The organism is Streptodolium elevatio, from assembly GCF_040649515.1.
Lineage (GTDB): Bacteria > Actinomycetota > Actinomycetes > Streptomycetales > Streptomycetaceae > Yinghuangia > Yinghuangia elevatio.
Genome location: NZ_JBEZFP010000006.1, coordinates 1 through 113,857 on the forward strand (window position 1 = coordinate 1; position 113,857 = coordinate 113,857).

Annotated in this window: 105 protein-coding genes (1 of these 105 cut by a window edge); 47 read left to right on the forward strand and 58 right to left on the reverse strand. The window is 71.7% G+C overall.

What is annotated here, in order from left to right; all coding sequences use genetic code 11:
• Positions 1-764: 764 nt before the first annotated feature.
• The gene (serB, locus tag AB0C36_RS03510) at positions 765-1,955 is read left to right on the forward strand and encodes a phosphoserine phosphatase SerB (RefSeq protein WP_358348562.1); all 1,191 of its coding nucleotides are present in this window, start codon (positions 765-767) and stop codon (positions 1,953-1,955) included.
• A gap of 39 nt (positions 1,956-1,994) precedes the next feature.
• On the opposite strand, the gene AB0C36_RS03515 is transcribed toward serB, so the two are convergent.
• The 5 genes from AB0C36_RS03515 to fabG all read right to left on the reverse strand — a co-directional run bounded on the left by AB0C36_RS03515 (position 1,995) and on the right by fabG (position 7,266).
• Positions 1,995-2,510: a SixA phosphatase family protein gene (locus AB0C36_RS03515; protein WP_358348565.1), complete on the reverse strand. Its 516-nt coding sequence runs from the start codon at positions 2,508-2,510 to the stop codon at positions 1,995-1,997.
• A 115-nt stretch (positions 2,511-2,625) separates the two neighbouring features.
• Complete coding sequence (locus AB0C36_RS03520; protein WP_358348568.1) at positions 2,626-4,947, reverse strand: MMPL family transporter; 2,322 nt, start codon at positions 4,945-4,947, stop codon at positions 2,626-2,628.
• A gap of 346 nt (positions 4,948-5,293) precedes the next feature.
• The gene (locus AB0C36_RS03525) at positions 5,294-5,596 is read right to left on the reverse strand and encodes a hypothetical protein (protein WP_358348571.1); all 303 of its coding nucleotides are present in this window, start codon (positions 5,594-5,596) and stop codon (positions 5,294-5,296) included.
• Positions 5,597-5,784: 188 nt separating this feature from the next.
• Positions 5,785-6,558, reverse strand: coding sequence for an enoyl-ACP reductase FabI (fabI, locus tag AB0C36_RS03530; protein ID WP_358348574.1), 774 nt, complete (start codon positions 6,556-6,558; stop codon positions 5,785-5,787).
• A 3-nt stretch (positions 6,559-6,561) separates the two neighbouring features.
• Positions 6,562-7,266 (reverse strand): 3-oxoacyl-[acyl-carrier-protein] reductase, encoded by a 705-nt coding sequence (gene fabG / locus AB0C36_RS03535; RefSeq protein ID WP_358348577.1) that lies wholly within the window; start codon positions 7,264-7,266, stop codon positions 6,562-6,564.
• A 230-nt stretch (positions 7,267-7,496) separates the two neighbouring features.
• On the opposite strand from fabG, the gene AB0C36_RS03540 reads away from it, so the two are divergent.
• From AB0C36_RS03540 to AB0C36_RS03560, 5 genes are all read left to right on the forward strand, one after another.
• Positions 7,497-9,020, forward strand: a complete 1,524-nt coding sequence (locus AB0C36_RS03540) for a TldD/PmbA family protein (RefSeq protein ID WP_358348580.1) — start codon at positions 7,497-7,499, stop codon at positions 9,018-9,020.
• Entirely contained in the window at positions 9,017-10,420 is a 1,404-nt protein-coding gene (locus tag AB0C36_RS03545) for a metallopeptidase TldD-related protein (RefSeq protein ID WP_358348582.1), read from the forward strand. The genes AB0C36_RS03540 and AB0C36_RS03545 overlap by 4 nt, the downstream gene beginning before the upstream one ends.
• Before the next feature lie 94 nt (positions 10,421-10,514).
• Positions 10,515-11,051 carry an RNA 2'-phosphotransferase gene (locus AB0C36_RS03550; protein ID WP_358348847.1) on the forward strand — a complete coding sequence of 179 codons (537 nt, stop codon included), beginning with the start codon at positions 10,515-10,517 and terminating at the stop codon, positions 11,049-11,051.
• Positions 11,052-11,316: 265 nt separating this feature from the next.
• Complete coding sequence (locus AB0C36_RS03555) at positions 11,317-11,859, forward strand: DUF3099 domain-containing protein (RefSeq protein ID WP_358348585.1); 543 nt, start codon at positions 11,317-11,319, stop codon at positions 11,857-11,859.
• Between the two features lie 335 nt (positions 11,860-12,194).
• Positions 12,195-12,440, forward strand: coding sequence for a hypothetical protein (locus tag AB0C36_RS03560; RefSeq protein ID WP_358348588.1), 246 nt, complete (start codon positions 12,195-12,197; stop codon positions 12,438-12,440).
• 217 nt (positions 12,441-12,657) lie between these two features.
• Here the strand turns inward: AB0C36_RS03560 and moaA are convergent, their stop codons facing one another.
• Positions 12,658-13,686 carry a GTP 3',8-cyclase MoaA gene (gene moaA / locus AB0C36_RS03565; RefSeq protein ID WP_358348591.1) on the reverse strand — a complete coding sequence of 343 codons (1,029 nt, stop codon included), beginning with the start codon at positions 13,684-13,686 and terminating at the stop codon, positions 12,658-12,660.
• A gap of 246 nt (positions 13,687-13,932) precedes the next feature.
• On the opposite strand from moaA, the gene AB0C36_RS03570 reads away from it, so the two are divergent.
• Positions 13,933-15,432 carry a D-alanyl-D-alanine carboxypeptidase family protein gene (locus tag AB0C36_RS03570; RefSeq protein WP_358348594.1) on the forward strand — a complete coding sequence of 500 codons (1,500 nt, stop codon included), beginning with the start codon at positions 13,933-13,935 and terminating at the stop codon, positions 15,430-15,432.
• Positions 15,433-15,545: 113 nt separating this feature from the next.
• Here the strand turns inward: AB0C36_RS03570 and AB0C36_RS03575 are convergent, their stop codons facing one another.
• Entirely contained in the window at positions 15,546-16,901 is a 1,356-nt protein-coding gene (locus AB0C36_RS03575) for an ABC transporter substrate-binding protein (RefSeq protein WP_358348597.1), read from the reverse strand.
• Positions 16,902-17,087: 186 nt separating this feature from the next.
• Positions 17,088-17,669 carry an MTB12 C-terminal domain-containing protein gene (locus AB0C36_RS03580; RefSeq protein ID WP_358348600.1) on the reverse strand — a complete coding sequence of 194 codons (582 nt, stop codon included), beginning with the start codon at positions 17,667-17,669 and terminating at the stop codon, positions 17,088-17,090.
• Between the two features lie 344 nt (positions 17,670-18,013).
• Between AB0C36_RS03580 and AB0C36_RS03585 the strand changes: the two genes are divergently transcribed.
• The 4 genes from AB0C36_RS03585 to AB0C36_RS03600 are packed head-to-tail and all read left to right on the forward strand — an operon-like array spanning position 18,014 to position 22,407.
• Positions 18,014-18,718, forward strand: coding sequence for a hypothetical protein (locus AB0C36_RS03585; RefSeq protein ID WP_358348603.1), 705 nt, complete (start codon positions 18,014-18,016; stop codon positions 18,716-18,718).
• Positions 18,719-18,770: 52 nt separating this feature from the next.
• On the forward strand, positions 18,771-20,819 hold the full coding sequence (locus AB0C36_RS03590; protein ID WP_358348606.1) for an ABC transporter permease: 2,049 nt from the start codon (positions 18,771-18,773) through the stop codon (positions 20,817-20,819).
• Complete coding sequence (locus AB0C36_RS03595; protein ID WP_358348609.1) at positions 20,816-21,727, forward strand: ABC transporter ATP-binding protein; 912 nt, start codon at positions 20,816-20,818, stop codon at positions 21,725-21,727. Before AB0C36_RS03590 ends, AB0C36_RS03595 begins: the two co-directional genes overlap by 4 nt.
• Positions 21,727-22,407: an ABC transporter ATP-binding protein gene (locus AB0C36_RS03600; protein WP_358348612.1), complete on the forward strand. Its 681-nt coding sequence runs from the start codon at positions 21,727-21,729 to the stop codon at positions 22,405-22,407. The genes AB0C36_RS03595 and AB0C36_RS03600 overlap by 1 nt, the downstream gene beginning before the upstream one ends.
• 383 nt (positions 22,408-22,790) lie before the next feature.
• Here AB0C36_RS03600 and AB0C36_RS03605 read toward each other — a convergent pair whose 3' ends face one another.
• Both AB0C36_RS03605 and AB0C36_RS03610 read right to left on the reverse strand, forming a co-directional pair.
• Complete coding sequence (locus AB0C36_RS03605; protein WP_358348850.1) at positions 22,791-23,864, reverse strand: amidohydrolase family protein; 1,074 nt, start codon at positions 23,862-23,864, stop codon at positions 22,791-22,793.
• A 140-nt stretch (positions 23,865-24,004) separates the two neighbouring features.
• Positions 24,005-25,078, reverse strand: a complete 1,074-nt coding sequence (locus AB0C36_RS03610; protein WP_358348614.1) for an exonuclease domain-containing protein — start codon at positions 25,076-25,078, stop codon at positions 24,005-24,007.
• Positions 25,079-25,256: 178 nt separating this feature from the next.
• Here AB0C36_RS03610 and AB0C36_RS03615 point away from each other — a divergent pair, with 178 nt between their 5' ends.
• Positions 25,257-26,453, forward strand: coding sequence for a hypothetical protein (locus AB0C36_RS03615; protein ID WP_358348617.1), 1,197 nt, complete (start codon positions 25,257-25,259; stop codon positions 26,451-26,453).
• Positions 26,454-26,459: 6 nt separating this feature from the next.
• On the opposite strand, the gene AB0C36_RS03620 is transcribed toward AB0C36_RS03615, so the two are convergent.
• Positions 26,460-27,608, reverse strand: a complete 1,149-nt coding sequence (locus tag AB0C36_RS03620) for a methyltransferase domain-containing protein (RefSeq protein ID WP_358348620.1) — start codon at positions 27,606-27,608, stop codon at positions 26,460-26,462.
• A 208-nt stretch (positions 27,609-27,816) separates the two neighbouring features.
• On the reverse strand, positions 27,817-28,032 hold the full coding sequence (locus tag AB0C36_RS03625) for a hypothetical protein (RefSeq protein WP_358348623.1): 216 nt from the start codon (positions 28,030-28,032) through the stop codon (positions 27,817-27,819).
• Positions 28,033-28,194: 162 nt separating this feature from the next.
• On the opposite strand from AB0C36_RS03625, the gene AB0C36_RS03630 reads away from it, so the two are divergent.
• From AB0C36_RS03630 to AB0C36_RS03655, 6 genes are all read left to right on the forward strand, one after another.
• The gene (locus AB0C36_RS03630) at positions 28,195-29,469 is read left to right on the forward strand and encodes an NsdA family TPR-like regulatory protein (RefSeq protein ID WP_358348626.1); all 1,275 of its coding nucleotides are present in this window, start codon (positions 28,195-28,197) and stop codon (positions 29,467-29,469) included.
• A gap of 3 nt (positions 29,470-29,472) precedes the next feature.
• Entirely contained in the window at positions 29,473-30,003 is a 531-nt protein-coding gene (locus tag AB0C36_RS03635; protein WP_358348628.1) for a GNAT family N-acetyltransferase, read from the forward strand.
• 381 nt (positions 30,004-30,384) lie between these two features.
• Positions 30,385-31,689, forward strand: a complete 1,305-nt coding sequence (locus tag AB0C36_RS03640; protein ID WP_358348853.1) for an MFS transporter — start codon at positions 30,385-30,387, stop codon at positions 31,687-31,689.
• Positions 31,690-31,780: 91 nt separating this feature from the next.
• Positions 31,781-32,215, forward strand: coding sequence for a nuclear transport factor 2 family protein (locus tag AB0C36_RS03645; protein ID WP_358348631.1), 435 nt, complete (start codon positions 31,781-31,783; stop codon positions 32,213-32,215).
• Between the two features lie 76 nt (positions 32,216-32,291).
• Complete coding sequence (locus tag AB0C36_RS03650) at positions 32,292-33,068, forward strand: GntR family transcriptional regulator (protein ID WP_358348634.1); 777 nt, start codon at positions 32,292-32,294, stop codon at positions 33,066-33,068.
• Between the two features lie 131 nt (positions 33,069-33,199).
• On the forward strand, positions 33,200-33,463 hold the full coding sequence (locus AB0C36_RS03655; protein ID WP_358348637.1) for a hypothetical protein: 264 nt from the start codon (positions 33,200-33,202) through the stop codon (positions 33,461-33,463).
• 87 nt (positions 33,464-33,550) lie between these two features.
• On the opposite strand, the gene AB0C36_RS03660 is transcribed toward AB0C36_RS03655, so the two are convergent.
• From AB0C36_RS03660 to AB0C36_RS03680, 5 genes are all read right to left on the reverse strand, one after another.
• On the reverse strand, positions 33,551-33,931 hold the full coding sequence (locus AB0C36_RS03660; RefSeq protein ID WP_358348640.1) for a VOC family protein: 381 nt from the start codon (positions 33,929-33,931) through the stop codon (positions 33,551-33,553).
• A gap of 290 nt (positions 33,932-34,221) precedes the next feature.
• Positions 34,222-35,478 (reverse strand): amidohydrolase family protein, encoded by a 1,257-nt coding sequence (locus AB0C36_RS03665; protein ID WP_358348643.1) that lies wholly within the window; start codon positions 35,476-35,478, stop codon positions 34,222-34,224.
• A gap of 35 nt (positions 35,479-35,513) precedes the next feature.
• Positions 35,514-36,836 carry an amidohydrolase family protein gene (locus AB0C36_RS03670; RefSeq protein ID WP_358348647.1) on the reverse strand — a complete coding sequence of 441 codons (1,323 nt, stop codon included), beginning with the start codon at positions 36,834-36,836 and terminating at the stop codon, positions 35,514-35,516.
• A gap of 11 nt (positions 36,837-36,847) precedes the next feature.
• Positions 36,848-37,738, reverse strand: a complete 891-nt coding sequence (locus tag AB0C36_RS03675; RefSeq protein WP_358348650.1) for an SDR family NAD(P)-dependent oxidoreductase — start codon at positions 37,736-37,738, stop codon at positions 36,848-36,850.
• A gap of 61 nt (positions 37,739-37,799) precedes the next feature.
• Positions 37,800-38,603 (reverse strand): acetoacetate decarboxylase family protein, encoded by an 804-nt coding sequence (locus tag AB0C36_RS03680; RefSeq protein ID WP_358348653.1) that lies wholly within the window; start codon positions 38,601-38,603, stop codon positions 37,800-37,802.
• Positions 38,604-38,877: 274 nt separating this feature from the next.
• Here AB0C36_RS03680 and AB0C36_RS03685 point away from each other — a divergent pair, with 274 nt between their 5' ends.
• A complete protein-coding gene (locus AB0C36_RS03685; RefSeq protein WP_358348656.1) occupies positions 38,878-39,534 on the forward strand; it encodes a TetR/AcrR family transcriptional regulator in 657 nt (218 codons plus the stop codon).
• Positions 39,535-40,231: 697 nt separating this feature from the next.
• Positions 40,232-40,483 carry a metallothionein gene (locus AB0C36_RS03690; protein ID WP_358348659.1) on the forward strand — a complete coding sequence of 84 codons (252 nt, stop codon included), beginning with the start codon at positions 40,232-40,234 and terminating at the stop codon, positions 40,481-40,483.
• A gap of 45 nt (positions 40,484-40,528) precedes the next feature.
• On the opposite strand, the gene AB0C36_RS03695 is transcribed toward AB0C36_RS03690, so the two are convergent.
• Together AB0C36_RS03695 and AB0C36_RS03700 are read right to left on the reverse strand one after the other, a co-directional pair.
• Complete coding sequence (locus AB0C36_RS03695; protein WP_358348662.1) at positions 40,529-42,499, reverse strand: serine/threonine-protein kinase; 1,971 nt, start codon at positions 42,497-42,499, stop codon at positions 40,529-40,531.
• Positions 42,500-42,644: 145 nt separating this feature from the next.
• On the reverse strand, positions 42,645-43,421 hold the full coding sequence (locus tag AB0C36_RS03700) for a hypothetical protein (protein ID WP_358348664.1): 777 nt from the start codon (positions 43,419-43,421) through the stop codon (positions 42,645-42,647).
• 136 nt (positions 43,422-43,557) lie between these two features.
• Between AB0C36_RS03700 and AB0C36_RS03705 the strand changes: the two genes are divergently transcribed.
• Together AB0C36_RS03705 and AB0C36_RS03710 are read left to right on the forward strand one after the other, a co-directional pair.
• The gene (locus AB0C36_RS03705) at positions 43,558-44,559 is read left to right on the forward strand and encodes a metallophosphoesterase family protein (protein ID WP_358348667.1); all 1,002 of its coding nucleotides are present in this window, start codon (positions 43,558-43,560) and stop codon (positions 44,557-44,559) included.
• An 84-nt stretch (positions 44,560-44,643) separates the two neighbouring features.
• Positions 44,644-45,531: an SURF1 family cytochrome oxidase biogenesis protein gene (locus tag AB0C36_RS03710; RefSeq protein ID WP_358348670.1), complete on the forward strand. Its 888-nt coding sequence runs from the start codon at positions 44,644-44,646 to the stop codon at positions 45,529-45,531.
• Between the two features lie 41 nt (positions 45,532-45,572).
• Here AB0C36_RS03710 and AB0C36_RS03715 read toward each other — a convergent pair whose 3' ends face one another.
• Positions 45,573-46,322, reverse strand: coding sequence for an SIR2 family NAD-dependent protein deacylase (locus AB0C36_RS03715; protein WP_358348673.1), 750 nt, complete (start codon positions 46,320-46,322; stop codon positions 45,573-45,575).
• Between the two features lie 55 nt (positions 46,323-46,377).
• On the opposite strand from AB0C36_RS03715, the gene AB0C36_RS03720 reads away from it, so the two are divergent.
• Together AB0C36_RS03720 and AB0C36_RS03725 are read left to right on the forward strand one after the other, a co-directional pair.
• Entirely contained in the window at positions 46,378-47,475 is a 1,098-nt protein-coding gene (locus AB0C36_RS03720; RefSeq protein ID WP_358348675.1) for a Zn-dependent alcohol dehydrogenase, read from the forward strand.
• A 203-nt stretch (positions 47,476-47,678) separates the two neighbouring features.
• On the forward strand, positions 47,679-48,464 hold the full coding sequence (locus AB0C36_RS03725) for an SDR family oxidoreductase (RefSeq protein ID WP_358348678.1): 786 nt from the start codon (positions 47,679-47,681) through the stop codon (positions 48,462-48,464).
• Between the two features lie 20 nt (positions 48,465-48,484).
• On the opposite strand, the gene AB0C36_RS03730 is transcribed toward AB0C36_RS03725, so the two are convergent.
• The 6 genes from AB0C36_RS03730 to AB0C36_RS03755 all read right to left on the reverse strand — a co-directional run bounded on the left by AB0C36_RS03730 (position 48,485) and on the right by AB0C36_RS03755 (position 51,246).
• Complete coding sequence (locus AB0C36_RS03730; protein WP_358348679.1) at positions 48,485-49,129, reverse strand: hypothetical protein; 645 nt, start codon at positions 49,127-49,129, stop codon at positions 48,485-48,487.
• A gap of 9 nt (positions 49,130-49,138) precedes the next feature.
• Complete coding sequence (locus AB0C36_RS03735; RefSeq protein WP_358348681.1) at positions 49,139-49,771, reverse strand: DUF6286 domain-containing protein; 633 nt, start codon at positions 49,769-49,771, stop codon at positions 49,139-49,141.
• Positions 49,768-50,142, reverse strand: coding sequence for an Asp23/Gls24 family envelope stress response protein (locus AB0C36_RS03740; protein ID WP_358348684.1), 375 nt, complete (start codon positions 50,140-50,142; stop codon positions 49,768-49,770). Before AB0C36_RS03740 ends, AB0C36_RS03735 begins: the two co-directional genes overlap by 4 nt.
• Positions 50,142-50,324, reverse strand: coding sequence for a DUF2273 domain-containing protein (locus AB0C36_RS03745; protein ID WP_358348687.1), 183 nt, complete (start codon positions 50,322-50,324; stop codon positions 50,142-50,144). Before AB0C36_RS03745 ends, AB0C36_RS03740 begins: the two co-directional genes overlap by 1 nt.
• A 129-nt stretch (positions 50,325-50,453) precedes the next feature.
• Positions 50,454-50,741, reverse strand: a complete 288-nt coding sequence (locus AB0C36_RS03750; protein ID WP_358348689.1) for a hypothetical protein — start codon at positions 50,739-50,741, stop codon at positions 50,454-50,456.
• Positions 50,742-50,757: 16 nt separating this feature from the next.
• A complete protein-coding gene (locus AB0C36_RS03755; RefSeq protein WP_358348692.1) occupies positions 50,758-51,246 on the reverse strand; it encodes an Asp23/Gls24 family envelope stress response protein in 489 nt (162 codons plus the stop codon).
• Positions 51,247-51,431: 185 nt separating this feature from the next.
• On the opposite strand from AB0C36_RS03755, the gene AB0C36_RS03760 reads away from it, so the two are divergent.
• Positions 51,432-52,103: an Asp23/Gls24 family envelope stress response protein gene (locus AB0C36_RS03760; RefSeq protein WP_358348695.1), complete on the forward strand. Its 672-nt coding sequence runs from the start codon at positions 51,432-51,434 to the stop codon at positions 52,101-52,103.
• A gap of 101 nt (positions 52,104-52,204) precedes the next feature.
• Here the strand turns inward: AB0C36_RS03760 and AB0C36_RS03765 are convergent, their stop codons facing one another.
• The 4 genes from AB0C36_RS03765 to abc-f all read right to left on the reverse strand — a co-directional run bounded on the left by AB0C36_RS03765 (position 52,205) and on the right by abc-f (position 57,628).
• Positions 52,205-54,172, reverse strand: a complete 1,968-nt coding sequence (locus tag AB0C36_RS03765) for an ABC transporter ATP-binding protein (protein ID WP_358348854.1) — start codon at positions 54,170-54,172, stop codon at positions 52,205-52,207.
• Between the two features lie 168 nt (positions 54,173-54,340).
• Positions 54,341-55,111, reverse strand: coding sequence for an enoyl-CoA hydratase/isomerase family protein (locus tag AB0C36_RS03770; RefSeq protein ID WP_358348698.1), 771 nt, complete (start codon positions 55,109-55,111; stop codon positions 54,341-54,343).
• A 193-nt stretch (positions 55,112-55,304) separates the two neighbouring features.
• A complete protein-coding gene (locus tag AB0C36_RS03775; protein WP_235057814.1) occupies positions 55,305-55,529 on the reverse strand; it encodes a helix-turn-helix domain-containing protein in 225 nt (74 codons plus the stop codon).
• A 500-nt stretch (positions 55,530-56,029) separates the two neighbouring features.
• A complete protein-coding gene (abc-f, locus tag AB0C36_RS03780; protein ID WP_358348700.1) occupies positions 56,030-57,628 on the reverse strand; it encodes a ribosomal protection-like ABC-F family protein in 1,599 nt (532 codons plus the stop codon).
• Positions 57,629-57,943: 315 nt separating this feature from the next.
• Between abc-f and ypfJ the strand changes: the two genes are divergently transcribed.
• On the forward strand, positions 57,944-58,852 hold the full coding sequence (ypfJ, locus tag AB0C36_RS03785) for a KPN_02809 family neutral zinc metallopeptidase (RefSeq protein WP_358348703.1): 909 nt from the start codon (positions 57,944-57,946) through the stop codon (positions 58,850-58,852).
• Positions 58,853-58,976: 124 nt separating this feature from the next.
• Here ypfJ and AB0C36_RS03790 read toward each other — a convergent pair whose 3' ends face one another.
• Entirely contained in the window at positions 58,977-59,564 is a 588-nt protein-coding gene (locus AB0C36_RS03790) for an ATP-binding protein (protein ID WP_358348705.1), read from the reverse strand.
• A gap of 265 nt (positions 59,565-59,829) precedes the next feature.
• On the opposite strand from AB0C36_RS03790, the gene AB0C36_RS03795 reads away from it, so the two are divergent.
• The 4 genes from AB0C36_RS03795 (at position 59,830) to AB0C36_RS03810 (ending at position 65,698) form a co-directional block, all read left to right on the forward strand.
• On the forward strand, positions 59,830-60,078 hold the full coding sequence (locus tag AB0C36_RS03795) for a DUF6191 domain-containing protein (protein WP_358348708.1): 249 nt from the start codon (positions 59,830-59,832) through the stop codon (positions 60,076-60,078).
• Positions 60,079-60,284: 206 nt separating this feature from the next.
• A complete protein-coding gene (locus tag AB0C36_RS03800; RefSeq protein ID WP_358348710.1) occupies positions 60,285-64,034 on the forward strand; it encodes a hypothetical protein in 3,750 nt (1,249 codons plus the stop codon).
• 161 nt (positions 64,035-64,195) lie between these two features.
• Complete coding sequence (locus AB0C36_RS03805) at positions 64,196-64,834, forward strand: DUF2889 domain-containing protein (protein WP_358348713.1); 639 nt, start codon at positions 64,196-64,198, stop codon at positions 64,832-64,834.
• Positions 64,835-65,113: 279 nt separating this feature from the next.
• Positions 65,114-65,698 (forward strand): Uma2 family endonuclease, encoded by a 585-nt coding sequence (locus AB0C36_RS03810; RefSeq protein WP_358348716.1) that lies wholly within the window; start codon positions 65,114-65,116, stop codon positions 65,696-65,698.
• Between the two features lie 107 nt (positions 65,699-65,805).
• On the opposite strand, the gene pgl is transcribed toward AB0C36_RS03810, so the two are convergent.
• The 6 genes from pgl to tkt form a co-directional block, all read right to left on the reverse strand.
• On the reverse strand, positions 65,806-66,606 hold the full coding sequence (pgl, locus tag AB0C36_RS03815; RefSeq protein ID WP_358348719.1) for a 6-phosphogluconolactonase: 801 nt from the start codon (positions 66,604-66,606) through the stop codon (positions 65,806-65,808).
• A complete protein-coding gene (gene opcA, locus AB0C36_RS03820; RefSeq protein ID WP_358348722.1) occupies positions 66,603-67,814 on the reverse strand; it encodes a glucose-6-phosphate dehydrogenase assembly protein OpcA in 1,212 nt (403 codons plus the stop codon). The genes pgl and opcA overlap by 4 nt, the downstream gene beginning before the upstream one ends.
• Complete coding sequence (gene zwf, locus AB0C36_RS03825) at positions 67,811-69,355, reverse strand: glucose-6-phosphate dehydrogenase (protein WP_358348725.1); 1,545 nt, start codon at positions 69,353-69,355, stop codon at positions 67,811-67,813. The genes opcA and zwf overlap by 4 nt, the downstream gene beginning before the upstream one ends.
• Positions 69,352-71,064, reverse strand: a complete 1,713-nt coding sequence (locus AB0C36_RS03830) for a phosphoglucose isomerase-related protein (protein ID WP_358348728.1) — start codon at positions 71,062-71,064, stop codon at positions 69,352-69,354. Before AB0C36_RS03830 ends, zwf begins: the two co-directional genes overlap by 4 nt.
• A gap of 161 nt (positions 71,065-71,225) precedes the next feature.
• A complete protein-coding gene (gene tal / locus AB0C36_RS03835; RefSeq protein WP_358348730.1) occupies positions 71,226-72,335 on the reverse strand; it encodes a transaldolase in 1,110 nt (369 codons plus the stop codon).
• 74 nt (positions 72,336-72,409) lie between these two features.
• Positions 72,410-74,500, reverse strand: a complete 2,091-nt coding sequence (tkt, locus tag AB0C36_RS03840) for a transketolase (RefSeq protein WP_358348733.1) — start codon at positions 74,498-74,500, stop codon at positions 72,410-72,412.
• A gap of 241 nt (positions 74,501-74,741) precedes the next feature.
• Between tkt and AB0C36_RS03845 the strand changes: the two genes are divergently transcribed.
• Positions 74,742-75,686, forward strand: a complete 945-nt coding sequence (locus AB0C36_RS03845; protein ID WP_435838978.1) for a heme o synthase — start codon at positions 74,742-74,744, stop codon at positions 75,684-75,686.
• Between the two features lie 95 nt (positions 75,687-75,781).
• A complete protein-coding gene (locus AB0C36_RS03850; protein ID WP_358348738.1) occupies positions 75,782-76,162 on the forward strand; it encodes a hypothetical protein in 381 nt (126 codons plus the stop codon).
• A gap of 107 nt (positions 76,163-76,269) precedes the next feature.
• Here AB0C36_RS03850 and AB0C36_RS03855 read toward each other — a convergent pair whose 3' ends face one another.
• From AB0C36_RS03855 to AB0C36_RS03875, 5 genes are all read right to left on the reverse strand, one after another.
• Entirely contained in the window at positions 76,270-76,887 is a 618-nt protein-coding gene (locus tag AB0C36_RS03855) for a helix-turn-helix domain-containing protein (RefSeq protein WP_358348740.1), read from the reverse strand.
• A gap of 105 nt (positions 76,888-76,992) precedes the next feature.
• Positions 76,993-77,979, reverse strand: a complete 987-nt coding sequence (locus AB0C36_RS03860; RefSeq protein WP_358348743.1) for a COX15/CtaA family protein — start codon at positions 77,977-77,979, stop codon at positions 76,993-76,995.
• 57 nt (positions 77,980-78,036) lie between these two features.
• Positions 78,037-78,765 carry an ABC transporter permease gene (locus AB0C36_RS03865; RefSeq protein ID WP_358348856.1) on the reverse strand — a complete coding sequence of 243 codons (729 nt, stop codon included), beginning with the start codon at positions 78,763-78,765 and terminating at the stop codon, positions 78,037-78,039.
• Between the two features lie 50 nt (positions 78,766-78,815).
• Complete coding sequence (locus tag AB0C36_RS03870; RefSeq protein WP_358348746.1) at positions 78,816-79,745, reverse strand: ABC transporter ATP-binding protein; 930 nt, start codon at positions 79,743-79,745, stop codon at positions 78,816-78,818.
• Positions 79,746-79,824: 79 nt separating this feature from the next.
• A complete protein-coding gene (locus tag AB0C36_RS03875) occupies positions 79,825-81,336 on the reverse strand; it encodes an MFS transporter (RefSeq protein ID WP_358348748.1) in 1,512 nt (503 codons plus the stop codon).
• A 156-nt stretch (positions 81,337-81,492) separates the two neighbouring features.
• Between AB0C36_RS03875 and AB0C36_RS03880 the strand changes: the two genes are divergently transcribed.
• The 13 genes from AB0C36_RS03880 (at position 81,493) to AB0C36_RS03940 (ending at position 92,707) form a co-directional block, all read left to right on the forward strand.
• A complete protein-coding gene (locus tag AB0C36_RS03880; protein WP_358348751.1) occupies positions 81,493-82,116 on the forward strand; it encodes a TetR/AcrR family transcriptional regulator in 624 nt (207 codons plus the stop codon).
• A gap of 125 nt (positions 82,117-82,241) precedes the next feature.
• Complete coding sequence (locus AB0C36_RS03885) at positions 82,242-82,955, forward strand: helix-turn-helix transcriptional regulator (protein ID WP_358348859.1); 714 nt, start codon at positions 82,242-82,244, stop codon at positions 82,953-82,955.
• Entirely contained in the window at positions 82,952-84,364 is a 1,413-nt protein-coding gene (sufB, locus tag AB0C36_RS03890) for a Fe-S cluster assembly protein SufB (RefSeq protein ID WP_358348753.1), read from the forward strand. Before AB0C36_RS03885 ends, sufB begins: the two co-directional genes overlap by 4 nt.
• A gap of 14 nt (positions 84,365-84,378) precedes the next feature.
• A complete protein-coding gene (gene sufD, locus AB0C36_RS03895; protein ID WP_358348756.1) occupies positions 84,379-85,599 on the forward strand; it encodes a Fe-S cluster assembly protein SufD in 1,221 nt (406 codons plus the stop codon).
• A complete protein-coding gene (locus AB0C36_RS03900) occupies positions 85,599-85,916 on the forward strand; it encodes a non-heme iron oxygenase ferredoxin subunit (RefSeq protein WP_358348759.1) in 318 nt (105 codons plus the stop codon). The genes sufD and AB0C36_RS03900 overlap by 1 nt, the downstream gene beginning before the upstream one ends.
• 6 nt (positions 85,917-85,922) lie before the next feature.
• Positions 85,923-86,687, forward strand: a complete 765-nt coding sequence (gene sufC / locus AB0C36_RS03905; protein WP_358348762.1) for a Fe-S cluster assembly ATPase SufC — start codon at positions 85,923-85,925, stop codon at positions 86,685-86,687.
• Positions 86,684-87,943 (forward strand): cysteine desulfurase, encoded by a 1,260-nt coding sequence (locus AB0C36_RS03910; RefSeq protein WP_358348765.1) that lies wholly within the window; start codon positions 86,684-86,686, stop codon positions 87,941-87,943. Before sufC ends, AB0C36_RS03910 begins: the two co-directional genes overlap by 4 nt.
• 42 nt (positions 87,944-87,985) lie before the next feature.
• Positions 87,986-88,441 (forward strand): Fe-S cluster assembly sulfur transfer protein SufU, encoded by a 456-nt coding sequence (gene sufU, locus AB0C36_RS03915; RefSeq protein WP_358348768.1) that lies wholly within the window; start codon positions 87,986-87,988, stop codon positions 88,439-88,441.
• Between the two features lie 11 nt (positions 88,442-88,452).
• Positions 88,453-88,767: a metal-sulfur cluster assembly factor gene (locus AB0C36_RS03920; protein WP_358348861.1), complete on the forward strand. Its 315-nt coding sequence runs from the start codon at positions 88,453-88,455 to the stop codon at positions 88,765-88,767.
• A gap of 212 nt (positions 88,768-88,979) precedes the next feature.
• Positions 88,980-89,906, forward strand: a complete 927-nt coding sequence (locus AB0C36_RS03925; protein WP_358348771.1) for an RNA polymerase sigma-70 factor — start codon at positions 88,980-88,982, stop codon at positions 89,904-89,906.
• Between the two features lie 58 nt (positions 89,907-89,964).
• Entirely contained in the window at positions 89,965-90,741 is a 777-nt protein-coding gene (locus AB0C36_RS03930; protein WP_358348774.1) for an SDR family oxidoreductase, read from the forward strand.
• Between the two features lie 48 nt (positions 90,742-90,789).
• Positions 90,790-91,617 (forward strand): class I SAM-dependent methyltransferase, encoded by an 828-nt coding sequence (locus AB0C36_RS03935; protein ID WP_358348776.1) that lies wholly within the window; start codon positions 90,790-90,792, stop codon positions 91,615-91,617.
• A 211-nt stretch (positions 91,618-91,828) separates the two neighbouring features.
• A complete protein-coding gene (locus AB0C36_RS03940; RefSeq protein WP_358348779.1) occupies positions 91,829-92,707 on the forward strand; it encodes an AAC(3) family N-acetyltransferase in 879 nt (292 codons plus the stop codon).
• Here AB0C36_RS03940 and AB0C36_RS03945 read toward each other — a convergent pair.
• Positions 92,676-94,295, reverse strand: a complete 1,620-nt coding sequence (locus tag AB0C36_RS03945; RefSeq protein WP_358348781.1) for a type IV secretory system conjugative DNA transfer family protein — start codon at positions 94,293-94,295, stop codon at positions 92,676-92,678. The genes AB0C36_RS03940 and AB0C36_RS03945 overlap by 32 nt on opposite strands.
• A gap of 199 nt (positions 94,296-94,494) precedes the next feature.
• Complete coding sequence (locus tag AB0C36_RS03950; RefSeq protein WP_358348783.1) at positions 94,495-96,306, reverse strand: ABC transporter ATP-binding protein; 1,812 nt, start codon at positions 96,304-96,306, stop codon at positions 94,495-94,497.
• A gap of 103 nt (positions 96,307-96,409) precedes the next feature.
• Here AB0C36_RS03950 and AB0C36_RS03955 point away from each other — a divergent pair, with 103 nt between their 5' ends.
• A complete protein-coding gene (locus AB0C36_RS03955; RefSeq protein WP_358348786.1) occupies positions 96,410-97,000 on the forward strand; it encodes a TetR/AcrR family transcriptional regulator in 591 nt (196 codons plus the stop codon).
• Positions 97,001-97,632: 632 nt separating this feature from the next.
• Here the strand turns inward: AB0C36_RS03955 and abmR are convergent.
• A complete protein-coding gene (gene abmR, locus AB0C36_RS03960) occupies positions 97,633-98,157 on the reverse strand; it encodes an ATP-binding transcription factor AbmR (RefSeq protein WP_358348789.1) in 525 nt (174 codons plus the stop codon).
• 275 nt (positions 98,158-98,432) lie between these two features.
• Between abmR and AB0C36_RS03965 the strand changes: the two genes are divergently transcribed.
• Positions 98,433-100,115 (forward strand): tetratricopeptide repeat protein, encoded by a 1,683-nt coding sequence (locus AB0C36_RS03965; RefSeq protein ID WP_358348792.1) that lies wholly within the window; start codon positions 98,433-98,435, stop codon positions 100,113-100,115.
• A 42-nt stretch (positions 100,116-100,157) separates the two neighbouring features.
• Here the strand turns inward: AB0C36_RS03965 and AB0C36_RS03970 are convergent, their stop codons facing one another.
• From AB0C36_RS03970 to AB0C36_RS04030, 13 genes are all read right to left on the reverse strand, one after another.
• Positions 100,158-101,027: an AraC family transcriptional regulator gene (locus AB0C36_RS03970; RefSeq protein ID WP_358348794.1), complete on the reverse strand. Its 870-nt coding sequence runs from the start codon at positions 101,025-101,027 to the stop codon at positions 100,158-100,160.
• Positions 101,028-101,121: 94 nt separating this feature from the next.
• A complete protein-coding gene (locus AB0C36_RS03975; RefSeq protein WP_358348796.1) occupies positions 101,122-101,691 on the reverse strand; it encodes a suppressor of fused domain protein in 570 nt (189 codons plus the stop codon).
• Positions 101,691-102,791 carry a fatty acid desaturase family protein gene (locus AB0C36_RS03980; protein WP_358348799.1) on the reverse strand — a complete coding sequence of 367 codons (1,101 nt, stop codon included), beginning with the start codon at positions 102,789-102,791 and terminating at the stop codon, positions 101,691-101,693. The genes AB0C36_RS03975 and AB0C36_RS03980 overlap by 1 nt, the downstream gene beginning before the upstream one ends.
• A gap of 262 nt (positions 102,792-103,053) precedes the next feature.
• Positions 103,054-103,431, reverse strand: coding sequence for a VOC family protein (locus AB0C36_RS03985; protein ID WP_358348802.1), 378 nt, complete (start codon positions 103,429-103,431; stop codon positions 103,054-103,056).
• A 173-nt stretch (positions 103,432-103,604) separates the two neighbouring features.
• Complete coding sequence (locus AB0C36_RS03990; RefSeq protein ID WP_358348804.1) at positions 103,605-104,225, reverse strand: hypothetical protein; 621 nt, start codon at positions 104,223-104,225, stop codon at positions 103,605-103,607.
• A gap of 214 nt (positions 104,226-104,439) precedes the next feature.
• Positions 104,440-104,775, reverse strand: a complete 336-nt coding sequence (locus AB0C36_RS03995; RefSeq protein WP_269453090.1) for an RNA polymerase-binding protein RbpA — start codon at positions 104,773-104,775, stop codon at positions 104,440-104,442.
• 264 nt (positions 104,776-105,039) lie between these two features.
• Positions 105,040-105,270 carry a preprotein translocase subunit SecG gene (secG, locus tag AB0C36_RS04000; RefSeq protein ID WP_358348807.1) on the reverse strand — a complete coding sequence of 77 codons (231 nt, stop codon included), beginning with the start codon at positions 105,268-105,270 and terminating at the stop codon, positions 105,040-105,042.
• Between the two features lie 173 nt (positions 105,271-105,443).
• Positions 105,444-106,229 (reverse strand): triose-phosphate isomerase, encoded by a 786-nt coding sequence (gene tpiA, locus AB0C36_RS04005; protein ID WP_358348864.1) that lies wholly within the window; start codon positions 106,227-106,229, stop codon positions 105,444-105,446.
• Between the two features lie 41 nt (positions 106,230-106,270).
• Positions 106,271-107,458 carry a phosphoglycerate kinase gene (locus tag AB0C36_RS04010; protein ID WP_358348810.1) on the reverse strand — a complete coding sequence of 396 codons (1,188 nt, stop codon included), beginning with the start codon at positions 107,456-107,458 and terminating at the stop codon, positions 106,271-106,273.
• A 293-nt stretch (positions 107,459-107,751) separates the two neighbouring features.
• The gene (gap, locus tag AB0C36_RS04015; protein WP_358348813.1) at positions 107,752-108,756 is read right to left on the reverse strand and encodes a type I glyceraldehyde-3-phosphate dehydrogenase; all 1,005 of its coding nucleotides are present in this window, start codon (positions 108,754-108,756) and stop codon (positions 107,752-107,754) included.
• A 228-nt stretch (positions 108,757-108,984) separates the two neighbouring features.
• On the reverse strand, positions 108,985-109,584 hold the full coding sequence (locus AB0C36_RS04020) for a hypothetical protein (protein WP_358348816.1): 600 nt from the start codon (positions 109,582-109,584) through the stop codon (positions 108,985-108,987).
• A 273-nt stretch (positions 109,585-109,857) separates the two neighbouring features.
• Positions 109,858-112,995 (reverse strand): M14 family metallopeptidase, encoded by a 3,138-nt coding sequence (locus tag AB0C36_RS04025; RefSeq protein ID WP_358348819.1) that lies wholly within the window; start codon positions 112,993-112,995, stop codon positions 109,858-109,860.
• A 398-nt stretch (positions 112,996-113,393) separates the two neighbouring features.
• On the reverse strand, positions 113,394-113,857 hold the final stretch of the coding sequence (locus AB0C36_RS04030; RefSeq protein WP_358348822.1) for a GNAT family N-acetyltransferase. It continues 793 nt past the right edge of the window; only the last 464 of its 1,257 coding nucleotides appear in the window; its start codon lies beyond the right edge, outside the window — the gene reads right to left on this strand; its stop codon occupies positions 113,394-113,396.

Here is a 113,857-nt window from a genome sequence, read left to right on the forward strand (position 1 = left end):
CATACCGACACCTTCCGGCGGCCTCCGGCCGCGTGGGGGCGCGGCACCGACACGGGCGGAACCGCGCTATAGATGGCGGCAACCGCGGTGATTGTTTTGTGAGCTTTGAATCCCCCTGTGTGAAGCACCCCAAGGGGGAAATGCCTCGTGAGTTTGGCCGGGTCGGCGGGGGGCGGGATGGGCGGCTGGGGCTGACCCTTGTGGGCGGCACCCTCCTGAGGCGGAAATGCCCCGTGAGTGTGGGGCCAGGTCGGCGGGGGCGGGATGGGCGGGGCTGGCTGACCGTTGTGTGGGGGCGCCCTCCCCGGGCGGAACGGCTCCGGGGGGCCTTGGGGCTGGGGCGGGGAGTGTGCGGTGGCGGGCGAGGGTGGTTAGTCGTTGTGGGGAGGCACCCCTAACGGGGCGGAAATGCCTCGTGAGTTGTGGGTCGGGTCGGTGGGGGCGGGATGGGTCGGCGGGGGCGGCTGGTCGTTGTGGCCGGCGCCCCCTGAGACGGAAATGCCCCGTGAGTGTGGGCCCGGTTCGGTGGGGGCGGGATGGGTCGGTTGGGGCGGGCTGGCTGACCGTTGTGGGGAGGCGCCCTCACGGGGTGGAAAGGCCCTGTGAGTTTGGGGTCGGGGCGGTGGGGGCGGGATGGGTGGGCGGGGGTGGTGGCTGGTGGTTGTGGGGAGGCGGCTTCTGGGGTGGCGCTGCGTGGGGGGTTGGTGTCCACCCATCGGGACCGTGCGACGGGGGTTGTGGGGGGACGGGTACCGTGATCGTTCATGGACGTCGCGACCCGTACGCTGCTCGTGAAGATCTTCGGTAAGGACCATCCCGGGATCACCTCGTCGCTTTTCGAGACGTTGGCGGGCCAGGGTCTTGAGGTCGTCGACATCGAGCAGACCGTCACGCGGGGCCGTCTGACCCTGTGTGTTCTGGTGCCCGCGCCGGCCGAGGACGGCGAGCTCCGGGCGCGGCTGCACCGTTGGGCCGAGGGCGAGCGGCTGGACATCGAGATCATCTCGGGCAGCGGCGACAACCGTCCGCGTGGTGAGGGGCGCTCGCACGTGACGGTGCTCGGGCATCCGCTCACCGCCGACGCGGTCGCCGCCATAGCGGGACGCATCGCCGCGACGGGCGCCAACATCGACCGCATTTTCCGGCTCGCGAAGTACCCGGTCACCGCGATCGAGTTGCAGGTCTCCGGGGTGGAGACGGACAAGCTCCGTGCGGAGCTCGCGCCGGAGGCGGCGGCCCGGCTCATCGATGTGGCGGTCCAGCCGGCGGGGTTGCTGCGGCGGGCGAAGCGCCTGGTGGTCATGGACGTCGACTCGACGCTCATCCAGGGCGAGGTCATCGAACTGCTCGCGGCGCACGCGGGCTGTCTCGACGAGGTGGCCGAGGTGACGGCCGCCGCGATGCGCGGCGAGTTGGACTTCGCCGAGTCGCTGCGGGCGCGCGTGGCGCTTCTGGCGGGCCTCGACGCGTCCGCGATCGACGCGGTGCGCGAGCAGGTGGAGCTGACTCCCGGCGCGCGGACCCTCGTACGCACGCTCAAGCGCCTCGGCTACCAGGTCGGCATCGTCTCGGGCGGCTTCACGCAGGTCACCGATGTCCTCGTGGAACGGCTCGGGCTCGACTACTCGGCGGCGAACACGCTGGAGGTCGTGGACGGCAGGCTCACCGGGCACGTGATCGGCGAGATCGTGGACCGTCCGGGCAAGGCCCGCATGCTGGAGCGGTTCGCGGTGGCGGCGGGCGTACCGCTGTCGGCGACCGTGGCGATCGGCGACGGCGCCAACGACCTCGACATGCTCAACACGGCGGGCCTGGGTGTCGCGTTCAACGCCAAGCCGGTGGTACGCCAGGCCGCCGACACCGCGGTGAACGTCCCGTTCCTGGACACCGTCCTGTTCCTGCTGGGCCTGACCCGTGAAGAGGTCGAGGCCGCGGACGCCGCGGACGGCGGCTGACCGACGGGGGCGGCGCGCGGCGCGCGCCGCCCGAGGCGGTCAGGCCCGGGGTGTCTCGAAGGCCGCCAGGTGCGCGCCCTTTTCGTTGAGGTCCCCCCAGGTGCCCTCGAAGCGCATGAGCGCGATGCCCGACGTCGCGTACTTCTCGCGGGCGCGTTCCAGCGCGTCGCCGTCCGAGCTGCCCGCGAGGGCGGACACCAGCGTGGCGACGCCCGGGTTGTGGCCGATCAGGACGAGGGTGTCGACGTCGTCGGGGGTCTCCTGCACGACGTAGAGCAGGGCCTGCGCCGAGGCGTCGTAGAGGCGGTCGTCGTAGCTGGTGTGCGGCTTCGGATCGAACACCTTGCCCATGAGCTTCCAGGTCTCGCGGGTGCGCTGCGCGGTCGAGCAGACCACGTGGTCCGGGTGCACGCGCTGCCCGACGAGCCAGTTGCCGATCTGCGGGGCGTCCTGCCTGCCACGGTCCGCCAGAGGCCTTTCGTGGTCCGGGACGTCGGGCCAGTCCGCCTTCGCGTGCCTGACCACCACCAGTGTGCGCTGTCGCTGCGATGCCATGGGATCCAGCCTCTCAGAATTCCGGGGACATGCACGGCGGGTCCCGACCCTCAAGGGTCGGGACCCGCCGCGTTGTGACACTGTGTTCGACCGTCTGCCGACCGTCGACCGATCGTCAGCCGACCGGCGGCCTCGGGATCCGGGAGGAGCCGGAGACGTCGTGCCCGTCCTGGCCGTACGGGTCGCCGTAGCCGGGCTGGTACGGCGCCGCGTGGGCCCCCGCGAGCACCGGCTCACGGTGCGGCGTCGCGACCTCGTCGTCCTCGCCCGCGCCGTGGTCCATCTGCGGCAGCCAGCCCAGCCACTTCGGCAGGTACCAGTTGCGCTCGCCCAGCAGGCCCATGACGGCCGGCAGCAGGATCGCGCGGATGATCGTGGCGTCCAGCAGGACCGCGACCGCGAGGCCGACGCCCATCTGCTTCATCTGCTGCATGGACAGGGTGCCGAAGACCGCGAACACCGCCACCATGATCACCGCGGCGCTGGTGACGACGCCGGCGGTGCTGCGCACCCCGAAGGCCACCGCGTCGTTGGTGCTCATGCCCTTGTCGTACGCCTCGCGGATCCGGCTGACGACGAAGACGTGGTAGTCCATCGAGAGGCCGAACAGCACCACGAAGAGGAACAGCGGCAGCCACGAGGTGATCGCGCCCGGTGCGTCCGTGCCGACCAGGAAGTCGCCGTAGCCGTGCTGGAAGACCAGTGCGAGCACACCGTAGGCGGCGCCCACCGACAGCAGGTTCAGGACGATCGCCGTCAGCGCGATGGCGAGCGAGCGGAACGACACGAGCATCAGCAGGAAGGCGAACAGGAGCACGAAGCCGAAGGCGATCGGCGTGGTCTTGTCGAGCTGGTGGTTGAAGTCCTTGGTCTCCGCGTAGTCGCCGGCGACCGGGGCGTCGACACCCTCGACCTTGCCGAACGTGGCGGGTACCACGTCGTCGCGCAGCGTGCTGAGCGACTTGCCGTCGTCCGCGCCGGTGAACGGCACGTTGATCTGCATGACGTCGTTCTTGTCCGGGAAGGTGCGGACCTCGATCTGGTTCGTGAACAGCGTCGGGTTGTCGGCGACGCGCTTCTTGAAGTCGGTCAGCGCGGCCTGGAATCCGGCGGCGTTGATGTCGTCGGCGGAGATCACGACCTGCGCGGGCGCCGGGCCTCCGGGGAACTTCTCGTTGACGTGCTTGTACGTCTGGACGATCGGCTCGCTCTTGGGCAGTTCCTTGTCGAGCGGCAGCAGCGACAGCTTCATGTCGAGGGCGGGGATCGTCAGCGCGATCAGCAGGCCGCCGGCGACCACGGTCCAGGCGAGCGGACGCTTGAGCACGGTGCGCAGGATCGCGCCCCAGAACTTGCCGCCGTCGGGGGACGGGCGGCGCATGCGGCCCAGGCCGGGGATCTTGCCGGCGTCGACCTTGTCGCCGAGCATCGACAGCAGCGCGGGCAGCACGGTGACCGAGCCGAGCATCGCGGTGAAGACCACGATGATGGTGCCCATCGCCATCGACTGGAACTGGCCCAGGCCGGTGAACATCATGCCCGCCATCGCGACCATGACGGTGACGCCCGAGATCAGCACCGAACGGCCGGACGTCGCGGCGGCGATGGCCAGCGCGCGCTCCGGGTCGCGGCCCTTCGCGCGCTCCTCACGCTCGCGCCGGATGTAGAAGAGGCAGTAGTCGACGCCGACCGCGAGGCCGATGAGCAGCATCACCGACATGGTGACGTCCTCGGTCGGGACCAGCCGGCTCGCCAGGACGAGCAGGCCCATGCTGGCCGCGATGAACGCAGTGAGTGCCAGGACCACCGGCAGCAGGGCCGCGACGACCGCGCCGAACGCGATGAGCAGGATGCCGAGGGCGAGCGGGACGGCGGTCCACTCGGCGGTCTTGAAGTCGTTGCCGATCGTGTCGTCGAACCACTTCTCGGACGTGGCGTCGCCGAGCTGCTCGATCTTCAGGTCGGGGTGGGCGGCCTGGCCGGCCTTGACCGCGTCCAGGATCGGGGCGAGCTTGTCGACCGCGTCGTCGGGCTTGCCCATGACGTCGAACTGGGCGAGGGCCGACTTGCCGTCCGCCGAGATGGCGCCTTCCGCCGTGTACGGCGAGCGGATGTTCTCGACGACGCCGCTGGCCTGCACCTTGGCGAGGACGTCGTCCACGGCGGCCTTGAAGCCCGGGTCCTGCGCGGCGACGGATGCGCTGGTGAACAGCAGCATCTCGCTGGAGGGGTCCTCCACCCCGGCGTCCTCGATGATCTTCTCGGCGCGCCCGGACTCCCCCGGGGTCATGTCCGAGTCCTTCAGTTCCTTCGATCCGAGCATGCCGCCGATGACGACGGAGAGGACCACGAAAAGCAGCCAGGCGGCCACTGCCGTCTTGCGATTCCTCGCGCTCCATCCGCCCATCGAGGCGGCGAGATTGCGCCTGCGTGCCATGGGTTTGTTCTCCTTCGTCGCGTGTGCGTACGCGGCGGAACCGCCCCGAGTCGGTGGTTCCCGTGCTGTCGGTACGACGCTACGAGCCGGGGGCGCGCGGCCCCATCCGGCGGACTGCCGTATCGCTCGGGTGTGGGCGCCCGTAGCCGAGGTAGGGCTAACCCCACCCCCTAGGGGTCGGGTGGCGCCGGAAGGGGTCGACTCGTTGACGTGTCGCCTGGGCGATCCTGGGCGATCATGATCATTTCGACCACCCGGTTATCCGGATAGCGCGAAACGCCCCTGGTGCACGGTTTGCTGACCTTTCGTCAGCAGCGGCACACAGGGGCGTACGTCGGACGGGGTGTCAGCTCACGAGCGTCGCGATCAGCGAGATGATCCCGGTGATCAGCAGCATGGCGCCGAGGATCCCGAGCATGGCGCGACTGGCCGGCTTGTCCGGGTCCGGCGGCCCGAGGACGGGGGTGAACCCCTCGTCCCCGCGAGCCGCGAGATCGGCGGCCTCGGCCTCGGCCCGTGCCCGGCGCGCCTCCAGCTCCGCGGCGCGCGCCTGGTCCTCCCGCGCCTTGCGTGCCGCGACGGCACGCGCGTAGCGCTCCTTGGAGGACTCGCCCTTGGCGGGCCGGGGCTGCGACGGTGATGCGGACATACCACGAGTCTCCCAGACGCCGCGGTGCCGATCGCCCGGGGGTTGCGAAACGGGACGACGCCGCGGGGCCGTGCGGTGCGGGGACCCGGGCGAGTGCCTCCGCGCGGCCGGCGGAGCGGGTCGACCGCGCACAAAGACCCGCGAACCCGCCCTGCGGGCCGGGTTCGCGGGTCTCGTGTGATGCGGTGTCAGGCGCCCATGGCGTGCAGGCCGCCGTCGACGTGGACCACCTCGCCCGTCGTCTTCGGGAACCAGTCCGACAGCAGTCCCACGACCCCGCGCGCCGCGGGCTCCGGGTCGTTGAGGTCCCAGCCCAGCGGGGCCTTCTCGTTCCAGACGCCCTCGAACCGGTCGAAGCCGGGAATCGAGCGGGCCGCCATCGTCTTGACCGGCCCGGCCGAGACGAGGTTGACCCGCACATTCTGCTCGCCGAGGTACTTCGCCAGGTAGCGGGAGGTCGCCTCCAGACCGGCCTTGGCGACGCCCATCCAGTCGTACCCCGGCCACGCCACCTGCGCGTCGAAGTCCAGGCCGACGACCGACAGCGAGCCGTCCTTCGGCTTCAGCGGCAGCGTGGCCATCGTCAGCGACTTGAGCGAGAACGCGGACACGTGCACGGCCGTCGAGACGTCCTCGTACGTCGTGTTCAGGAAGTTCCCGCCCAGCGCGTCCTGCGGGCCGAACGCGACGGAGTGCACGACGCCGTCGAGGCCGTCGACGTGCTGGCGCACGTTGTCCGCGAGGGCGTCCAGGTGCTCCTGGTTCGTCACGTCCAGCTCGATCACCGGTGCCGGCTTGGGCAGTCGGCCGGCGATCCGGTTGACCAGCGACAGGCGGCCGAACCCGGTGAGCACGACCTCGGCGCCTTCCTCCTGCGCGAGGCGCGCGACGTGGAAGGCGATCGAGGCGTCCGTCAGGACGCCGGTGACAAGAATGCGCTTGCCGACCAGAAGGTCACCCATGTGTCAGTGCCCCATTCCAAGTCCGCCGTCAACAGGGATGACAGCTCCGGTGATGTACGACGCGGCGTCCGAGGCCAGGAAGCGGACCACGCCCGCGACCTCCTCCGTGCTCGCGTATCGGCCGAGCGGCACCTGCGCCAGGATCTCGGCCTTGCGGTCCTCGCCGAGCACCTCGGTCATGGCCGTGTCGACGAAGCCGGGCGCGACCACGTTGGTGGTGATGTTGCGCGAACCCAGTTCGCGGGCGAGGGAGCGGGCGAAGCCGACGAGGCCGGCCTTCGACGCCGCGTAGTTGGCCTGGCCCGCCGAGCCGAGCAGCCCGACGACCGACGAGATCAGCACGATGCGGCCCTTGCGGGCCCGCAGCATGCCCTTGCTCGCGCGCTTGACCACCCGGAACGTGCCGGTGAGGTTGGTGTCGACGACCTCGGTGAAGTCGTCCTCGCTCATGCGCAGCAGGAGCGTGTCCTTGGTGATGCCGGCGTTCGCGATCAGGACCTCGACGTTGCCCTGGTGCGCCTCGACCTCCTTGAAGGCCTGCTCGACCTGCTCGGGGTCGGTGATGTCGCACTTGACACCGAACAGTCCCTCGGGCGCCTCGCCGGACCGCGACGTGACCGCGACCTTGTCGCCTTCCGCCGCGAAGGCCCTCGCGATCGCCAGGCCGATGCCCCGGTTGCCTCCGGTGACCAGTACGGACCGGCTCAACGGATCACTCCTTATACGTCGCTGTACGGGTCCGTCGACCGTATCGGTCCACGGCGCGGTACGTGGAATCGCCCTCGACAAGAAGATCCGGCCCGCGGCTGTGGGAAGTCGCCAACCGCCGCGTGCCGGCGCACGCCCGAAATCGGCGGCTGCGGCCGCCTCCCCCGTGATTGACTTCCGGACAGCGCGTGCCCTGGTTCCAGAGCAGCAGAAAGACAGGTGAGCAGCCCGTGCCGCACCCGATCGATCCGGCCTTCGAGGCCTATCCGCTGCGCCGCCTCGCGGACGCCGCCCTCGGGCGGGCCCGCGAACTCGGTGCCGCCCACGCGGACTTCCGCCTGGAGCGCATCCGTGACGCGCACCTGAGGCTGCGCGACGGGCGTACCGAGACGTCGCTCGACTCGACCGACGTCGGGTTCGCGGTGCGGGTCGTGCACGAGGGTGCCTGGGGCTTCGCGGCCGGCGTCGATCTGACCGTGGACGCCGCGGTGCGCATCGCCGAGGAGGCGGTCGCGGTCGCCCGCGTGTCGCGGTCGATCGCGCAGGCGTCCGGCGCGGGGCCGGACGACCTCGTCGAGCTCGCCCCGGAGCCGGTGTACGAGGACGCGGTATGGGTGTCCTCCTACGAGGTCAACCCGTTCGACGTCGCGGAGGCCGACCGCATCGCGCTGCTCGCGCAGTGGAGCCGCGACCTGCTCGCGGCCGACGGCGTGGACCACGTCGACGCGTCGCTCATGGCGGTGCAGGAGAACAAGTTCTACGCGGACACCGCGGGCACCACCACCACGCAGCAGCGCGTACGCCTGCACCCGCAGCTCACCGCGGTCGCCGTCACCGGCGGCGCGTTCGAGTCGATGCGCACGATCGCGCCGCCGGTCGGCCGCGGTTGGGAGTACCTGACCGGCACCGGCTGGGACTGGAAGGCGGAGCTGTCCGAGCTGCCGTCGCTGCTCGCCGAACGGGTCGCGGCGCCGTCCGTCGAGGCGGGCGCGTACGACCTCGTCATCGACCCGGGCAACCTGTGGCTGACGATCCACGAGTCGATCGGCCACGCCACCGAGCTGGACCGCGCGCTGGGCTACGAGGCGGCGTACGCGGGAACCTCCTTCGCGACGTTCGACAAGCTCGGCACGCTCAAGTACGGCTCCGAGATCATGCACGTCACCGGCGACCGCACCGCCGAACACGGCCTCGCGACCGTCGGCTACGACGACGAGGGCGTGGCGACGCAGAGCTGGGACCTGGTCAAGGACGGCGTGCTGGTGGGCTACCAGCTCGACCGCAACATGGCCCGGATGAAGGGCTTCGGCCGGTCCAACGGCTGCGCGTTCGCCGACTCGCCGTCGCACGTCCCGGTCCAGCGCATGGCGAACGTCTCGCTGCGCCCGGCCGCGGAGGACCGGTCGACCGCCGACCTGATCGGCGGTGTCGAGCGCGGCCTCTACATCGTCGGCGACAAGTCGTGGTCGATCGACATGCAGCGCTACAACTTCCAGTTCACCGGCCAGCGCGCTTACCGCATCGAGAACGGCCGACTCGCGGGCCAGGTCAAGGACTTCGCGTACCAGGCGACCACCACGGATTTCTGGGGGTCGATGGAGGCGCTCGGCGGCGAGTCGACGTACGTCTTCGGCGGCGCCTTCAACTGCGGCAAGGCGCAGCCCGGTCAGGTCGCGGCGGTCGGCCACGGATGCCCGTCGGCGCTCTTCCGGGGCGTGCGGGTGCTCAACACGGTTCAGGAGGCGGGGCGTTGACGGACACGACCACGGTGACGAAGCCCGGCGAGATCGTCGAGCGCGCGCTCGAACTGTCGCGTACGGACGGCTGCGTGGTGATCGCGCAGGAGTCCGGCACCGCGAACCTGCGTTGGGCCGGCAACGCGCTGACCACCAACGGGCTCACGCACAGCCGCCAGGTGACCGTGATCGCGACGGTCGACGGCGCCGAGGGCACGGCCTCGGGCGTGGTCTCGCGCAGCGGCGTCACACCCGCCGATCTGGAGGGCCTGGTGCGCGCCGCCGAGGAGGCGGCGCGCGGCGCCGGACCCGCCGAGGACGCGAATCCCCTGGTGGGCGGCACCGAGTTCGCGGCCGGCTTCGACGAGCCGCCCGCGGGCACATCCATCGAAGTGTTCCGCGAGTTCGCCCCGGCGTTGGGCGAGGCCTTCGCGCGGGCCCGGGCCGGCGGCCGCCGGCTGTACGGGTTCGCCTCGCACGAGGTGTCGTCGAGGTACGTGGGCAACTCGGCGGGCCTGCGCGCCCGGCACGACCAGCCCACCGGCACCTTCGAGCTCAACGCGAAGTCCGCCGACATGTCCCGCTCGGCGTGGGCGGGCGTGGCGACGCGCGACTTCACCGACGTGGACGTCGCGCGCGCCGAGGCGGAGCTGGAGCAGCGCGTCGCCTGGGCGGCCCGCCGCGTCGACCTGCCGGCCGGACGCTACGAGACGCTGCTGCCGCCGAGCGCGGTGGCGGACCTGATGATCTACCTCGCCTGGTCGGCGGGTGCGCGCGACGCGCACGAGGGCCGCACGGTGTTCAGCAAGCCGGGCGGCGGGACGCGGGTGGGCGAGAAGCTGTCGTCGCTGCCGCTGACGCTGCGCAGCGACCCCGCGTACCCGGGCCTGGAGTGCGCGCCGTTCAGCACCGCGGCCGCGTCCGGCGACACGTCGTCGGTGTTCGACAACGGCTTTGCGCTGCAGCCGACTTCGTGGATCGCGGACGGTGTGCTGTCGACCCTCCCGGCGAGCCGCCACTCGGCCGCGCTGGCCGGCCTGCCCGCCGCGCCCGACATCGACAACCTGGTGCTGGAAAGCGGAGGCGCCGACCGGTCACTGGCCGATATGGTCGCCTCGACCAAGCGCGGGCTGCTGCTCACCTGCCTGTGGTACATCCGCGAGGTGGACCCGCAGACCCTGCTGCTGACCGGCCTGACGCGCGACGGGGTCTACCTCGTCGAGGACGGCGAGGTCGTCGGCGCGGTCAACAACTACCGCTTCAACGAGTCGCCCGTGGACCTGCTGGGCCGGGTGACCGAGGCGGGCGCCACCGAGCGGACCATGCCGCGCGAGTGGGGCGACTACTTCTCGCGGGCGGCGATGCCGCCGCTCCGCGTACCGGACTTCAACATGAGCTCGGTGAGCCAGGCGTCCTGAGGATCCGGCCCCCGCACCCGCACCGGGTTCGGGGGCCGATCCGACGCCCCGGCCCGAGCCGCGAGCGCCGAGGAGGCGTGTGGACGAAAAACGTATGGTCAAGGTGTCCAAATACCTGTCGAGGGCACTCCGGCACCAGCCGGAGCGCATCGGCATCACCCTTGACACCGCCGGTTGGGCGGAGATCGACGACCTGCTCGCGGCGTGCCGCGCGCGGGGCTTCGCGGTGAGCCGCGAGGAGCTCGACCACGTGGTCGAGCACAACGACAAGAAGCGGTTCGCGGTGTCGGCGGACGGCACCCGCATCCGCGCGAGCCAGGGGCACACGGTCGCGGTCGAGCTGGGCCTGACCGCCGCCGAGCCGCCCGCCCTGCTGTTCCACGGCACGGTCGGCCGCGTGGTCGACACGATCATGACCGAGGGACTGCGCCCGATGGACCGGCACGACGTGCACCTGTCCCCCGACGTGGAGACCGCCGGCCGGGTGGGTGCGCGCCGGGGTCGTCCGGTGGTGCTGGTGGTGGACGCGGGGCGCATGCACGCGGACGGGCACGTGTTCCGCGTGTCGGACAACGGCGTGTGGCTGGTGCCGGCGGTGCCGCCGGGGTACCTGCGTCGTCAGGAGACCTGAGCCGCAGAGAGCGCTGCGCCGCAAGGGGTGCGGTGGCCGCGAGGGGTGCGGAGCCGCCAGGAGTCCTGGGCCCACGCCGCCGGTTCGCGGTTCGTCCGCCGCCCGGCGGCCTTCTTCGCACTTCCGGATCACCCGCACGGACGGCAATCGGAAACTCGTGGCCAAGGCGCGCCCCCCGGTCTCGTTCACGGGGTGGGCGCGGCGTACGGTGGGGACAAGGACCTCGGCCCAGGGTCGACCGGGGCTCGTCGGCGGGCAGGTGGGCATGGTGCTGGTGAATCGCGCGGGTCGCGCGGAGACGTACCAGATCAGCGGTGCACGCAAAGGACTGACCGAGGATGTGCGCGGGCGCCAGCGCCGTTACGTGGTGTCGATGTCGATCCGCACGGTGTGCTTCATCCTCGCGGTGGTCCTGGAGGGTCCTCTGCGGTGGGTGATGATTGCCGGTGCGCTGCTGCTGCCGTACGTCGCCGTGGTGGTCGCCAACGCCGGCCGCTCGCGCCGGCTGGATCCGCCGCCCGCCTCGCAAGTGGTGCCGCCGCAGGCGCACCGGGCCATCGAACCGCCGCCGCACGCGGTCCTCACCAGTGCCGAGCGGCACGACATCACGGTCGTTCCGGAGGACGCGTGGATCGTGCCCGACGAGGCCGCCGCGCCGCCGCGCGGGACGACGGTCTGGGCGACCACCGCATCCGGTGAGACCAGCGCCGGCAAAGCCCCCGGTTCGGGTGCCGGGGAACCGCACCGTGAGCCGTCCGGCGGGGCCGGTGGCGGACCTGACGCTCCGCCAGAAGGTAACCGTCAGTAAGTTGTTCGAGTGCCCGCCGACCGGGTGGGAACAGGTTCGCGGCACCTGCCAAAATCGCTCGACACGCGTTGCCGGATGGGGCTTCACGTCGGGCGTGGACGTGCCATACTTCAAAACGTGCTCCGTATCCCCCGTCGGAGCGACCGACGCGATGCCGGGCGGCTCCCCCCGTGGCTGCCCGGCATCGCCCGTGTCCGGGGCTTGTGCGAACGGGAGTTCGCGGACCGGCGAGGTCGCCCCGCCGGGGGACGCTCATCACACAGAGCAGCGAAATGGTGGCCCGGCCCCGCGGTTCCCGACGCGTGACGCGGGTGCCGTCTTGCGATACTGGGGGCATGTTTCCCACCGAAGAGCCGGGACGGCCCATCTGTTCGGCGAAGGGCTGCCGTGTCGACGCGCGGTGGGTCCTGGCCTGGAACAACCCGAAGCTGCACACGCCCGATCGCCGCAAGACGTGGCTGGCCTGCGACGAACACCGGGACACCCTGGGGCAGTTCCTCGCAGTACGCGGGTTCCTGAAGGACACGGTCGCGTTCGAGGCGTGGACGGCCGCCGAGGAGACCGGCGGCACGAAGACCTGACGGCTGCGCGGAGGTCCGACCGGCGGCCGTGAGTGGGCCGGAACGGCGGTCGCGGGTAGGCCCTGGGCGGCTGCGCGAATGCCTGGAGGGGCCGCGCGGAGGCGCGGTGGTTGTGCGACGGTCCCGGCGGGGCGCCCGCGGCCGAGGCAGTCGTCAGTCGGGGGCGTTGGTCGGCGTCGTCGCCCGGATGGCCGGCCGCGTCGTCAGCCCGGTGGTCTCAGCCGCCGATGGCCGACATCGGGCGGGCCGGCTGGAGGAACGCCGGGTCGTCGATGCCCGCCCCCGCCTTCTTCGTCGCCATCGCGGCGCGCCAGCGGTCCGCGAGCTCGGCGTCGTCCGCGCCGCCCCGCAGGGCCGCGCGCAGGTCCGATTCCTCGCGGGCGAAGAGGCAGTTGCGGATCTGGCCGTCGGCGGTCAGCCGGGTGCGGTCGCAGGCACCGCAGAACGGCCTCGTCACGGTGCCGATCACGCCCACGCGGCCGGGTCCCCCGTCGACCAGCCAGCGTTCGGCCGGTGCGCTGCCGCGCGCGTCGTCGCCTTCCGGGGTCAGCCGGAACGCCGCCGAAAGGTCGCGCAGTATCTCCTCCGCGGTGACCATCTGCTCGCGCTTCCAGCCGTGCTGCGCGTCCAAGGGCATCTGCTCGATGAAGCGGAGCTCGTACCCGCGCTCCAGGCACCACGCGAGCAGCGCCGGCGCCTCGTCCTCGTTGACCCCGCGCATCAGGACGGCGTTGACCTTGACCGGCGTCAGCCCGGCCGCCGCGGCGGCGGCCATGCCCGCGACGACGTCGTGGTGGCGGTCGCGGCGGGTCAGCGTACGGAAACGCTCCGGGTCGAGGGTGTCCAGTGAGACGTTGACGCGGTCCAGGCCGGCCGCCTTGAGGGCGGGCGCCAGCTTGGTCAGCCCCAGGCCGTTGGTCGTGACCGACTGCTTGGGCCGCGGCTCCAGGGCCGCGACGCGCTCGATGATGCCGACCAGCCCGCGGCGCATCAGCGGTTCGCCGCCGGTGAAGCGCACCTCGGTGACGCCGAGCCGGGTGACCGCCACCGTGATCAGGCGCACGATCTCGTCGTCGGTGAGCAGCTCGGGCTTGGGCAGCCAGTCGAGGCCCTGTTCCGGCATGCAATAGGTGCAGCGCAGATTGCACCGGTCGGTGAGGGAGACGCGCAGGTCGGTGGCGACGCGCCCGAAGGAGTCGACGAGTCCGCCGGCCCGCGCGGCCTCGGCTGTCGTCTCGACACTCATGGCGGTCTCCTCACCCCCAGCCCGGCGTGGCAGCATGTCAGATTGCCGGTTCGGCTTCGCCCCCAGAGTACGCACGGTCCGCAACAAGGTGACCGGCGCCACCCTCGCGACAGTACGTGACGGTACGTCCGGCGGGCGTGTCGCGTTGCCTCATCTCGGCGTGGCGTATCCCATAGCGCACCTGTGACACTTCACGGCCCCGCAGTACACCGGCATAGGTAATGATCCTGCGGGGAGGATCCGACGTTGAATCAAAGACCGCAAGACCAGGGCCCGGAGGCCGGGCGGGACGCCGCGCACGGCGGCGCCCGCCACCGTGCCGACACCGGCCCCGGCGGGCACCGGGAGCCGTCGTACTCGGACGCCGCCCGGTACCTCGACAGCGCGTGGGAGTCGAGCAGCAGCGGCGCGCCGCAGACGCCGTACGACGGGCCGACGCAGGTCGTACCGGTGCACCAGATGCCGGTGGCGCCGCAGCCGCCCGCCCCGCAGCCCGCGGGACCGCGGCCGTCCGGCGCACGACCCGAAGACGCCCAACCGCACGACGCACAACAGCACGGCGCGCAACAGCGCGACTGGCAGCAGCACAACGCCCAGGCGCACCGGGCACAGCAGCAGCACGCACAGCCGAACGACGCACGGCCGGACCCCGCGCAGCCGAATCAGGCTCGGTCGGCCGGGGCGCATTCGGCCGGCGTGCCGCCGACCGGGTCCCCAGCCCCCGAGCAGCGCAGACCGGAGCTGGACCTGGGCGCGTACGCGATGGGCGCCCCGCAGCCGACCGGCCCCGGTGCCCCCGGGCGCCCCGGCGGGCACGCGGGCGCGGCCGGGCCGACGGACGCCTACGGGTCGGAGGCCGCACACGGGTCCCCAGCCGCTCCGGGGAACGGCGACATGCCGGGCGGAAGCGGTCCCGGTGGCCACGGTGGTGGCGACGGCGGGCACGGCGGCTACGGCGGCTACGGGCCCTATGGCGGCTCCGGCGACGACTCGGACGACGGATCCGGGTCCGGGTCCGGCGGCCGCCGCAAGCGGCGCCGCGCCCTGGTCATCTGGGGTGTCGCCGGCGCCGTCGCGCTCACCGGCGCCGGCCTGGTCGCCGCGAAGACACTGACCGGGGACGACAAGCCCAGCACCACATCGGTGGGCCTGACGACGTCGCCCACGCCCGGGAGCGCCCCGCCGTCCTCGGCCCCGCCGCCCTCGACCGTGTCCTCGGCGCCGTCCACGGGCGGCCCGAGCACGGGGGCCTCAAGCGGTCGGCCGTCCGGTTCCAAGTCTGCGAGCGGCAGCCCGTCGGGCAGTGCGTCGACCGGCAGCAAGACGCCGAAGACCGACTCGGACGACGACGGGATAGCCGACGACCCGGGGGCGACCGACCCGGCCAAGCTGGTCGGCGGCGCGCGCACCGCGTATCAGCAGGCGAAGTCGGCGATGGCGGCCGAGGGCGTCACGATGACGCTGACGTCGGGCAAGCGGTCGTACGAGCACCAGAAGGACCTGTGGGAACAGGAGGTGCGCGACAAGGGCTCCACCGCGGCGGCCCGTATGCGCGTGCTGCCGCCCGACGAGTCCTCGCACGTCGACGGCAACGCGATCGACATCAACGTCGCCGCGCAGCCGTGGATGAAGTCGAAGGGCAAGACGTACGGCTGGTGCCAGATCTACGCGAACGAGCCGTGGCACTTCGAGTTCCAGGCGTCCTACAAGACCCAGGGCTGCCCGGCGCTCAAGCCGCACCCGTAGGCACGGCGGCCGATCCTGGCCGGTGACGGCAACGCCGGCACACCACAAGCTGTTCAATGCGCGGCGGTACGGGTTCCTCCCGTGCCGCCGCGTGGTTCTTTCCCCGGAGCCCGCTACGGCTTGTACGGAAGCGAGGGCACCACCGAGCAGTTCGCCGCCATGTCGGGGACCTGGTCGACCCAGCCGCCCTTGCCGCCGTTCGCGGTGTCCTGCCAACGGACCACGTTGGTGCACCACTTCTGCGGCGCCTGCGCCTGTTCGGCGGTCTCCTGCCGGAAGTCCACCGGGATCAGCAGGCCGTGCGCGTCGTACCCCTCGGGTCGGTTCACGAACGCCTCGACGCACTTGCGCGTCACGTCGGCCCCACAGGAGGCGATGGCGTCGGTCAGCCACTGCGCGGACGCCCAACCCTCCAGCGCCCATTGCGACATCCGGTCCTCGCGGTCCGGGAAGTACTTCAGCATGGCGGCCCGGAACTCCGCGACGGCCGGATGGTCGACGTCCTCGTACGAGCGGCTGAACCCGGTGGCCTGGATGCTGTTGCGGCAGGTCGGCGAGTCCTTGAACTCCCGCCCCACCGCCGCGTTCTGACTCTGCACCGTGGAGACCTTCGCCTGCACCTTGAGGCCCATGTCGTCCATGGACTTGCAGAGCACCGCGTTGCCGCGCGTGTCCATCGCGTCGAAGACGAGGTCGACGCCGCGGTTCTTCATGTCGACGACTGCCGCGTCGAAGTTCGCCAGGAAGAAGTCGACCTGCTTGTCGACCACGGTGTATCCCTCGGCCTTCAGCCCGTCCTTGATGGTCTGGGCGTAGCGCGCCGAGTCGGGCTGGTTGTACGAGACCACCGCCGCCGTCCGTGCGCCGACGCGCTCCTTGAAGTACCGGTAGATCTCGGTGTTCTGGAAGAGCGTGCCGTCCCAGCCGACCTTGCCGTTCCGGGGCGCGCTGGAGCCGTAGAGGCTGTAGAGGTGCTGGTACTGGTCGTAGGCGTTGCCGACCGGGATACCGCCGACATCGGGGACGCCCTTGGAACTGATGTACTCGGCACCGGTGTAGTTGTAGATGCTGTTGCCGGCGAAGGCGAACACCTTGTCGTCGTCGACGAGTTGGCGCGCGCACTTCTGATTGTCGGCGCCGATGCCGCCGTCGTCGCATGCCACGACCTCGATGGTGCGGCCGTTGACGCCGCCCTTCTCGTTGAGGGCCTTGAAGAACGCCTGCGCGCCGTACATCGGGCCGGAGAAGGTCTCGTTGCCCAGCAGTCCTGACGCGGTGTCGATCATCCCGACCTTGATGGTGGTGGGGGTGACGCCGACATCCGAGGCGGCGTTCACGTTGGGCCCGCCCGCGGTGTTCGGGCCAGGCGCCGGCTGCTCGAAATCGCTTGCCGGGAGTCGGGATCCGCAGGCCGCGAGGACGAGACCGAGCGCGACGGCGACAGCGGCGTTGCGGACGATGCGGCGCATGTGCTCCTCCCGGGAGCCTCTGTCCTGAGCGGGCCTGGGGTGTCCTGGGTGGATCCTGCGGCACGTTCGCGCGGTACCGCAGGAAGCGAGCCGGCGGCTGCGGGTACGCACGCGGAGGGCGCGTACCCGCAGCCGCCACCGTCAGTCAGGAGGACGGTATTTCGGCACTCTTTGGTTCGACCGGCGTCAGGACGCGCAGGCCGGCGGCGCCGGGATGCCGAGGCCCGTACCGAAGCCACAGACCGTCTTCTTGCCGACCAGCCACTTGCCGTCCTGCTTGACGGCCTCGCCCTTCTGGTTCGGGTAGAACGGCGCGCCGCCGACGATCACGTCGAACGAGACGACGGCCTTGTCGCCGGACACGGCCACGTCGTTGACCTTGATCGACGCGGTGCCGAGGGCCGGGTTGGCGAGCAGCTGGTCCAGGAGCGGAGCGATGCCTGCCGCGTCCTGGATGCCCGCCTTGCGCTGGTCGACCGGCACCTTGGCGTCGAGCATCTGGGTGAACGACGCGGCAGCGGCCTTCTGATCGGCCGTGAAGGTGGCCGGGTCGGCCGGGGCACCCGCGGGCGCGCTGGACGAGCCGCCCGTGGCCGAGGCGGAGGTCGCCGGGGCGCTCGACGACGGGGCCGCGCTGGTCGCCGGCGCCGATGCACTCGGCGACGCCTTGGGCTCGTCCTTGTCGTCGTCGCCGCAGCCCGCGAGCAGCAGCACGCCCGCGACCGGCAGGGCCGCCCACGCCATGCGACGAGTACGTATGTCCCGCATGTGCTTTCACCGTCCGTTCTCGCCAGGGCCATTCCCCGGCGTAGATCACAGAAGTCAGGTCGGAGCGTACGGCACCCTACCCGTGCGTCACATGCCGACTCGGATACCCGTACAACTGTGTCCGACCTGTATCCGCGCCGCGTTGCCGACATGCCGTCGGCACGCAGTCGGTATGCAATCGTTCCCCGCGTTTTCCGATCGCGAAAGCCGGGTGTTCCGTTTCGACCACAACTAACCTGGACCAGACCCGGGGCGACCGCATCCGCACTGTCCCGGATGCGCAGGCGGCGAATAGGTGAGGCGGGCCGGTGGAGGGTTCCGAAAGACCGCGCTGGGACGGCGACGTGCGTTCGGCCGTTCGGGCGTACGGGGGCTGGATCGTCGTGCTCGTCGGCGCCGTGCTGTGTGCGGTGGGCTGGTACGGCGTGTCGGGCGAGAAGCACGAGGCCCGGCAGCTCCCGTACATCGCGTCGGCCACGGTGCCCGGTGCGGCGCTGATCGTCGCGGGCGCGGTCCTGGTGGCCGCACGTCTGCGGGGCGGAGGCGGGTCCGACGACGCGCTGCGGCGGCAGGTGGCGGAACTCCATGCGCTGATCCTGGAGCCGGTCGGTGCGGACGGCGGTGCCGGGGAGACCCGGGCCGGAGAGACGCGTGACGGCGCGGCCGGGGTGGCGAACGGCGGTCGTACGTCCGGTGGTTCGTCAGCCGGGGCGGTGGCCGCGGGGCCCGGGTCCGCGGCTGACGGCAGCGGCGAGGGGAACGTCGTCGCGAGCGGCGACACGCCGTTCGTCTCGCTACGTGGCGGAGCGCGTTACCACCGGCCCGACTGCGAGCTGGTGCGCGGCAAGAACGGCGTGTTCGCCCTCCGCCCGAAGCAGGCGGCCGAACTCGACCTGCGGCCGTGCGCGTTGTGCGACCCCGACGACACGGGTGCGGCTCCGGCGGCCCCGTCCGCGTCGTCCTCGGCGACCCCCTCGGGTCCTTCCCCGGGCCCGGCCCCGGGGTCCCCCGCCGCGCCCCCGTCTGCCGCGCCCGGCGACGCGGACTGACGCCGCCGATGCCTGAGACCGCGGCCGCCGGCCGGAGGGCGGCCCCGCGCCCATGCTGACCATCGACCTCGCCCTCGCCGGGCTGGCCGTCGGGGCGATCGCCGCGCTCGGCGCGGTCGGCCTGATCACGTCGTACCGGGCGACCGGCGTGTTCAACCTGGGGTTCGGGGCCCTGGCGATGCTCATCGCCTACCTGCTCTGGCAGCAGGTGCGCGTGTGGGGATGGCCGGTGGTGCCCGCCGCGCTGTTCGACGTCCTGGTGGTCGCACCCGCGTTCGGGCTGCTGCTCGAACGCTTCGTCTTCCGAGGGCTGGGCAGGCGCGGAGCGGGGCCGGCCGAGATGCTCGCCGCGTCGCTGGGCGTACTCGTGCTGCTGCTCGGCATCGCGATCCTGACGTGGGGCACCGAGTCGCGTCTCGACCCGCCGACCCTGTTCGAGACCGGCTCGATCGAGCTGTGGGGCGGCGCGACGGTGTCCGAGGCCGCGCTCATCGACCTGGGCGTGGTCGTCGGGGTGGCGGTCGTGGTCGCGGCGGTCACGCGCTTCACCCGTTTCGGTGCCGAGCTCCGGGCCGTCGTCGACCGCCGTGAGCTGGCCGAGCTGAGCGGCGTCGCGGCGGACCGCGTGTCGGCGGTGGGCTGGGCCTTCGGGTCGATGCTGGCGGGTCTGACCGGGATCCTGCTGGCGCCGCACGTACGCCTGGACCCGTTCGGGTTGACCCTCTTGGTCCTGGAGACCATCGGTGTCGCGGTGGCCGCGCGGCTGGCGAGCCTGCCGGTGGCCATCCTGGTGGCGGTGGCGATCGGCGTCGGGCAGAGCGAGTTGACGCGCGTGCAGTTGGAGGGGAAGGCGCAGAACCTTCTGCAGGCCTTGCAGTCCAACCTGTTCGTGGTGGTCCTGCTGCTGGCTCTGCTGCTCTTGCCGCGCATGGTCGAGGTCGGTTCGCGCGCTTCGTACCCGCGTGTGGACGCGGGGACGCGGACACGACTGCCCGCGCTGTGGTGGCTGCCGTACCCGATCCTGCTGGCCGCGCCGCTCGCGCTGGGCACCGAGCACTTGCGGTCCGCGCAGCAGATCCCGGCGCTGGCCATCGTGTTCGTGTCGCTGGTGATCCTGACCGGGTACGCCGGGCAGGTGTCGCTCGGCCAGGCCGGGTACGCGGGCCTCGGCGCGCTGTTCGCGGCGTCGCTGATGAGCGGGAAGTTCCTCGGGCTCCCGGAGGTGCCCGGCTTGCTCGCGCTGCTGCTCGCGACGCTGCTGGTGGTGCCGGTGGGGGTGCTCACCGGCTACCCGGCGATCCGGCGGCGCGGTCTCGCGCTGGCCCTGACGACGTTCGCCGTCGCGGTGGTGGTGAGCAGGTTCGTGTTCGCGCAGCCGATGTTCACGACCGGTCTGCGGCTGGACCACCCGTGGCCGTTCTCCGGCGAACGTTCTTTCTATGTCCTCGAGTTGGTCTGCCTGGGGCTGACGCTGCTGCTCGTACGCCGACTGCACACCGGGCGCCTGGGCCGCATGCTGGTGGCCACGCGCGACAGCGAGGGCGGGGCTGCGGCGTCGGGGGTGGACGTACCGGGGCTGAAGGTGTTCGTGTTCGCGGTGAGCGCGGGGGTGGCGGGGCTCGGGGGTGCGCTCATGGGCATGAGCGGACGCGCCTTCGACGCCCAGACGTTCGACCCGCTGGTGGGGCTGATCTGGTTCGCGGCGGTGGTGGTGTTCGGGGTGGACAGCGCGGCGGGCGCGGTGCTCGCGGCGGCGCTGATCGTGGGCCTCGACAGCGGGACGCGGGCGGGTGTGTCGACGATCGTGATCGGTGCGGGCGCGGTGCTGCTGTCGCGTATGCCCGGTGGTGCGCTGGCGACGGCCCGGCGGTTGCTCGGGCCGCTGTGGACCGAGGACCCGGAGGCGGGGTCGGGGTTGCGGCCGGGGTGGGGTGCGGTGCGTCTCACGCCTGCGGGTGAGGCGTTGCGGGGGCGGGTGCGACGGCGTGCGGCTACCGCGGCGGCGGCTGCCGGGGGTTCGGGCGCAGTTGGAGCTGGGGCTGCTGGGGCTGGGATCGGGGCGGCGACTGAGGTGGCCGCGCGGGACGGGGGCCGTCCGTGACGCGGCGTCAGTCGGACGTACCGAGCCTGCAAGCACGGGGCCTGGTACGCCACTTCGGCGGTCTGCGGGCCGTCGACGGGGTCGACCTGGCGGTGCCGCCGGGGGAGGTGACGGCGGTGATCGGGCCGAACGGTGCGGGCAAGAGCACGCTGTTCCACTGCCTGGCCGGCGCGCAGCGGCCGGACGAGGGGCGCATCAGGCTCGGCGAGCGCGACATCACGCGCCTGGCGGACCACCGGCGCGCGCGGCTGGGCATCGCACGGACGTTCCAGGTCGTGTCGGTGTTCCCGAGCCTGACGGTGGCCGACAATCTGCGGGTCGGTGCGGAGAACCGTACGGGTGCGAGTGCCACCGCGCGGTTGCTGGGGCTGCCGGATGCGGCGCGTGGGCGTACCCGGACTGCGGTGGAGGCGGCGTTGGAGCTGGTCGGGCTGACCGAACTGCGGGATGTGCGCTGCGGGGAGCTGCCGACCGGGACGTTGCGGCTGGTGGAGTTGGGGCGGGCGCTGGCGTCGCGGCCGTCGGTGCTGCTGCTCGACGAGCCGGCGAGCGGGTTGGACGACACGGAGACCGGGCGGCTGAGGGTGCTGCTGCGGGGCCTCGCGGACGACGGGCTCGCGGTGCTGTTGGTGGAGCACGACATGGAACTCGTGTTCGGGGTGGCGGACTCGGTGCATGTGATGGCGGCCGGGCGAATCGTGGCGTCGGGGCCGCCCGAACAGGTACGCGAAAACGAGGCGGCGCGCGCGGCCTACCTCGATCCCGTGACCGGCGACGCCCACGGCGCGGCAGACGAGCCCCCATCCCCGTCCCCGCGACCGCCGGACGACGAGGACCCGCGACCTCTCGGCGTACGCGGATCGCAGCCCCCGGACGAACAGGGAACGCCCCGGGACGGTGAGCGCTGATGCCCGTCTCCCTCGCCCTCCACGACGTCCGCGTCCGCTACGGCCCCGTCGAGGCCCTGCACGGCGTCGACCTCGCCTTCCCGGCCGGCGCCGTCACCGCCCTCCTCGGCCGCAACGGCGCCGGACGCTCCACCCTCCTGCGCACACTCGCGGGCCTCCTGTCCCCCACCACCGGCCGCATCGAATGGGACGGCCGCGACGTCACCCGCTGGACCGCCTCCGAACGCGCCCGCGACGGACTCGCCCTCATCCCGGACGGCCACGGCGTCTTCGCGGGGCTCTCCGTCCGCGACAACCTCCGCGTCTTCGCAAGCGCCGACACCATCGATCCGGCCCTCGACGCGTTCCCCGTCCTCCGCAAGCGACTCGGCCAACGCGCCGGCACCCTGTCGGGCGGCGAACAACAGATGCTCGCGGTCTCCCGCGCCCTGCTCCGTCCGTCGCGCGTCCTGCTCCTCGACGAGCTGAGCCAGGGCTTGGCGCCCCGCGTCGTGGCCCAGCTCTACGACGTCGTCTCCGAACTCGCCGCCGGACAGCGGACCGTGGTCCTGGTCGAGCAGTACGCCGGGGAAGCGCTGCGCCGCGCCGACGTCGCGTACGTCCTGCGCCGCGGCCGCGTCGCCTTCGCCGGCGAACCCGGCGAACTCCTCACCGACGGCCACGCCTCCCTCTTCGACTGACGCGGCCCTCGACTGACGCGGCGGGGGCCGGATGGACACGCAAGCACCGACGGCGCCGAACGCTCAGGACGCTGCGGCAAGACCGGGCGGCCGGGGCCGGCTGACGTACGCGGTGGCCGTACGCCGGTGCGTGCTCATCGGCGCGGGTGGTCTGCTGCTCGCCGCCGTCTTCGCAAGCTCCCGAAATCCTTGGAACCTCCGGGTGTTCGAGACGGCCATCTGTGCTGCCCTGGTCCTGTCTGCCTTCCAGAGCGCGCCGCACTGTTCTGCGAGCCGGTCGCCTACGATTGAACGCCAGTTCTCGATCCGGTAGTCGGAGCGTCCGCCAAACGACCGCGCACGCGCGGCAGATCGGACGCCCCCGGCCACCCCTCATGTGTCATTCAGCGGACGACGCCGCGCAGCACCACCTTTGCCGGTGAGAGCAACACGCCCACGTCGTCGCGCGGATCGGCGTCGTAGACCACGAAGTCGGCGGAGGCACCTTCTTCGAGGCCGGGGCGGCCGAGCCACGCCCGCGCCGACCAGGTGGCCGCCGACAGGGCCGCGGTCGGCGGGAGGCCGGCGCGGACGAGTTCCACGACTTCGTGGCCCACCAGCCCGTGCGCGAGGGCGCCGCCCGCATCCGTGCCGACGTAGACCGGGATCCCCGCGTCGTACGCCGCGCGCACGGTGGCGTACCGGCGCGCGTGCAACGCCCGCATGTGGGCGGCGTATTCGGGGAACTTGGCGGCCGCGGCGTCGGCGATGCCCGGGAAGGTGTCGATGTTGACCAGGGTCGGCACGATCGCCGTTCCCCGTGCGGCGAACTCCGGGATCATGTCCTCGGTCAGGCCTGTCGCGTGCTCGATGCAGTCGATCCCGGCGGCCACGAGGTCCGGCAGCGACTCCTCCGAGAAGCAGTGCGCGGTGACGCGGGCGCCCACGGCGTGTGCCGCGTCGATGGCCTCCTTGAGCGCGTCGTACGGCCAGCACGGCACCAGGTCGCCCCGGTCGCGGTCGATCCAGTCGCCGACCAGCTTGACCCAGCCGTCGCCGCGCCGGGCCTCCTGCACGACGTACGCGGTGAGGTCGCCCGGTTCGATCTCGTGCGCGTAGTTGCGGATGTAGCGGCGCGGGCGGGCGAGATGGCGGCCGGCGCGGATGAGCCGGGGCAGGTCCTCGCGGCCGTCGACCCAGCGGGTGTCGGCGGGCGAGCCGGCGTCGCGCAGCAGCAGGGCGCCCGCGTCGCGGTCGGTGAGGGCCTGGCGCTCGCTGGTGTCGTGGTCGACGGCGCCGTGTGCGTCGAGGCCCACATGACAGTGCGCGTCGACGAGGCCGGGCAGCACCCAGCCGCGTACGGTCGTCGCCTCTTCCGCGGTGAAGCGGGGCCGCTCGAAGGTGATGCGGCCGTCCAGGACCCAGAGTTCGTCGCGGACGTCGTCCGGCGCGACGAGGATCGGCCCGACGACGTGCAGCGGGCCGTGCGTATCCCGCGGCCTCCTCCCGCTGCCGCTGCCGACGGCGCCCGCGTTCCCGTCGCCGTGACCACGCCCGCTGCTGTTGCCTTTGCCGTGGCTGTTGCCGTGGCTGTGGCTGTTGCCGTTGCCGCCTTCGTTCACGATGCCCCTCCCCTGCCGACGCCCGGCACCGGACCGTCCGTCACGCCCGCATCCGCCACGCCCGCACCCCCGTCGGCATCCGTCCTGGCGCGCGGCACCGCGCCTGCTCCCGGACCGCCGCCTACGGGGCGATCCCCGGTCTCAGCCTCGCCGCCAGCCGCCACAGGCGCCACCGCACCCGCCACCGAATCTCCTTTGGCCGACGGACGCGACGGGCCCGACGCAGCCGTCGGCGCCACCGGCCATTCGCCCGCGATGCGTTCGCCGTGCCCCGGCTTCGTACGGTCCAGGTACGCCTGGAACGACGCCGCCTGCTCCGCCGCCCACGCGCGCTGCTCGTTGTGCAGCGTCCGCACGTCGAGGGCCGCGAGCTTCGGGTAGCGGGCGCCCAGTTCCACGGCGAGCCGCAGGCACGCCTCCGCGTCGCCGTCCGCCGTGTGCGCGTCCGCGAGCGCGACCCCGTAGAAGGCGCTGGTCGCCTCCAGCGTGCGCTTGCCGCGCCGGAAGCGGTCCTGGTGCTTGTCGATGAGCAGCGGATCGATGATGGGGCCGATCACCGCCGTGCGTTCGGCCAGCGTCCTTCGTCCGTGCCGTCGCAACTCGGCCTCCAGCAACGACAGATCGAACACCGCGTTGTAGATCGCGACCGGTGTCCCGGCGTCGAGGTACGCGGCCAGCACGTCGGCGAGTTCGTCGAGGCAGTCGACGGCCGGCCTGCCGTGCTCACGCGCGTACGCGGTCGTGATCCCGTGCACCGCGGTGGCCTCCTCCGGGATCTCCCGGTCGCCCGGATGGACGAGCCACGTCCGGTGTACTCCCGAGGTGTCGCAGACCGCCGCGGTGACGATGAAGTCGGAGGAGACGTCCACTCCGGAGGTCTCCAGGTCGAACGCCGCCAACTCCCTTTGGTGCCAGCCCGTGTGGGTCCCCCGGGCCGGTGCCGCGGGCTTGGGCTCGCAGTTGCGGCAGTACGTCGTCCACGCTCCGCCGACGCGCGTCAACACCCCGTCGCCGGGCGGGACATACGTCGAACAGGTGGCACAGGCAGCGCCATATCGGTTGGTGGCCACAGGCTGGTTACCTCGCTCGGTACGTCGGTTCACCATGCGTCACGATCATCACCACGCTACGCGCTGCCAACGACGTCGGAGGGTACGGCACGCGCTCGCGCGCCCGGGGCCCTCCACGGCACGGCCCCGGCAGTGCCAGGATGTGCGCGTGCGCGTACTGCTCTCCGACGGTTTCGGTATGACCTCACGTCAGGCTGCCCAGCTTCTGCGGCAGGCGGGACACGAGGTCGAGGTCCTGGCGCCCCCGGGCCGTCCGCCGCTGCGCCTGCCGCCGGCGGTGACGCGGGTCCACCCGCTCCCGGCGTACGGCGCGGACCCATGGGGCTGGCTCGACGCCGCGTCGAAGGTCCTGCACGCCGAGGGGCACGACGTACTGATACCGACCGGTGAGCAAGTGGCAGTGCTGGCACGGGCGGACGTGGGGGGCACGACGCTCGCGGCGCACCTGGCCGTACCACGCTTCGCCTCGCTCGAACGGGTGCAGGACAAGGTGTCGGCGGGCGTCACGCTCACCGAGATAGGCCTGCCGCAACCGGAGGCGTCGGTCGTGAGTTCCGCTGAGGCGCTGCGGCAGATCGCCGATCCCCCGATGTACGTCAAGCTGCCGATCGGTACCGCGTCCAACGGCGTGTTCCCGATCACCCGCCGCGAGGAACTCCTGCGCCTGGCGGACAACCTGGAGGCGCAGGGCGTGTTCGCGGGCGGCGGGCGCGTACTCGTTCAGGAGCCGGTGCGCGGCCCGGTGGTCAGCGTCCAGTCGGTGTTCGACCACGGCCGCCTCGTCGCGATGCACGCCTACGTCCACGTCGTGCCCGGCAGCCGGGGCGGCGCGGCCGCGAAGCGCGGCCTGGTGCTCGCCGTTCTCCGTGAGCACATCACTCTGCTGGGCGCACACATCGGCTGGCACGGGGCCCTGTCCATGGACGGCATCCTCACCGACGACGGCCCGGTCTGGATCGACGTCAATCCGCGCCTGGTCGAGCCGACCAACGCGGCGCTGTCCGGCGTCGACCTGCTGGGCGCGCTCATCGAAGTGTCCCTCGGCCGGTCCCCGGCCTCGGTTCCGACGGCGCAATCGGGCGCGACCACCCACCAGTTCCTCCAAGGCCTGCTCGGCGCCGGCGAGCGCGGACGGGCGGCCGTGCTGCGCGAGCTGTGGCACGCCACGGTGCGGCGCGGCGCGTACCGTGACAGCACCGAGGAACTCCTCTCCGTGCGCCGCGAACCCCGGACGATCCCGGCCCTCCTCGCACTCACCACCGGTCTCCTCGCCGCCCCCGGTTGGACGCTCCGCCGAGCACTCCGCGACGCCGACCGCAACACCCTCGCCCCCCACACCTGGCGCCAAATCCGCGCCGGCGCCCCACCCACCTGACACCGTTCACCCAGGCGCGGCGGGCCCCCGCGGAGACCCGAACCAGACCCGCTGCCCGGCGGCGTCGATGCCGACGCCGAACCCTTGGGCGTCGGGGCACCCGTGGTCGAGCCACCACCGCAGCGCGGCAAGGTAGTCGGCCGCGAGCGAGCGCGGGCCGAACTCGGCGGCGTGGACGCCGCTGCCACGGCCGAACGTGAGGGCAGCGGCGGACCCGTCGGCGTAGAAGTACGCGGTACGGTCGCCGTTCGCACCGGCTTCTGGTTCCGCTGCCGGTGCCGGTGCCGGTGCCGTGACGAGCTTGACGACGCCAGGGGGCATGAGGAGGCCAAGAACGTACTCGCCCCATCCGTCGAGCCCGGCGGCGACGTCGGTGCCTTCGGCGTCCGCCTCCCAGCGCTCGGCCCGGTCCAGCCACCCGTCGGGGCCCACCGCGCGCTTCCACGCGGCCTCTTCGGCCCGCATCTTCATGAAGTCGAGGCCGGGGCCGAGGCGCCCGGCAGCGGCGTCCGCACCGACGAGCAGGGTCAGGAGCCGGTCACTGCGGCACCAGTCCGTGCCCCACGGCATGACGACCCGGCCTCCGGTCACCGTCTGTTCGATCCACGTCGGGGGGACGGTCCGGACCCCAAAGGTGACCAGCGTGCGATCGAACGGCCCCGCGAGACTGGCGGCACCGTCCGCGGCGAGCACCCGCGCCCTTGCCCCAACTGTGTCAAGCGTGGTCCGCGCGGCCGCAGCCAAGCCGTCGTCGACCTCGACGGACACCACTGTGCCGCTCGTTCCGACCCGGTCCTCGAGTAGCGCGGCCGTGTAGCCGGTACCGGTCCCGACGTCGAGCACGTGCTGTCCGAGCTGGACGTCCAAAGCGTCGAGCATTTGGCGCGTCACGGACGGCTGCGACGACGAACATGTGGCAACGGTCCCCGGTTCGTCGCCCTCGTGGTCGCCGTTGTCCCACTGAGTGATCAACGGGACGTCGGCGCGGGCGGCGCGCGCCCATGTCTTGGAGTCACGGGCCCGGTCGACCAGGCGCCAGGCGCCTCGCTGCTCAGCCCACACGCGGGCCGGGAGGAACGGGGTTCGATCGCGCCCGAGCAGCGCCACCGAGGCGTTGTCCACGTCGCCGCCGGTCCCCGCAAGAGTGCCCGTCACCGGTGCCTACCCGGCCCGTTGGGGCTGCTGCCATCCGGCGACGGGGGCGGCGGAGGACTACCGGGCGGAGGCGCCGGCGCGGGCTGGATCGGAGCGGAGGGCCCCTTGTGCTTGCTGTCGGCGGGCATGTCGCCCTCCTTCCGTGTCAGTTCTGATGGTGCCGGGCCCACGGCGACGGGGGACGTTTGCGGACCCGGCGCACGGGAGGTCACAGCACCTCCTGACGAAGAACGTTCGGCAACTCCGCTACGGCCACGGTCCATTCGAGTCCGCCGCGTTCCGGTCTCAGGTACACGGTCGGCCGGTCGCACGGGATGTTGAGCACGTCCATGACCCGTTGGCGGCCGTACACGGTGTCGAGCACCGCACCGACGTCCGGTGCCGCATGCGCCGCCGCCTGCCGACCGGGTGTTGCCTCGCTCATCGCTTCGCCCTTCGTCTCTGTTCTGCGTCAAGTGAACGAGCGGATCGCCTGGTGTGGGCAGGGCATTCGCGGGTTCGTCCAGTCGCGGACAACCGGACATTTTTGGGTGCGCTTGACGCGCGCCCCTACAGCAGGTTGGACATATGCGATTACCGTCGGTCCATGGGGGATCACCCGCGTAGAGCGAACGAGCAGTTAGCGGCGGCCATGGCGTCGCAAAATCTCGGCCAGGCCGAACTCGCCGAGGAACTGAACCGCGTCATGGCCGACTTCACAGGCAAATTGGGGACGCTGTCGGACCGACACGTTCGCCGATGGCTCACCGGGCAGTCCACATGGCCGCACGAACGCCAACGCCGAGCACTGGAAACGGTATTCGGATGTCCTGCGGGTGAGCTGGGGTTCGTGCCCCGCGCCGCTCCCGTCCCGGAGGTTGAACCGCCCGTGGAACGCCGCCGCTTCCTCGCCTCAGCCACCGCCGTCACGGCCGGTGCCGCATTGCCCCTCAGCGCGGCGCGCTACACGCTTGGTATGAGCGATGTGCAGCGCCTGCGCTCGCGCCTTGACGGACTGGTCGGCGACGACAACACCCACGGCGGCACGACCAGCTTGGAGTCGCGCGCCTCGGGCCTGGCCGGGGCCACCCTGGACATACTCGACTCGGGGACGGCATCGCAGCGGGTGCGCGGCCATTTCTACTCGCTGGCGGCATCGTTCGCTTCGACAGCGATGTGGGCGGCCCTCGACGGGCGGCGCGACGCGGACGCGGTGCGGCACATGGAGCGCGCGCTGTCCCTCGCCGGGTACGCGCGGGACAGCGCCGCCACTTGGCGGGTGTGGTCGCACGGATCCATGCTCGCGCTCCAACGCAAGCGCCCTGCCGACGCGTTCGCCGCGTCGGAAGCCTCACAGGCCTGCAGCGTTGTCCGCGCGGATCCCTTGTTCGCTTCGCTCACCCACGCCCGGATCGCCGGGATCCGTGCGGCGTTCGGCGACCCGTCCGGAGCGCTGCGAAGCTTGGACTGGGCGGCCGACGCGTTCGGCCGGGCAGACCTCGGCTGGGCGCGTCCGAGTTGGATGGGTTTCTACGATCAGGCCGAACTCGCCGGCCTGGCTTGCGTGGCCCTGCTGGCGGCAGGCCGTCCGGTGGAGGCCGAGGGACAGGCACACCGCGCCCTCGCGCTCCTGCGCCCGGACCTGCACCGCAACCGCGCTTACTACACGGCGTATCTCGCGCGGACGCAGCTCGCGCAAGGCGACCTCGAGCAGGCAAGCGACACCGCCCGGACCGTGATCACGGATGCCGGTGCGCTGTCGGGACGAACGCGGTCCCTGCTGCTGGGCTTCTCCGCGTCGTTGTCGGCGGCCGCGCCCGGCTCCCCCGAGGCCCGGGAGTGGGCCGAAGAGTTGCGGGAGACCGCACGATCCAAGGAGTAGGGAATGGAATTGCGACACTACCGACTGCCGGACCTAGAGCAAGCGCGGCCCGTGTTGTCGCGGGTGTATGCCGAGGTCTACGGCGACAAGTTGGCCGACGAGTTCCATACGCTCGAAAAGTTCGAGCAGCGGCTGCGCGGTCACACCGCAGGAGACGACTGGGAGGCCGTCATCGCGTGGGACACCGGGGAGCCTGTCGGTTTCGTCTACGCGGCTCCGCTGCGGCCGGGGGCCCGATGGTGGTCGGTCATGCGGGAGGCGCTGCCCGAGGCGTACACGATGGAGACAGGAAGCCGGACTCTGGCACTGTTCGAGTTGATGGTTCGCGATCAGTGGCGCGGCAGCGGACTGTCGGAGGAGTTGCACGAGGAGTTGCTGCGCGCACGCTCGGAGGAGCGGGTAACACTGCTGGTCGACCCTTCGCACCCGAAGGTACTGGACCTGTACGTGTCTTGGGGCTACAAGCGAATCGGGGATCAACAGCCGTTTCCGGACGCCCCCGTCTACGCGGTTATGGTGCGCACACTCCGCTGACTCGCTTTCCTCTGTCTGTCGAGTAACCGCGATCCTCGCCGCCCGCGTAGCCGTGACAAGTCGCGCCCTCCATTGGCCAATTGGCGTACCGCGACGGGCTGCCGTACGCGATCTCCGGCGCTGCGGAACCCGTTTGCACTAATCGTGGCGGCGGGCGGGTGACCATCACCCGACCGGATCGTTGGTTCGCGTATGACTGAATCGACAAATACTCACGGCGCCGGTCCAGCCGACCGGGCGGAGATCCCCGGGGACACCGGCGTCCCGGGTGCGCGGGCCGCGGATACGGACTCCGGCGGCGCGTCCGATGCGGGTGCCGACGTCCACGCCGAGACCGCCGCCGACGCTTACGCCGACGGGAAGACCGCGCCTCCCGTCTCTATGCTGCGCATCGCCCTCGCCTCCTTCTCCGGCACCGCAATCGAGTTCTACGACTTCTTCGTCTACGGCACGGCCGCCGCACTGGTCCTCGGCCCGCTCTTCTTCCCGTCCTTCTCGCCCGTCGCGGGGACCCTCGCCGCCTTCGCGACCTACGCCGTCGGATTCGTCGCCCGCCCCCTCGGCTCCATGCTCTTCGGGCACGTCGGGGACCGCCTCGGCCGACGCCCTGTCCTGATCGCCTCGTTGCTGATGACCGGCCTGGCCACGGTGCTGGTCGGGCTGTTGCCCACGTACGCGCAAATCGGCATCGCCGCGCCCCTGTTGCTGGTCGCGCTGCGCTTCCTGCAGGGCCTCGGCCTCGGTGGCGAGTGGGGCGGCGCGGTCCTCCTCGCCACCGAGCACGCCCCCGCGCGGCGGCGCGGCCTGTGGGCGAGCTTCCCGCAGACCGGGCCGGCCGTCGGGTTCCTTCTGGCCAACGGCGTGATGCTGATGCTCTCGGCGACGCTGACGGACGCTCAGTTCCGGTCGTGGGGCTGGCGCATCCCCTTCTGGGCGGCGGGCGTCCTGGTCGCCGTGGGGCTCCTGCTGCGTACGTCCATGGAAGAGACCCCGGCCTTCCGGGAACTGACGGCCCAGCAGAAGACCTCGCGCGTACCGCTGGTGGAGGTCTTCCGCGACCACTGGCGCCTCGTGCTGCTGACGGCCGGCGGGCTGTCCGTCGGGTACGCGGTGTTCTACCTGACCACCACGTGGTCTCTGCACCACGGCACCCACGACCTCGGAGTCAGCCGTACGACGATGCTTGCCTGCATCATGGCCTCCGTCGCCGTCAAAGGCGTCTGCACGCCCCTCGTCGCGATGCTCGGTGACCGCTACGGTCGCAAGCCGCTGTGCCTCATCGGCACGGTGGCCGTGATGCTGTGGGCGTTCCCGTTGGTCGCGCTGCTCCAGACCGGCGAGCCGGCCCTGATGATCTTCGGGTTCGTGGTCGCGCTGCTGGGCTTCATCACGATGTTCGCGGTGCTCGGGGCGTACCTGCCCGAGCTGTACGAGCCGCGCGTACGCTGCACCGGCGCCTCGACCGCCTACAACCTGGGCGGGGTGCTCGGCGGAGCGCTCACCCCGATCATCGCCACCGAGCTGTCTCGCGGGGACGGCACGCCGTGGGGCGTTGCCGCGTACCTCGCCGCAATCGCGTGCGTGAGCCTGCTCTGCTTCCTGGCCTTGCCCGAGACCCGGCCCGTCCTGGCCAGCGAACCGGCCGAACCTGCCGAACCCGCGGAACCGGCCCCAGCGGCGGCGTAGCCCACGTCGTACGCATGGCCCTCGTCATAGCAGGGCTCTTGTCGTACGCATGGCCCTTGCCTTCTGCGGCGCGGATCTCCACGATCACCGCATGAGCGAGCGAAACGAGCGAGGCATGAGCGACGACCGGGAGATCCGCACCCGCAACGCCGACACCCTGCGGGCGGCGCTGACCAGCGTCGGCGACGTGGACGCGCAGATGGCGCACTACACCGAGGACGCGGTCTTCGAGTTCCCGTACGCCTCGCCGCCCGCGCGCATCGAGGGCAAGCAGACCGTCTCCGACTACCTCCGGGGCGCGCTCGGCATCTTCGAGATCAGGGTCACGGTGACCGAGATCCACGAGACCACCGACCCGGACACCCTGGTCGCCGAGTTCACGAGCGAGGGCAAGGTGACGACGACCGGCAAGTCGTACACGAACACCTACATCTCCGTGGTCCGCTTCCGCGACGGCCTGATCGCGAGTCAGAAGGAGTTCTACAACCCCAACGCCGCCACCGCGGCTCTGACTCCTGACGAGTGAGCCGCTCGGGATGAGTTCGGCTCCTTGCCCGGCAAGATCACTTGTCTAGACTTGTACGGACCACTTGGAGGGGACCGTGCCCGAGCCGCTGTCCGGTGACCTGCCCGCGTACCAGGAGATCGCGGACCGCCTGCGCGCCCGCATCGTCGGCGGCGCCCTCGGTGCCGGGGCGCGGCTGCCCTCGGAGCAGGAACTCCGCACCCTGTACGGGAGTTCGCGGGAAACCGTACGCAAGGCGCTGGCGATCCTCAAAGCCGAGGGCCTGGTGGTCAGCCAGCACGGGCGCGGCGTGTTCGTGCAGCGGCGCGGCCGCGTGCGGCGCAGCGCGGCCGACCGGTACGTCCGGTCCGCGTGGCACGCCGGGATCTCCGCCGGGCAGGCCGATCTCGGGGACCGGGGCCCGGAGTTGCGGGCGGACATGGTGCGGGTGGAGACGTTGGAGGCCGATGCGGCCACTGCCGGGCGGGTCGACCTCCCCGCGGGTTCCCGGGTGGTTCGGCGCGAACGCCGTTACCTGCAAGGCGATCGGCCCCTGCAACTGGCCGTCTCGTTCCTGCCCGCGGACATAGCGGGCGGCACGCGGGCGGCGGAACCGGACTCCGGCCCGGGCGGCTCGTGGGCCCGTCTGGAGGAAGCCGGGTGGCGGTTCACCGTCGTCCGCGAGGAAGTCGAGAGCCGCATACCGACGTTCGACGAGGCGACACTTCTGCACATGTCCCCCGGCTCGCCGCTCCTCGTCGTGCACCGCATAGCCACCGGCGAAAGGCTTGGCGAGACCCGTGTGTTGGACTACAGCGCGATCAGCCTCCCCGCCGAACTCCACGTGCTGGTCTACGAGTCCGCGGTGCGCTGAGGCGACCGGACGGCGGCGGCAAGCTCTTGAGCGAACTTGTACGTACATGTACGGTTGACCGGCGTGCACCGGCCCCGCCCGGCTCGCCCGCGACCGGCACCGCCTACATCGCCCACACTGGGGGTCCAGCCATGTACGGCACTTCCGCCCGCTCGTCCGGCATGTACGCCACGTTCGCACGCGGCGTCCCGCTGGCACACGACGCACGCTCGCGCACGCTCTCCGTCCCGTTGATCCTGCACCACGGCGACGGCACGGCCGTCGACGCGTCCGCGCTCCGACTGGGCGGCACCGACACCGAGTTCCTGCACGCGGCCCTCACCCGTCTGCTCAACGGCGCCGAGGTGTCACCGACTCCGCCGCGCGACGCCCAGGAGCATCCCCGTCACGCATGACTGCCGCGCGACGGGTCCCGTGGGCGGCCTGCCGTTGCCATGAAGCCCGCGGTGGGTACGGCCGCCGACGGTCACGGCCGTTCGTCCTCAGCCGATGAGGTCCCGCTTGGGGCGGACCACGCAGAACTCGTTGCCTTCCGGGTCCGCGAGGACCGTCCACGATTCGTCGCCGGTCTGCCCGACGTCGACGCGGCGCGCCCCGAGGCCGAGGATCCGCTCGATCTCCGCCTCACGCTCGCCCGGCACTTCCGGGTCCGCGTTGAGGTCGAAGTGCAGCCGGTTCTTTCCGGACTTCGCCTCTCCGGCGGGCATGAAGCACAGCCCGAGCGGGGCGTCCGGCGACGGTCCGACGATCACTTCGCGCGGCTTCACCGACAGGATCGGCCAGTCGAGGACCTGCGACCAGAAGCGCGCGAGGCCCGGCAGGTCGTGGGCATCAATGACGATGTGATGGATCGCAACCGGCATGACCGCCACCCTATGCGCGGGATCCCGGCGAGCTGAACCGCGGCAGGCCGAACCGCGCCGGGCCGAACCGCGGCAGCCCGCCGGGACAACTCTCCCGGCGGGCCCCTTGATCACCATGGCTCACCCCAGCAGGCGCCGGACCGCCCCGCGGCGAGCAGGGGCCGATCCGGCGGTCGGATCGTCGTCCGGCTCATGGGTAGCCCGTTCGTCCGTCGCCCCCGCCGGGCCGGGTACGCCGCCCGGCCGCAGCCGTGCGCACCAGCTCTCTCGGGCGAACTACCGCGGAAACCCTACGGCTTGACCCGGACCGCGCCCGGCAGGCCGACGAACGCCGGGCACTTGTCCGCGCCCTTCGGGATGTCCTCGATCGCCAGCGGCTTGTAGACCTGCTCGACCAGCGGGCCGACCTTCGCCGCGATCGGCGCGAGCGCGTCGAGGTCGAAGCCGTACAGCTTCGCCGCGTTGCCGCCGACCATCTGCGCCACTTCGTGCGGATCGATCGAGTTGTACGTCAGCTGCAACGCCTCGCGGCTGAACGGGTGGCTGGCCTCCTTGTGCGGGTAGTCGCTCCCCCACATGACGCGGTCCACGCCCACCTCGTAGCGCAGCGCCGCCTCGGCCGGCCGCTGGAAGCTCGCGCCGACGTGGCACTGCCGCGCCCAGTACTCACTGGGCTTGAGCGACATCGAGTTCACCAGCGTGTGGCCCCACTCGTACTCCTGCGAGCCCACCGCCTTGCCCATGCGCGCCCAGTAGTAGTCGAGGCGGCGGCACTCCTCCGGGATCCACGCCGTGCCCTGCTCGGTGAACACGAACTGCAGGTCCGGGTGCCGGTCCATGGTCCCCGACACGATCAGGTGGGTGAAGGCGCGGTGCGCCCACCACGACACCTCGGTCAGGAAGACCACCTTGTCGATGAGCGAGTCGCCCATCGGCGGCGCCGCCGAGCCGGTGTGGTGGTTGACCGGTACGCCGAGTTCCTCGCACGTACGCCACAGCGGCTCGTAGTGGTCGTACTCCCACAGCGGCACCAGCCCCGACCCCGGCGGCGTGCCCGGCAGCAGCACACCGCCGGTCAGGCCCGCCGCGGCGGCCCACTTGACCTCCTCGATGGCGGCGTCCAGGTCGTGCAGCATGATCTGGACGATGCCGGCCCGCCGCCCGGGGGTGGCCGCGCAGAAGTCGACCATCCAGCGGTTGTGCGCCTTCAGGCCCTCCCAACGCAGTTGCAGGTCACCGGCGTTGGCGGCCGGCGGCTGGTCGGTGAGGGACGCTTTCGGGAAGAAGGGCGGGACGGTGTTGGGGTAGATGACCTCCGCCACCACACCGTCGTCCTCGAGGTCGCGCAGGCGCCGGTCGGAGTCCCAGTTGCGCTTGCCGTTGTCACCGAGGAGGTCCGGGTACGGGACCTTGTAGCCCTGCACCCACCGGTCGAACTCCTCGTGGAGCCGCGCGGGCAAGTACGCGCGGTACTCGTGGATCTCGCCGCCGCCGTGGCAGTCGGCCGAGATCACGGTGTAGCGCTCCGGTCCCTCCCACTCTGGCATGCCGGACGGTGTCATGCCGTCGTCACTCATCTACCTCAGACCTCCAGGGCTTGCACGTTCGGGTCGACCACGGCGGCCACGTCGTGACCGGTGATCCAGTGGCGGCCGATCTCCTTGGCCGCGGCCCACTTGGACTCCAGGTCGCGCACCTTGCCGTCGGGTCCGGTCTGCCCAAGTGTCCCGGGCGTCACACCGATGCGCGCGGCGTGCGGCTTGAGGACTTCCAGGTCGAACCCGTAGACGCCGGCGACCGCTTCGCCGAGCATGACGCGCGTCTCGGCCACCGGGACGTCGCCGAACGTCTTGCGCAGGATGTTGAGCGTGTCGGGCCACGTGCCCTCGGGGTGCGGGAAGTCGTTGCCCCAGCAGATGTTCCCGATGCCGATCTCGTAACGCATGCCGATCTCGCGGCGCTTGGTGTTGGACGCCCCGATGAAGCAGTTGCGGTCGAAGTACTCGCTCGGCAGGAGTTTGATCTCCTCGAACCCGGCGAGCTTCGCGGCCCCGCGCGAACCGAGCAGCAGCCGGTCCATGAACCACAGCATGTTGCCGACCCACCAGCAACCGGCTTCCGTGACACCGAACTTCAGGCGCGGGAAGCGCTCGAAGACGCCGGCCCACAACAGGAACCACAGCGGGCGGGCCGGCCACCACGTCACTTCCTGGACGTAGATGCCGAGGTGGTTGCCGTACGACTCGCGGTCGGCCGGCCCCGAGTGCGTGACGACCGGCAGTTCCAGTTCCTCGCACAGCGCCCACACCGGGTCGTACTTGCGGTCGTGGTACGGGGTCTGGTTCATCCACATCGCCGGGATCATCACGGCGCCCAGCCCGTCGTCCTTGATGCGGCGGATCTCCGCGAGGACGTCCGGCAGATCGGCGGTGATGGGGATCAGCGCGACGCCGCGGCGGCGCTCCGGCGAGGTCTTGCACAGCTCGGCGAGCCACCGGTTGTGCGCCTGCGCGCCGGCCAGGCCGAGTTCGGGGTCCATGTCGCCGGACAGGCCGAGGCCGGCGCCGAACGGCACGCAGGTGCGCGACTCGACGGCGTCCGCGTCCGGGAAGATCACCTCGCCGGTGACGCCGTCCTTGTCGAGTTCGAGGTCGCGCCGGTCGACCTCCCAACCGCTGCGCAGCACCTCCTCGTTGGTCTCGAACCAGTTGGCGGCGAAGTCCTCGTTGCGCACCCCGAGGTCGGTGATCGCCTTGAGCTGCGCCTCGCGTTCGGCGAGGAACCCGTCGAACGCGGCGTGGTGCCGGGTCGCGAGGTAGTCGCGGTACAACTCGGTCGGCAGCCCGGCGTGGGTGTCGGAGGAGATGATCGTGTACGGGTCTTCCGTACTCTGCTGCTGGCTCATGGCGGCGGCTCTCACTTGTCCAGGATGAACGTTTCGAGGTACGTCGGGTTCGAGCGGGCGAGCATGCTCTGCGACCGCGCGGTGATCTGCCCGTCGCTGTGCTCGCTCGGCGGCATGATCCAGAAGCGGTTCTCCCGGATGCCGTCGACGACGTTCGCGGCGACCGACTCGACCGGGGTGAACTCGATCTCCTGCCCCGCGTCGCGCATCGCCTTCTCCCACGCGTCGAGGGTGTTGTAAGGCGTCTTGCGGGGACGGGACTTCGCGTACCGCTCCGGGCGGTTGCGGTACGACTCCCACAGCCCGGTGCGCAGCATCTTCGGCCCGGGGAACAGGACCGAGGCACCCAACTTGGCCTGCACCTGGTGCAGTTGCGCGTACAACGCCTCGGTCATGGTGACCACGGCGGCCTTCGTCGAGGCGTACACCGACGCGTTGGGCAGTGGCGCGATGCCGCCGTCGCCCGACGAGGTGTTGACGATGTGCCCGTCGGTGCCCTGCGCGAGCATGCGCGGCACGAAGGCCTGGATGCCGTTGAAGACGCCGAAGACGTTGACGGCGAAGCACCAGTCCCAGTCCTTGGGGTCGTGCTCCCACATCTTGCCCTCGGAGCCCGAGCCGATGCCGGCGTTGTTGCACAGGACGTGCACCTCGCCGTACCGGTCGAACGCCACGTCGGCGAGGGCGATCACGGAGTCGCGGTCCGACACGTCGGTGACGTGTCCGAGGACGTCGCCGCCGTCCTCGGCGAGCCGGGCCACGGCCTTGTCCAGCGCGCCCTGTTCGATGTCGGACAGGACGACCTTCATACCCTCGGCGACGAAGCGTTCGGCCATCGCGTATCCGATGCCGCTGGCGGCGCCGGTGACGACGGCGACCTTGCCGGTGAAGTCGTTCAGCATGTACGTGGGTTCCCTCGGGTTCGCGACGGCTGGTACGGGGCGGACGGTCTCGGACCGCCGGTCAGACGGGGTCGCCGGGCGCGGGCGGCTCGTCGGAGATCTGCGCGACGTCGTCGTACCGCTGGTGGATGTACGGCAGCACCAGGTCGGCCTTGACGTGCTCGGCGACGAACCCCTGTTGGTCGCTGGTGCGTTCGCCGATGGTGATGGACACCAGCTTGCGCACCGGCAGGTCGGCCACCGGGTCGAAGTCGGAGTCGCGCAGGATGACTTCGCCCTCGATGCGGGACGCCGAGCGGTGCTTCTCGTTGCGCGTGACGTGCACGAGCATCGGGTCGGCGTCGAACCCGTCGCCGTCCACCGCGGGCAGGAACTTGTAGTAGAAGCTGGTGGTCGTGCGCGGGTCGGGCAGCGGAAGCTCCTCCACGACGCGCCCGCGGATCTCGACGTACGTCACGCCCAGCCGCGTCACCTTCGCCACGACCTCGTCGCCGTCCCGGTCGACGCTGACCTCGGCCAGCTTCTTGGGCTCGCCGAAGACCTCGCGACCGCCGATGACCGAGCGCTCGGTCGTCATCGGCATGGTGAGCGTGTAGTCGCCCTCGACGTCGCCGTGCTTGCAGCGGACCGCTATCGCGCCCGCGCCGAGCGGGTAGCCGTTGATGTCGACCGCGGAGATGTTGGCGCGTACGAGCGGGCGGTCGGCGGGCACCAGCGGGGGCGGCAGGACGGCCGCGACGACCTCCGGGTCGGTCTCCCACATCGCGACGACGCCGGTGGACCAGATCTCCGGCAGGACGCTGCGGTCCTTCGCGGACTTGCTCAGGGTCTCCAGGGAGCGCGCGCCATAACGGACTCGTGCCACGGAAAACACACCTCTTCTCCACGTCTCCTGGCCAGGGCACGCCGTCGTGCGCCGGCTTCGTGCGGTGGTGCGGTGGTGCAGTAGCGCGGTGGTGCGGTAACGCGGTGGTGCGGTGGTTCTGTCGTGAGGCGGTGTGCCGATGTCCGGGACAGTGACCTCCGTCTCTGTAACACTGTTACATGCGCATGCCGACGAGGTAAAGAGCAGAAGCGAGGTTGGCCCGGCTGGCCCTGCTGGTCCCCCGGACCGGTGACGGACGCGAGAATAGGGAGCGATGGACGGAACGAGAGCCACCCCGAAGCCCGGCAACGCGGCCGGCGCGTCCCGCGTGACGCGCGACGCCGTCCTGTCCACGGCCATGCGCCTGGTGATGGAGTCGGGCACCGAGGGCCTGAGCATGCGCAAGCTGGCGGCCGAGCTCGGCGTCGCCGTGACGTCCATCTACTGGCACGTCGGGAACCGCGAGGCGCTGCTCGACGAGCTGGTCGAACGCGTGCTCCGCGACATGGGGACGATCCGCGTCACGGGCACCACGCCCGTCGCCCGGATCGTCTCGATCGCCCAGGCCAGCCGCCACGCGATCCTCGACCGACCGCACCTGATCAGCCTCGTGCGCGAGCGCGGCCTCGACTCGTTGATGATGCTCCCGACCCGACGCGCCCTCGTCCGCGAGTTCGCCGCCGCCGGACTGCACGGCACGCGCGCCGCACTCGCCGTGCAGTCCGTGCAATACCAGGTCGCCGGCTTCGTCATGCTGGAACGCGCCCTGACCGGCCTCCCCGTCGAGCCGCCCCTCGTCCAGGCCTGGCTCGACGAAGTAGCCGAAGGCGACCCCGAGTTGGCCCGCTCCATGTACGACCCCGCCGACACCGACACCCTGTTCGACGTAGCCGTACGCTCCATCGTGGAGTCACTGCTGCACGAGGCCTGAGCCTTCGCGGCTCCCCCGAGACACGACCGCGGGTATCGCTACCGCACCTGGCTCAGCGGGACTTCCACCATGATCAGGGGGCGGTCCAACCGCGTGTAGCCGGCATTCGGGCCCTGGGAGTCACGCCAGACCGTCGCCAGCACAACATTCCACCGAACCGGCTGACCGCACGTGAAGCGACCAGCTCCTGCGGCCCGGGCATACCGACTTTCCCGTCCCCGACTGCGGGCGTCAGCGGCGCGGGTACGGGTGGCTTTTCCTCCGCGAACGCGGGCGCCGTGGGTCGCTCGTCCGAGGGGGTCAACGTCGCGACGCCAGAGCGCACCGGCGACGGTCGTGACAATGCAGGCCTGCCGCACCCGTGCTCCAGCACGGGTGGGCGTCGGTGCGGTTCCGGTGCGCGACTCAGGCGGCGTCTTTGCGGTGGTCTGTGAACGTCACGCGAGTTTCACCGTCGTCCAAGCCTCGGCGACCTCGGCAGGCTCGGTGAAGCCGTCGGCGAGCTTGCGCTCCCACAGGGTCTTGTAGCGGCTGTGGCTCATCGTTCGATCTCTCCTCCCTCGATGGTCCGGATGAACTCTTCGGTGTTCGGCGGTGTCACGCCAACGGCTTAGCAGGATTTGCCGTTGTTTGTTGTGGGCTTGAGGGTGGTCGCGTATGGGTCCTCGGGACCCCCGACACCGGCAAGGAGCTTTTCGTGGCGCGATGCGAGGTCTGCGGCAACGACTACTACGCCTCGTTCGAGGTACACGCGGGTGACGCCGTGCACGTGTTCGACAGTTTCGAGTGCGCGATCACCCGGATGGCTCCGATTTGCGAGCACTGCCGGTGCCGCATCATCGGGCACGGGGTGGAATCGGACGGACGCTACTTCTGCTGCGCGCACTGCGCCAAGGCGGAGGGCGCGGAGGGCATCAGGGACAACGTGTCGGTGGGCGCGGCCATGTGAGCCGCTGAAACCGTACGTGTGGCGTGGTGGCCCCGATGATCGCCGTCAGGGGCGCCACGCCGCACGCATGCCCTGGATGCGGAGCAGCTGTTGGCCCAGGGCGACGACCTGGGGGTGGTGAAGGCCCAAGGCCCGCTGCTCCTCGGCGAGGAGTGGGCCGAGAAGGGATTCGGCCTGGTACGGGTCGCCCACGGCGGCCAGCAACAGGGCGATGCGCTCTCGTAGTTCGAACCCGAAGTGCAGGTCGGCGCGGTCGGCGGGGATGCGCTGGAAGGCGGCGTGCAGGGCGCGGTACTCCTGGAGCGCCTGGTGTGTCTCGCCCAGTTCCTCCAGGCAGGAGGCGACCTGACGGGCGTACTCCATCGCCTCGGGGTCGAGCGGCCCGGCCGTCGCGGCGAATGTCCTTGCCAGGTACCTGAGTTCAGGCAGGGCACGGCGGAACTGGCGGTCTGCGAGGAGGGTGTCCGCGAGCGCTTGGCGCAGTTCCAGGACGACCGGGTCGTGTTCGCCGTGGCGGGCGACGGCGGCCGGGAGGGCCGCGCCCAGGACGTCCACCGCCTGCGCGAGCTGGCTCTCGCCGAGCAGGCGCGCCGCGGCGTCCAGGGCCGCGGCGACGTCGAGGCCGCCCGGGTCGGGGCCGGCCGACGGTACGGCGGACCAGTCGGTGCCGCTCGCGTCGAGCGGCGAACCTCCGGCGGGCGCGGGGATGTCGGCGCGACGACCGGCACCGGCGCCGATGCCGCCGCCACCGTTTCCGGAGCCGGAGCCGGAGCCGGCGCGTGCGTTGGCCGCGGAGGGGCCGGCCGAGACCGACCATCCCCGCGGAGACGACCCCGACCCCGAGGCCGGCGCGGACCCCGGCCCGGAACCGGCGGAGGCGGCCGGGGCGGAACCTGCCGAACCGGCGCCGCCGACCGCAGGAGCGTGCGTACCGGCGTGGCCGGCCGCGGCGGCGACGCCCGCGATGATCCCCGCGGGGCCCGCGGGGCCGGTCATCACGGCCGCGAGCCCGCCGGCCTCGGTACGGTCCACGGCGGCGTACCGGTCGCCGTGCGGGGGGCCGCCCTGCGCGGGCACCGACAGTGGGAACGGCTGCGGTGCGGCCGGGTGGCGCAGCGGACGGGTCGGGTCCATCGCGGAGTTCGGCGCGAGGGCGGCATCCGCGTCGCGGGCGGCCGGGGGCAGCAACGGTACGAGCCGCCGGTACACGTCCTGTGCCGTCGCGGGCCGGTCCTCCGGCTGCTTCTCCAGCAGGTCCGCGACGAGGCGGTCGAGTCCCGAGGGCACGTCCGGGCGGTGTGTGCCGATCGGCTCCGGACGGTCCGTCAGGTGGCGCTGCAGCACCGCGAGGGCCGTCGGCGCGGTGAACGGCGCGCGCCCGGCCAGCATTTCGTACATCAGGCAGCCGAGCGCGTAGAGGTCGCTGCGAGGCTCGGCGAGACCGGTGAGCGCCTGCTCCGGGGCCATGTACGCGGGTGAGCCCGGCAGCGCGCCGGTGCTCGTGAGCTTCGTCGAGTCCGGGTCGAGCACGGCCGCGACGCCGAGGTCGAGGACCTTCACCGTGCCGTCGCGCCGCACCATCACGTTGCGCGGCTTGAGGTCGCGGTGCACGACGGGGGCGGCGTGGATGGCGGCCAGGACGGAGCAGATCTGCGCCGCGACGGCGACGGCCCACTCCCACGGCACCGGGTCCTGTTCGGCGATCAGGTCCGCGAGGTCCATGCCGTCCAGCAGTTGCATGACGAGGTAGAGGTCGCCTTCGTCCATGCCCGCGTCGTACACGGTGACCAGACCGGGGTGGTCGATGCCCGCGGTGACCCGGCACTCGCGCAGGAACCGGCGTTCGAGGGTGGCCCGGTCGGTGCTGCCGCCCACCAGGTCGGACCGCAGCAGCTTGACCGCGACCCGGCGTTGCAGCGTGCGGTCGTACGCCTTCCAGACCTGGCCCATGCCGCCCCGGCCGACGGCCACGGACAGCTCGTATCGGTCGGCGATGATGCGCCCTGGTGCTGTCACGTCGGTACCGTATCGAGAGCTGGGGAAGCTGTCGCCACAGGTGAACCCGTCTGCCTCAGCGTTTCGTCCCCGGACTCGGCCCGCCCGGTGCTCGCCCGCCGTCGGCTGCGATGTTCCGGCCCGCACCTGCACCTCCAGCTACGGGTCAGTGCGGCGCCCCGGGCCTCGCTCCCGGGTCCGCGCCGCCCTCGCGCTCGCGCAGGCGTTCGCTCAGCCCTTCCAGCCGGGCCCGGGCGCGCTCGACGCGGACCGCGTCCTGCCCCGCCGCTCCCGACGCCGGAGCGGACGCGGGCGCGGGCGACGGTACAGGCCCCGGAACGGGCGCGGGCGCCGGGGAAGGGACCGGCCCCGAGGCGGGCATCGGCACGGCCGAGGAAGTCGGCGCGCCGCCGTGGTAGTTGTGCGGTCCGCCGGGCGCGCCGTGCCACCCGTACGCCGCAATCGGCATACCGGGCCCGGTCATCGGCGTCGGAAGCGGCGGAACACCGCGGATCTCCGCGCGCGAGCCGCGCCGCGTCGTGACGAACCAGTAGACGGGCGTGCCGACCCACAGCGCGATCATCACACCGGCGCCGATGTTGCCCGGCACCGACGCGATGCCCTCGACCTCGGCGCCCTCGCCGCGGTCGCGCTCGGCTTTCTCGCCCTCCGACCCGTTGATCATCAGCAGCACCAACGACGTGACCGCGAGCACCGCGGACGCGGTGAATATCGCCCACGCCTGGCGGGTCCGCCGGTGCAGGCCGAGGATCAGCAGCGGGATCCACGCCAGGAAGCCCACCGACAGCAGCGGCACCAGGGACCACGCGATGCGGATGGCAACGGCCTTGCCGCGGCTGCCGTTCGCCCCGGGGAAAGGACCCGGGTGTGCCGCTGCGGGCGGCGCCGGTGGGTACCCCGGCGGGGGCTGGGTGCCTGACATGGGTGCTGCTCCTGGGCGGGGACACGGGCGTGCGGTCCCGCGCGACCGTCCCGGGACCGGACGGGCGTGGGCGGAACGGCGTTGCGTGCGGTGGATAGCTGCGGGCAGGGCAGCGTACCGGGCAATTATCGTGAGGATGAGCCGAAATCCCTACTTCGCCGCCCGGCGGCCGCGCCCGGCGGTGCCCTCGGAGACGTCCGTGCACGAGCGCGACCCCGCACAGCTCCCGGTCGGCCTGACGATCGACGTCGGATCCCCCGCCCCGTTCTCGGGTCCGGGTGCGGTGCCCGACCCCGGCAGGTTCACGTTCGCGCTCGTCTCGGACCGGACCGGTGGCGCGCAGCCGGGGGTGTTCGAACGCGGCATCGCGGCGGTCAACGCGCTCGCGCCGGACTTCGCGGTCCAGCTCGGCGACCTGGTCGAGGGCTACACGCGCGACGGGTCGGTGCTCGACGCCGAGTGGGACGAGATCGACGCGATGCTGGCGCCGCTGCGCGTGCCGATGTTCCACGTCGCGGGCAACCACGACGTGGCGAACGAGGTGATGCGGGAACGTTGGCTGCGGCGGTACGGCGCGTTCCACTACCACTTCAGGTTCCGCGACGTGCTCTTCCTCGTGCTCAACACGCAGGATCCCGAGCGGGAGATGCCGCCGGAAGACGAGGCCCGCCTACGGGCCCGGCTCGCGGCGGCGGGCGGCGACGAAGAGCTGACCCGGCAGGCGTACGAGGAGGCGTTCGACTGGAACGGCGTGCCGGCCGCGGCCGGCCTCTCCGAGGGACAACTGGGGTACGCCGAAGAGGTGCTGCGCGCGCACGCGGACGTGCGCTGGACGTTCGTGCTCATGCACATGCCGCTGTGGCAGGGCGAGGGGCACCCGGCGTACCACCGCATCCGGGCGGCGCTCGGCGAGCGGCCGCACACGATGTTCGCCGGGCACGTGCACAACTACCAGGCCACCGAACGCGACGGGAACCGGTACATCCGGCTCGGCCCGACCGGCGGCGTCTGGGTCTTCGCCGAAGGCGCGCCCGGGAACGTGCACCACGTCACGCTGGTGACGATGGGCGCCGACGGGCCCTCCGTCGCGAACCTGGCGCTCGACGGCATCCGGACGGCCGACGGCGCACCCGTGTAGCGCGGGTGAAGGCGGTGGCGTCGGCGGTGGCGGACGGGGGTCCGGGGCCGAGGCACCCCGGGGCGCGGAGTACCGTCTTATACCGTGTACCGCTTCCTGCTGACGCCTCGCTGGCTGGCCCTCAACCTGCTGGTCGTGCTGCTCATCCCGGTCATGGTCAAGCTGGGGTTCTGGCAGCTGCACCGGTATGAGGCGAAGGCGGACCGCAACGAGAGAGTCAGCGCCAACAAGGGGCGCGACGCGGTGCCGGTCGACGACCTGTTCGCGGTCGGCCGCGATCTGACGGGTGACGACCAGTGGCGCCGGGCGAGCGCGACCGGGCGGTACGACCAGGCGCACGAGTTCCTGGTCCGGCACCGGCAGCTCGACAACGAGCTGGGCTTCTTCGTCGTGACGCCGTTCGTCACCGCGGACGGTACGGCGCTGCTGGTCAATCGCGGCTGGGTGCAGAACCCGGACAGCGCCACCGCACGGCCCGAGGTCCCGGCGGCACCGGGCGGGCATGTGACGGTGACAGTTCGCGCGCGGCCGTCCGAGACGCGCGACCGCTCCGGCATCCGCGACCGCGACGGGCTGCCCGAGGGGCAGATCATGCGCATCGACACGGATGCGTTGGCGAAGCAGCTGGGGTACCCGGTGTTCGGCGGCTACGGCCAGCTCGCCGAGCAGACCCCGGCGCCCGCCGAGGCGCCGACCGTGCTGCCGCTGCCGGACGCGGAGGACACCGGCCTGAACCTCGCGTACGCCGTGCAGTGGTGGATCTTCGTGGTGGCGCTGGTCGCCATGTGGATCAAGATCATCCGTCGCGAGGCCGCGGAGCTGGAAGCCGAGCTCGCCGCGGAGTCGGACGGCGGGTCGGGCGACGGGCCGGACAGCGCGTCGAACAGCGTGGCCCTCGGCGCCGCGGCGGAGCAGCCCGAGCACTCGGAGCGCTCGGATCGGGACCTGCCGGTCGGCCCGAAGACAGGCTGACCGCGGCCCCGCCCGAGACGCACCGCCCGGGCCCGAGGCACCTACCCCAGCCCGGCGACCAGTTCCGGAAGCACCTCGCCGATCGGCTCGCGCACGACCGCGTCCGCGACCGCGTCGTACGGCGTCGCCTCCGCGTTGACGACGACCAGCTTCGCGCCCGCCTCGACTGCCACCCGGCACAGCGACGCGGCGGGCTCGACCTGGAGCGACGACCCGATCGCCAGGAACACGTCGCACACCTGGGCGGCGATCGCCGCGCGCTCCAGGACGCGCCGCTCCAGCATCTGGCCGAACATGATCGTCGCGGTCTTCTGGATGCCGCCGCAGTTCTCGCAGGCGGGGTCGGGCTCGCCCGCGTCGATGCGGGCCAGGTTCTCGTCCAGGGTCGTGCGCGCTCCGCACCGGGTGCACAGCACCGAGAACATCGTGCCGTGCAGCTCGATGACCTTTTCCTCGCTGTTGCCCGCCCGCACGTGCAGGCCGTCGACGTTCTGCGTGATCAGGCCGCGGAGCCGCCCGGCGCGTTCGATCTCGACGAGCGCGCGGTGCCCCGCGTTGGGCTGCGCGTGGCGGACCGGGTTGTCCCGGCGCAGCAGCCACGAGCGGCGGCGGATGTCCGGATCCGCCATGTACGTGTCGTACTGCACCAGCTTCTCGGCGTCGGGGTCCTTGGTCCAGACACCCTGCGGACCCCGGTAGTCGGGGATCCCCGAGTCGGTGGAGATACCGGCACCGGTCAGCACCGTGATGGAATCGGAGGCCCGGATCCAGTCCCGGACGGCGGCGTTCATGCCATCGAGCGTAGCCACCGCGCGGATCTGACGACACGTCATTAACGGAGGGGCCATGGTGCTGGCAGCGGTACTGCACGGGGTCGGGGAACCGGTCCGCGTCGAGGAGATCGACCTGCCCGCCCCCGGGCCGGGCCAGGTACGGGTGCGCGTGGCCGCCTCGGGGGTGTGCCACTCGGACCTCTCCCTCGCGGACGGCACGCTCGACCAGGCGTTCCCGGTCGTCCTGGGGCACGAGGGCGCGGGCACGGTGCTCGCGGTCGGCGAGGGCGTGACGCACGTCGCCGAGGGCGACCCGGTCCTGCTGATCTGGGCCCCGGCGTGCGGCGAGTGCTGGTGGTGCGAGCACGCCGAGCCGCACCTGTGCGTGAAGGCCCTCGACGCGGCGCGCACGCCGTACGCCGCACTCGCCTCCGACGGCCGCGACGTCCTGCCGGGGCTGGGGACGGCGACGTTCGCCGAGGAGACCGTCGTCCCCGCGGCCGGCGTCGTCAAGCTGCCCGACGGCACGCGTCCGGGGGCGGGCCTGGAGGAGGCGGCGCTGCTCGGATGCGCGGTCACCACCGGAACCGGGGCGGTGTGGAACACCGCTCAGGTGGCGGCGGGGAACACGGTCGCGGTGATCGGGCTCGGCGGCGTCGGCCTGTCGGCGGTGCAGGGCGCGCGCGTGGCCGGGGCCTCCGCTGTGATCGTGGTCGATCCGGACGAGGGCAAGCGCAAGCTGGCGCTGTCGATGGGCGCCACCGAGGCCCTGGAGCCGGCGCCGGACCTCGCCAAGCGCGTACGCGCGCTGACCGGCGGCCGGGGCGTCGACCACGCCTTCGAGTGCGTCGGGCGCGCGGCGACGATCCGTGCGGCGTGGGGCCTGACGCGGCGCGGCGGCATGACGACGATCGTCGGGGTCGGCGCGAAGGACGACATGGTGGAGTTCAGCGCGCTCGAACTGTTCCACTTCGCCCGGACGATGACCGGTTGCGTCTACGGGTCGACCGACCCGGTCCGGGACGTGCCGCGCCTCGTCGAGCACGTGGCCGCCGGGCGGGTCGACCTGGGTGCGCTGGTCACGGACCGGATCGGACTCGACGGCGTCAACGACGCGTTCGCGGCGATGCGGGCGGGGCGCGGGGCGCGGGCCCTGGTGATCCCGGGCTGACACGCCGGCGCGCGTTCGGGCCGACACGTGTCGACGCAAGCCGTGGGCCGCCAAGTGTCGGCGCGAGCCGTCGGGCGGACGCGTGTCGGCGCAAACCGTCTGGTGGGGACCGCGCGTCCGATCGGATTATCCTGCTTTTCGGGCCGCGACCTCACCGGCACGGGGCAGTGACGCGCCATGGTTCGGAGCGGGAGGATGGCCGCATGGATCTTGGACTTCGTGATCGCGTGTACCTCGTCACCGGCGCCACCCGCGGCCTCGGCCTTGCCACCGCCCGGGCCCTCGTCGACGACGGCGCCCGGGTCGTGGTCACCGGCCGCGGCGAGGAGAGCGTGGCGAAGGCCGCCGCCGAACTCGGCGGTGCCCCGAACGCCATCGGCATCGCGGCCGACAACGCCGACTCGGGCACCGCCGAGCGCCTGGTCGCCGCCACCGTCAGCCGCTTCGGGCGGATCGACGGCGTCCTGGTGAGCGTCGGCGGGCCACCCGCCGGCACGGTCATGGGCACCGACGACGACCAGTGGCGCGACGGGTTCGAGTCGGTCTTCCTGGGCGCCGTACGCCTCGCCCGCGCCGCCGCCAACGCGATGGGCGACCGCAGCGCCCAGGGCTCGGCGGACGAAGGCGTCATCGGGTTCGTCCTGTCGATGTCGGTACGTCAGCCGATCGGCGGCCTCGCCGTCTCCAACGGCCTGCGCCCCGGACTCGCGATGGCCGCCAAGGCCCTCGCCGACGAACTCGGCCCGCGCGGCGTCCGCGTCGTCGGACTGCTCCCGGCCCGCATCGACACCGACCGGGTACGCGAACTCGACGCGCTCTCCGGCGACGCCGCGGCCGCCCGCGCCCGGCAGGAGCAGTCCATCCCGCTGGGCCGCTATGGCACGCCGGAGGAGTTCGGCCGCGTGGCCGCGTTCCTGCTGTCACCGGCCGCCTCGTACGTCACCGGCACGATGGTCCCACTCGACGGCGGCGCCCTGCGCGGCCTCTAGCCAGGCGCCCCGGCGCCGCGTCAGTCGAGGTGGCGCTTCGGCAGGCCCTTGGCGCTGCGCAGCTCCACGACGACCGGAAGACGGTGCAACTCGACGGCGTCGCGGCCGTGTTCGAGGACGTCCTCATGGATGGCGTCGAGCACGGCGCGCGGTTCGGCGCCCGCTTCGGTACGCACCGCGAGCTTCAGCACCGGACCGTGGCGGCGGCGTACGAGGCGCGCGTGGACGTCCTCGATGTCGCGCTCGCGCGCCAGGTCGTCGGCGATCGCGTCGGCGAGCGCGTAGCCGTTCACCGTGATGGTGTCGGCGTCGTCGCCGACCAGGCCGAAGCCGGTGCCGAGCCCGGACGGGCCGCCGCCGGCGTCCTCGGACGTGTCGGCCACCCGGATGACCCGCACCGGGCGGCGGCGGAACTGCGCGAAGAACCACCACAGGCAGATGGCCAGGACCGCGCCGGGCACGCCGAAGGCGACCCACCACCACCAGTCGTGGTCGACCAGGCGCTCGGTCTGGCTCTCGGTGATCAGCGGCTTGTGGGGCGTGTGCAGCACGTCCCCGAGCGTGCCCTGGAACCACCCGCGCGAACGCGCGGTGACCGCCAGGCCGCCCACGAGCAGGCCGAGGCCCACGATGGTCAGCAGGATCCGGTTCGCGACACGGCGCATGAGTGCCCGTCACCTTCCACTGGCGGGCTGGAGTCGTACGTCGACGCGCGGCACGCGCGCGAGCAGCAGCGCGTCGGCGCGCTCGCGCAGCGCGGTCTCCAGCTCGTCATGCAGTTCGTCGGGGTCGCGGAAGTGGTAGTCCACGCGCATCACGGCCTTGCGCCGAGTGACGCGGACCCGCGCGTCGAGCACCCCGGTGGACATCAGTGCGGTGTGCCTCAGCAGATTGGACGCGGTGCCGCGCGTCATGTACGCCGTGATGTCCGGCCCGACCGGTTCCAACGGCAGCAGGTGCCGGCGCCCCGGCGTCCAGGCAAGGAGCAGCAGCCACAGGCCGACGACCGCGGCGACGACACCGCCGACCCACACCCACTTCTCGGTCCACTCGTGGGTCTGCACCCAGTCCAGGACGTCGTACGCCCACTGCGGCGTGCGCTCGAGCCGGGCCGCGATGCCGAAGAACAGCAGCACCCCGGCGATCCCGCCGACGCCGAGGGCGGTCAGTGCCGCCACGAAGCCGCGCGGCGACCACGCCCGGCGCGGCTTGCGGTAGTCCTCGGCCCCGATCCCGGAGGCGCCACCGCCGGTTTCCGGGCCGGAGGGGTCGGCCGGCTTCTCCGGCGGTGCGTCGAGCACACTCACTGCACGCGCCTCCTGCCCTTGCCGATCCGGGTCATACGCGCCACCACGACGTCGATGCGGACCACCGGCATCCCGGTGAGGCGCTCGACGTCGGAACGTACGCGCTGCCGCACGGTGCCCGCCATCTCCTTCACCTGTCCGGGGTAAGGCACGTCCAGGTCGAGGCGGACCGTCGCATGGTCGTTGCGCAGCTTCACACCCGCTTTTGGCTCCCGCAGCTTCGTCTCCGGCGCGGCGGCCCCGGTCGCCTCCCGGGCGGCCCGGGCGGCGATCTTCTCGACCACGCGTTCGCCGATGCGCAGCGAGCCGCGCTCGGCCGGCGGTGCGGGCGGCTCCAGGTGGGAGGGGCCGTCAACGCGCGAATGCCCCATCAGCGGCGCCGGCCGCGCGACGAGAACAGCTCGCTCAGATCGAGGTCGCCGTCGAAGTAGCGGCCGGCCAGGAACCCGACCGCGCCGAGCGCGGCGACGAGGAGAAACGCCCCGAACCCGCCGATCGCCGCGGCCAGGCCCAGGGCCATGCCGACCAGCAGGCCCACGATGGGTGTGCTCATGACTACCTACTCCTCGCAGGTGAAGGGACCGCGTTCGGTCGTCCTCGGTTCGCCTTCGATTCGCCTTCTGTCACATCGTTCGCATCGTTCGCATCGGTCATGTCGGTCCCGTCGCCGCGTCCGCCGCGTTCACCGCACCCGCGGGTTCTGCTTTCGCCGGTGCCGTTCCATGATCGCCCGCCACATCTGCGCGGGCAGGGACCCACGCCGGTAGACGGTCGTTTCGGATGCCGGCGGCGGCGGCTGCTTGCCGCCGTCAGGCCCCGCTCCCCCAGGGGAGAGCAGGGCCCGGTAACGCACGAGCCCGGCGGCGAACTCCGTGGGGTCGCCCCCTCGGTCCGGATGCCGAGCCTTGACGAACTCCCGGTATTCCCGCATCAGTTCGCGGCGTTCCAGGTCACTCGGATCCGTTGTCATCACCGGGCCGCCCGATTCACTGAAGCTGGCGTTCCTTGTCGTCTTCGTGCTCGATGTGGATGTCGTCGACGGCGATGTTCACCTCGACGACCTCGAGCGCGGTCATGCGTTCGACCGACGAGATGACGTTCTCCCGCACGGCCGCCGCGAGTTCGGCGATCGGGACACCGTATTCGACGACGATCGCCAGATCCACGGCGCACTGCTTCTCGCCGACCTCGACGCTGACGCCCTGGGCGACGTTGGGCTTGCCGCCCGGGACGCGCTGGCGTACGGCCGCGAACGCGCGCGCGGCACCGCTGCCGAGCGCGTACACGCCGGAGATGTCGCGTGCGGCGATCCCGGCGATCTTGGCGACGACGCCGTCCGCGATCGAGGTGCGGCCGCGGTCGGAACTGAGGCGCGCCACTTCGGTGCCGCTGGAACGCTGCTGTCCCGGCACGCGCTCCGCCCCCTCTTTCTCCACCGCCTGCGATCCACTCCGTTGGGCCGTCGTGTCCGGCATAGACGCACTTCCCTTCGCCATAGGATTCTTCTCCCCCGGTGTTCGATCCTGCACATGCCCTATCTACGGATCGCCACACCTGTACCAGGGTATGAGCAGAACGCCCCTGAGACGGGGATCGAACCACTGTCCCGCGCGGCGTGGACAGCGGACGGACCATGCGGTGCGGACGAAGCGGCGGGCGTATGAACAAGCAGGACAAAAGCACGGCGGAGACCGGGATGCCGACCGCGGCGGAGCTGCTGGCGGCGACGGACGCGGAGTCCGCGACGGTGTCGCGGACGGCGGCGGAGGACGCCGCCGGACGGGCGAAGGGCGGCGGGCTCGCGGCGTTCGGCGCGGCGGTCGGGCTGACCGAGGCGCCGGACGCGCGAGCGTTGCGCGACGCCGCCGACGCGGAGCCCGGCGTACGTTCCCGGAGCTGCCTGATCCGCACCGACGACGACACCGGCGAGACGACGGTGACCATCTCGGTGGCGATCGCGTACGGCCTCGCGCTGCACGCGGTGGCCGAGCGGGTGCGCGAACGCGTCGCCGCGGCAGCCGTCGACGTGCTCGGCGTCGAGCCGCTCCCGAAACCCGCCGCCGGCAAAGCCGCGACGAAGACCGCTGCCGCGGCGAAGTCCCCGGCCCGCACCACCAAGGCGAAGTCGTCGGCGAAGTCCGGTGCGGGCGGCGGCGCGCTGCGCGTCGACGTCAAGGTGGTGTGGCTCGACGAACCGGCCCCGGAAGCGGCGCCGGTAGCGGCCCCTGCGGCACTACCCGCGGCCGCACCACGCGCCACGCCGCGCGCGACACCGCCCGCGGCGTCGGCGCCGAAGACCCGGGCAAAGGCGAAGCCGAAGCCCCAGTCCTGACGGACCCGCCGCTCCGCGCCCTGGCCGGCACGGCCCGAGTACGTGCCAACCGCCCACACGCGCGATTCGCCCGTCCGGGCGAATCTGCTCGTCCGGACGAATCAGCCCGCGATCGCCGCCGGTTCGCCGTCGTCGACGCCGCGCACCGGCCCCGCGCCGTCGGCGTCCACGTCCGCTTCCGCGACCGCGTCCATCCGGGTGATCGTGTCCCCGTCGCGGAACTGCCGGTGGTAGAGGTCGGCGTACATCCCGCCCAGGGCCAGGAGTTCTTCATGCCGCCCGCGCTCGACGATGCGGCCGTCGTCGACCACGAGGATCTGGTCGGCGTCCCGCACGGTCGAGAGGCGGTGGGCGATCACCAGTGCGGTACGCCCGCGCAGCGCGTTGGCGAGCGCCCGCTGCACCGCCGCTTCCGATTCCGAGTCCAGGTGCGCGGTCGCCTCGTCCAGGACCACCACGCGCGGCGCCTTCAGCAGCAGGCGCGCGATGGCGAGCCGCTGCTTCTCGCCGCCCGAGAGGCGGTGGCCGCGCTCGCCGACGACGGTGTCCAGGCCCTCGGGCAGGTTCGCCACGAGTTCGAGGATGTTCGCGTCGCGCAGCGCCTGCCACAGTTCGGGCTCGGTGGCGTCGGGGCGCGCGTACAGCAGGTTGCCGCGGATCGAGTCGTGGAACATGTGCGAGTCCTGCGTCACGACGCCGACCGCGTCCCGCAGCGACTCCAGGGTCACGTCGCGTACGTCGTGCCCGCCGATGCGCACGGCGCCCGCGGTCGTGTCGTACAGCCGGCCGACCAGGCTGGTGATCGTCGTCTTGCCGGCGCCGGACGGCCCGACCAGGGCGATCATCTGGCCGGGCTCGGCGGTGAAGGAGACGTCGTGCAGGACCTGTCCGCCGTGGGCGCGGTCCAGGACGGCCACCGATTCGAGTGAGGCCAGGGAGACTTCGTCGGCCGCCGGGTAGTGGAAGCCGACGTGGTCGAACTCGACGCGGGCGGCGTCCGCGGGCAGCGGTGCCGCGTCGTCCTTGTCCGCGACCATCGGGTCGAGGTCCAGGACCTCGAAGACGCGCTCGAAGCTGACCAGCGCGGTCATGACGTCGACGCGCACGTTGGCGAGTGCGGTGAGCGGGCCGTAGAGGCGGCCGAGCAGGACGGTGAGCGCGACGAGCGTGCCGACGCTGAGCTTGCCGTCGACCGCCAGGTGGCCGCCGATGAGGTAGACGAGGGCGGTGGCGAGTGCCGCCACCAGGGTGAGAGCCGTGGCGAAGACGCGGTTGACCAGCGCGATGCGGATGCCGATGTCACGCACCCGGCCCGCGCGGGCGGCGAAGACGTCGTCCTCCTCCTCGGGGCGGCCGAAGATCTTCGCGAGCATCGCGCCGGACACGTTGAAGCGCTCGGTCATGACCGTGGACATCTCGGCGTTGAGCTGCATCTGCTCGCGCGTGAGGGCCTGGAGGCGGCGTCCGATCCACTTCGCCGGGATGACGAACAGCGGCAGCAGCACCAGCGAGACGAGGGTGATCTCCCAGGCCAGGTAGAACATCGTGCCCGCGACCAGCACCAGGCTGACGACGTTGGAGACGGTGCCCGCGAGGGTCGAGGTGAAGGCGCGCTGCGCGGCCAGGACGTCGTTGTTGAGTCGCGAGATCAGCGCGCCGGTCTGCGTACGCGTGAAGAACGCGACGGGCATGCGCTGCACGTGGGCGAACACCTGGGTGCGCAGGGCGTAGATGGAGCCCTCGCCGATCCGCGCGGAATACCAGCGTTCGACGAGGCCCGCGGCCGCGGCGGCGACGGCGATGCCCGCGACCACGAGTGCGAGCGTGGTGACCAGGCCGGCGTCGTGGCCGAGGACGCCGTCGTCCACGATGCGCTGGGCGAGCAGCGGCGGCACCACCATCAGGACCGCGCCGATGACGACGAGGACGAGGTAGGCGGCAATTTGCCCGCGGAAGGGCTTCGCGAAGGCACCTACGCGGCGTACGGTCCCCGGGGCGAGCTTCTGCTTGACGACGGAGCCGTCACGGGACCAGGAACGCGGGGAAACCCCCAGAGAGCCACCGGGCATCATGCGTTGTCATTCCCCCTTGAGGGCACGTCGGCGAACGAGTCGACCCACTCAACGCGCGGCCGGGGGAAATCCTTCCGGGGAAGGCAAGGCGGGGGTACGGGCGGGTACGGGGTAGGCACGTACCAGGCACCGCTACCCGTTGACCCCGCGTCAACTCCCCCGCGGTTACTCGCCCTTGCCCAGCAGGTCCCGAAGGCGGCGCCCCTGGGCCTCACGCTCGGCGGCACGCTGCTCGTCGTACGACCGCGCGGCCGCACCGAGCAGCAGGGCCTTGGTCTCGACCACCGCGTCGCGCGGGGCCTGGGTGAGGGCCTGGGTCAGCTCCAGTGCCGCGTCGTCGAGCGCCGCACGCGGTACGACGCTCGTCGCGATGCCCAGCGCCGCCGCCTCCTCGGCGCCGACCCGGCGCCCGGTCACGCAGATCTCCAGCGCCCGCGAATATCCGACGAGGTCCACAAGCGGCTTGGTGCCGGCCAGGTCGGGGACCAGCCCGAGCGAGGTCTCCAGCATGGAGAACTGCACGTCGTCGGCACACACGCGCAGGTCGCACGCGAGGGCCAGTTGGAACCCGGCCCCCACCGCGTGGCCCTGCACCGCCGCGATGGAGACCAGGTCCGGGCGCCGCCACCAGGTGAACGCCTCCTGGAATCCGGAGATGGCCGCGTCGAGACCGGCCTCGTCCTGTTCGGCCAGGTCGGCGAGCGCGGCCTCGCCGGGAACTCCCCCGCCGCCCGGGAACAGACGGCGGTCGAGACCCGCCGAGAAGGAGGCGCCCTCGCCCCGGAGCACAACCGCGCGGACGTCTCCGGGCAGCGAGCGCCCGATCCCGGCAAGCTCCCGCCACATGGCGGGCGTCTGCGCGTTGCGCCGGTCCGGATTGGCCAGGGTCACCACGGCGAGCGGACCCGTCTGTTCCAGACGGACGTACTCCGACATGCTCTACCTCCACGTGAGGGGTGGTTCCGGGCCGGACGGCGGACCGGGTGCACCGAGATCGGCCACCCGGCCTGGAAGCAGGTCGGGTGGCCGCACGTGAGAGATGGTACCGGCTGGTAACTTCACGAGCCGTCGGCTGGTGCGATGCAGTGCAAGAGCTGTGCAGGCAGTACAAGGTGGAGCTCGGGAGGGCTCAGGAAGACGTAGCCCTGGTCTTGCCGCGCGTGGCCCCGCCCCTTCCGCGCAGGGTCACACCCGATTCGCTCAGCATCCGGTGCACGAAGCCGTAGGAACGGCCCGTCGCCTCCGCAAGTGCGCGGATACTGGCGCCGGAGTCGTACTGTTTCTTGAGGTCCGCCGCGAGCTTTTCGCGCGCGGCGCCGGTCACCCGGCTGCCCTTCTTCAGAGTCTCGGCCACACGTGCCTCCTCATGGGAAGTGCGCTCTGGGTTCCCATGATCACCCCTCGCGGGCGGCAAGGCCAGTGATTCCGCGGAGCCCGTGGGCCCGACCGCGGGCCTTGATCCGCCCGCCGACGGGCAAGATCCATCGTCCGGAACCCCGGGTTCCGGCGGGAATTCCTTGACCTTGTCCGCTGTTGGTCCACAAAGCCGCTGGTCACCCACAAGGTCTACGACCTTGCTCAGCGTGGCTGATCATTCGGTTGGGTGTGCGCCCGGGAGATCCGGAGTTTGGGATTCCTCTTGTGAGGATTTCGTGTGGGAATCCCTGTCGGCCCGGGAAACCCCGGCGTCAGCGGGTTGTTCGGGCGCTGCCGGGCCGAACCGCCAGGCCCGGAAAGCGCATCGGCGGCAGTCTCGACGCCACCCCGGCAGTGACCGCGGCCGTACTCCCGGAGTTGCCCCGGGCGCCCCGGCGGCGGCCGCTCCCTCGGCGGTGCCTTGCGTGCCGGTCCCGCTCAGGCGAGGGCGACCAGGTCGGCGTAGTCCGCACTCCACAGATCCTCGACGCCGTCCGGCAGCAGGATGATGCGCTCCGGCTGCAGCGCCTCGACCGCGCCCTCGTCGTGCGTCACCAGCACGACGGCGCCCGCGTACGAGCGCAGCGCTCCCAGGACCTCTTCGCGGCTCGCGGGGTCGAGGTTGTTGGTCGGCTCGTCGAGCAGCAGCACGTTGGCCGCCGAGACCACCAGCGTCGCCAGCGCGAGACGGGTCTTCTCGCCGCCGGACAGCACCGCGGCCGGCTTGTCGACGTCGTCGCCGGAGAACAGGAACGAGCCCAGCACCTTGCGTACTTCGACCAGGTCCATGTCGGGCGCGGCGGAGCGCATGTTCTCCAGCACGGTGCGCTCCGGGTCCAGCGTCTCGTGCTCCTGCGCGTAGTAGCCGAGCTTGAGGCCGTGGCCCGGCTCGACGCGGCCGGTGTCCGGCTGCTCGACGCCGGCCAGCAGCCGAAGCAGCGTGGTCTTGCCGGCGCCGTTGAGGCCGAGGATGACGACGCGCGAGCCCTTGTCGATCGCGAGGTCGACGTCCGTGAAGATCTCCAGCGAGCCGTACGACTTGGACAGCTCCGACGCCATGAGCGGCGTCTTGCCGCACGGCGCGGGGTCGGGGAATCGCAGCTTGGCGACTTTGTCGGACTGGCGGACGCCCTCGAGCCCGGACAGCAGCCGCTCGGCACGCCGGGCCATGTTCTGCGCGGCCACGGTCTTGGTCGCCTTGGCGCGCATCTTGTCGGCCTGCGACATGAGCTGCGCGGCCTTCTTCTCGGCGTTGTCGCGCTCACGCTTGCGGCGGCGCTCGTCCGTCTCACGCTGCGTCAGGTACGCCTTCCAGCCCACGTTGTAGACGTCCAGCGCGGTGCGGTTCGCGTCCAGGTGGAACACCTTGTTGACGCACGTCTCGACCAGGTTCACGTCGTGGCTGATGACGATGAACCCGCCCTTGTACGTCTTCAGGAAGTCCCGCAGCCAGACGATCGAGTCGGCGTCGAGGTGGTTCGTCGGCTCGTCGAGCAGCAACGTGTCGGCGTCCGAGAACAGGATGCGGGCCAGTTCGACGCGGCGGCGCTGACCGCCGGACAGCGTGTGCAGCGGCTGCGACAGGATGCGGTCCGGCAGGCCGAGGCTGGCGGCGATCGTGGCCGCCTCCGCCTCGGCGGCGTACCCGCCCTTGGTGAGGAACTCGGTCTCCAGGCGCGCGTATCGGCGCATCGCCTTCTCGCGTGCCTCGCCGGCCGAGTTGGACATGGTCTGCTCGGCGGCGCGCATGCCCGCGATGGCGCTGTCGAGTCCGCGCGCGGAAAGGATCCGGTTGCTGGCGAGCACGTCCAGGTCGCCGGTACGCGGGTCCTGCGGCAGGTAGCCGACCTCGCCGGTCCGCGCGATGCTTCCGGCGGCCGGCTGCGTCTCGCCCGCGAGGGTCTTGGTCAGCGTGGTCTTGCCGGCGCCGTTGCGGCCGACGAGGCCGATGCGGTCGCCGGGGGCGACCCGGAAGGTGGCCGATTCGAGGAGGATGCGGGCGCCCGCGCGCAGTTCGACGGCGGTGGCATTGATCATGTCGGGGACGTGGCTCCAGATAGGGCCGGAAGTCGGCTCCGGCGGACAGGGGCATGGGGACCTCAGAGGGCGGCGTGGACCGCCTCGCCCTAATGCACCCCGCGGTCACGCAGCGGATTGAAAGCCCTCACGACCATACGCGTCAGTCTAGCCGGAGACCGCCGTACGCCGGTCGCCACCCGTCGCGCCACGACCGCGCCTCCACCGCGTCGGGCGGGCGACGGGTGGTCCGGGTGCTGCGCATGCCGCCCGCGCGGAACACCCTTAAATTCTGACAAAAGGGATGTTGATCTCCGCCGGACGACGGGTGGTCCCATGCAGTTCAACGACGACGCCAATCTCGACACGTCGCAGATCGAGGACTCCCGGGGCTCCCGAGGCGGTGGCGGCGGGCTGCGCGGCCCCGGTCTCAAGATCGGCGGCGGCGCCGGGATCCTGGTCGCCATCGTCGCGCTGATCTTCGGCATCAGCCCGGACCAACTCGGCCTCGCGGACGGCGGCGGGGGCGGCAGCGACATCCCGGCCGACAACCAGGCGCTCGCCGACTCCTGCCGTTCCGGGCGGGACGCCAACGCGCGCGACGACTGCCGCGTCGTCGGCGTGGTCAACAGCGCGCAGGGCTACTGGGACGGCGAGTTCACGGCCCGCGGCGGCCGCTACACGGCCGCGCCGACCCGGTTCTTCAGCGGCTCGGTCGGCACCGCGTGCGGCGGCGCGACCTCGGCGGTCGGCCCGTTCTACTGCCCGGCCGACCGGAAGGTCTACATCGACCTGGGCTTCTTCGACGACCTGCGCACCAAGTTCGGCGCGAAGGGCGGGCCGTTCGCCGAGGCGTACGTCATCGCGCACGAGTACGGCCACCACATCCAGAACCTCACCGGCCAGATGGCCAAGGTCGGCAACGACCGGCAGGGACCGCAGAGCGGTGCCGTACGCCTCGAACTCCAGGCCGACTGTTACGCCGGCGTGTGGGCGAAGAACGCCACCCGGCCGCAGCCGGACGGTACTGCGCCGCTCATCACGCAGCTGACCGACCAGGACATCGCCGACGGCCTCGACGCCGCCGCCGCGGTCGGCGACGACCGCATCCAGCAGGAGTTCCAGGGGCGGGTGAACCCGGAGAGCTGGACGCACGGTTCGGCGGCGCAGCGGCAGCAGTGGTTCACCCAGGGGTACCGCACGGGCGACATGGCCTCCTGCGACACGTTCGCGGGCCGGATCTGACGCGTCGTCCGCTCACGGGTGTGCGCGGCAAGCCCTGCACGGCGTACCGGCGCCCCCGTGATGTGCCCGCGAGCCCGACGTGGCCCACGAGCGCATCGAGCCCTGTCGGCCCGGCGGCATGTGCTCAGTCCCGGAGCACGTCGACGTCGCACCACACGACCTTGCCGCCCGGCACCGGACGGCTGCCCCACGACTCCGCGAGGGCCTCCACCAGCAGCAGGCCGCGCCCGTGCTCGTCCGCGGAGGCCTCGGCGACCGACTTCGCCCGGCGCGGGCGCGGCAGCAGCGCCCCCGCGTCGGTCACCGCGATCCGGATCGTGCGATCGCCGCGCAGCACCTCGACAGTGACGGTGGTCGACTGCGGCGAGTGCTGCACGGCGTTGGTGACGAGTTCGGAGACCAGGAGTTCGAGGACGTCGAGCGGTTCGCCCGGTATCTCACCCCGTATCGACCCGCGTAGCGCGTGCCGCGCACGCGGGACCGCCTCGACCGTCGCGGGCAGGCACAGCGAGAAGACCATGGATGCGGAGCCCTGCGGGACCGCCGGCACCGGGTGCTGCGCCTGCCCCGGATGCCGGCCCGGGGCACCTCCGGCCGCGGTCGCCTGGGCCGGGATGGGCGGTGCGGTCGACGAGTGGACCTGTGTGTGGACCGGATTCGGTGTGTCGGATCTGGACTCCCCGTGCTGCCGCAGCGGTGCGGTCTCGCCCACAGCTCCCCCTGATCGCCGGATCGTGCTGCTCGCCGTGCACTCGGACGGATCCTCGATTCCCTTGTATGTGAGATCGACTTGTGCGGGGCGCGCGAAACCTCGTTGGCGGTAACAGACACGGACGAGGCACGCCCGGCAGGTGCACGGGTGGTGGTCCGGAACCGGGGGCGCACGCCCGGCGCACCGGGGTGGCGACGGCGCGTACCGTGGCAGGGAGAGAGTCACCGCGCCACGTCGTGGCGCTCTACCGGCGGGAGCGCGCCACGTGATAGGCGGCATCTTCGAGGAGTTGTTCAGTCCGGGACGCAAGCACACCAACGACGAGCACAACCGACTCGCGCTCGCCCGCGACGACGACCACGAGCAGGGCGGCCCCGGGCCGATCGACCTGGACAAGGGCGTCGTGGTGATCCGCCGCACAGTCCCGGCCGCGGCACCGGCCGCCGCACCGGCCGGGGGCGACGGTAAGGAAGCCGCCGCGGACGGATCCGCGCAGCCCGGGGACGGTTCCTGAGGCCGCGAAATCCGGCCGCCGGCCGACCCCCGAGTCGGCTCTGACCTGCCCCGGTCGGCTCCGTGCCGGGAACCAACCGGCGCGCTGCGACGTCCCGCTTGCCGGGTGGTGCGTACGGTACGACCGCCCTGTGCCGACACGCTGCGCGGGCGCTACCGTCGGCACGAGAAGCGGCAACAGAAGAGTCCGCGTCACGGAGGATCCGCATGCAGCCACGGCTTGAGGCCACCCTGGCCGACTTCGTCCCGGCCCTGCGCTTCCTGCCCCCCGACCGCGTGGACCGGCATCTGGGCCACCCGGGCCTGCCGCCCGCGTGGTGGACGAGCGTGCCGATCTCGCGCGCCGTCGACGCGATCGGCGCGGCGGAACTCCCCGACCGGCTGGCGGACCTGGCGTACGGCGAGCTCCGCCACCTGCGCCTCGGCGACCTGCTCCCGGCGGCGTGGCTCGCCCGCAACGACTTCCGGCTCTCCCAGTGGCCCGACGCCGCACGCACGAACGTCCTGGTCAGGACGCCCGACTGGGCGGACCTGCTGACCGCGACCGTGCAGGAGATCGGCGACTGGACCCAGATCGGCACGTCGACCGTGCGCCCGGTGATCTCCCAGTTGTTCGCGGAGGTCCTGGGGCTGCTGCCCGACGACGCACGCACCGTGGGCGCGCCGGCCGTGCCCGACGGCGCGGCAGACGACTCCGTTGCGGATTCCGTGGCGGGGCCCGCGGAAGAACGTGTGGAAGAGTCCGGGGAAGAATCCGTCGACGCCTCCATTGCGGGCGGCTCCGGCGAGACTCCGGCGGAGGGTGCGGAAAGTGCCGCCGAGGCCCTCGCGGAGGCGCCCGTTTCGCCGCCGTCTCCGCGCGGTATCCGGATCAGCAAGCGGCCGCCCGTCACACCCGTCGACGAGTCGGCGGCGGACCCCGAACCGGAGTCAGAGCCGCCGTCGGTCGCGCACGAGGCGCAGCCCGCGTACGCCGGTTACGGTGACCCGTCCGCGGACTCCGGCCTCGAACCGGTCAGCGACCTTCTCGACGCGATCGAGGACGAGCTGCGGCCGGTCAGCATGCCCGCCCCGCCGACCGGCGACCTCGGTGACGTCGTGCGCTGGCTCGCCGAGGAGGCGCCGGACGTCCCGCTGATGTCCGAACTCGCCCGCGTGACGCTGGAGACCGTGGCCGTCGTCGGTATCGAGGGCGCACCTCCGGAGGTGCGCACGGCGCTGCTGCGCCTGACCTCGCTGGTGCCGGAGACCCTGCTGCCCGAGGGGCTGGACGTGTCCGAGGACGCGCTCGCGGTGCCCGGCGCCGAGTTGGAGGACCCGTACAACGCCCCCGAGATGACCGCGATGCTCGGCGCCGTACGCCCGGACGACGCCGCCTTCGCACCCGACACCGCCGCCGACGACGAGCCCGAGTCCGGCTCGGCGTCGGACGCCCGGTCCGACAGCCGCGGGGAGCCCGAGCGGGACGCGCGCCCGGCGTTCGGCGCGGACGACCTGACCATGCTGGCGATGCCCGCGGCCACCTCCGAGCCGCCGCGCGTGCCGCCGGTGGGTGCGGACGACCTGACGATGCTCGCCATGCCCACCGTCACCGCCGCCGACGGCGGTGACGAGGGCATCGACGACGGCGCCGGCCACCCGGACCACGCCGCGGATTCGGAGCGCCGGGACGACTCGGAGGACTCCGGCGCGCACCCCTGCGGCGGCGCGTTCGACGGCTTCGGCGAGGTGCCTCCCGCCACCCGCGAGGACCGCGCCGTACGTCCCGAAGCGCCGCGGGAGCCCGCCGACGACGCCATGGACGCCTTCGGCGAGATCCCGCCCGCCACGCGCGAGGACCTGCCCGCGCAGCCCGCGCCGCGCGACGAGCCGCGGTCCGAACCGCGGGACGGCCGCGACGCCGCGGAAGGCTCGGTCGACGCGTTCGGCGAGATCCCGCCCTCGACGCGCGACGACATCCCGGTGCCGTCCGCCGCGCGGTCCCGGGAACCCGAGGTGTTCGCATCTCCCCCGGCGTTCCACCCGCAGTCCGGTAAGCACACCGAGGCACAGCCGGATTCGCAGTCCGAGTGGGACGCGGACGAGGTACTGGACCCGACGTCGCTCGGCGTCGGTCCGTCGTGGATCCGCGGCGGTGGCGCCAAGGCACTGCCGGGTCAAGGCGGCGACAGCGGCACTGCGGGTGCCGGTGACGACGCGGGTGCCGGCGACACGGACGACGAGGTGACGGTCGAGGTCGACTCCCGGCCCATCGCCGCCGACACCGCGGAAGCCGTCCCGGACGCCCGCGACCCGCGCGCCGAAGCCGCCGCCGCGAAGGCCGCGGCGGCCGCCCGGGCCGAGGCGGCACAGGCGGAGAAGGCGGGACGCTCGGAGGCCGCCGCGCACTCGGAGGCGTCCGCGCTGCCCGAGACGCAGCAACCGGCCGGTGCCGTCCCGGACATCGTGATCCCGCCGAAGCCGACGCAGCCGCCGCCCATCCCGCCGCGCCCCACGACGGCGCCGCCGGTGCCGGGTGGCGACGTGGCCGATACGGGCGGCGCGGGAGCGGACGTCGGTGCGGCCACCGCAATCGATCACGGTGCGGACTCCGTCGAGGGCGCGTCGTCTTACGCCGACTCCGACGACACCCCCGCCCCCGTCTCCACCAACATCGTCATGGTGCTCGCGGGGTGGTTCTCCGGCCGCGAACCGCGCTGGCGAACCCTCGCCCGGGACCGGCTGTTCACCGACAGCCCGCGCGAACTCTCGTCCATCGCGGCCGAGTTCGACAAGGACACGGCGGAGGTCGCGGCGCTGGAACGGGCGTTGCGACAGCACCTGCACGCACAGCTGGATGAGCCGGGCGGAAGCCAGGTGCGCGAACACCTCGCCTACGTGCGCGACAGCCTCGGCCCGGTGGCCACGGTCGCCGAACTCCGCGAACTCGACGACCGGCACAGCGCGTCGGTGCCGGGGCTCGGCGTGCAATTGTGGCAGGTCGTACGCGGCCTGCTCGACCTCAACACGTCCGCCGACGGGTGGATCACCGCCGGCGCGCCCGGTGAACTGGAGTCGCGCACCTCGGAGATCGTCGGAGCCGCGTGCGAACGCGACGGCTCCGCCCCGCTGGCGGCCCTCGAACCGCCGCTGTCCGCACTGGGCGTGCGCGTCAAGGTGCGCGAGGCGTGGATCGCCCGGCTCGACGGCTTCGAGATCGCGGACGGCGTCGTACGCCCGTGGCCGCGCGACGAGTCGGGCGAGGCCGCGGCGGTCCCGGAGACGGGCGAGAACGAGGCGGCCGCGGCCACCGTGGAGGCGGCGCGTCCCGACCCCGACCCGGGATCCGGAACGGGCTCCGGGACCGGTCCCGAGGCGGCGTTCGGCTCGGAACCCGGCATGCCGTCCTGGACCGCGCCCGGCTCGGCCGCCGCGCCGGCGGAACCGGACCCGGACGCCGATCCCGGCGAAGCGGCCCGCTGCTTCCGCGACGACCAGGGCGTCTGGTGGTACCGGGTGGACGTCGACATGCCGCTGATCGACGGCGAACGCCTGCCGCTGCCCCCGCAGTTCGTACTGTCCCTCGGCCTGCGTCCGGACCAGGGGCTGCGCCTGCACCACGCCGCGGGTCCCGCCGCGCTGCGGTGGGAGCGGGAGCCGTACTGCGTCTCGCTGCGCGCCATCCTGGCCGGACTCGGCGCCGAGGACGGCGACATGGTGTTCATCGGCTCGGTGCGGCCGGGGCGCCTGGAGACGCGGCTGCTGGCCGGCGACGGCAAGCTGCGGCTGCCGCGCTGGGCGCGTGCGCTGCGGCACACCGGCGTCGACCCCGTCCCCGACCAGGTCAACCTGCCCGCCCTGCTGGGCGCCCGGCTGGGGCTCGACGCGAACTGCGACCTGAAGGCCGTCCTCAAGCGGCTCCAGGACCGGGGCGACGCCGACGTCCTGGAGCTCCTGGGGGTGGCACCCGCCCGCTGAGCCGCCGCACTCCCACGGCCACGACCACGACCACGGGAACGTGAGCATCGACTGTCCCGCCATCGGCACCCCGGTGGCGGGATAGTTGTATCAGTCAGGCAAACTGCGGTGAGGAGCCGAAGCCGCGCCACCGGGCGTCCGGGGCGCAGGAAGGGGCGGGGATGAACGGGACGACCGGCGGGACCGCGGCGCGGGAGACGAGCGGCACGGAGCGGGTGCCGCTCCCGGTGCACCGCCGCACGCTGACCTTCGACGCGTTCGAGGAAGGCGGCGACCTGTTGGTGACCGCGTACCTGCGGGACGAGCGGCCCTGGCAGACCGACGGGCGGGCGGTGCTGCACCACATGCAGTTGGACGTACGCGTCCGCAAGTCCGACATGGTCATCACCGCGGCCGACGCCGGCATGCACAGCTTCCCGCACGCCGAATGCCCGCTGATCGCACCGAAGTTCGGGGAACTGGTCGGGATGCGGGTGGGTGCGGGCTTCAACTCCCGGCTCCAGGAGGGGTTCCGAGGTGTCTCGGGCTGCTCCCACCTGTTCGAGCTGTCCCGCGCGCTCGGGTCCGCGGTGTTCCAGAGCGTCATGTCCTGCCACGCCAGGGCGCGTCTCGAGGCGAACCCGGTCCCCCGCCCCGGCCTGCACCCCCTCCCCGCGGACGTCGTCGAACGGGTGGTCGCGCCGATCCGCGGTACGTGCCACATCTGGTCCGAAGGCGGCGTCGCCGAGACCAAAGTGCGGGCGGGCGTGGACCTGAACCACGGCCCGTACCCGATCCCCGCACTCGGCACCGCCGACTGACTGGCCGACACCGACCAACCGGCACCGGCTGACAGGCACCGGGCGACAGGCACCGGGCGACAGGCACCGACTGAGAAGGCGCCCGCTGACAGGCGCCGACCGACCTGACGTCGGCTCACCGCCGACCGGCAGCCGCCCCCGGAACTCCCTTGCGGGCCGGGCGGACAGCAGCGTTAGGCCAAACGGGTGACGTCACTCGAACACCCGGACGCGCCACCCTTTCGCCACTACCTTCTGTCGACGGACGATCACATTCCGATCACTCGACCGGAGGATTCGATGATCGCTGTCCGCCATTCCGACAGTTCGCTCTCAGAGCTTCTGCACGCTTTCGATGTCCCGGACTCGCTCCGGGCGGAGATCCTCGGGGGAGTCATCGTCATGTCACCGCTCATGCGCGGCCGCCACGCGCTCACCGTCGACCAGGTCCGCCGCCAACTCCAGGCCGCGTGCCCCGCCGACCACCGGCCCATCGGCGGCATCCGCTACCGATGCCCGGCCACCGGCGACGAGCCGATCCCGGACCTGACCGTCGTCCCGGACAAGGCGCTGGACGCGGACCTGCGCTTCCACTCCATGGACATCGTCGAACTCGTCGTCGAGGTCGGCTCCGAGTCCAGCATCAGGAACGACCGCGAACCCAAGCGCCTGCTGTACGCGAGCGAAGGCGTCCCGCTCTACCTGCTCGTCGACCCGCTGCTCGCCCTCGTCACGCTCTACACCGACCCGCAGCACGGCGACTACCTCGCCCACCACACCGTCACCTACGGCGACCCGATCACGATCCCGGAGCCCTTCGGACTCCGCCTGGAGACCGCCGAGTTCCCCGCCAAGCCGCACCGGGGACGCCTCCGCCTGTCCTGACGCGCCCACTCCCGGTACCTGGAGCCCGGGTACCTGGAGCACCGGCAGACACGCGTGGGGCGGCTCCCGGAACTCCGGGAGCCGCCCCACCCGTTCGTCTCCGCCCGCTACGGCGACGCGATGCGGTTCAGACCGGGCGGCAGCTGCGCGGCCGCGGAACGGTCCAGTATCCACAGGGTGTTGCGGCGGCCGTACGCGCCCGCCGCGGGGACCTGCTTGTCCCCGCCGCCCGCGAGGGCGATCCGCACGGCCGAGGCCTTGTCCTCGCCCGCGGCCAGCAGCCAGACGTCCTTGGCGGTACGGATCGCCGGGAACGTCAGGGTGATCCGGGTCGGCGGCGGCTTCGGGGCCCCGCGTACCGCCACCACGGTCCGCGCGGTCTCCTGCACCGCGGGCAACTCCGGGAACAGCGAGGCGACGTGGGTGTCCGGGCCGACGCCGAACATCGCGACGTCGAAGGACGGGACGTCCACCCCGCCCCGCTCCCCCGCCGTCTCCGCCCTTGCCGCGACGGCCAGTTCCGCCGCGTAGCGGGCCGCCGCGGCCTCCGGGTCGCCGCCGTCCGGCCCGTCGGAGGCCGGCATGGGGTGCACGAACTCCGGGGTGAGCGGCAGCTTGTCGAGCAGTTCGGCGCGGGCCTGCGTCTCGTTGCGGTCCGGGTCGCCGCTCGGCAGGAACCGCTCGTCGCCCCACCACACGTGGACGTGCGCCCAGTCGACCGCGTCCCGGGCCGGGGACTCGGCCAGTTCACGCATCAGCGCGTTGCCGTTGCGGCCGCCGGTGAGCACGATGTGCGCCACTCCCCGGGCGGCCTGCGCGTCGACGAGCCGGGTGATGAGCCGGGCCGCCGCGGCGCGGGCGAGGAGCGTGCCGTCCGCGTGGATCAGGACCGCGGGCGTCGCGGTCACGACGAACCACCGCCGGAGCGCTTGCGCGGCGACCGGGACGAGGACGATGACGAGGAGGAAGACGAAGACGACGACCGCGAGTTCGCGGACTTCGCGGTCTTCTTCGTGGCACCGGACGGGTTCGGCGCGTTCGACCCGCCTCCGGACGTACGCGAGGCCGCCCGCTTCGCCGCCGGCTTCGCGACGTCCGCGGTGTCCGCCATCGTCGGGCCGCCGGGCAACGCGGCGAGCGCCACCGACGACTGCTCGTTCGCGGCCGCCTCCGCGGCGGCGTCGGACGGGTCGGCGGACTTGCCGGCCGCCTTGGCCTCCTCCGCCGCGTGCGCGAGCGTGGTGGCGTAGACGTCGTCCGGGTCGAGTCGGCGCAGCTCCTCGGCGATCAGCTCGGCCGCGTCACGCCGCTTGAGGGCGACGTGCCGGTCCGGCTGGCCCGGCGTGGACAGCGTGGCCAGCACGCCGTCGGGCCGGGTGATCGCGATGTCGCCCTGCACGGTGGTCAGGCGTACCGCGGTGATGCCGGGGCCGGCCGAGACGACGCGCTCCACCGGGACCTTCAGGCGGTCGGACAGCCACAGCGCGAGCAGTTCGGCACTCGGGTTGCCCGCCTTGGCCTCGACCGAGGCACCGGTGATCCGCTCGTAGCGCTGGTCGAGCGCGGCGGCCAGCAGGCTGCGCCACGTCGTGGTGCGCGTCCACGCGAGGTCGGTGTCGCCGGGCACGTAGCCGGACGCGCGGATCTCCAGCCAGTCGGTGCGCCGGGGCGCCGCGACCGCGTCGGTGATCCTGCGCTGCGCGAGCACGCCGAGCGGGTCCTTGCTGGCCGTCTCCGGTGCCTTGCCCGGCCACCACACCACCACCGGGGCGTCCGGCAGCAGCAGCGGCAGGCACACCGACTCGGCGTGCTCGGCCAGTTCGCCGTGCAGCCGCAGGACCACCGTCTCGCCCGCACCCGCGTCACCCACACGCACCTCGGCGTCGAGGCGCGGCGGGATGTCCGGTCCGGGGCGGCCGATGACCACGAGGATGCGCGAGGGGTGCTCGCGGGCCGCCTCGACGGCGGCCTTCATGGCGTCGTACTGGTTGCTCTCGTCGGTGACGATGACCATCGTGAGCACCATGCCGAGGGCGGGTGACCCGATGGCGTGCCGCGCGTCGACCAGCGCCGCGTTGACGGCACTGGATTTCGTGTCGATCAGGTCGATCATCATGGGCGGCGCCAGCTCCGTCCGTCACGTGCGAGCATTTGGTCGGCTGCCTCGGGGCCCCACGTCCCGGAGACATAGGTGTCGGGCTTGCCGTGCTTGTCCCAGTACTTCTCGATCGGGTCGAGGATCTTCCAGGACGCCTCGACCTCCTCCCAGCGCGGGAACAGCGGGGCGTCGCCGAGGAGTACGTCGAGCAGCAGGCGCTCGTACGCCTCCGGGCTCGACTCGGTGAAGGACTCGCCGTACGCGAAGTCCATGTTGACGTCCCGGACCTCCATCGCGGTGCCGGGCACCTTGGAGCCGAACCGCAGCGTCATGCCCTCGTCCGGCTGCACCCGGATCACCAGCGCGTTCTGCCCCAGCTCCTCGGTCGCGGTCTCGTCGAACGGCAGGTGCGGGGCGCGCTGGAACACGACGGCGATCTCGGTGACGCGGCGGCCGAGGCGCTTGCCGGTGCGCAGGTAGAACGGCACGCCCGCCCAGCGGCGGTTCTCGATCTCCAGCTTTATGGCCGCGTACGTGTCGGTGCGCGACGACGCCGAGATGCCGTCCTCCTCCAGGTAGCCGCAGACCTGCTCGCCGCCCTGCCAGCCGGACGTGTACTGCGCGCGCACGGTGTGCTTGCCCAGGTCGTCCGGCAGCTTGATGGAGTTGAGCACCTTGAGCTTCTCGGCCACCAGCGAGTCGGCCTCGAACGACTGCGGCTCCTCCATCGCGGTCAGTGCGAGGAGTTGCAGCAGGTGGTTCTGGATGACGTCGCGCGCCGCGCCGATGCCGTCGTAGTAGCCGGCCCGGCCGCCGATGCCGATGTCCTCGGCCATGGTGATCTGCACGTGGTCGACGTACGAGCGGTTCCACAGCGGCTCGAACATCGTGTTGGCGAAGCGCAGCGCCAGGATGTTCTGGACGGTCTCCTTGCCCAGGTAGTGGTCGATGCGGAAGACCGACTCGGGCGGGAAGACGTCGTCGACGATGTTGTTGAGCTCGATCGCCGTCTCCAGGTCGCGGCCGAACGGCTTCTCGATGACCGCGCGCCGCCACGAGTCGGCGTGCGGCGGGTCGGCGAGGCCGTGCTTCTTCAGCTGCGCGACGACGAGGGGGAAGAACTTCGGCGGTACGGAGAGGTAGAAGGCGTGGTTGCCGTGCGTGCCCTGCTTCTGGTCCAGCTCGGCGATCGTCTGGCGCAGGTGGTCGAACGCCTCGTCGTCGTCGAAGTCGCCCTGGACGAACCGGAATCCCTCGGAGAGCTGGCGCCACACCTCCTCGCGGAAGGGGGTGCGGGCGTGCGCCTTGACCGCGTCGTACACGACCTGGCCGAAGTCCTCGTCGGCCCAGTCGCGGCGGGCGAAGCCGGTGAGCGCGAAGCCCGGCGGCAGCAGGCCGCGGTTGGCCAGGTCGTAGATCGCGGGCATCAGCTTCTTGCGGCTCAGGTCGCCGGTCACCCCGAAGATCACCAGGCCGGACGGCCCCGCGATGCGTGGCAGACGGCGGTCCTGCGGGTCACGAAGCGGGTTCGCGGGCCAAACAGCCGGCGAGCGTGTCATGCGGCACCCTCCAGTGCGCGTGCGTCGGACAGCAGACCTGCCAGGGCTTCGGCGGGGTCCAGGAGGTGGAGGCGCAGCACCGGGCGGCCGCGCGCGGTGAGCGCGTGGAGGTCGCCGAGCGCCTGGGCCTTTTGCAGCTGCGCGAAGGTGTACGGGCGGCCGGCCACCGGCAGGTCGCCGGTGACCTCGCTGGTGATCTGCAGGAACGCCCCGACCTGCGGGCCGCCCTTGTGGAACTGGCCGGTCGAGTGCAGGAACCTCGGCGCCCAGCCGAAGGTGACCTGCCGGTCGCCGAGCGCGCGGGCGAGCAGCGGGCGCAGGTCCGGCGCGCCGGTGTCACCGCCGCGGTCGAGGTACGCCATGACCGCCAGGTAGCCGCGTTCCGGTACGGCCGCGAGCAGCGCGCGCAGGGCGTCCTGAACGGTGGCGGTGTCGCCGAGCAGGTCGGCGTCGCCGTACACCGCGGTCCCGCCGTCGACGAACGCCGCGGTGCCTTGGGGCAGCGTGCCCTCGGCGGCGAGCGTGTCGAGCAGCTTGGCGGTGTTGTCCTTCGATTCCTGGACGTTGGGCTGGTCGAAGGGGTCGATGCCGATGATGCGGCCGGCGACGGCGGTGGCGTACTCCCAGAGCAGGAACTGCGCGCCGAGCGGGCCGGTGACGGCGATGTCGGGGGTCCCGGGTGCGGCGGACGAATCGGCCGCGGCGGACGGAGCGGTGATGTCGCCGCTCCCCGCGCCGACGGCCGCGACCACGGCGTCGCGCCCCCGGCCGGCGATGCCGGGCGCGTCGGGGCCCTCGACGACGACGGGCAGGATGCCGCGGCCCTGCTTGCCGGTGGACTCCGCGATCAACTGCTCGGCCCAGTCCCCGAAACCGGGCAGGCCGGCGCCGTCGGAAAGGACGAGTTTGTCGCGGCCGGACGCGGCGGCCGCGCCGAGTGCGGCGCCGAGCAGCAGCCCGGGGTTGTCGGTGGCACCGCCGAGGGCCGGGGCGAGTGCCGCGGCCTCGTCGAGCAGACGTGCCACGTCGGCGCCGGCGAGGGCGCTCGGCACCAGGCCGAACGCGGTCAGCGCGGAGTAGCGCCCGCCCACATTGGGGTCGGCGAGGACGACCGTGTAGCCGGCCTCCCGCGCGGACGTCTCCAGCGGCGATCCGGGGTCGGTCACCACGACGATGCGCGCGGCGATCTGGCTCGGTGTCAGACCCGCGTCGCGGAACGCCTGTTCGAAGGCGCGGCGGTGGCTGTCGGTCTCGATCGTGCCGCCGGACTTGCTGGCGACCACGACGACGGTGCGTTCGGTGCGTTCGCGGAGCGCGCGGCGCAGTTGGTCGGCGTCGGTGGTGTCGACGACGGTGAGGGGGACTCCGTGGACCGCGGCGACGACCTCGGGGGCGAGCGAGGAGCCGCCCATCCCGGCCAGGACCACGTGGTCGAGTCCTTCGGCGCGGACCTGCTCGCGGAGTTCGGCGAGCTGCGGCAGCAACGCCCGGGAGGAGGCGGGGAGGTCGACCCAGCCGAGGCGCACGGCCGCCTCGGACTCGGCGTCCGGTCCCCACAGGGTGGGATCCGACGCGGCGAGCCGCGCGGGAACCTTGTCGGTGATCGACGTCGCGACGGCGTCGTGGACAGCTGCGGCACGGACGAGGTCACCGGTGACGGTGACTTCCACGCCGCCGGCGGCCACGCGTTCGTCGAATGCGTGTTGCACGGGCGGTCAGCCCTCCTGTGTTGTGGAGTCTGCTGAAATCATGCCCTGATTGCGTGGATTTCCCCGGTTGTCACGGCCGAACGGGTGACGTTCGGCCGTGACAGCCGAAGAGTGCTGCTATAGGGCTCCGACGAGGGATCGAGGCCCGGGGGTGCGCCGGTTCACGGGCGCAGGCGCTGGAGCTCCTTCTGCACGGAGTCCAGGAGTTCGTTCCACGAGGTCTCGAACTTCTCCACGCCCTCGTCCTCGAGGAGCTGCACGACCTCGTCGTACGAGACCCCCAGCTGCTCCAGCGCGGCCAGGTCGGCGCGGGCCGCGTCGTACGTCCCGCGCACCGCGTCGCCGTGGATGTCGCCGTGGTCGGCGACCGCCTCGAGCGTGGCCTCCGGCATCGTGTTCACGGTGCCGGCGACCACGAGCTCGTCGACGTACAGCGTGTCCTTGTAGGCCGGGTCCTTGACCCCGGTCGACGCCCACAGCGGACGCTGCGGGTTGGCCCCCGCGGCGGCCAGCGCCTTCCAGCGGTCGGAGGCGACGACCTCCTCGTACGCCTCGAACGCCAGGCGCGCGTTGGCCAGTCCGGCCTTGCCGCGCAGCGCCTTCGCCTCGTCGGTGCCGAGCTTGTCGAGGCGCCCGTCGATCTCGGTGTCCACGCGGGACACGAAGAAGGACGCCACCGACTCGATCTCGGCGAGGTTGAGGCCGGCCTCCTTGGCGCGCTCCAGGCCGGTCAGGTACGCGTCCATGACGGCCTTGTAGCGCTCCAGCGAGAAGATCAGCGTGACGTTGACGCTGATGCCCTCGGAGATCGCCTGCGAGATGGCGGGCAGGCCCGCCTTCGTCGCCGGGATCTTGATGAACAGGTTCCGGCGGTCGACGAGCCACCACAGCTGGCGGGCCTCGGCGACGGTCGGCTCGGTCTTGTGCGCGAGCCGCGGGTCGACCTCGATCGACACGCGGCCGTCGACGTGGTTGCTCGCCACGTACACCGGCTTGAGCACGTCGCACGCGCGCCGCACGTCCTGCACGGTGATCATGCGCACGGCTTCTTCGACCGTGACCTCGCGGACCGCGAGGTCACGCAGCTGGGCGTTGTAGTCGTCCTTGCCCGAGATGGCCTTCTGGAAGATCGCCGGGTTCGTGGTGACCCCGACGATCTCCTTGTCGCGCACGAGTTCGGCGAGGTTGCCGGAGTCGAGGCGGGCACGGCTCAGGTCGTCGAGCCAGATAGCCACACCCTCGGCGGAGAGGCGACGGAGGTTGTCCGTCATGTCTTTCGCTCCTCAGTGGTCGGTGAGTGACCGATCGAGTGGTCGCTGAATGTCTTTAGCCGGTCTCGTCCGGCTCAAGCGCCCGCGGCGCGCAGGGATTCCCGCGCGGCCGTCACGACCGCCGCGGCGGTGATGCCGAACTCCGCGAAAAGCGTCTTGAAGTCAGCGGATGCCCCGAAGTGCTCGAGCGACACGATCTTTCCGGCGTCGCCCACGATCTCGCGCCAGCCGAGCGCGATACCGGCCTCGACCGAGACGCGCGCCTTCACGTTCGGCGGGATGACGTGCTCGCGGTACGACTGGTCCTGCGCGTTGAACCACTCGATCGAGGGCATCGACACGACGCGCGTCGCGATGCCCTCGGCCTCCAGGGTCTCGCGCGCCTGCACGGCGAGCTGCACCTCGGAGCCGGTGCCGATCAGCACGACCTGCGGCAGCCCCTTCGACGCCTCGGCGAGGATGTAGCCGCCCCTGGCGGCGCCGTCGGCCGAGTTGTGGTCGTCGCGCTCGAACGTCGGGACGTCCTGGCGGGTCAGCAGCAGGCCGGCCGGGCGGTCGGTGTGCGACAGGATCGTGCGCCACGCGACGGCCACCTCGTTGGCGTCCGCCGGGCGGACGACGTCGAGGCCGGGGATCGCGCGCAGCGCGGCGATGTGCTCGATCGGCTGGTGGGTCGGGCCGTCCTCGCCCAGGCCGATCGAGTCGTGCGTCCACACGTACGTGACCGGCAGCTTCATCAGCGCGGCCAGGCGCACGGCCGGGCGCATGTAGTCGGAGAACACCAGGAAGGTGCCGCCGAACACGCGGGTGCCGCCGTGCAGCGCGATGCCGTTCATGGTCGAGCCCATGGCGTGCTCGCGGATGCCGAAGTGGATCGTGCGGCCGTACGGGTCCGCGGACTTCAGCGCGTTGCCGACCGGCAGGAACGAGCTGGACTCGTCGATCGTGGTGTTGTTCGACTCGGCGAGGTCGGCGCTGCCGCCCCACAGCTCGGGGATGACGCCGCCCAGCGCCTCCAGCACCTTGCCGGACGCCTTGCGGGTGGCCATCGGCTTGCCGGTCTCGAAGGCCGGGAGGGCCTGCTCCCAGCCGTCGGGCAGCTGCCGCTTGGCGACGCGCGCGAGGGTCGCGGCGCGCTCCGGGTTGGCGGCACGCCATGTGTCGAGCGCGGTGTCCCACTCGGCGCGGGCGGCGCGGCCGCGGTCGACGACCTTGCGGGCGTGCGCGAGGACCTCGTCGGCCACCTCGAAGCTCTGCTCGGGGTCGAAGCCGAGGATCTTCTTGGTCGCGGCGACCTCGTCGGCGCCGAGCGCGGAGCCGTGCGCCTTGGCGGTGTTCTGCGCGTTCGGCGCGGGCCACGCGATGGTGGTGCGCATCGCGATCATCGTCGGGCGGCCGGTCTCGGCGCGGCCGGCGAGCAGCGCGGCGTACAGCGCGTCGACGTCGATGTCGCCGTTGGGCAGCGGCTCGATGCGGAGGGTGTGCCAGCCGTAGGCCTCGTAGCGCTTGAGGACGTCCTCGCTGAACGCGGTCTCGGTGTCGCCCTCGATCGAGATGTGGTTGTCGTCGTACACCGCGACGAGGTTGCCGAGCTTCTGGTGGCCGGCGAGCGAGCTGGCCTCGGCGGAGATGCCCTCTTCCAGGTCGCCGTCGGAGACGATCGCCCAGATGGTGTGGTCGAACGGCGAGGTGCCGGCGGGCGCCTCGGGGTCGAACAGACCGCGCTCGTAACGGGCCGCCATCGCCATGCCCACCGCGTTGGCGAGACCCTGGCCCAGCGGGCCGGTGGTGGTCTCGACGCCGGAGGTGTGGCCGTGCTCGGGGTGGCCGGGCGTACGGCTGCCCCAGGTGCGGAACGCCTTCAGGTCGTCCAGCGTCAGGCCGTAGCCCGACAGGAAGAGCTGGGTGTACAGCGTCAGGCTGGTGTGCCCCGGGGACAGCACGAAGCGGTCGCGGCCGGCCCAGTCGGGGTCGACCGGGTCGTGCTTGAGGAGCTTCTGCCAGATGAGGTAGGCCGCGGGTGCGAGGCTCATCGCCGTACCCGGGTGGCCGTTGCCGACCTTCTGCACGGCGTCCATCGCGAGGACACGAGCCGTGTCCACCGCGCGCTTGTCGAGATCGGTCCACTCCAGCGCGCTGCTGTCGTTGGTCGGCATGGTGCTCACCCTTGTCAGGGCTCCTTCCGGTTTCTCCGGTTGATCGCCGAAATCGCGGGTCTACCGCCCGCGCGGCGTATACGGCACAAGGCCGAGCCTACCGGGGCACCGGGGACGTCACGCGGTGGAGGACTCCGGCCGGGTGGCCGACGGCGGCCGACGCCGCGCGGACGTGCCCCCCGCACAATTCACAAGCGGGCGAGGGACTACAGTTTCCCGTTAGTTCTAATCCGCTGCTGATGGGGTGTTCGTGACAGCCGTCGAATCCCGACCGGCCGGGCTCGCGGGACCTACCCGCGGCAGTCGTCCGCCGGCGGCCCGGGTCCTCGCGTTCGTGGCCCTCACGAAACCGCGCATCATCGAACTGCTGCTGATCAGCACGATTCCGGTGATGTTCCTGGCCGCCAAAGGGCTGCCGGACCTGAGCCTCGTACTGGTCGTCTGCTTCGGCGGTTACCTGTCCGCGGGCAGTGCAAACGCCTTCAACATGTACCTCGACCGGGACATCGACCGGCTGATGCACCGCACCGAGCGGCGCCCGCTGGTGACCGGCATGGTGTCGCCGCGCGAGTGCCTGGCGTTCGCCACCGCGCTCGGCGTGATCTCGACCGTGTGGTTCTGGGTGCTGGTCAACCCGCTGTCGGCGGGTCTGTCGGTGCTGGCGATCTTCTACTACGTCGTCGTCTACACGATGATGCTGAAGCGGCGTACCCCGCAGAACATCGTGTGGGGCGGCATCGCGGGCTGCATGCAGGTGCTCATCGGCTGGACCGCGGTCACGAACTCCCTTGCCTGGGCGCCGTTCGTGCTGTTCATGGTCATCTTCTTCTGGACGCCGCCGCACTATTGGCCGCTGTCGATGAAGTGCGCCGACGACTACGCGAACGCGGGCGTGCCGATGCTGCCGGTCGTGGCCGGCAACAAGGTCGTGGCCAAGCAGATCGTGGTCTACAGCTGGGTCATGGTCGCCACGTCGCTGCTGCTGTGGCCGACCGCCGACACCGGCTGGCTCTACCCGGCGGCGGCCCTGGTGCTCGGCGTGGCGTGGCTGTACGAGGCACATGCGCTGAACCGCCGCGCGAAGGCCGAGGAGACGGGCGCGAAGCTCAAGGAGATGCGCCTGTTCCACTGGTCGATCACGTACCTGACGCTGCTGTTCGTGGCGGTCGCGGTCGACCCGGTCATCTTCGGCTGAGTCCCTCACCTGCGGCGGCCTGGTCCGTGGATGCGCGACGCGCTGTGATGATCCCCACGGCGCCGGTCCGACGACCCGTCGGTAGCATCCTGCGCATGAGCGAGACAGAGACCGCCGCGGCGACTCCCCCGGCCGAGCCGGCGGACGCGGCACCGAAGACCGACCGCCAGGTGCGCCGCCTCGCGCGCAACCTCACACGGTTCTCGAGCCGCCACGCGGCGGGCGGCGACTCGACGGCCGACGCGGTCGTGGAGTACATCGGGCGCGACTCGACCCGCATCGTCGTCGTCGGCGCCGACGGCCAGTGGGGCGACCAGGTCGCGCGCGACCCGGAGACGGCGCGCAAGGCGATCGAGGCGGCCGGCCTGCGGCTGCACGACGAGTTCCCGAACGACGTGGCGCTGCGCGTCAAGACCGGGCAGTACGAGTGGACCCGCATGGCGGGCATCCAGATCGGCGGGCCCGCGAACGCCTGACGGCGGTCCGCCGCGGCACCCCGCCCGCGAACGGTCGGGAGCCGGCGGGAGCGGTCGGGAAACGGCCCTGCGGTGAACACCTCGGGCCCGCGGCCCGGCCCCAGGGGTCAGGTCTGCGGCGGCGCGTCCAGGACCGTGACGGACAGGAACTTGATGGGCAGTGCGACGAGTTCGTCGGGCCCGTGCGGTCCTTCGCCGTCGAACTGCAGCGTGTCGCCCGGGCGCATCGTGTAGCGGGCGTCGCCGTGCCCGTACACCATCTCGCCCTCCAGCATGTAGAGGACTTCGACGCCCGGGTGCTGGAAGAGCGGGAAGACCTCGCTGGACTCCGTCAGGGTGACCAGCACGGCTTCAAGTCGCTTGCGCGGGCCGCGCAGTTCGCCGAGCAGCTGGTAGTGGTGTCCGACGCGCGTGCCGCGGCGCACGATCTGGGCGCCGTGCCCGGCCGGCACGTACACCGCCTCGCGGTCCGAGTCGACGCCGCGGAACAGCGCGGTCACCGGCACCTTGAGCCCGTCGGCGATGCGTTCGAGTGTGGCCAGGCTGCACGACGTCTGCGAGTTCTCGATCTTCGACAACATCGCCTTGGAGACCCCGACGAGTGTCGCCATCTCGGCGATCGACAGTCCGGCGGCACGGCGGTACTCGCGGACGCGGAGCGCGATGACACGCTCCAGTCGTCCGGTCCCCCGGCCCGATGGCGCGTCCGGCGCAGCGGCGGTCATGGCCGCAGATTAGTCCGTTCCGGTGAACGAGAGTTTGCCGGGGTGGCAAATTGTGATCTTGCCGGTCCCGTCCGGGCCGGTGGGCGGTCGTCTGCCGGCGGCGGGTCAGTAGCGCGTCGCGGTGACCGGCTCGTCGGCCTGCGCGGGTACCCCGGCGGCGTTCTCCGCCTTGCGGTCGGCGCCGTCTGCCCCGTCTGCCGCCTCGCTTTGCTCGCCGCGCTCGCGCAGCCCGAAGAGGATCCGCGTGGTGGTGACCACGACCAGGCAGGCGCCGAACATGTGCAGCGAGACCTGCCATTCGGGCAGACCGTTGAAGTACTGCGTGTACCCGATGAGGCCCTGCGGGACCATGACGCCGAGCAGCCACCACACCCGGTGCTGCGCGGCGGCGGGCGCGTCCGTGACACGCAACGCGAGCGCGAGCGCGATGGCCGCGCCCAGCAGCAGGAAGGCCAGGTCGGCGTGCAGCCATGCCATCTGGTCGACGTCGACGTCGAAGCGCCGGGCCTCTTCGTCGCCGGCGTGCGGGCCCGAGCCGGTGACGATCGTGCCGACGACGAGCAGCGCGGACAGTACGCCGACGGCGCCGGCCCCGAAGCGGCGGATCTCGCGGCGGACGAGCGGGCGTACCGGGCCGTCGCCCTCGCCGGAGCGTTCGTAGAGGGCGACCGCCGAGCCGATCATGAACATCGACACCAGCAGGTGGCTGGCCACGGCCGCCGGGTGAAGGTCCGTCAGGACCGTGATCCCGCCGACGATCGCCTGCCCGACGACCGCGAACAACTGGAACACCGCGAGGTAGCGGATCTCCTTGCGCACCGGCCGGTGCCGCCACGCCACCACGATCGCCGCGACCGCGATGGCCCCGACGACGTACGCCAGCATGCGGTTGCCGAACTCGATGAACGTGTAGATGTCGCTCTCACCGTGCGGCGTCCACTGGTCGTCGTTGCACCGCGGCCAGGTGTCGCACCCGAGCCCTGAACCGGTGAGCCGCACCAGCCCACCGGTGATGACGATCCCGATCTGAGCGCACAGGTTGGCAAGAAAGACCCGTCGCGCAAGCGGCGACACGGCAGACGGCGAACTCATGCCGCAAAGCGTACGTTGTGAACTCGTTCACGAAGTACACGGGGCCCTGCTCCGCGCCTACTCCCAGCGGAAGAAGCGGGCGGCGGCGGCCAGTCCGAGGACGGACCAGGCGGCGAGGATGCCGGCGTCGGCCCAGGGCATGGACGAGCCGTCGCGCAGGACGTCGCGCAGGCCGTCGGAGAGGGCCGCGATGGGGGTGAGTTGGAGTACCGCCTCGACGCCGCCCGGGAACTTGTCGAGCGGGATGATCACGCCGCCGCAGACGAGCAGGAGGATGAAGACCAGGTTCGCGGCGGCGAGGGTGGCCTCGGCGCGGAGGGTCCCGGCCATGAGGAGGCCGAGGCCGGAGAACGCGGCGGTGCCGAGGACCAGCAGCAGGACCACCGCGAGGGGGTTGCCGTGCGGGGACCAGCCGAGGGCGAAGGCGATCGCGGTCAACAGGGCGATCTGGAGGAGTTCGACGACGAGGACGCAGCCGGTCTTCGCGACCATGAGGCCCCAGCGCGGCAGCGGCGTCGCGCCGAGGCGCTTGAGGACGCCGTACCGGCGCTCGAAGCCGGTCGCGATGGCCTGGCCGGTGAACGCGGTGGACAGGACCGCGAGGGCCAGCAGGCCGGGGGCGAGGAAGTCGATGCGCTCCTCGCCGGGTGCCAGGTCGCCGACGTCGACGACGTCCACGGCGCTGAACAGCACGAGCAGGAGTGTGGGGATGACGATGGTGAGCAGCAGTTGTTCGCCGTTGCGCAGCAGCATCTTGGTCTCGAGTGCGGTCTGCGCGGCGATCATGCGGCCGAGCGGGGCGGCCCCGGGCCTGGGGGTGAAGGTCCCCGTCGTCGTCACGGCCGCAGCTCCCGCCCGGTCAGTTCCAGGAACACGTCTTCGAGCGAACGCCGCTCGACGGTCAACTTCTCCGGCATGACGCCGTGCTGCGCGCACCACGAGGTGACGGTCGCGAGCAGCTGCGGGTCGATGTCGCCCTCGACACGGTACGTCCCGCGCGCGACCTCGAACGCCTTGGCCCCCTCGGGCAGCGCGGCGATCATGTTCGCCAGGTCGAGCCCCGGCGGTCCGGCGAACCGCAGCGAGTTCTCCGCCCCGTCCCGGCACAGCGCCTCGGGCGAGCCGGCGGCGATGACCCGGCCCCGGTCGACGATGTGCACGTCGTCGGCCAGTTTCTCGGCCTCGTCCATGAAGTGGGTGGTGAGGACGACCGTCACGCCGTCGTCGCGCAGGTCGCGCACCAGGTCCCAGGTCGCGTGCCGGGCGTGCGGGTCGAGCCCGGCCGTGGGCTCGTCGAGGAAGACGAGCTCGGGGCGTCCGACCACGGCGAGCGCGAGCGCGAGGCGCTGCTGCTGGCCGCCGGACAGCCGCCGGTACGTGGTGCGCCCGCAGCTCTCCAGCCCCAGCCGCTCGATCAGCATCCCGACGTCGAGCGGGTGCGCATGCAGTTTGGCGACGTGCCGCAGCATCTCCTCGGCGCGCGCGCCCGCGTACACGCCGCCGGACTGCAACATGACCCCGACGCGCGGGCGCAGGCGCTCGCCGTCGGCGGCCGGGTCGAGTCCGAGGACGCGCACCGTGCCGCCGTCCGCGCGGCGGTAGCCCTCGCAGATCTCGATAGTGGAGGTCTTGCCCGCCCCGTTGGGCCCGAGCACGGCGGTGACGGTCCCGGCCTCGACGACGAGGTCGAGCCCGTCGACGGCGGTCTTGTCGCCGTACCTCTTGACGAGACCCGAGATCTCGACGGCCGGCTGCGGGGAGTCCATGGCCGAACAGTCTAGGTAGGCCCGGGTGCGGCCCCGGTACGCGGTCGTCCATGGGCCGCGCCGGGGTCCGCACGGCGGCTCAGCCCCGGGCGTGGACCTTGCCGGGGGCCTTGTCCGGGTCGTCGCCCGGGTTCTTGCCCTTGCGGAACAGGGGCAGGGCGGCGACGGCGGCCAGAGCGGCGCAGACCGCGGCGGCCGTGAACGCGGCGGCGACGCCGTGGGTGAGGACACGCTCGGCGGTCGCGCCCGGGGCCGCGTCGCGCGTCGCGTGGCCGAAGACCGTCACCCACAGGGCGAGCCCGACGGTGCCGGCCAGCCACTGGGTGGTCTGGAGCAGGCCTGAGGCGGCGCCGGACTCGTGGGCCGCGACGCCGGTCATGCCGTAGGTGGTCAGTGGGGACATCGCCGCGCCGGCGCCGATGCCGATGAGGAGCAAGGCGGGCAGCACGGCGGTCGGGTAGGCGTCGGACTCGCCGATCCTCGACAGCAGGGTCAGTCCGGACGCGCCGAGTGCGGCGCCGACCGCGGCGGGCCAGGCCGTCCCGACCCGGCGGACCAGCCACGGGGACAGCCTGGCCATGGTGAACTGCCCGATCATCAGTGGGAGGAAGGCGAAGCCGGCCTTGACGGGGCTGTAGTCGCGTGCCTCCTGGAAGTACTGGCCGAGGAAGAAGAGGACGCTGAACATCGCGGCTGCATAGAGGGCCACAGGCGGCAGGACGCGGGCCAGGGTGCCGCGTACCGCGAGCCGCAGCGGTGTGATCGGCTGGGCGGCGCGGCGTTCGACCAGGACGAACGCGGGCAGCAGGACGGCGGCGGCGATCAGTGCGGCGACGGTGCGCGTGTCGCTCCAGCCGGTGTCCCCCGCCCTGATGCAGGCGTACACGAGTGCGGCGACGCCGACCGTGCCGGTGAGGGCGCCCGCGAGGTCGAACTTCGGGCGGTCCGCGGCGGCTTCGGGCCGTTGCGGCTCGCGTACGACCCGCCGGGCGAGCACCATCAGGGCCGCGCCGAGCGGTACGTTGACAAGGAAGACCCAGCGCCACGAGGCGAGTTCGGTGAGCACGCCGCCGAGTACGAGGCCCACCGAGGCGCCGCCGCCGAGGACCGCCGAGTACCAGGAGATCGCACGGGCGCGGGCCGGCCCCTCGAACGTGCTGACGATGAGGGCCATCGTGCTGGGTCCGACGAGCGCGCCGCCGACGCCCTGCAGGACGCGTGCGGCGATCAGCCACCATGCCCACGGCGCGAGGCCGGCCAGAAGAGAGGCTGCGGTGAAGAGTCCGACGCCGGTGACGAACATGCGGAGTCGGCCGTACGTGTCGCCGAGTCGGCCGCCGAGCAGCAGCAGTCCGCCGAAGGCGAGCGTGTAGGCGTTGAGGGCCCACGAGGACGCGGTCGGGGACAGGTCGAGGGCCGCCCGCATGTCGGGCAGCGCGAGGTTGACGACGGTGACGTCGATGCCGATGAGCAGCATCGAGCCGGTGATGACCGCGAGGGCGAGCCCTGGCCGCTGCCCCGGGGGCGGGGCGGTGGTGCCGCCCGGCGGTGGCGCGGCGGCTCGGGCGGAAGCAGATGGGGAAGCGGGCATGGGGTACCCCCGGATCGCGGACAGGCGGAAGGAAGCGCAAAATAGGAGACAAGGAAGTCTCTTAATCTGGGTTCACCTTAGGAGACTGCTCGGTCTCTTACAAGCCTCCGGCGATACTGGGGGCGGAGTTGAGGGATTCGAGAGAGGTGACCCGAGGTGACAGCCCGCACCGACGAGCCGTCCCCCGCCGCGGGACCGCCCACCCGCAGGCGCGGACGCGCCCTCGAACAGGCCATCTTCCAGGCGGTGTTCGACGAACTGCGCAGAGTCGGGTACGCGGGGCTCTCGATGGACGGCGTCGCCGCCGCGGCGCGCACCGGCAAGGCCCCGCTCTACCGGCGCTGGCCCGACCGGGACGCCCTGCTCGTCGACGCCCTGCGCGACCGACTCCCCTGCGCCGACGACATCGAACTCGTCGGCGAACTGCGCGCCGACCTGCTCGCCGTACTGCGCTTCATGTGCGCCGCCTGCCAGCTCACCAAGGACCCGGCGCTCCAGACCGCCAAGACGGAGTCCAAGGAGACGCACGCCATGATGCGCGAGCGCGTCTCGGTGCCGACCCGCCGCATGCTGCTGGAGATCCTGCGGGACGCCGAGGCGCGCGGCGACATCCGCGAGGGGGCCGCGACACCGCTGACGGCACGCGTGGGACCCGCGATGGTGACGTACCAGAACCTGACCGCGCCCGGCGATCTGACCGAGGGCTTCGTGGTCGAGCTGGTCGACGACGTCCTGCTGCCCATGCTCAGGCCGCCGGACACTCCGGCCGATCGCGCGTGAAAAGTCATGTACTTTGCGTTATCTCCCCAGGCCAGAGGCTCGTTAGGCAGCCCTAAGTGATCGACCGCACGCGGGGCGGATTCGCCTTCGGGAACCATTAACGCAACAATGGCGTTGTGAAATACATGCGCGAGGACACGGGAGGTCCGGGGCGGCACGCCGCCCAGGGCCCGACCGCGCCCGAGAACGACGCGCATGCCGGCACCCGCAACAAGGTCGCCCGGTCGATCCTCGAGCACGGTCCGTCCACCGCGGCGGATCTCGCCGAGCGGCTCGACCTGACCGCCGCGGCCGTGCGCCGGCACCTCGACGCGCTGCTCGCGGAAGGTGTCGTCGAGGCCCGGCAGCAGCGGGTGTACGGTCACCGCGGGCGAGGCCGCCCCGCCAAGGTGTTCGCGCTCACGGACACCGGCCGCGGATCGTTCCACCAGGAGTACGACGTCCTGGCCGCCGACGCCCTGCACTTCCTCTCGGAAGTCGCGGGCGAGGACGCGGTCATGGCGTTCGCCCGCACCCGGGTCGCCGCACTCGAGACCAAGTACCTACCGGTCGTCGAGAGCGCGCCCGAGGGCAAACGGGCCGAGGCGCTGGCAGAGGCGCTGTCCGCCGACGGATACGCCGCGAACGCGCGGCAGACCCCCGGCGGAGAGCAGCTTTGCCAGCACCACTGCCCGGTGGCGCACGTCGCCGAGCGGTTCCCGCAGCTGTGTGAGGCCGAGGCAGAGGTGTTCGCACGCCTGCTCGGCACCCACGTCCAGCGGCTGGCAACGCTCGCACACGGCGACGGCGTCTGCACCACGCACGTACCGAAGAACGTCACCGGGAGGAACCCCGCATGACCACCGAAGCTCGCCCCGAGCTTGAGGGACTGGGCACGTACGAGTACGGCTGGGCCGACACGGACGTGGCCGGTGCCAACGCGCGCCGCGGCCTGTCCGAAGAGGTCGTCCGGGACATCTCGGCGAAGAAGAACGAGCCCGAGTGGATGCTCAAGCTCCGCCTCAAGGGCCTGCGTCTCTTCGACAAGAAGCCGATGCCGACCTGGGGCTCGGACCTGTCCGGGATCGACTTCGACAACATCAAGTACTTCGTGCGCTCCACGGAGAAGCAGGCCGCCTCGTGGGAGGACCTGCCCGACGACATCAAGAACACGTACGACAGGCTCGGCATCCCCGAGGCGGAGAAGCAGCGCCTCGTCGCCGGTGTCGCGGCGCAGTACGAGTCCGAGGTCGTCTACCACCAGATCCGCGAGGACCTGGAGGAGCAGGGTGTCATCTTCATGGACACCGACACCGGCCTGCGCGAGCACCCGGAGATCTTCCAGGAGTACTTCGGCTCGGTGATCCCGGTCGGCGACAACAAGTTCGCCGCGCTGAACACCGCCGTGTGGTCGGGCGGCTCGTTCATCTACGTGCCGAAGGGCGTGCACGTCGAGATCCCGCTGCAGGCCTACTTCCGGATCAACACCGAGAACATGGGCCAGTTCGAGCGGACGCTGATCATCGCGGACGAGGACTCGTACGTGCACTACGTCGAGGGCTGCACCGCGCCGATCTACTCGTCGGACTCGCTGCACTCCGCGGTCGTCGAGATCATCGTCAAGAAGAACGCGCGCGTGCGGTACACGACCATCCAGAACTGGTCGAACAACGTCTACAACCTGGTCACCAAGCGTGCCGTCGCCCACGAGGGCGCCACCATGGAGTGGATCGACGGCAACATCGGCTCCAAGGTGACCATGAAGTACCCGGCCGTCTGGCTGCTCGGCGAGCACGCCAAGGGCGAGACGCTGTCGATCGCCTTCGCGGGCGAGGGCCAGCACCAGGACGCGGGTTCGAAGATGGTGCACTGCGCGCCGAACACATCCTCGAACATCGTGTCCAAGTCGGTCGCGCGCGGCGGCGGGCGCACGTCGTACCGCGGCCTGGTCCAGATCGAGGACGGCGCGAAGGGCTCGACCTCGTCGGTCAAGTGCGACGCGCTGTTGGTCGACACCATCTCGCGGTCCGACACGTACCCGTACGTGGACGTGCGTGAGGACGACGTGTCGATGGGCCACGAGGCGACCGTCTCCAAGGTCTCCGAGGACCAGCTGTTCTACCTCATGAGCCGCGGCATGACCGAGGACGAGGCCATGGCCATGATCGTGCGCGGGTTCGTCGAGCCCATCGCGCGCGAACTGCCCATGGAGTACGCCCTCGAGCTGAACCGCCTGATCGAGCTGCAGATGGAAGGGGCTGTGGGCTAGGCCCGCAAATACCTATGGCAAGCGCTAACAACTCCGGTAGCACCACGGCCGGTTCCATCGCCGTGCGCGAGGCCGGGGCCCCCGACGAGCTCGCGGGTCCCGGCACCGGGCGCATGGTCAGCCAGCCGGCCGACGCCCGCCAGGTCGCGGTCGCGTCGTACGACGTGCACGACTTCGGCGTGCCCACCGGCCGCGAGGAGGACTGGCGGTTCACCCCGCTGGACCGGCTGCGCGGGCTGCACGACGGCACCTTCGGCACCGTCGGCGAGCTGTCCGTCGAGGTCGAGGCCCCGAGCGGGGTGGTCGTGGAGACGGTGGGCCGCGACGACGCGCGCCTCGGCAAGGCGGGCGCGCCCGTCGACCGGGTGGCGGCACAGGCCTACTCGTCGTTCGAGAAGGCCACCGTGGTCACCTTCCCGCGCGAGCTCGCGCCGGGCGAGCCGGTGGTCGTGCGTACGCGCGGCGCCGGCACCACCGGCTTCGGCCACCTGACGGTCGTCGTCGAGGCGTTCGCCGAAGCCGTGCTGGTGCTCGACCACGCGGGCAAGGCGTCGTACGCCGACAACGTCGAGTACCTGGTCGCCGACGGCGCCCGCCTCACCGTCATCTCGGTGCAGGACTGGGACGCCGGCTCGGTGCACCTGGCCCACCACGTCGCGCGCCTCGGCCGCGACGCGACGTTCAAGTCGGTCGCGGTCACGCTCGGCGGCGACGTCGTACGCCTGTTCCCGCGCGTCGTCTACGACGCACCGGGCGGCGACGCGGCGCTGTACGGCCTGTACTTCGCCGACTCCGGCCAGCACCTGGAGCACCGCCTGTTCGTCGACCACGACGTGCCGCGCTGCCGCAGCCTGGTGACGTACAAGGGTGCGCTGCAAGGCGTCGACGCCCGCACCGTGTGGATCGGCGACGTGCTGATCCGCGCCGCGGCCGAGGGCACCGACACGTACGAGCTGAACCGCAACCTGCTGCTCACCGAGGGCGCGCGCGCCGACTCGGTCCCCAACTTGGAGATCGAGACCGGCGAGATCGCCGGTGCCGGCCACGCGAGCGCCACCGGCCGCTTCGACGACGAGCAGCTGTTCTACCTCCAGTCGCGCGGCATCCCCGCCGACGAGGCCCGCCGCCTGGTGGTGCGCGGCTTCTTCGCCGAGGTGCTCGCCCAGATCGGCATCCCCGCGCTCCAGGAGCAGCTGATGCTGCGTATCGAGGCGGAGCTGGAGGCGAGCGTCTGATGGCGTACGAACGCGCCTGCGCCGAGGCCGAGTTGGCGGAGGACACTCCGCTGCGCGTCGTCCTGGGCGATGTCCCGGTGACGCTGGTGCGCACCGAAGGCGAGGTGTACGCGATCAACGACGTGTGCAGCCACGCCAACGTGTCGCTGTCCGAGGGCGAGGTCGAGGACTGCGCGATCGAGTGCTGGCTGCACGGCTCGCGCTTCGACCTGCGCACCGGCCGCCCCTCCGGCCCCCCGGCGAACCAGCCGGTGCCCGTCTACCCCGTGAAGATCGAGGCCGACGCGATCTACGTCGACCTGAACCAGGAGTCCTGAGTCCGTATGGCAACGCTTGAGATCCGCGACCTGCACGTCAGCGTGGAGGCCGAGAACGGCCCCCGCGAGATCCTGCGCGGCGTCGACCTGACCGTGAAGCAGGGCGAGACCCACGCCATCATGGGCCCGAACGGCTCCGGCAAGTCGACGCTGGCGTACTCGATCGCCGGGCACCCGAAGTACACCGTCACCGGCGGCACCGTGACGCTCGACGGCGAGGACGTACTGTCCATGTCGGTCGACGAGCGGGCCCGCGCGGGGCTGTTCCTCGCGATGCAGTACCCGGTCGAGGTGGCCGGCGTGTCCGTCTCCAACTTCCTGCGCACGGCCGCGACCGCGGTGCGCGGCGAGGCCCCCAAGCTGCGGCTGTGGGTCAAGGAGGTCAAGGAGGCCATGGAGCGCCTCCACATGGACCCGTCGTTCGCCGAGCGCAACGTCAACGAGGGCTTCTCCGGCGGCGAGAAGAAGCGCCACGAGATCCTCCAGCTCGAACTGCTCAAGCCGAAGATCGCGGTGCTCGACGAGACCGACTCGGGTCTGGACGTCGACGCGCTGCGGGTCGTGTCGGAGGGTGTCAACCGGGTGCGCGAGACCGGGGAGATCGGCACGCTGCTGATCACCCACTACACGCGCATCCTGCGCTACATCAAGCCCGACCACGTGCACGTGTTCGCGGGCGGCCGCATCGTCGAGTCCGGCGGTCCGGAGCTGGCGGACAAGCTCGAAGCGGAAGGCTACGAGTCGTACGCCGGAGCCAAGGAGACCGCATGACAACCACCCTTCAGGGGCTCCTGGACACCGAGACCATCCGCAAGGACTTCCCGATCCTGTCGCGCGTGCTGCACGGCGACAAGCCGCTGGTCTACCTCGACAACGCCGCGACCTCGCAGAAGCCCAAGCAGGTCCTCGACGCGCTGAACGCCTACTACGAGCTGCACAACGCCAACGTGCACCGCGGCGTCCACGTGCTCGCCGAGGAGGCCACGGCGCTGTACGAGGGCGCACGCGACAAGGTCGCCACCTTCATCAACGCGCCGTCGCGCGACGAGGTCGTCTTCACGAAGAACTCCTCCGAGGCGCTGAACCTCGTGGCGAACATGCTGACCTGGGCGGACGAGCCGTTCCGCGTCGGCCCGGGCGCCGAGGTCGTCATCACCGAGATGGAGCACCACTCGAACATCGTGCCGTGGCAGCTGCTCTGCCAGCGCACGGGTGCCACGCTCAAGTGGTTCGGCCTGACCGACGACGGCCGCCTGGACCTGTCGAACATCGACGAGGTCATCACCGAGAGCACCAAGGTCGTCTCGGTGGTGCACACGTCGAACATCCTCGGCACGGTCAACCCGCTGGACGCGATCGTGCGGCGTGCGCACGACGTCGGCGCCCTCGTGGTGGTCGACGCGTCGCAGGCCGCGCCGCACGTACCGCTGGACGTGCAGGCGCTGGAGGCGGACTTCGTCGCCTTCACCGGGCACAAGATGCTCGCCCCGACGGGCATCGGCGTGCTGTGGGGCCGGCTGGGCCTGCTGGAGGAGCTGCCGCCGTTCCTGGGCGGCGGCGAGATGATCGAGACCGTGACGATGAGCGCGTCGACGTACGCGCCCGCGCCGCACAAGTTCGAGGCCGGCACCCCGCCGATCGCGCAGGCGGTCGGACTCGGTGCGGCGATCGACTACCTCGACGCGCTGGGCATGGAGAACATCGCGGCGCACGAGCACGCGCTCACGTCGTACGCGATCGACGCGCTCAACGGGGTCGAGGGCCTGGAGATCATCGGCCCGAAGACCGCGGAGATGCGCGGCGCGGCGATCTCCTTCCAGTTCGGCGACCTGCACCCGCACGACGTGGGCCAGGTGCTGGACGAGCAGGGCATCGCGGTCCGGGTGGGCCACCACTGCGCGCGGCCGGTGTGCCTGCGGTACGGCGTCCCGGCGACCACGCGCGCCTCGTTCTACCTCTACTCGACACCCGCCGAGGTCGACGCCCTGGTGGCCGGCCTGGAACACGTGCGCCGCTTTTTCGGCTGAACGTGACGGCTTGAGAAGCGTAGGCAGGGAGCGAAGCGGGCGATGAAACTCGACTCGATGTACCAGGAGATCATCCTGGACCACTACCGCAACCCCCACCACAAGGGGCTGCGGGACCCGTTCGACACCGAGGTTCACCACGTCAACCCGACGTGCGGCGACGAGGTGACGCTGCGGGTCAAGCTGGAGGGCACCGGCGAGGACGCCAAGGTGGTCGACGTGTCGTACGAGGGCCAGGGCTGTTCCATCAGCCAGGCCAGCGCGTCGGTCATGACCGACCTCGTCATCGGCCGCACGGTCGCGGACGCCCTCGCGGTGCAGGAGGAGTTCCTGCGCCTGATGCAGTCCAAGGGCCAGGCGGAGCCGGACGAGGACGTGCTCGAGGACGCCGTGGCGTTCGTCGGCGTCTCGAAGTTCCCGGCGCGCGTCAAGTGCGCACTGCTCGGCTGGATGGCCTGGCGCGATGCGACCACTCAGGTGATGGAGGGTCAGAAGTGAGCGACACCAAGATGAGCCCCGCAAGCGCGGACGAGGTCACCGAGGCGCTGTACGACGTCGTCGACCCCGAACTCGGCATCAACGTCGTCGACCTCGGCCTCGTCTACGGCGTCACCGTCGACGACGCGAACATCGCGACCGTCGACATGACCCTGACGTCGGCCGCCTGCCCCCTCACGGACGTCATCGAGGACCAGGCGAAGACCGCCACCGAGAACCTGGTGAGCGACCTGCGCATCAACTGGGTCTGGATGCCGCCGTGGGGCCCGGACAAGATCACCGACGACGGCCGCGAACAACTCCGCGCGCTGGGCTTCAACGTCTGAGCACTCCCCTTCCGCACGGCTTACGAGGGTGGCACCGACAACCGGTGCCACCCTCCCCCACATCCCGACCTTTCCGGCTCCCCTCGGAACGCACACTCGGCGTCGGCGGCTTGTTCCCGCTCCTCTCGTTTGTCCACGCAACCGTGTTCCTGTCGGGCGCGCCCCTCGGCGACGCTGAGGTCTCCGTTCGCGGCGGTGGGTACGGTGGCGGGGTGAGTGGCGATGTTGTGGTGGATCCGGTGGCCGAGTTCGAGGCCGAGCGGGGGCGGCTGTTCGGGATCGCGTACCGGATGCTGGGGTCGGCGTCGGAGGCGGAGGACGCCGTGCAGGACGCGTACCTGCGCTGGCACGGCGCCGATCGGGAGCACATCGAGGCGCCGGGCGCGTGGCTCGCCAAGGTGCTCACCAACCTGTGCCTGAACCGCCTGACGTCCGCGCGGGTGCGGCGCGAGGAGTACGTCGGGCCGTGGCTGCCCGAGCCGGTGCGTACCGACGCCGGCGCGCTGGGCCCGTTGGAGACAGCCGAGCAGCGGGACGCGGTGTCGATGGCGATGCTCGTGATGCTGGAGCGGTTGTCGCCGCCCGAGCGGGCGGTCGTGGTGCTGCGTGACGCGTTCGAGTACTCGCACCGGGAGATCGCCGAGGTGCTGGACTGGTCGGAGGCCAACACCAGGCAGACGTACCGTCGGGCGAAGCGGCACCTGGCCGACGGGCGGCCGCGCTTCGAGGCGTCCGCGGCGGTGCGCACCGATCTGCTGACGCGCTTCCTGGCCGCGGCGGCCGAGGGTTCGCTCGACCAGTTGGAGTCGCTGCTCGCGCACGACGTGACGGTGTGGTCGGACGGCGGCGGGAAGGTGTCGGCGAGTACCCGCCCGGTGTCGGGGCGCGACAAGGTCGCCCGGTTCCTGCTGGGTCTGGTGCAGCGCTTCGGGTCGGACATGGTGTTCGGGTTCGTCGAGGTCAACGGGGAGATCGCGCTGCTGGCGTGGGAGTCCGGGGTGCTGACGACGGCCGCGACGTTCGCGTTCGGCGCGGAGGGCATCGCCGAGCTGCGGATGGTGCGGAATCCGGACAAGCTGAAATTCCTGGAAACCCAATCGCGGGAGTTGTCACAGAACGCGGGGCCGTCCGGTTCCTAGCTGACGAGGGCGACGCCGCGGCGTGCGGCGGCCTCGGAGCAGAGAGGTTCCGATTCCGATGACGGCAAACGTGATCATGGTGACGGGCGCGACCGGTGTGCTGGGCCGCCAGGTGCTGGAGCGGCTGCGCCGCACCGGGCTGCCGGTCCGTGCGATGACCCGCAGGACGACGCTGCCCGACGACCCGGGCGTGCGCTGGGTGACCGCCGATCTCACCACCGGCGAGGGCGTGGACGCGGCGCTGGAGGGGGTCACGACGGTCATCCACTGCGCGTCCGACACCCGGCGGCCGAAGCACGACGTGCCCGGCTGGCGGCACCTGCTGGACGCCGCGAAGCGGGCGGGGGTCGGGCACATCGTGAACATCTCGATCGTCGGCGTCGACCGGATCCCGTACTTCTACTACAAGATCAAGTTCGAGGGTGAGCGGCTGCTGGAGGAGTCCGGCGTCCCGTGGACCAACCTGCGGGCCACCCAGTTCCCCGACCTGTTGAACAAGGCGTTCCGTGTGCTGTCCAAGCTGCCGGTCGTGCCGGTGCCGTCCAAGACCGCCTGCCAGCCCGTCGATCAGGGCGAAGTGGCGGACCGCCTGGTCGAGTTGGCGCAGGGCGAGCCCGCCGGCCAGGCGACCGAGATCGGCGGGCCGAAGGTCTACGACGCCCCCGAACTCGCACGCACCTGGCTGGCGGCCGCGGGCAAGCGGCGGTTCGTCCTCAAGGTGCGCATCCCGGGGAAGGCCGGCGCCGCCTTCCGCGCCGGGTACCTGACCACCCCGCGGCACGCAACCGGCGTGCACACCTGGGAGCAGTACCTCGCCGACGAAGTCCGCCGCTGAGGCGTGGTCCGAGGGGAGGCGGGGCGAACTCGGGCGTAGGGTGCCGGTATGGCTGGCGGATCCGGGTTTCAGGTTTCAGGTGACGCGGCGGTGCGCTACGAGCGCCATGTCGCGCCGATCATGGCGCCGTTCGTCGGCGCCCTGGTCGACGCGGTACGGCCCGCGCCCGGCGAGGCAGTGCTCGATCTGGGGTGCGGCACCGGTTTCGTGGCGCGGGAGGCCGCGCGCCGGGTCGGGGCCGAGGGGCGGGTCACGGGCGTGGATCTGAATCCCGGGATGCTGGCCGTCGCCGCCGAGCAGGCGCCCGAGACGCCCGAAGCACCCGGGGCGCCGGAGGTGGTGTGGGCACAGGCCGCCGCCGAGGCTCTGCCCTTCGGCGACGACGAGTTCGACGTGGTGCTCTGCCAGCAGAGCGCGCAGTTCTTCGCCGACCTGGACGCGGCGCTGGCGCAGGCGGCCCGCGTCACCCGGCCGGGCGGCCGGTTCGGAGCGACGGTGTGGGCGTCCCTCGAAGGGTCGCCGTTCTTCGTCGCGCAACGCCTGGCCATCGAGGCGATCGGGGGTGCGGAGGCGGCGCGTTCGTTCGACACGGCGTTCCGCTGCCCGGCGCGCGTGCTCGTCTCCGCGGTGCGCCGCGCCGGGTTCGTCGCCCTGGACTCGCGCGACGTGACGGCGAACGTACGCCTGCCGCGGCTCGACTCGTTCGCGCCCCTGCAGCTCGCGGCGCTGCCGTGGGGCCGGGCCGTCGCGGAGGCCGGGCCCACCGCGCCCGCGGCGTACGCCGCGATCCTCGCCGATCTGCTCAACCCCTACGTCACCGCGGACCAGAGCGTGTTGATCCCGTTCGCGTCCACGCTGGTGACCGCGACCCGCTAGCACGCGGCGAGTGTGCGGGCAACTGCCCGCGGCCGCCTGGCCGGTGCTCGCCTGTCCGTCCCACGCTGGCCATTTCGCGCGGCAGTTCGCCGGAGTGCCGGGTCGTCGCGCGCGTTCCGCTCTACGGTGGCGTCACCGACGTACAACCGTGCGTGGCCGCATTCCTCACAAGGGAGCACCATGACCGACTCCGCCGCGATCGGCCTGCCTCATGCATGAAGTCGCCCGGATCACCGAACAGTTGCACGCTCTGGGTCTGACGGAGGGCGACACCGTCCTGGTGCACAGTTCGCTGCGCCGCGTAGGGGCGGTCCAGGGCGGTGCCGAAGGCCTGTTGGACGCGCTGCGCCGGGCCGTCGGCCGTGCGCAGGGCACCGTGGTCGTACCCGCGTTCACCCCGGAGACCTCCGACACGTCCGATGTCTACCGCAAGGCCACGGCCGGGATGACCGCGGGCGAGGTCGCGGCGTACCGGGCCGCGATGGCCCCGTTCGACGCGGCGACGACCCCCGTGTCCGCCGAAGTCGGCGTGCTGGCCGAGGTGGTACGCCGGTCCCCGGGCAGTCGGCGCAGCGCCCACCCGATGGCGTCGTTCGCGGCGCTCGGCCGACGGGCCGCGGAAACGACCGGGCACCACGATCCGACCTGCCGTTTCGGCGAACGCTCGCCGCTCGGGCGGCTGTACGAGACGCCGCAGGCCAAGATTCTGCTGCTGGGCACCGGGTTCTCCGCGTGCGTGGCGTTCCACCTCGCCACCTACCGCCTTCCCGGCCGCCGCCAGCGGATCTACCGCTGTGTCGCGGGTGGCTCGGAAGGCCGCGTCTGGTGGAGCCACAGCGATCTGGCCTTGGACAGCAGGGACTTCGCCGACATCGGCGCTGACTACTGTGCGCAGGCGGCGGCTCCGGAGGCGGCAGCCGAACCCGCACGTACCGGAAGCGTGGGGGCGGCGTGGGCGACGGTGGTGCCGTTCGCCGCAGCAGTCGACTTCGCGACGGCGTGGTTCCGCGGACGCGCGACGGCGCCCGCGGGCCACACACTCGGCGGCAACGGCGCGCTCAGCGCCTGTACTTCGCGATCGAGCGCTTGATCTCGTCGGCGTACGGGCCCTCTGTCCAGGGCTCGGACTTGGCCAGGATCGGGCGTTGCCCGCTCATCTGGATCAGCAGTCGTCCGCGCGGCAGGTTGGCGACGTCGGAGGGGTGCAGGATCGCCTCCTCCCTGCTGCCCCGGCTGTAGCTGCCCTTCAGCCTGGGGATCTGGTGCGAGGTCGACACGGTCCCCGGTTCGAACTTCCCGGCGGCCAGGGCGTAGTCGTCGATCGTCCTGGCCTCGGTGCCACCGCCGCCGTACACGCGGACCGAGGCGGCCCCCCACAGCTTCGCCATGCCGTCCGCGCCCCAGACGTCCACGCCCTGGGCCCAGGACTGGAGCATCGTCATGACGATGACGCCCCGCGAGCCGAAGTGCGAATAGCGGTTCGGCCAGAGTTGGAGCTGCGCGACGTTGGCGGGCTCGTCGAGCACCGCGAGCAGCGGCTTGCGCAGTCGGCCGCCGGGCATCTTGGCCGAACCGGTCTCGCCGACGACCACGACGGCGGCGGTGATGGCACTGACCGCGGGCGAGGCGGTCTTGTCGTCGGTACGTGACATGACGTACAGGGTGTCGGTCGACTCGCGGGCGAACTGGACGAACGGGAACTCCTCGCGCCCTTCACCCGGGGTGATCCACGGGATGATGCCGGGCACGCCCAGCCACGACATGTACTGGGTCGCCGCGCCGTAGACGCCCGCCCTTTGGCTGACCGGCAGGGCGACCAGGCCCTCGAACGCGTGCACGGCGAGATGGTGCCGGTCGACGTCCCTGATGAGGTTGACCGGGGTGTCGTCGTCCGGGCGTTTGAGCCACCTCAGGATGTCGGTGATCGGGCGCCGCCCGGCGTCGGCCGCGAAGAGCATCAGCGAGATGAGCGACTGCGCGGCGGGCTCGAAGTAGGCGTCGGTGCGGTGGTGCTCCTGGCGCTGGGTGGACATGAAGAGGCCGGCGACCGTCATCGCCTCCTTCATCTCGCCCTCGATCAACTGCAGCGGGCTGAAGTACCAGTCGGGGCGTTCGCCCCAGACGTTCTGCGGGTCGTAGACCCAGGTCCTTCCCTGTCGTTCGCGGAGGGCCCGGGTGGCTTCGACGACGTGGTTCTTGCACGAGGTGACGATCACCGGTCCGGGTGCGGTGATGATGTTGGGGATGGCGCGGGACATCGTCTTGCCGGTCCCCGGCCCCGAGATCTCGACGTACATGTCCTCCCAGGTGGACCACAACTCCCGGTCGCCGCGCACGGATTTGCCGAGGTAGAGGCCGGGGCTGGACAGGTGGCCGTACCCGAGGTCCCGGGCGACGCGCCGCACGCCCTCGGCCGTGTTGCGGGACATGCGCGACGGCGACTCCAAGAGGCGGGCGGCCACGTCGATGTGGCTGCGTCCGCGCGGGCGCAGGTCCCACGACACGGCGATGTCGACGGCGACCACCACGACGATGACAATCGCCGACCAGGCGGGGCGTCCGAGGCGCGCCGCGATCAGGTACGCCACCAACAACGCGACGATGTTGAGCCCGATCATGAAGACGATCAGGATGTGCGCGCCGATGTCCGGCCCGCGGCGGCGGATTGTGCTGGTCACGTGTTCCCACTCCTGTCCCCGGCTCTACCCTTCCTGGGGCACGGTCCGGGGCCGGGGCGAGTGCCCGCAACCGATACCGGTGAAGATCGCGCTGTGCGGACTTCCTTCGGCGCCGACGGGCAATTCCGAAGGAAAAGGGCGGCCGGCGGGACCACGCGTCCTCGGTCGACGCGGAGGCGGCCGTACGCTCCCGCGCGGGTCAGCCCTCGGACACCGCGGGAGCGCGGCCGGACACCGCCGCGGCGTGGCTGGGCGTCTCCCGGGACACGTCGCCGAGGGTGGTGGTGACGCGGAGGGCGGTGACCATGTCGCGGTAGAGGGTGTCGGTGGCCAGGAGTTCGCGGTGGGTTCCGGTGGCGCGCAGGCGGCCCCGCTCCAGGACCACGATCCGGTCGGCCTCGACCACGGTGGAGAGGCGGTGGGCGATGGTGACGACGGCCGCATGCGCGGAGCGTTCGCGGATGAAGGTCTGGACGGCCGCTTCGGTGAGGCCGTCCAGCTGGGCGGTGGCCTCGTCGAGCAGCAGGATCTCCGGGTCGGCGACGAACGCGCGGGCGAGGGCGATGCGTTGGCGTTCCCCGCCGGAGACGGTGGTGTCGGCGAGCACGGTGGCGAGGCCGTCGGGGAAGGTTTTGGCGCGTTCGTCGAGGCGTACCGCGCGCAGTGCCTCCCAGAGTTCGTCGTCGCCGGCGGCGGGGCGCAGGTACCGGAGGTTGTCCGCGAGGGTGCCGGGGACGAGCGGGGTGTCCTGCTCGACGTAGGCGATGCGCCGCCGCGACTCGTGCAGCGGCCACAGGTACGCGGGCCGGCCGCCGAGGCTGAGGTGGCCGGCCTCGGGGTGCAGGAATTCGAGCATGAGGGAGAAGACCGTGGTCTTGCCCGCACCGGAGGGCCCGACGATGGCGGTGTGGCCGACGCGCGGGACGTCGAACGAGACGCCGTCGAGGGCCGGTTGGGCGTCGGGGGCGTAGCGGGCGGTCACGTCGTGGAAGGCGATCGCGGCGGCGGTGTCCGTATGGGCGTACACCTGGGACGGTACGGCCGCCTTCGCGCGCGGATCGGGCCCTTCCAGATCCAGTTCGTTCAGCTGCGCGATGCGTGAGGCCGCGGCGATGCCGGACTGCAACTGCGTGACGACGGTGGCGAGTTCGGTCGCCGGTTCGAGGAGCTGGAAGGCGTAGAGGAGGAAGGCGATCAGGCTGGACACGGACAGCGCGCCGGACTCGACCCGGTAGGCGCCGATCGCGAGGATCAGCAGGATCGCGAGCTGTACGCCGGCCATCGTGATGGTCCACACGACGGCCTCGATGCGGACCGCCCGGATGCTGTGCCGGGCCGACTCGTCGGCCTCGGCCTCGATCCGCAGCGACTCGCGCTCCTCGGCGCGGGCGGACTTCACGGTGCGGATCGCACGCAGCGCGCCGTCGAGGGCCGCCCCCAGGCGCCCGACCGATTCCTGGGCCGCCGCCTGCGCCTTGGCCATGCGCGGCATGAGCACGGCGACCAGCAGCGTGACGACGGCCAGGCTGCCGACGGTGACGGCGAAGAGCACCCAGTCGAGGAAGGCCATGAGCGCGAGCGCGCCCACCAGGCCGACGGCGCCGTTGACGAGCCGGGTCAGGCTGGACGCCGCGGCTTCGCGGATGAGCACGGTGTCGGACGTGACGCGCGTGACCAGCTCGCCGCTGGAGCGGCCGGTGAGGTCGCCGAGGCGCAGCCGCAGCAGGCGCCGGACCATCGAGGAGCGGGCGTCCCGGACGACCTGCTCGCCCATGCTCCCGAGCATGATCCATTGGAACGACTGCACGGCCGAGCCGACGACCAGCAGGCCGGCGAGCACGGCCACGGCCGGGGCGATCGAGCGGGACTCGTCGAGTGCGTCCAGGACCCACTTGGTGGCCATCGGGCTCGCGAGCGTGGTCGCGGTGACGAAGAGCCCGAGGACCAGCCCGAGGACGAGTGTGCGTCGGTGGGGCCGGACGAAGGACCACAGGATGCGCAGATTCGGCACGACGACCCTCTCCATGAAACGCCAGTGCAACTTTTTGAGACACTAGAGTCCCATTTTTAGATGCGCAAGTCCTTTTTCGGAGACTGACTGCTATGTTGCGGTCGTGAGCACCACCTCAGCCGAGTCCGGGGCACGCGGCCGTACGCGCCGCGCGATCGTCAGCGCCGCCGCCACCCTCCTCGCGCGCGACCGCAGGGCCACGCTGGCCGAGATCGCCCAGGCCGCCGAAGTCGGACGCAGCACCCTGCACCGCTACTTCGCGGACCGCGACGAGCTGGTGCGCGCCGCCGTCGAGGACTCGCTCGCCCTGATCGAGCAGGCCGTGCTGGACGCCGCCGTCGACGAGGGGCCGTGCGTCGACGCGATGCGGCGGCTGGTCACCGCGCTCGTCGCGACGGGAGACCGCCTGCTCTTCGCGTTCGGCGACCTGAGCGTGCTCGAAGAGCTGCCGGACTACGACGACCGCACCGAGCGCATGGTGACGGACCTGATCGAACGCGGCCAGGCGGAAGGCGTGTTCGATCCCGAGGTCTCGGCGGGATGGATCATGGCCACGGTGTGGGCGATGGTGTACACCGGCGCGGAGGCGGCGCAGCAGGGCAGGGTCCCGCCGCACGGCGTCGCCGCACACGTCATCCGCACCCTGGAGGGCGGCATTCGGCGACCCGACGCGGGTACGCCCGCCACCCGATGAACACGCCCCTGAAGGCCCCGCTGCTTACGAGCGCCAGGCGCTGAGATCGCCGGCGGCAACAAGGTCCGCAAGCTGGCGTGGATCATCCCGGACGCTCTCACGCGGCGCTCCCCCACGATCCTCACGTTCGGCGCCCTCGGCACCAACCACGGCCTGGCGACGGCGCGTTACGCGATGGCGCGCTACGCGATCGCCAACGGCCTGCCCGGCTCGCCGGACCTCGCGGAGCCCGTCGACGACCACGTGCGCGCGCAGTTGGCACGCCTGGAGGAGTCCGGGGCGACGATCCACCGGACGCGCATCGCTCGCCGCACGTACGCACTCCCCCCGTGGCTGAGCCTGCGTCACGGGGCCTTCGCGCGAACGGCGCGGGAGCCGGCTGTGGAGACGGGAATGCGGCGAGGACGAGTTCACCGCAGGCGGCGCCTTTTCGGCGCATCCTGAGGGCAGGGTCCTCGCCGCATCCCCGTACCGGAGGCGGCGGCCGCGCGTGCCGCACGCCGCCAAGTCACGCGCGGGCCACCGGCCTCCGGGCCACAGTGCGTCCGGACTTGCTCAGTGTCCGGACTGCTCGGTCTCCGAACGGCTCGGTGTCCGGACTACTCGACGTCCCGACTACTCGGACGTCCCGACTAGTCGGCGTTCGGCCCGGACTCGCGGACCTGCTGCACCTTTTCGAGGGACTCACGCAGTTCGGTGAGCCATGTGTCGGTGTTGCGCTGCACGAGGCGTACGCACCAAGCCAGTGCCTCACTCCGGCTGCGGGCCACACCGCCCGCGATGAGCGTGTCGAGGACCTGGCGCTCCGGCTGGCGCAGCCGCGTCATGACCGGCACGGACACGTGCGTGTAGAGCGCGCGGCGGTCGCCGCACACGACGCCCCAGGACACCTTGCGCCCGAACTTCCGCTCGGCCTCCCGCGCGACCTTGATGCGGTCGTCGCGCGTACGCTCCCGGAACTCCGAGATCTTGCCCTCGGCCGCGCCCTCGCGTGCGGCGTCCGACGCGTCCTCGGCCAACTCCGGCTCGGCTATGCGGCCGACGACGGTGATCTCCTCGCGGTCGACCGTCACCTCGACCAGTTCGACGAACAGACCCTCGGGGAGCCGTCCGGCGAACCAGCCCCTGACCTTCTCCTGCTGCTCGCTTGTAATCATGTAATCGAGATTACGTCGGGTCTGGGAGGCCGCCAACAACGTCCGCCCACGGCGTAACCGGCCAGGCACGGGAGCCGGCGTCGCATGCCACCTCCGGCCATCACGGTGCGCGACCGGAAGTTCACCGAGGCGTCCGATCCCCGCCTTTCCTCCCGCCGCTTTCCTCTCCTGGGTGAACTCGCTGGCTTGATCCCCTCCTTGGTCACTCCGCCACCACCGGTCCCGCGGTAGCGTCGCCCCGACAGTGGGCGAGCCGTGGGGTGGGGTGGGGACGCGTGCTCTTCAGATGGCGGCGCCGGCATGAGCGCCACCTTGCCGCGTACCGGCTCCGGATCGAGGAAGAAGCGGCCGTGGCGAGCAAGGCGCTCGCCATACGGAACTCCTATCTGGCGCCCTACCAGCGAGATTCGGCCGAACCGGAGCCTGACCTTCCGTCAGAACAGGTTCCCTCCCGGGCGGTTGCCGCCGCCGTACGCCGGGACGAGCGCGAACGCGCGGCGATGCTCGCCGACCGGGCCCGGCAGCTCAGCCGGGCGGGGCGGCATGTCGAGGCGTCCGCCCCGGCCCGCGCCGCGGTGCGCGTGCTGGGCGAACTCGCCGAACAGGACCCGGCCGAGCACTCCCCCGCACTGATCGACGCGCTGCGGGCGCTCGCCGCGGTGCTCGCCGGCGGCGGCCAGTACGGCGACGCCGTCAAGGTCGCGAACAACGCGGCGTCGCGCGCTCGCCGCCTCGCCGCCCTCGACGTGCACCGCCACCGCCCGCTGCTCGCCGCGACGTTGCGCGACCTCGGGGCACGGCTCGGCGACGCCGGGGAGTCGGACCGCGCGCTCGCCGTGCTGCACGAGTGCGTCGAGGCGTACCGGACGCTCGCCGCCCGCTCGCCCGAGGAGCACCGCCCCGGACTGGCCGACGCCCTCGACGAGTTCGCCGGGCGCCTGGCCGCCACCGGGCTGGTCGAGGAGGCACTCGCGCTGTTCGACGAGGCCGCACACCTGCTGACGCTCGCCGACGCCGACGTACTCGCCCAGGTGACGACGCGTCAGGCGAACCTGTTGGCACGCGTCGGCCGCGTCGACGAGGCGATAGAAAGGGCGAGTTCGGCGGTACGCCTGAGACGGGCCCGCACCGAAAACGGTCCCACCTCCGGCGACGACGCCCTCGCCTCCGCCTTGCAGAGTTTCGGCCTGCTGCTCAGCGGCGCCGCGCGCCACGACGACGCGGTCGAGGCGCTGGAGGAAGCGGTCTCGCTCCGGGCCCGGCGCGTCCGCGTCGACCCGGCCATCGCCCGGCGCCCCGAAGTCGCCGTCACCTACGCGGTCTACGGCCTGGTGCTGATCTCGGCCGACCGGCCCGCCGACGCGGTGCCGCCGCTTGCCGCCGCTCTCGGCGTCGGAACGGCACTGAACCTCCCGCAGGTCGTGGACATGGCCACCGACGCCCTCGTGCGCGCGCACGCCGCCGAGCCGGTCGCCGTACGCTCGCGCTGGCGCGCGGCCACGGGCGAGGACGCCCCGGCGTGGATCACCGGCTCGGGCGCGCGTACCGCGGCCGTTCAGCCGCCGCCCCCGCCGAACCCGACCCCGCCGCCACCACCACCGGCTCCGGCACCGCGGACCGCGGCGCCGGCCGCCGCTCCCCCGGTGGCACCCGCCGCACCGACACCTCCGCCCGTCCCCAGGCCGCCCGCACCGCCTCGTGTGCCCGCCTCCGCGGCCGGCCCGCCGCCCGGCAAGCCCCGCGGCGAGGCCGCTCCGACGCAAGCGGCACCCCCGGCCGCGGCACCACGCGCAGAATCGCCGGCCGAGCAGCAGGCGGAGCCGCAGCCGCCCTCCCCGGTGCCGCCGCAGCCCCGCCGGTCCGGCCGCCTCACCGCCGACCGCCTGACCCCCGAACGCCCGAAGCGCCGCCCCATCCCCTCCCCCGCCGCCCGTCCGCCCTCGGACGTCGACGTATAGGGCCCCCGGTTCGCCAGGCCGCGTAGCGGCTCCGGATCCGCGCTACTCGGCGGCCGTCCGCTCCACCGGGATCCACAACTCCGCGTCCGCATAAGCCCCGTCGTCGGAAAGCCGGGTGCTGACGATCTCCGGCCCCGGACGGCTGCGGTACGGATTGGACGGGAACCACTGCGTGAACACGTCCCGCCACAGGTACTGCAGCGTCTCCGGGAACGGCCCCGAGTGCGCGAACACCGCCCAGGTGCCCGCCTCCACCGGCAGCGCGTCGAGGCCGTCCGGGACCGCCGCCCCGGTCACGACCCCGTGGTAGTAGTCGAGTTCGGTGCCCTCGGCCCGGGAGTCCGCCAGGTCGTCGCTCACGTTGACGAGACCGTGCGGCTCCTGGTCCGACAGCTCCTCGATGCGCCGCACCTCGGCGGGGTCGAGCCCCCGCATGAACTCGACGATCGCCGGGTTCATGCCCTCGTGCACCAGGGGCACCCGGGCCTTTCGGCCCACGAGGTTGAATGCGTCCTTCTCCACCAGCCGGTACCGCATGCTGCCGCTCCCTTCGATCACCAGGTGGAAGGAGAGGCGCTGCTGTGACCGCAGGACCGCACCGGCGCCCCGCGCCTCGGCCGGCCCCACGCCGTGCACGGCCCGGAAGGCGCGGGCGAAGGCCTCGCCCGAGCCGTACCCGTACCGCACCGCCACGTCGAGCAACGTCCGTTCCCGCGCCAGGACTTCGGCGGCCGCGACGGTGAGCCGGCGGCGCCGGACGTACTCCGACAGCGGCATCCCGGCCAGCGCGGAGAACATCCGTCGGAAGTGGTACTCCGTCGTCGCCGCGACACGCGCGAGCTCGCGTACGTCGATGTCCCCCGCGAGGTTCCGCTCGATGTGGTCCATCGCCTGATTGAGCCGGTCCAGCACGCCGCGCTCCTTCCCTCTTACGTCCCCACGCTAGGAAGGACCGGCCACCCGCCACCCGACATCCCGTGCCCGTTCCTGTCGGGGCGTCCAGCCGTCACACCGCCGGCGGGCGCGACACGTCGTAGGTGTCCCACTCGCCCTGCCAGAACGGGTCGAGCCCGCGCTCGTCGATGAACCGGCGTTCGATGTCGTGCACGGGGTACAGGGCCTGGATCGTCACCAGGTCCTCGCGCCCCGGCTCCCCGATGTCCACGCCCACCGCGTCGTCGCGCTCCACGACGGTCGACGCGAAGACGAAGAACGCCGTCATCTCGGTGTCCGGCGCGATCCGCCGGCCGAAGTCGATGGTGTTGCCGTACCCGAACGGGCACACCCCGCGCAGTTGTTCGCCCAGCAGCCCGAGCGCGCGCGGCCACGCGGTGTCGAGCGACCGCACGCACAGCGACAGTTCGGCGGACCCGCCCACCCACTCGGGATGGTCGGCGAGCGAGACGCCGTACGTGAACGCCGTGGCCAGCCCGTCCTCCGGGAGGTCCGGGTACCACAGCACGGTGACCGGCAGCAGGTCCGGTCGCGTCGAGTCGACGCGGAAGACGACCGGGTCGTCCTCACCGGTCAGTAGATCGAGGTGGGCCGAGTACCGGTGCGCGCGACCATCTGCCATCACCCCATCCTGCCGCCCCCACGGCCGCGACGGTGTGCGGCGCGCAGCGGGGCGCCGACGGCGTGCATGTGGGCGAGGGCCTGACGGTACGACTCGACCAGACCGGTCTCGGCGTACGCGACACCCAGCCGCGCGCAGTGCGCCCGGACGATCGGCCGCGCCTTGCGCAGGTTCCCGCGCGGCATGCTCGGCACGAGATGGTGCTCGATCTGGTAGTTCAGCCCGCCGAGCATCCAGTCGGTGACCGGCCCGCCGCGCACGTTGCGCGAGGTGAGCACCTGGCGGCGCAGGTGGTCCCACGGCACGCCCGGTTCCGGCATCGGCATGCCCTTGTGGTTCGGGGCGAAGACCGCGCCCAGGTGCAGCCCGAACAGGGCGTGGTGGACCAGCACGAAGACCAGGGCCGTGGCGGGCGACATCGCGATCAGCAGCAGGGACGCGTACGCCGCGAAGTGCAGCGCCATCAGCGAGCCTTCGACGAGGCGTTCGCGCGGGGTCCGGTTGCGCAGGTCGACGACGCCGTTGACCTTGAGGTTGAGCCCTTCGAGGAGCAGCAGCGGGAAGAACAGCCGGGCCTGGTGGCGGGTCAACCAGCCCGCGAGGCCCCGGCGTCCGCCGGTCTGGTCGGCGTCCCACACCAGGACACCCACCGCGACGTCCGGGTCCTTGTCGCGGTGGTTCGGGTTGGCATGGTGTTTGTTGTGCTTGGCGTTCCACCACCCGGCGCTCATGCCGTTCATGAGGTTGCCGTGCAGCAGCGACATCGCCCGGTGGGTGCGGTGGCTGCCGCCGATCTGGCGGTGCCCGGCGTCGTGGCCGACGAAGGTGGCCCGGGCCGAGAACAGCGCGACCGGGACCGCGAGCAGCAGTTGCCACCACGTGTTTCCGAGCCACAGCACGGCGGCCCAGGTGGCGGCGAACAGGAGCAGGTTCACGGTGATGACGCGGAGGTAGTAGCCGGGCCGCCGGTCCATCAGCCGCGCGGCCTTCAGGTCGGCGAGCAGCGGCGCGAAGTCGCTCGCGGCGCGCTCGGATCGCGGGGCGGGCGGCGTACGCGGGGGCGGGGGTCGGTCGGCGGTCTGAACGGTGGCAGCAGGCATGGACGTCCCTGGGATCGGCGTGGTGGGAGGCGGCTTAGGAGCACGGCTTCGGAGCACGGCTTCAAAGCGCGCTGGAAGGACTTGCGAGGACTTCGGAGGGGCTTCGCGGATGGCTTCCGGTGGGCCGGCCCTCGGCGTGGTCGTGGTTCCACACTAGGCAGCCGCCGGGGACGGGGCGATCCTGCTGGCCCCCCAATCCCGATGGCCCCCGCCCCCCGGGAAACCGGGGGTCGGGGGCCATGGACGCGGCCGGGGTCCTGTGTTACGCGTACGGGCGCGTGATGATCTCCATGGCGTGGCCCGCCGGGTCGAAGAAGTACAGGCCGCGTCCGCCGTGGTGGTGGTTGATCTCCCCCGCGCTCTGCAGCCGGGGGTCCGCGTAGTACGTGATCCCGCGCTCGCGGATCCGCGCGAACGCCGCGTCGAAGACCTCGTCCGAGACGAGGAACGCGTAGTGCTGTGTGCTGATCGACTCCGCCGGAACGGTCGCGAAGTCCAGCGTGACCCCGTTTGCGGTGTCGACGGGGAGGAACACCCCGGTTTCCGGCCCGACTTCCAAGCCCAGGATCCCGGCCAGGAATTCGGCCGACTCCCGCTTGTCCAGGGCGTGCACGATCGTGTGGTTCAACTCGACTGACATGGGTGGCATGCCTCCGCAAGGCACTCCCAGCACCTCCATGCCTCACCCGGACGGTGACCGGCACGCGATGCTGCGTTGTCGATCGTACGCACCCGGCGCGCGATGGCAACCACCTCCCGCGTCCCGCCCCGGCGCGATCCGGGCCGGCGGCCGGCGGCGGTCGACCGGCGGCGTCAGTCGGCGGCGGTCGCCGCGGCCGGTGCCGCACGGCGGCGCCGACGCAGGAAGTACCAGGTCCCACCGCCGAGGGCGGCGGCCCCCAGGGCCGCACCGCCGAACAGCGTGAACGTCCCCACCCCGGACGAGGAGGCGAGTTCCGCACGGGGGATCTGATCGAGGTCGGTCGAGCACACGATCGGCACCGTGCTGCCGGCCAGCCGCGCGCACGCGGTGGACGCGATGCCGTTGCCGGGCGGGAGCGTGTCGACGCGTGCCTTGACCGTGCGCACCACCTCCTGGCCCACCGGCAGGTCGACGGTCCAGGTGATCTGCCCGTCGGCGCCGGTGGTTCCGCCGTCGGCGGAGCCCACCAGCGTGGTGCCGCCCGGCAGCGCCTCGGTGACCGCCATGCCGTTGAGGTCCGTCGAACCGAGGTTGCGCAGCCGGATCGTGTACGTGTGGACCTGCCCAGGCCGCGTCTTGACGCTGCCGTCGTCCACCTTGATCGACAGCGCCGGGCGCGACGGCGTGGGCAGCGTCTCGGCGCCGGCCGACGGTCCCGTGGCGGTCAGCAGGCCGCCCGCACCCGCGAGGACGGCGGCGGAAGCGGCGGCGGCGATGCGGTGGTGGGCCACGGTGCACTCCTGCGGCGGTGATCGTACGACGTGATCACCGATCAGTGTGCTGAACGTGCCGGCTCCGCCGCGGGACGCGCGGCCGCGGTTCGGCCGTCAGGGCGACCACGTCACCCGTTCGGCGTCGCGGACGGAGACACCGCGGGGGCGCGTCCGGCACGGCATGGATCCGTACCGGACGCGCCCCCGCGGGAACGCACGAAGCGATGGACGCTCAGATCTCGCCGCGCAGCTTCGCGAGGGCCTCGGCGAGGATCGCCTCGCCGTCCGCGTCGCTGCGGCGCTCGCGCACATACGCGAGGTGGGTCTTGTAGGGCTCGGTACGCGGCGCGTCCGGCGGGTTCTCGCTGTCCTGCCCCGCGGGCAGGCCGCAGCGCGGGCAGTCCCAAGTCTCGGGCACCTGTGCGTCGGTCGCGAAGCTCGGCTGGGTCTCGTGCTTGTTGGCACACCAGAACGAGATACGCAGACGGGGGGCCGCCTCGCCGCGCTCGGCCTCACCCATCGGGCCCGCACCGACTCGGCTCCCACGGATGGCGTTGCCACTTGCCACGGTTCAAACTCCCCTTGGATCTGAAGGTCGCGCGCCCGGTCGCGCGGCTCGTAATGCACCCCGGACCACGGCCGGGAGGCTGCCTCGCGAAACAGTGTACGTGCGCTCCGCCCGAGCGTGAACCGCGTCCCGAACGCTTTCCGACACGGCGTCAGGAAGCGTACGCAGACTGGGACATCGTGTGTACCACGAGAAACGCCAGGGATGGGGCGAAACCAAAAGAACCGTGGGCGGCGCACCCGGCACCGCGCACCGCCGCGCCGGCTACTCCTTGAGCAGCAGGCCCAGCACCACGATGCAGACGAACCAAAGCGAGCCCACGATGATCGTGAGCCGGTCGAGGTTCTTCTCCACGACCGACGAACCGCCCAGCGAGGACGACATGCCGCCGCCGAACAGGTCGGACAGACCTCCGCCCTTGCCCTTGTGCAGCAGGACAAGCAGCACCATGAGGGCGCTGCAGATGATCAGGGCGATCGAGAACGCGAGCTCCACGGCCTGGTCCAACTCCTTTTCGGAGAGTGTTCGCGCGCGTGCGTGCACGGAACGCTCTGCGGGACGCGCGGCCAGGGATTCCTGGCCTCGGACAGGGTACGCCGTTCTCCCGCCCGGATGGGAACCCGAAAGGTAACCCGGACGGGAGAACCGACGACAAGCCTGTGACGTGCCTAACCTACGGCCTGGTCACGGAAGCGGACCAGCTTGACGAACTCCTCGGCCTCCAGGCTGGCACCGCCGACCAGGCCGCCGTCGATGTCCGGCTTGGCCATCAGGCCCGCGACGTTCGACGACTTGACCGAGCCGCCGTACAGCACGCGGACCTTGTCGGCCAGCTCGGCGTCGTAGAGTTCGGCGAGCCGGGCACGGATCGCCCCGCACACCTCCTGCGCGTCCTCGGGCGTCGCGACCTCGCCGGTGCCGATGGCCCACACCGGCTCGTACGCGATCACGACGCGCTCGGCCTCCGCGGCCTTGATCCCGGCCAGGGCGCCGTCGAGCTGCGCGAGCGTGTGCGCGACGTGGCCGCCGGCCTTGCGGACCTCGAGGCCCTCGCCGACACACACGATCGGCGTGATGTTGTGCGCGAACGCCGCCTTGGCCTTGGCGTTGACGATCTCGTCGGTCTCCGCGTGGTACTGCCGGCGCTCCGAGTGGCCGACGGTGACATACGTGCACTTGAGCTTCGCGAGCATCGAGCCCGCGATCTCGCCGGTGTACGCGCCGCCGGTGTGCTGCGAGACGTCCTGCGCGCCGAAGACGATGCGCAGCTTGTCGCCGTCGACGAGCGTCTGCACCGAGCGCAGGTCGGTGAACGGCGGCAGCACCGCGACCTCGACCTGGTCGAAGTCCTTGTCGTCCAGCGCGAAGGCGAGCTTCTGCACGAGGGCGATGGCCTCAAGGTGGTTGAGGTTCATCTTCCAGTTGCCGGCCATCAGGGGCAGTCGGCCGGTCACCGGGGTTCCGCCGGAGTTCTTCTTGATCACGGACATGCGCTTCAGCCCTCCAGGGCGTCGAGGCCGGGCAGGGTCTTGCCCTCAAGGTATTCGAGGCTCGCGCCGCCACCGGTGGAGATGTGACCGAACGCGTTCTCGTCGAAACCGAGCGTACGCACCGCGGCGGCCGAATCGCCGCCGCCGACCACGGTGAAGGCGTCCGAGTCGACGAGCGCCTGTGCGACGGCACGGGTGCCGCCCGCGTACGGAGCCATCTCGAACACGCCCATCGGACCGTTCCAGAAGACCGTGCGCGCGTCGGCCAGCTTCTCGGCGAACAGATCGCCGGAATCCGGGCCGATGTCCAGGCCCATGCGGTCGGCCGGGATCGCGTCCGCGGCGACGACCGAGTGGTCGGCGTCGGCGGCGAAGGCGGTCGCGGCGACGATGTCGACCGGCAGCACGAACTCGACGCCGTTCTCCTCGGCCCGGCGCAGGTACTCGCGCACGGTGTCGAGCTGGTCCTTCTCCAGCAGCGACGTGCCGACCTCGCGGCCCTGCGCGGCCAGGAACGTGAAGACCATGCCGCCGCCGATCAGGATGCGGTCGGCCTTGCCCAGCAGGTTGTCGATGACGCCGAGCTTGTCGGAGACCTTCGAGCCGCCGAGCACGACCGCGTACGGCCGCTCGACCTTCTCGGTGAGCCGCGTGAGCACGTCGAGTTCGGCGGCGATCAGCAGGCCCGCGGCGTGCGGGAGCTTGCGCGCCACGTCGTACACCGACGCGTGCTTGCGGTGCACCGCGCCGAAGCCGTCGCCGACGTAGAGGTCCGCGAGCGACGCGAGCGCGTCCGCGAACAGCCCGCGCTCCTCGTCGTCCTTGCTGGTCTCGGCGGCGTTGAAGCGCACGTTCTCCAGGAGTGCCACGTCGCCGTCGCCGAGGGAGGCGACGGTCGCCCGGGCGCTGTCGCCGACCGTGTCGGTGGCGAACGCGACCGGCCGGCCCAGCAGTTCGCCGAGGCGCGCGGCGACCGGGGCCAGCGAGTAGGCCGAATTGGGCTCGCCCTTGGGGCGGCCGAGGTGCGCCGTCACGACGACGCGGGCGCCGCGCTCGGCGAGGGTCCTGATGGTCGGCACGCTCGCGCGGATGCGGCCGTCGTCCGTGATCGCGGTGCCGTCCAGCGGCACGTTCAGGTCGGCGCGGACGAGCACGCGCTTACCGGCGACGTCGAGGTCGTCGATGGTCTTCATGGGTTCGGATCATCCTCATGGGTTCGGGGCGCTGAGGGAGGCGGCCCGGGTCGAACCTTCTGTCGGGTGGTACGCGCGGGCCCGGACGACGAGGGTCGTCCGGGCCCGCGACAGGTCGCACGTCACGAAGCGCCCTTGCCGGGCGGGCGTGCCGGGTGCCGCTGTACACACCGCTCGGGTCGGCGTGCGCAGAGCTGCGCGCCCGGTGGTTGCGTACCGAGAGCGGCGCGCTCAGAGCCGCGTACTCGGAGCAGGGTGCTCAGACTCAGCGCAGCGTGCTCAGAGCCGCTTGCTCAGAGCTGCGCGCCGACGTACTTGACCAGGTCGACGAGGCGGTTCGAGTAGCCCCACTCGTTGTCGTACCAGCCGACGATCTTGACCTGCTTGCCCTGCGCCATCGTCAGGCCCGAGTCGAAGGTGCACGACGACGGGTCGGTGACGATGTCGGAGGAGACGATCTCGTCCTCGGTGTAGGTGAGGATGCCCTTGAGCTCGCCCTGCGCGGCCTTCTGGAACGCGGCGTTGACCTCGTCCCGGGTGACCTCGCGCTCGAGCTCGACGACCAGGTCGGTGACCGAGCCGGTGGGGACCGGGACGCGCATCGCGATGCCGTCGAGCTTGCCGCTCAGCTCCGGCAGGACCAGCGCGGTTGCCTTGGCGGCGCCCGTCGAGGTCGGGATGATGTTGGTCGCGGCGGCGCGCGCACGGCGCAGGTCGCTGTGCGGGAAGTCCAGGATGACCTGGTCGTTGGTGTACGCGTGGACCGTGGTCATGAGGCCCTTGGCGACACCGAAGTTCTCCAGCAGCACCTTCGCCATCGGCGCGACGCAGTTGGTCGTGCAGGAGGCGTTGGACAGCACGGTGTGCTTCGCGGCGTCGTACTTCTCGTGGTTGACGCCCATGACGATCGTGATGTCCTCGCCCTTGGCGGGCGCGGAGATGATGACCTTCTTGGCGCCGGCCTCGACGTGCTTGACGGCGTCGGAGGCGTTGGTGAAGCGGCCGGTCGACTCGATGACGATGTCGGCGCCCAGCTCGCCCCACGGCAGCGCCGCCGGGTCGCGCTCGGCCAGCGTCTTGAAGGTCTTGCCGCCGACGGTGATCGAGTCGTCGGTGTGCGTGACCTCGTGGCCGAGGCGGCCCAGGATGCTGTCGTACTTCAGCAGGTGGACCAGCGTGGCGTTGTCGGTCAGGTCGTTGACGCCGACGATCTCCACGTCGGCGCCGGAGGCCAGAACCGCGCGGAAGAAGTTGCGGCCGATGCGGCCAAACCCGTTGATGCCTACTCGGATCGTCACGAACCGATCTCCTCTTGATGCGCCGGAGGGATGCCCTGATGTCTTTTTTCCCGGCAGACGGGTTGGAATCGTCAAGCCGAGACCAAGTCCGACCCTATCGCGAGGTCCGTCCCGGTCGTGACGCAGGCATCCGCGGACACGGGACGCGCACGCGCGGTGCGGACACGCAGCGGGGCCCGGTGGCGGGTGCATCCGCCACCGGGCCCCGAGTGCGATCCGGGTGCTCGGTCAGGAACGGTCGCCCACGACCTTGGCGACGACTCCGGACAGCACGACGCCGATGCCGAACATCACGCCGTTGCCGTCCTCCTCCATGGCGTTCTTCCACGCCTCGGTGACGTCGAACTTGTCGATGACCTCGGACACGTCCACGTGGTACAGGTCGGAGACCATCATGGCGATGCCGAAGTACTGGGCCAGGTAGACCGCCGCGCCGGTGAGGACCAGGGCCAGGACCGGAAGGGCCGCGTGCCGCCCGCCGAACTTGCCCACCGCGCCGCCGATCGCGATGCCGATGATGATCGCCATCCAGCCGTAGAAGCTGTCGTCGGACTCGGAGATCATGAAGGCGTAGATGCCGCCGCCGACCAGGGCGACCGCGAGCCCGATGCCGAGCGCGGCACCGATGCGCGGCGGACGTCCGCCGCCGTACGGGCCGTAGCCGCCGGGGCCGCCGCCGTACGGACCGGGCTGCTGACCGTAGGGACCCGGCTGTCCGTACGGACCGGGCTGCTGACCGTACGGACCTTGCTGGCCGTAGGGGTCGGGCTGACCGTAGGGGCCTTGTTGCGGCGCCCCGTAGTTGCCGGGGCCGTTGTATCCACTCACGAGTTTTCGTCTCCCAGGGACGCGTGCCGGACGACGAGGCTAGCGGCCCCCGCTCGGGCCGGGCAGGCCCGCAAGCACCCGCAACCGGACAATGACCGAATTGTCGGCAATTTCGAGGGAGTTCCCGCACCTCGCGACGGGTGGCCCCGGCGGACGGTTCCGCCGGGGCCACCCTGGGTCGTTGTGCGCTGCGCCGTTCTTCGTCGGCCGTCGTCTCCCGGCCGTTGTCTCCCGGCCGTCGTCCGTCAGCCGATTCGGGTCAGCCGATTCGGGTCAGCCGAGCAGGTGGTGGATCGCCCGCGTGAGCACCGCGTTCTTCTCGGCCTGCGTCGGCAACTGCTCGAGGCCGAAGCCGAAGAGCATGGTGTCCTCGGTGGCCACCACCGAGTTCCCGAACACCGAGTTCGTGTGCAGGAACGCCGCCGGCGAGTGGTCGCCGGGAGGTGCCCCGGCCAGCGTCCACGGCCCGAGGCCCGCCTCGAAGCCCTCGGACTCCAGCACGCCGCCGGCCGTGACGATCTTCGTGTCGTCGACGAAGACGCCGGTGCCGCCCGCGCTCGGGTCGGTGACGTAGCTGAAGGAGACCTCGATCTGCTTGCCCGCGTACGGGGACAGGTCGAAGGCCACCGACTGCCAGCCGCCCGAGTTCGCCGTGAACGCGTTCCACGCACCGCTGGTGCCGGACGGTGTGCACGGGTTCGTGAGCGTCAGGTAGTGCGCGAGGAACGGGTGGTCCTTCAGGTAGAACCCGGCCTCGCACTCCGCCGGCGCGGCCTGCGAGCTGCGGCCGTTGAGGTCCGGCAGCGTCGTCCAGTCGTCCTGGCCCACGGTGTGCGCCTCGACGATGACGTTGTCGTAGCCCTCCTCGACGTCCCACGACATCTGCGCCGTGAGCTTGGCCGCGTCGGCCGCCGTGACCCCGGTCAGGTCGATCGTGCGCGTCAGGCGCATGTACACGTCGTCCTGGTGCGGGCCCGCGACGTACTTCACGCCCTCGTACGGGGTGAACGGGCCGGACGGCACGCCCGCGTACTCCGCGGCCGCGTAGCTGGTGAACTGCGGGAACTGTGCCGGGGGCAGCACCGTGCTGGTGGTGAGGAAGCCGCCCGCCTCGTTGATCGGGTTGCTCGCGGCGCCCGGCAGGCCGACGTTCACCCCGGCCAGCGGCGGCTGGGTGCCGACGACGCCGTTGACGCCGTTGACCGAACCGCGGTCGTAGGCGCCGAGGTAGTACTGCGTGAAGTCGTCCGACAGGATCTCGCAGTCGTCGCGGTAGCTCGTGGTGATGCGGCACGGCGTCTGCGGTTCGCCCTTGAGGCCGTAGTAGATGCCGCCGCCGTTCACACCGCGCAGCGGACCGTAGTACGCCGACGTCTCACCGGAGTAGAGGAGCTTGCCGCCCTCGTTGAGGTAGTCGCGCACCTCCATGGTGAGCTGGAACGCCCGGTCGGCCACCTGCGCGTCGGGCACCAGCTGGGTGCTGCCGACGGGCACGAACTCGTCCGCGGCGTCCTGCGTCAGCCGGTTGTCGCCCAGGTACCAGACCACCGCCTTGAAGTGGCCGAGCACGCCGAGCGCGTCGGGCACGCCCTGCTGGTCGACGTCCCACAGCGCCGGCTTGGAGCCGGCGGCGCGTACCGCGTCCAGGTACTCGTTCGCGTACTTGGGCGCGTTGGTGCCGGGCGGGTAGGTCGGGTTGACGCCCTTGTAGTCCTCGTTGGCGATCACGAGGACGTCGGCGCCCTGCTCGATGCCGGTCGCGACCTTGTAGGTGAAGTGCTCGGACTCGACCTTGCCCTTGCCGGGCTTCTTGGCCGTGTACCAGACCTCGACGCTGTCGCCGGGTTTGCTGTTGTCGACGGATCCCCGGTACTGGCGGTACCAGGCCTTGCCGTCCTCGGTGCCGTACTTCTCGCCGCCGTCCCAGCGCTGCACGCCGTCGGTCTTGGTCTTGCCGCCGTTGACCTTGTAGTTGATCTTGACGTCGGACAGCTTCTGCTTCGCGTCGACGGCGACCGGCTGCTCGTCGCCCTTCTCCGCGTACGACGTGTCGAACTTGTGGATCGCCAGGTCGGGCGCGGTCCAGCCGATCGACGACACCGGCTCGTCCGGCTGCGGCGCCGACTTGGCGACGGACAGCGCGAACGGGATGTTGTTGACGAACTCGCGCTGGATCAGCGTCTCGTCGTCCGGGAACGTGAAGATGCTCTCGCACGCGTCCGGTTCCCACGCGTCGTTCGGGTCCCAGTTGGACGCGGTCTCACACGTGGACATCTCGGGCGTGAACGCGATGCCCTCGTGCACGACGTCGACGAAGCCGTCGGTCTCGCCGTTGGTCGTGTAGAGCGCCGCACCGAGCTGCGACTCGAAGCCCGGGATCGCGGGGGTGTTGTGGTCGCCCGCAAGCGCCTTCGCGATGTTGTCGTCCGGGCTCGGGGTGGAGACCTGCCAGCCCACGCCGTACAGCAGCAGCTGCGCGGCGGAGTGGTAGTTCACCACGAAGCGCGGGTCGATCTTCGCCATCAGCGCGTCGATGGCCTTCGTCTCCGGCTCGGAGCCGGGACCCGGGCCGCGGTACGTCTCGTTGAACGGGTCGGGCGACGAACCCTCGTTGTCGTAGCCCCACTTGTACGGGAAGTTGCGGTTCGGGTCGACGCCGTCGGCGCTGGTGATCACGCCGTTGCCGTCGTTGTCGCGCAGGGTCTTGCGCCACTGGCGCTGCTCGGGCTGCCAGGTCCACTCGTAGCCGTCCGGGTTCGAGGAGAGCACGAACCACAGCTCGGTCGAGTTGACGATCTTCTTGATCTCCTGGTCGCCGTTCTTGTACCCGTCGACGTAGTAGTGCAGGAGCCGGCGGTTCATCTCCGGCGTGATCCACTCGCGGGCGTGCTGGTTGGACATGTACACGACGGGCGGCTTGTCGCCGTCCCGCTTGGTCTTGGCGTCCTTGCTCACCTTGATGGCGAGGATGTCCTGGCCGAGCGTCGTCTTGCCGATGGACACCAGCTTGGTGATGCCCGGGTTGGCCTGGGATACCTCCAGCAGTTCGGCCGCGAGGCCGTCCTCGCCGGCGTACCGCTTGTAGACGCCCTCTGCCGCGGTGGCCGACCTGGCGCCGGCCGCGGACTGGCCGCCGCGGACCTGGACGTTGACACCGGCCTTGGTGAGCTTCGCCGCCTCGGCCTCGGACAGCACCAGCTCGGCGGCCACCTTGCCGTCCGCGGTGGCGTTCATGGGCGTCTCGGTGCGGTCGATGCCCAGAGCGAAGACCTTCTCGGCGTCCTTGGCCTCGAACGTCGCCAGGTACGCCTTCTTCCCGGCCTCACCGGACTGCGGCAGCTTGACGTCCGCGACCTTGGTGACGATCGGGAAGGAGGAGTCGGCCTCTTCCGCCGCCTGTGCCCCCGGCATCGCCGACATTGTGCCGACGACCAACGAGATGGCGGCGAGCCCGATTCCGGCGATGCGCGTAGACCTGAGGGAACCCTTTGTGCGTCTCACTCAACCCCCTGATGTGAGTGGGCAGGCGCGTGGGGATGGAGCGCGGCGGGCCCCGTCGCCCAACCCCCTTGTTCCCGGGGGCTATTGGTGGCGCCGGAGACCCGCCGTGCTACACGCGTTTCGCATGGTACGGGAATCCCTATCCCGGACAAGGCGAAACGGGAAACCGCTGGACGGTCATCAGTGTCCGTATAACGATCAGTTGGCGGAACGGCCGGGGGCGCCGCCCGCGCGGGATGCGAACCGGCGTACGACCGCCCGCCGGCGCGCCGCCCGCCCGGCCCCGCTCCGGCGGCCGAAGCGGCAGGTCAGAACCAGTCGGGGCACCAAGGAGCCCTGGCGGTCCGGAACATCACCTCGGCGACCGCCAGCGAGCCGGGCACCAGTTCGGTGATCGCGCCCGCGTCGCCGAGCCGGACCGCCGAATTGCCGCCCAGATACAGCGCGCCGAGTGCGCCAACGCCGAGGCGCAGCTGTGCGGGCTCGTCCGTCGCCGCGCAGACCGCCCCGGACGGACCGCTCTCCAGCTTGAACCGGCCCGACCCGTACCCCAGTTCGTCGTCCACCTCGATCACCAGGGAACCGGCCACCTCGTAGGTGCGCGCGGCCAGCGCCGCCGGCACGTCCAGGATCCGCACCCACACGAAATCGCGGGCGCTGTCCCAGGTCACCGCGCGCGGGTCGGTGAACCGCAGCGGCAGCGGGTCGTCGCCGGCCCGCTCCCCCGCGCTGATCCGCACCACGTAGTCCACCTGCGTCGCGAAGTCCCACA

Coding starts and splice junctions, on each gene's coding strand:
- AB0C36_RS03660 (WP_358348640.1), bottom strand. CDS start 33,931: ATGCCGGTTGCGATCCATCACATCGTCATTGATGCCCACGACCTGCCG.
- zwf (WP_358348725.1), bottom strand. CDS start 69,355: ATGACACGCTCGCCGGCTGTTTGGCCCGCGAACCCGCTTCGTGACCCG.
- AB0C36_RS03910 (WP_358348765.1), top strand. CDS start 86,684: ATGACAACCACCCTTCAGGGGCTCCTGGACACCGAGACCATCCGCAAG.
- AB0C36_RS03760 (WP_358348695.1), top strand. CDS start 51,432: ATGAACAAGCAGGACAAAAGCACGGCGGAGACCGGGATGCCGACCGCG.
- sufD (WP_358348756.1), top strand. CDS start 84,379: ATGGCAAGCGCTAACAACTCCGGTAGCACCACGGCCGGTTCCATCGCC.
- AB0C36_RS03575 (WP_358348597.1), bottom strand. CDS start 16,901: ATGCGCCGCATCGTCCGCAACGCCGCTGTCGCCGTCGCGCTCGGTCTC.
- AB0C36_RS03865 (WP_358348856.1), bottom strand. CDS start 78,765: ATGATCGCCGCGCAGACCGCACTCGAGACCAAGATGCTGCTGCGCAAC.
- AB0C36_RS03580 (WP_358348600.1), bottom strand. CDS start 17,669: ATGCGGGACATACGTACTCGTCGCATGGCGTGGGCGGCCCTGCCGGTC.
- AB0C36_RS03625 (WP_358348623.1), bottom strand. CDS start 28,032: ATGAGCGAGGCAACACCCGGTCGGCAGGCGGCGGCGCATGCGGCACCG.
- AB0C36_RS03665 (WP_358348643.1), bottom strand. CDS start 35,478: ATGCCAGAGTGGGAGGGACCGGAGCGCTACACCGTGATCTCGGCCGAC.
- AB0C36_RS03725 (WP_358348678.1), top strand. CDS start 47,679: ATGGATCTTGGACTTCGTGATCGCGTGTACCTCGTCACCGGCGCCACC.
- sufC (WP_358348762.1), top strand. CDS start 85,923: ATGGCAACGCTTGAGATCCGCGACCTGCACGTCAGCGTGGAGGCCGAG.
- fabI (WP_358348574.1), bottom strand. CDS start 6,558: ATGGGTGACCTTCTGGTCGGCAAGCGCATTCTTGTCACCGGCGTCCTG.
- AB0C36_RS03640 (WP_358348853.1), top strand. CDS start 30,385: ATGCTGCGCATCGCCCTCGCCTCCTTCTCCGGCACCGCAATCGAGTTC.
- AB0C36_RS03985 (WP_358348802.1), bottom strand. CDS start 103,431: ATGTCAGTCGAGTTGAACCACACGATCGTGCACGCCCTGGACAAGCGG.
- tal (WP_358348730.1), bottom strand. CDS start 72,335: ATGACGGACAACCTCCGTCGCCTCTCCGCCGAGGGTGTGGCTATCTGG.
- AB0C36_RS03615 (WP_358348617.1), top strand. CDS start 25,257: ATGACCTCACGTCAGGCTGCCCAGCTTCTGCGGCAGGCGGGACACGAG.
- AB0C36_RS03645 (WP_358348631.1), top strand. CDS start 31,781: ATGAGCGAGCGAAACGAGCGAGGCATGAGCGACGACCGGGAGATCCGC.
- AB0C36_RS03980 (WP_358348799.1), bottom strand. CDS start 102,791: ATGCCTGCTGCCACCGTTCAGACCGCCGACCGACCCCCGCCCCCGCGT.
- AB0C36_RS03555 (WP_358348585.1), top strand. CDS start 11,317: ATGGTGCTGGTGAATCGCGCGGGTCGCGCGGAGACGTACCAGATCAGC.
- AB0C36_RS03875 (WP_358348748.1), bottom strand. CDS start 81,336: ATGCCCGCTTCCCCATCTGCTTCCGCCCGAGCCGCCGCGCCACCGCCG.
- AB0C36_RS03750 (WP_358348689.1), bottom strand. CDS start 50,741: ATGACAACGGATCCGAGTGACCTGGAACGCCGCGAACTGATGCGGGAA.
- AB0C36_RS03715 (WP_358348673.1), bottom strand. CDS start 46,322: ATGAACGCCGCCGTCCGGGACTGGATCCGGGCCTCCGATTCCATCACG.
- opcA (WP_358348722.1), bottom strand. CDS start 67,814: ATGATGATCGACCTGATCGACACGAAATCCAGTGCCGTCAACGCGGCG.
- moaA (WP_358348591.1), bottom strand. CDS start 13,686: ATGAGTGTCGAGACGACAGCCGAGGCCGCGCGGGCCGGCGGACTCGTC.
- AB0C36_RS04010 (WP_358348810.1), bottom strand. CDS start 107,458: ATGAAGACCATCGACGACCTCGACGTCGCCGGTAAGCGCGTGCTCGTC.
- AB0C36_RS03685 (WP_358348656.1), top strand. CDS start 38,878: ATGGACGGAACGAGAGCCACCCCGAAGCCCGGCAACGCGGCCGGCGCG.
- serB (WP_358348562.1), top strand. CDS start 765: ATGGACGTCGCGACCCGTACGCTGCTCGTGAAGATCTTCGGTAAGGAC.
- AB0C36_RS03765 (WP_358348854.1), bottom strand. CDS start 54,172: ATGCCCGGTGGCTCTCTGGGGGTTTCCCCGCGTTCCTGGTCCCGTGAC.
- AB0C36_RS03515 (WP_358348565.1), bottom strand. CDS start 2,510: ATGGCATCGCAGCGACAGCGCACACTGGTGGTGGTCAGGCACGCGAAG.
- AB0C36_RS03520 (WP_358348568.1), bottom strand. CDS start 4,947: ATGGCACGCAGGCGCAATCTCGCCGCCTCGATGGGCGGATGGAGCGCG.
- AB0C36_RS03850 (WP_358348738.1), top strand. CDS start 75,782: ATGAGCGAGACAGAGACCGCCGCGGCGACTCCCCCGGCCGAGCCGGCG.
- AB0C36_RS03805 (WP_358348713.1), top strand. CDS start 64,196: ATGAACGGGACGACCGGCGGGACCGCGGCGCGGGAGACGAGCGGCACG.
- sufU (WP_358348768.1), top strand. CDS start 87,986: ATGAAACTCGACTCGATGTACCAGGAGATCATCCTGGACCACTACCGC.
- AB0C36_RS03770 (WP_358348698.1), bottom strand. CDS start 55,111: ATGTCGGAGTACGTCCGTCTGGAACAGACGGGTCCGCTCGCCGTGGTG.
- abmR (WP_358348789.1), bottom strand. CDS start 98,157: ATGATTACAAGCGAGCAGCAGGAGAAGGTCAGGGGCTGGTTCGCCGGA.
- abc-f (WP_358348700.1), bottom strand. CDS start 57,628: ATGATCAATGCCACCGCCGTCGAACTGCGCGCGGGCGCCCGCATCCTC.
- AB0C36_RS03730 (WP_358348679.1), bottom strand. CDS start 49,129: ATGCGCCGTGTCGCGAACCGGATCCTGCTGACCATCGTGGGCCTCGGC.
- AB0C36_RS03940 (WP_358348779.1), top strand. CDS start 91,829: ATGCATGAAGTCGCCCGGATCACCGAACAGTTGCACGCTCTGGGTCTG.
- AB0C36_RS03930 (WP_358348774.1), top strand. CDS start 89,965: ATGACGGCAAACGTGATCATGGTGACGGGCGCGACCGGTGTGCTGGGC.
- AB0C36_RS03675 (WP_358348650.1), bottom strand. CDS start 37,738: ATGCTGAACGACTTCACCGGCAAGGTCGCCGTCGTCACCGGCGCCGCC.
- AB0C36_RS03600 (WP_358348612.1), top strand. CDS start 21,727: ATGCCCGTCTCCCTCGCCCTCCACGACGTCCGCGTCCGCTACGGCCCC.
- AB0C36_RS03590 (WP_358348606.1), top strand. CDS start 18,771: ATGCTGACCATCGACCTCGCCCTCGCCGGGCTGGCCGTCGGGGCGATC.
- AB0C36_RS04025 (WP_358348819.1), bottom strand. CDS start 112,995: ATGCCGGGGGCACAGGCGGCGGAAGAGGCCGACTCCTCCTTCCCGATC.
- AB0C36_RS03670 (WP_358348647.1), bottom strand. CDS start 36,836: ATGAGCCAGCAGCAGAGTACGGAAGACCCGTACACGATCATCTCCTCC.
- AB0C36_RS03920 (WP_358348861.1), top strand. CDS start 88,453: ATGAGCCCCGCAAGCGCGGACGAGGTCACCGAGGCGCTGTACGACGTC.
- AB0C36_RS03560 (WP_358348588.1), top strand. CDS start 12,195: ATGTTTCCCACCGAAGAGCCGGGACGGCCCATCTGTTCGGCGAAGGGC.
- AB0C36_RS03855 (WP_358348740.1), bottom strand. CDS start 76,887: ATGACCGCCGCTGCGCCGGACGCGCCATCGGGCCGGGGGACCGGACGA.
- AB0C36_RS03655 (WP_358348637.1), top strand. CDS start 33,200: ATGTACGGCACTTCCGCCCGCTCGTCCGGCATGTACGCCACGTTCGCA.
- AB0C36_RS03755 (WP_358348692.1), bottom strand. CDS start 51,246: ATGCCGGACACGACGGCCCAACGGAGTGGATCGCAGGCGGTGGAGAAA.
- AB0C36_RS03900 (WP_358348759.1), top strand. CDS start 85,599: ATGGCGTACGAACGCGCCTGCGCCGAGGCCGAGTTGGCGGAGGACACT.
- AB0C36_RS03705 (WP_358348667.1), top strand. CDS start 43,558: ATGAGCCGAAATCCCTACTTCGCCGCCCGGCGGCCGCGCCCGGCGGTG.
- sufB (WP_358348753.1), top strand. CDS start 82,952: ATGACCACCGAAGCTCGCCCCGAGCTTGAGGGACTGGGCACGTACGAG.
- AB0C36_RS03885 (WP_358348859.1), top strand. CDS start 82,242: ATGCGCGAGGACACGGGAGGTCCGGGGCGGCACGCCGCCCAGGGCCCG.
- AB0C36_RS03550 (WP_358348847.1), top strand. CDS start 10,515: ATGGTCAAGGTGTCCAAATACCTGTCGAGGGCACTCCGGCACCAGCCG.
- AB0C36_RS03975 (WP_358348796.1), bottom strand. CDS start 101,691: ATGGCAGATGGTCGCGCGCACCGGTACTCGGCCCACCTCGATCTACTG.
- AB0C36_RS03700 (WP_358348664.1), bottom strand. CDS start 43,421: ATGTCAGGCACCCAGCCCCCGCCGGGGTACCCACCGGCGCCGCCCGCA.
- AB0C36_RS03745 (WP_358348687.1), bottom strand. CDS start 50,324: ATGAGCACACCCATCGTGGGCCTGCTGGTCGGCATGGCCCTGGGCCTG.
- AB0C36_RS03810 (WP_358348716.1), top strand. CDS start 65,114: ATGATCGCTGTCCGCCATTCCGACAGTTCGCTCTCAGAGCTTCTGCAC.
- AB0C36_RS03720 (WP_358348675.1), top strand. CDS start 46,378: ATGGTGCTGGCAGCGGTACTGCACGGGGTCGGGGAACCGGTCCGCGTC.
- AB0C36_RS03935 (WP_358348776.1), top strand. CDS start 90,790: ATGGCTGGCGGATCCGGGTTTCAGGTTTCAGGTGACGCGGCGGTGCGC.
- AB0C36_RS03800 (WP_358348710.1), top strand. CDS start 60,285: ATGCAGCCACGGCTTGAGGCCACCCTGGCCGACTTCGTCCCGGCCCTG.
- AB0C36_RS03860 (WP_358348743.1), bottom strand. CDS start 77,979: ATGAGTTCGCCGTCTGCCGTGTCGCCGCTTGCGCGACGGGTCTTTCTT.
- AB0C36_RS03630 (WP_358348626.1), top strand. CDS start 28,195: ATGGGGGATCACCCGCGTAGAGCGAACGAGCAGTTAGCGGCGGCCATG.
- ypfJ (WP_358348703.1), top strand. CDS start 57,944: ATGCAGTTCAACGACGACGCCAATCTCGACACGTCGCAGATCGAGGAC.
- AB0C36_RS03740 (WP_358348684.1), bottom strand. CDS start 50,142: ATGGGGCATTCGCGCGTTGACGGCCCCTCCCACCTGGAGCCGCCCGCA.
- AB0C36_RS03870 (WP_358348746.1), bottom strand. CDS start 79,745: ATGGACTCCCCGCAGCCGGCCGTCGAGATCTCGGGTCTCGTCAAGAGG.
- AB0C36_RS03525 (WP_358348571.1), bottom strand. CDS start 5,596: ATGTCCGCATCACCGTCGCAGCCCCGGCCCGCCAAGGGCGAGTCCTCC.
- AB0C36_RS03635 (WP_358348628.1), top strand. CDS start 29,473: ATGGAATTGCGACACTACCGACTGCCGGACCTAGAGCAAGCGCGGCCC.